Source organism: Roseateles sp. AC306 (assembly GCF_979253795.1).
Map to the genome: position 1 here is coordinate 1 of NZ_CEEDEB010000008.1, position 112,936 is coordinate 112,936.

General features: G+C 68.7%; 98 protein-coding genes and 2 riboswitches (1 of these 100 cut by a window edge). Of the genes, 44 read left to right on the forward strand and 54 right to left on the reverse strand.

Annotated features, from left to right (window positions below; genetic code table 11):
• Positions 1-113: 113 nt before the first annotated feature.
• From AC0IZJ_RS16390 to AC0IZJ_RS16410, 5 genes are all read right to left on the reverse strand, one after another.
• Positions 114-1,214: an S-(hydroxymethyl)glutathione dehydrogenase/class III alcohol dehydrogenase gene (locus AC0IZJ_RS16390; RefSeq protein ID WP_471852255.1), complete on the reverse strand. Its 1,101-nt coding sequence runs from the start codon at positions 1,212-1,214 to the stop codon at positions 114-116.
• 162 nt (positions 1,215-1,376) lie between these two features.
• The gene (locus AC0IZJ_RS16395) at positions 1,377-3,509 is read right to left on the reverse strand and encodes an FUSC family protein (RefSeq protein WP_471851801.1); all 2,133 of its coding nucleotides are present in this window, start codon (positions 3,507-3,509) and stop codon (positions 1,377-1,379) included.
• Positions 3,506-5,926 carry a tetratricopeptide repeat protein gene (locus AC0IZJ_RS16400; protein ID WP_471851803.1) on the reverse strand — a complete coding sequence of 807 codons (2,421 nt, stop codon included), beginning with the start codon at positions 5,924-5,926 and terminating at the stop codon, positions 3,506-3,508. The genes AC0IZJ_RS16395 and AC0IZJ_RS16400 overlap by 4 nt, the downstream gene beginning before the upstream one ends.
• 295 nt (positions 5,927-6,221) lie before the next feature.
• Complete coding sequence (locus AC0IZJ_RS16405; RefSeq protein ID WP_471851805.1) at positions 6,222-7,184, reverse strand: Bug family tripartite tricarboxylate transporter substrate binding protein; 963 nt, start codon at positions 7,182-7,184, stop codon at positions 6,222-6,224.
• Positions 7,181-7,711: a MarR family winged helix-turn-helix transcriptional regulator gene (locus AC0IZJ_RS16410; RefSeq protein ID WP_471851807.1), complete on the reverse strand. Its 531-nt coding sequence runs from the start codon at positions 7,709-7,711 to the stop codon at positions 7,181-7,183. The genes AC0IZJ_RS16405 and AC0IZJ_RS16410 overlap by 4 nt, the downstream gene beginning before the upstream one ends.
• 235 nt (positions 7,712-7,946) lie before the next feature.
• Between AC0IZJ_RS16410 and AC0IZJ_RS16415 the strand changes: the two genes are divergently transcribed.
• Together AC0IZJ_RS16415 and AC0IZJ_RS16420 are read left to right on the forward strand one after the other, a co-directional pair.
• Complete coding sequence (locus AC0IZJ_RS16415; RefSeq protein ID WP_471851809.1) at positions 7,947-9,164, forward strand: flavin-dependent oxidoreductase; 1,218 nt, start codon at positions 7,947-7,949, stop codon at positions 9,162-9,164.
• Positions 9,165-9,197: 33 nt separating this feature from the next.
• Positions 9,198-11,123, forward strand: coding sequence for a hypothetical protein (locus AC0IZJ_RS16420; protein ID WP_471851812.1), 1,926 nt, complete (start codon positions 9,198-9,200; stop codon positions 11,121-11,123).
• A gap of 21 nt (positions 11,124-11,144) precedes the next feature.
• Here AC0IZJ_RS16420 and AC0IZJ_RS16425 read toward each other — a convergent pair whose 3' ends face one another.
• The gene (locus tag AC0IZJ_RS16425) at positions 11,145-12,962 is read right to left on the reverse strand and encodes a glycoside hydrolase family 15 protein (protein ID WP_471851814.1); all 1,818 of its coding nucleotides are present in this window, start codon (positions 12,960-12,962) and stop codon (positions 11,145-11,147) included.
• Between the two features lie 77 nt (positions 12,963-13,039).
• On the opposite strand from AC0IZJ_RS16425, the gene AC0IZJ_RS16430 reads away from it, so the two are divergent.
• From AC0IZJ_RS16430 to AC0IZJ_RS16450, 5 genes are all read left to right on the forward strand, one after another.
• On the forward strand, positions 13,040-15,451 hold the full coding sequence (locus tag AC0IZJ_RS16430) for an alpha,alpha-trehalose-phosphate synthase (UDP-forming) (RefSeq protein WP_471851816.1): 2,412 nt from the start codon (positions 13,040-13,042) through the stop codon (positions 15,449-15,451).
• A gap of 5 nt (positions 15,452-15,456) precedes the next feature.
• Positions 15,457-16,212, forward strand: a complete 756-nt coding sequence (otsB, locus tag AC0IZJ_RS16435) for a trehalose-phosphatase (protein ID WP_471851819.1) — start codon at positions 15,457-15,459, stop codon at positions 16,210-16,212.
• 135 nt (positions 16,213-16,347) lie between these two features.
• Complete coding sequence (locus AC0IZJ_RS16440; protein WP_471851821.1) at positions 16,348-16,596, forward strand: type II toxin-antitoxin system Phd/YefM family antitoxin; 249 nt, start codon at positions 16,348-16,350, stop codon at positions 16,594-16,596.
• Complete coding sequence (locus AC0IZJ_RS16445) at positions 16,593-16,979, forward strand: type II toxin-antitoxin system VapC family toxin (RefSeq protein ID WP_471851824.1); 387 nt, start codon at positions 16,593-16,595, stop codon at positions 16,977-16,979. Before AC0IZJ_RS16440 ends, AC0IZJ_RS16445 begins: the two co-directional genes overlap by 4 nt.
• Positions 16,980-17,092: 113 nt before the next feature.
• Positions 17,093-17,614 carry a hypothetical protein gene (locus AC0IZJ_RS16450; RefSeq protein ID WP_471851826.1) on the forward strand — a complete coding sequence of 174 codons (522 nt, stop codon included), beginning with the start codon at positions 17,093-17,095 and terminating at the stop codon, positions 17,612-17,614.
• A gap of 31 nt (positions 17,615-17,645) precedes the next feature.
• Here the strand turns inward: AC0IZJ_RS16450 and AC0IZJ_RS16455 are convergent, their stop codons facing one another.
• From AC0IZJ_RS16455 to AC0IZJ_RS16505, 11 genes are all read right to left on the reverse strand, one after another.
• Positions 17,646-19,352 (reverse strand): DUF885 domain-containing protein, encoded by a 1,707-nt coding sequence (locus tag AC0IZJ_RS16455; protein WP_471851828.1) that lies wholly within the window; start codon positions 19,350-19,352, stop codon positions 17,646-17,648.
• 54 nt (positions 19,353-19,406) lie between these two features.
• Complete coding sequence (locus AC0IZJ_RS16460) at positions 19,407-20,720, reverse strand: hypothetical protein (protein ID WP_471851830.1); 1,314 nt, start codon at positions 20,718-20,720, stop codon at positions 19,407-19,409.
• A gap of 3 nt (positions 20,721-20,723) precedes the next feature.
• Positions 20,724-21,671 (reverse strand): glutathione synthase, encoded by a 948-nt coding sequence (gshB, locus tag AC0IZJ_RS16465; protein ID WP_471851832.1) that lies wholly within the window; start codon positions 21,669-21,671, stop codon positions 20,724-20,726.
• A gap of 58 nt (positions 21,672-21,729) precedes the next feature.
• Entirely contained in the window at positions 21,730-22,908 is a 1,179-nt protein-coding gene (locus AC0IZJ_RS16470) for a benzoate/H(+) symporter BenE family transporter (protein WP_471851834.1), read from the reverse strand.
• Between the two features lie 20 nt (positions 22,909-22,928).
• Positions 22,929-24,254, reverse strand: a complete 1,326-nt coding sequence (locus tag AC0IZJ_RS16475; RefSeq protein ID WP_471851836.1) for an APC family permease — start codon at positions 24,252-24,254, stop codon at positions 22,929-22,931.
• Positions 24,251-26,098 carry a potassium transporter Kup gene (locus tag AC0IZJ_RS16480; RefSeq protein WP_471852257.1) on the reverse strand — a complete coding sequence of 616 codons (1,848 nt, stop codon included), beginning with the start codon at positions 26,096-26,098 and terminating at the stop codon, positions 24,251-24,253. Before AC0IZJ_RS16480 ends, AC0IZJ_RS16475 begins: the two co-directional genes overlap by 4 nt.
• Positions 26,099-26,375: 277 nt before the next feature.
• On the reverse strand, positions 26,376-27,641 hold the full coding sequence (gene gshA, locus AC0IZJ_RS16485; RefSeq protein WP_471851838.1) for a glutamate--cysteine ligase: 1,266 nt from the start codon (positions 27,639-27,641) through the stop codon (positions 26,376-26,378).
• A 55-nt stretch (positions 27,642-27,696) separates the two neighbouring features.
• Positions 27,697-28,821 carry a GGDEF domain-containing protein gene (locus AC0IZJ_RS16490; RefSeq protein ID WP_471851840.1) on the reverse strand — a complete coding sequence of 375 codons (1,125 nt, stop codon included), beginning with the start codon at positions 28,819-28,821 and terminating at the stop codon, positions 27,697-27,699.
• A gap of 100 nt (positions 28,822-28,921) precedes the next feature.
• Positions 28,922-30,439, reverse strand: a complete 1,518-nt coding sequence (amt, locus tag AC0IZJ_RS16495; RefSeq protein WP_471851842.1) for an ammonium transporter — start codon at positions 30,437-30,439, stop codon at positions 28,922-28,924.
• A 37-nt stretch (positions 30,440-30,476) separates the two neighbouring features.
• Positions 30,477-30,815, reverse strand: coding sequence for a P-II family nitrogen regulator (glnK, locus tag AC0IZJ_RS16500; protein ID WP_233370978.1), 339 nt, complete (start codon positions 30,813-30,815; stop codon positions 30,477-30,479).
• Between the two features lie 18 nt (positions 30,816-30,833).
• A complete protein-coding gene (locus tag AC0IZJ_RS16505; protein WP_471851845.1) occupies positions 30,834-31,559 on the reverse strand; it encodes a TorF family putative porin in 726 nt (241 codons plus the stop codon).
• 253 nt (positions 31,560-31,812) lie between these two features.
• Between AC0IZJ_RS16505 and AC0IZJ_RS16510 the strand changes: the two genes are divergently transcribed.
• Entirely contained in the window at positions 31,813-33,345 is a 1,533-nt protein-coding gene (locus tag AC0IZJ_RS16510) for a YifB family Mg chelatase-like AAA ATPase (RefSeq protein WP_471851847.1), read from the forward strand.
• Positions 33,346-33,375: 30 nt separating this feature from the next.
• Here the strand turns inward: AC0IZJ_RS16510 and AC0IZJ_RS16515 are convergent, their stop codons facing one another.
• Together AC0IZJ_RS16515 and metH are read right to left on the reverse strand one after the other, a co-directional pair.
• Positions 33,376-33,930: a glycine zipper 2TM domain-containing protein gene (locus AC0IZJ_RS16515; RefSeq protein WP_471851849.1), complete on the reverse strand. Its 555-nt coding sequence runs from the start codon at positions 33,928-33,930 to the stop codon at positions 33,376-33,378.
• 123 nt (positions 33,931-34,053) lie between these two features.
• Complete coding sequence (metH, locus tag AC0IZJ_RS16520) at positions 34,054-36,750, reverse strand: methionine synthase (RefSeq protein ID WP_471851851.1); 2,697 nt, start codon at positions 36,748-36,750, stop codon at positions 34,054-34,056.
• 18 nt (positions 36,751-36,768) lie between these two features.
• Positions 36,769-36,833: riboswitch (S-adenosyl-L-homocysteine riboswitch) on the reverse strand.
• Positions 36,834-36,918: 85 nt separating this feature from the next.
• On the opposite strand from metH, the gene AC0IZJ_RS16525 reads away from it, so the two are divergent.
• The 6 genes from AC0IZJ_RS16525 to AC0IZJ_RS16550 all read left to right on the forward strand — a co-directional run bounded on the left by AC0IZJ_RS16525 (position 36,919) and on the right by AC0IZJ_RS16550 (position 43,056).
• Positions 36,919-38,121 (forward strand): HD-GYP domain-containing protein, encoded by a 1,203-nt coding sequence (locus tag AC0IZJ_RS16525; protein WP_471851853.1) that lies wholly within the window; start codon positions 36,919-36,921, stop codon positions 38,119-38,121.
• Positions 38,122-38,261: 140 nt separating this feature from the next.
• Entirely contained in the window at positions 38,262-38,609 is a 348-nt protein-coding gene (locus AC0IZJ_RS16530; protein ID WP_471851855.1) for a GntR family transcriptional regulator, read from the forward strand.
• Positions 38,606-39,502 carry an ABC transporter ATP-binding protein gene (locus AC0IZJ_RS16535; RefSeq protein WP_471851857.1) on the forward strand — a complete coding sequence of 299 codons (897 nt, stop codon included), beginning with the start codon at positions 38,606-38,608 and terminating at the stop codon, positions 39,500-39,502. Before AC0IZJ_RS16530 ends, AC0IZJ_RS16535 begins: the two co-directional genes overlap by 4 nt.
• Positions 39,499-40,167 (forward strand): hypothetical protein, encoded by a 669-nt coding sequence (locus tag AC0IZJ_RS16540; protein ID WP_471851859.1) that lies wholly within the window; start codon positions 39,499-39,501, stop codon positions 40,165-40,167. The genes AC0IZJ_RS16535 and AC0IZJ_RS16540 overlap by 4 nt, the downstream gene beginning before the upstream one ends.
• A gap of 10 nt (positions 40,168-40,177) precedes the next feature.
• Complete coding sequence (locus AC0IZJ_RS16545; protein WP_471851860.1) at positions 40,178-42,274, forward strand: ATP-binding cassette domain-containing protein; 2,097 nt, start codon at positions 40,178-40,180, stop codon at positions 42,272-42,274.
• The gene (locus AC0IZJ_RS16550; RefSeq protein WP_471851862.1) at positions 42,271-43,056 is read left to right on the forward strand and encodes an ABC transporter permease; all 786 of its coding nucleotides are present in this window, start codon (positions 42,271-42,273) and stop codon (positions 43,054-43,056) included. Before AC0IZJ_RS16545 ends, AC0IZJ_RS16550 begins: the two co-directional genes overlap by 4 nt.
• Positions 43,057-43,101: 45 nt before the next feature.
• On the opposite strand, the gene AC0IZJ_RS16555 is transcribed toward AC0IZJ_RS16550, so the two are convergent.
• Entirely contained in the window at positions 43,102-43,965 is an 864-nt protein-coding gene (locus AC0IZJ_RS16555) for a hypothetical protein (protein WP_471851864.1), read from the reverse strand.
• A 110-nt stretch (positions 43,966-44,075) separates the two neighbouring features.
• Positions 44,076-45,389: a S8 family serine peptidase gene (locus AC0IZJ_RS16560; RefSeq protein WP_471851867.1), complete on the reverse strand. Its 1,314-nt coding sequence runs from the start codon at positions 45,387-45,389 to the stop codon at positions 44,076-44,078.
• 78 nt (positions 45,390-45,467) lie between these two features.
• Between AC0IZJ_RS16560 and AC0IZJ_RS16565 the strand changes: the two genes are divergently transcribed.
• Together AC0IZJ_RS16565 and AC0IZJ_RS16570 are read left to right on the forward strand one after the other, a co-directional pair.
• Positions 45,468-45,965, forward strand: a complete 498-nt coding sequence (locus AC0IZJ_RS16565) for an RNA polymerase sigma factor (protein WP_471851869.1) — start codon at positions 45,468-45,470, stop codon at positions 45,963-45,965.
• Positions 45,962-46,558 (forward strand): NepR family anti-sigma factor, encoded by a 597-nt coding sequence (locus tag AC0IZJ_RS16570; protein WP_471851871.1) that lies wholly within the window; start codon positions 45,962-45,964, stop codon positions 46,556-46,558. Before AC0IZJ_RS16565 ends, AC0IZJ_RS16570 begins: the two co-directional genes overlap by 4 nt.
• Here the strand turns inward: AC0IZJ_RS16570 and AC0IZJ_RS16575 are convergent, their stop codons facing one another.
• Together AC0IZJ_RS16575 and AC0IZJ_RS16580 are read right to left on the reverse strand one after the other, a co-directional pair.
• Positions 46,559-46,990, reverse strand: coding sequence for a nuclear transport factor 2 family protein (locus AC0IZJ_RS16575; protein ID WP_471851873.1), 432 nt, complete (start codon positions 46,988-46,990; stop codon positions 46,559-46,561).
• Between the two features lie 2 nt (positions 46,991-46,992).
• Entirely contained in the window at positions 46,993-47,619 is a 627-nt protein-coding gene (locus AC0IZJ_RS16580; protein ID WP_471851875.1) for a TetR family transcriptional regulator C-terminal domain-containing protein, read from the reverse strand.
• 107 nt (positions 47,620-47,726) lie between these two features.
• On the opposite strand from AC0IZJ_RS16580, the gene AC0IZJ_RS16585 reads away from it, so the two are divergent.
• From AC0IZJ_RS16585 to AC0IZJ_RS16625, 9 genes are all read left to right on the forward strand, one after another.
• Positions 47,727-49,100: an NAD(P)-dependent oxidoreductase gene (locus AC0IZJ_RS16585; protein WP_471851877.1), complete on the forward strand. Its 1,374-nt coding sequence runs from the start codon at positions 47,727-47,729 to the stop codon at positions 49,098-49,100.
• Complete coding sequence (gene preA / locus AC0IZJ_RS16590; RefSeq protein ID WP_471851879.1) at positions 49,093-50,400, forward strand: NAD-dependent dihydropyrimidine dehydrogenase subunit PreA; 1,308 nt, start codon at positions 49,093-49,095, stop codon at positions 50,398-50,400. Before AC0IZJ_RS16585 ends, preA begins: the two co-directional genes overlap by 8 nt.
• A 10-nt stretch (positions 50,401-50,410) precedes the next feature.
• A complete protein-coding gene (locus AC0IZJ_RS16595; RefSeq protein WP_471851880.1) occupies positions 50,411-51,910 on the forward strand; it encodes a CoA-acylating methylmalonate-semialdehyde dehydrogenase in 1,500 nt (499 codons plus the stop codon).
• Positions 51,911-51,934: 24 nt separating this feature from the next.
• Positions 51,935-53,371: an NCS1 family nucleobase:cation symporter-1 gene (locus AC0IZJ_RS16600; RefSeq protein ID WP_471851882.1), complete on the forward strand. Its 1,437-nt coding sequence runs from the start codon at positions 51,935-51,937 to the stop codon at positions 53,369-53,371.
• A complete protein-coding gene (gene hydA, locus AC0IZJ_RS16605; protein ID WP_471851884.1) occupies positions 53,368-54,816 on the forward strand; it encodes a dihydropyrimidinase in 1,449 nt (482 codons plus the stop codon). The genes AC0IZJ_RS16600 and hydA overlap by 4 nt, the downstream gene beginning before the upstream one ends.
• Positions 54,817-54,818: 2 nt before the next feature.
• Positions 54,819-55,172 carry a bleomycin resistance protein gene (locus tag AC0IZJ_RS16610; protein ID WP_471851886.1) on the forward strand — a complete coding sequence of 118 codons (354 nt, stop codon included), beginning with the start codon at positions 54,819-54,821 and terminating at the stop codon, positions 55,170-55,172.
• A 10-nt stretch (positions 55,173-55,182) separates the two neighbouring features.
• Positions 55,183-56,439, forward strand: coding sequence for a Zn-dependent hydrolase (locus AC0IZJ_RS16615; protein ID WP_471851887.1), 1,257 nt, complete (start codon positions 55,183-55,185; stop codon positions 56,437-56,439).
• Between the two features lie 77 nt (positions 56,440-56,516).
• Positions 56,517-57,590, forward strand: a complete 1,074-nt coding sequence (locus AC0IZJ_RS16620; protein ID WP_471851889.1) for an alpha/beta fold hydrolase — start codon at positions 56,517-56,519, stop codon at positions 57,588-57,590.
• 102 nt (positions 57,591-57,692) lie between these two features.
• Entirely contained in the window at positions 57,693-58,121 is a 429-nt protein-coding gene (locus AC0IZJ_RS16625; RefSeq protein ID WP_471851891.1) for a hypothetical protein, read from the forward strand.
• On the opposite strand, the gene AC0IZJ_RS16630 is transcribed toward AC0IZJ_RS16625, so the two are convergent.
• Entirely contained in the window at positions 58,093-58,524 is a 432-nt protein-coding gene (locus tag AC0IZJ_RS16630) for a hypothetical protein (protein WP_471851893.1), read from the reverse strand. The genes AC0IZJ_RS16625 and AC0IZJ_RS16630 overlap by 29 nt on opposite strands.
• An 87-nt stretch (positions 58,525-58,611) precedes the next feature.
• On the opposite strand from AC0IZJ_RS16630, the gene AC0IZJ_RS16635 reads away from it, so the two are divergent.
• Positions 58,612-58,986: a MerR family transcriptional regulator gene (locus tag AC0IZJ_RS16635; RefSeq protein ID WP_471851895.1), complete on the forward strand. Its 375-nt coding sequence runs from the start codon at positions 58,612-58,614 to the stop codon at positions 58,984-58,986.
• A 143-nt stretch (positions 58,987-59,129) separates the two neighbouring features.
• Here AC0IZJ_RS16635 and AC0IZJ_RS16640 read toward each other — a convergent pair whose 3' ends face one another.
• The 7 genes from AC0IZJ_RS16640 to AC0IZJ_RS16670 all read right to left on the reverse strand — a co-directional run bounded on the left by AC0IZJ_RS16640 (position 59,130) and on the right by AC0IZJ_RS16670 (position 65,056).
• Positions 59,130-59,573: a hypothetical protein gene (locus tag AC0IZJ_RS16640; protein WP_471851897.1), complete on the reverse strand. Its 444-nt coding sequence runs from the start codon at positions 59,571-59,573 to the stop codon at positions 59,130-59,132.
• A 181-nt stretch (positions 59,574-59,754) separates the two neighbouring features.
• Complete coding sequence (locus AC0IZJ_RS16645; protein ID WP_471851899.1) at positions 59,755-60,915, reverse strand: methionine aminotransferase; 1,161 nt, start codon at positions 60,913-60,915, stop codon at positions 59,755-59,757.
• A gap of 61 nt (positions 60,916-60,976) precedes the next feature.
• Entirely contained in the window at positions 60,977-61,432 is a 456-nt protein-coding gene (locus tag AC0IZJ_RS16650) for a hypothetical protein (RefSeq protein ID WP_471851901.1), read from the reverse strand.
• Positions 61,429-61,833, reverse strand: a complete 405-nt coding sequence (locus AC0IZJ_RS16655) for a VOC family protein (RefSeq protein WP_471851903.1) — start codon at positions 61,831-61,833, stop codon at positions 61,429-61,431. The genes AC0IZJ_RS16650 and AC0IZJ_RS16655 overlap by 4 nt, the downstream gene beginning before the upstream one ends.
• Positions 61,830-62,297: a cyanophycin metabolism-associated DUF1854 family protein gene (locus AC0IZJ_RS16660; RefSeq protein ID WP_471852259.1), complete on the reverse strand. Its 468-nt coding sequence runs from the start codon at positions 62,295-62,297 to the stop codon at positions 61,830-61,832. The genes AC0IZJ_RS16655 and AC0IZJ_RS16660 overlap by 4 nt, the downstream gene beginning before the upstream one ends.
• Before the next feature lie 6 nt (positions 62,298-62,303).
• Positions 62,304-62,789, reverse strand: coding sequence for a RidA family protein (locus AC0IZJ_RS16665; protein WP_471851905.1), 486 nt, complete (start codon positions 62,787-62,789; stop codon positions 62,304-62,306).
• A 14-nt stretch (positions 62,790-62,803) separates the two neighbouring features.
• Positions 62,804-65,056: a cyanophycin metabolism-associated ABC transporter gene (locus tag AC0IZJ_RS16670; protein WP_471851907.1), complete on the reverse strand. Its 2,253-nt coding sequence runs from the start codon at positions 65,054-65,056 to the stop codon at positions 62,804-62,806.
• An 89-nt stretch (positions 65,057-65,145) separates the two neighbouring features.
• On the opposite strand from AC0IZJ_RS16670, the gene AC0IZJ_RS16675 reads away from it, so the two are divergent.
• Both AC0IZJ_RS16675 and cphA read left to right on the forward strand, forming a co-directional pair.
• The gene (locus AC0IZJ_RS16675) at positions 65,146-67,332 is read left to right on the forward strand and encodes a cyanophycin synthetase (RefSeq protein WP_471851909.1); all 2,187 of its coding nucleotides are present in this window, start codon (positions 65,146-65,148) and stop codon (positions 67,330-67,332) included.
• Between the two features lie 11 nt (positions 67,333-67,343).
• Complete coding sequence (gene cphA, locus AC0IZJ_RS16680; protein WP_471851911.1) at positions 67,344-69,905, forward strand: cyanophycin synthetase; 2,562 nt, start codon at positions 67,344-67,346, stop codon at positions 69,903-69,905.
• 1 nt (position 69,906) lies between these two features.
• On the opposite strand, the gene AC0IZJ_RS16685 is transcribed toward cphA, so the two are convergent.
• Entirely contained in the window at positions 69,907-72,510 is a 2,604-nt protein-coding gene (locus AC0IZJ_RS16685; protein WP_471851914.1) for a serine/threonine-protein kinase, read from the reverse strand.
• A gap of 17 nt (positions 72,511-72,527) precedes the next feature.
• Positions 72,528-73,571, reverse strand: a complete 1,044-nt coding sequence (locus AC0IZJ_RS16690; protein ID WP_471851916.1) for a hypothetical protein — start codon at positions 73,569-73,571, stop codon at positions 72,528-72,530.
• A 111-nt stretch (positions 73,572-73,682) separates the two neighbouring features.
• Between AC0IZJ_RS16690 and AC0IZJ_RS16695 the strand changes: the two genes are divergently transcribed.
• The gene (locus AC0IZJ_RS16695; protein WP_471851918.1) at positions 73,683-74,201 is read left to right on the forward strand and encodes an ECF-type sigma factor; all 519 of its coding nucleotides are present in this window, start codon (positions 73,683-73,685) and stop codon (positions 74,199-74,201) included.
• 4 nt (positions 74,202-74,205) lie between these two features.
• On the opposite strand, the gene AC0IZJ_RS16700 is transcribed toward AC0IZJ_RS16695, so the two are convergent.
• The gene (locus AC0IZJ_RS16700; protein ID WP_471851920.1) at positions 74,206-74,952 is read right to left on the reverse strand and encodes a substrate-binding periplasmic protein; all 747 of its coding nucleotides are present in this window, start codon (positions 74,950-74,952) and stop codon (positions 74,206-74,208) included.
• Between the two features lie 133 nt (positions 74,953-75,085).
• Here AC0IZJ_RS16700 and AC0IZJ_RS16705 point away from each other — a divergent pair, with 133 nt between their 5' ends.
• From AC0IZJ_RS16705 to AC0IZJ_RS16715, 3 genes are read left to right on the forward strand one after another with little or no spacing between them, the layout of a single operon-like run.
• Positions 75,086-75,550, forward strand: coding sequence for a group I truncated hemoglobin (locus AC0IZJ_RS16705; protein ID WP_471851922.1), 465 nt, complete (start codon positions 75,086-75,088; stop codon positions 75,548-75,550).
• Entirely contained in the window at positions 75,547-76,548 is a 1,002-nt protein-coding gene (locus tag AC0IZJ_RS16710) for an MBL fold metallo-hydrolase (RefSeq protein WP_471851924.1), read from the forward strand. The genes AC0IZJ_RS16705 and AC0IZJ_RS16710 overlap by 4 nt, the downstream gene beginning before the upstream one ends.
• 57 nt (positions 76,549-76,605) lie before the next feature.
• Positions 76,606-77,856, forward strand: coding sequence for an NRAMP family divalent metal transporter (locus tag AC0IZJ_RS16715; RefSeq protein WP_471851926.1), 1,251 nt, complete (start codon positions 76,606-76,608; stop codon positions 77,854-77,856).
• Here the strand turns inward: AC0IZJ_RS16715 and AC0IZJ_RS16720 are convergent.
• Positions 77,853-78,470 (reverse strand): cation efflux transmembrane domain-containing protein, encoded by a 618-nt coding sequence (locus AC0IZJ_RS16720; protein WP_471851928.1) that lies wholly within the window; start codon positions 78,468-78,470, stop codon positions 77,853-77,855. The genes AC0IZJ_RS16715 and AC0IZJ_RS16720 overlap by 4 nt on opposite strands.
• Positions 78,471-78,545: 75 nt before the next feature.
• On the opposite strand from AC0IZJ_RS16720, the gene AC0IZJ_RS16725 reads away from it, so the two are divergent.
• Positions 78,546-78,968, forward strand: coding sequence for a Cd(II)/Pb(II)-responsive transcriptional regulator (locus tag AC0IZJ_RS16725; protein ID WP_471851930.1), 423 nt, complete (start codon positions 78,546-78,548; stop codon positions 78,966-78,968).
• 116 nt (positions 78,969-79,084) lie between these two features.
• Here the strand turns inward: AC0IZJ_RS16725 and pyk are convergent, their stop codons facing one another.
• The 3 genes from pyk to AC0IZJ_RS16740 all read right to left on the reverse strand — a co-directional run bounded on the left by pyk (position 79,085) and on the right by AC0IZJ_RS16740 (position 81,688).
• Positions 79,085-80,515: a pyruvate kinase gene (gene pyk / locus AC0IZJ_RS16730; protein WP_471851932.1), complete on the reverse strand. Its 1,431-nt coding sequence runs from the start codon at positions 80,513-80,515 to the stop codon at positions 79,085-79,087.
• Positions 80,516-80,584: 69 nt separating this feature from the next.
• A complete protein-coding gene (locus AC0IZJ_RS16735) occupies positions 80,585-81,079 on the reverse strand; it encodes a GNAT family N-acetyltransferase (protein WP_471851935.1) in 495 nt (164 codons plus the stop codon).
• Positions 81,080-81,094: 15 nt separating this feature from the next.
• Entirely contained in the window at positions 81,095-81,688 is a 594-nt protein-coding gene (locus tag AC0IZJ_RS16740; protein ID WP_471851937.1) for a helix-turn-helix domain-containing protein, read from the reverse strand.
• Between the two features lie 20 nt (positions 81,689-81,708).
• On the opposite strand from AC0IZJ_RS16740, the gene AC0IZJ_RS16745 reads away from it, so the two are divergent.
• A complete protein-coding gene (locus AC0IZJ_RS16745; RefSeq protein WP_471851939.1) occupies positions 81,709-82,641 on the forward strand; it encodes a DMT family transporter in 933 nt (310 codons plus the stop codon).
• Here the strand turns inward: AC0IZJ_RS16745 and AC0IZJ_RS16750 are convergent.
• The 11 genes from AC0IZJ_RS16750 to def all read right to left on the reverse strand — a co-directional run bounded on the left by AC0IZJ_RS16750 (position 82,583) and on the right by def (position 94,937).
• The gene (locus AC0IZJ_RS16750; RefSeq protein WP_471851942.1) at positions 82,583-84,910 is read right to left on the reverse strand and encodes an NADP-dependent malic enzyme; all 2,328 of its coding nucleotides are present in this window, start codon (positions 84,908-84,910) and stop codon (positions 82,583-82,585) included. The two genes, AC0IZJ_RS16745 and AC0IZJ_RS16750, sit on opposite strands and share 59 nt — an antisense overlap.
• 76 nt (positions 84,911-84,986) lie before the next feature.
• On the reverse strand, positions 84,987-86,243 hold the full coding sequence (locus AC0IZJ_RS16755; RefSeq protein WP_471851944.1) for a GGDEF domain-containing protein: 1,257 nt from the start codon (positions 86,241-86,243) through the stop codon (positions 84,987-84,989).
• Between the two features lie 101 nt (positions 86,244-86,344).
• Positions 86,345-88,768: a glycoside hydrolase family 9 protein gene (locus AC0IZJ_RS16760; RefSeq protein WP_471851947.1), complete on the reverse strand. Its 2,424-nt coding sequence runs from the start codon at positions 88,766-88,768 to the stop codon at positions 86,345-86,347.
• Between the two features lie 162 nt (positions 88,769-88,930).
• Complete coding sequence (locus AC0IZJ_RS16765; RefSeq protein WP_471851950.1) at positions 88,931-90,124, reverse strand: phosphoglycerate kinase; 1,194 nt, start codon at positions 90,122-90,124, stop codon at positions 88,931-88,933.
• Between the two features lie 61 nt (positions 90,125-90,185).
• A complete protein-coding gene (locus AC0IZJ_RS16770; RefSeq protein ID WP_471851953.1) occupies positions 90,186-90,515 on the reverse strand; it encodes an AzlD domain-containing protein in 330 nt (109 codons plus the stop codon).
• Positions 90,512-91,162 (reverse strand): AzlC family ABC transporter permease, encoded by a 651-nt coding sequence (locus tag AC0IZJ_RS16775; protein ID WP_471851956.1) that lies wholly within the window; start codon positions 91,160-91,162, stop codon positions 90,512-90,514. The genes AC0IZJ_RS16770 and AC0IZJ_RS16775 overlap by 4 nt, the downstream gene beginning before the upstream one ends.
• Positions 91,163-91,253: 91 nt before the next feature.
• Positions 91,254-92,006, reverse strand: coding sequence for a head GIN domain-containing protein (locus AC0IZJ_RS16780; RefSeq protein ID WP_471851959.1), 753 nt, complete (start codon positions 92,004-92,006; stop codon positions 91,254-91,256).
• Positions 92,007-92,121: 115 nt separating this feature from the next.
• Positions 92,122-92,511 (reverse strand): hypothetical protein, encoded by a 390-nt coding sequence (locus AC0IZJ_RS16785; protein ID WP_471851961.1) that lies wholly within the window; start codon positions 92,509-92,511, stop codon positions 92,122-92,124.
• A gap of 36 nt (positions 92,512-92,547) precedes the next feature.
• Entirely contained in the window at positions 92,548-93,393 is an 846-nt protein-coding gene (htpX, locus tag AC0IZJ_RS16790; protein ID WP_471851964.1) for a zinc metalloprotease HtpX, read from the reverse strand.
• A gap of 61 nt (positions 93,394-93,454) precedes the next feature.
• Complete coding sequence (fmt, locus tag AC0IZJ_RS16795) at positions 93,455-94,387, reverse strand: methionyl-tRNA formyltransferase (RefSeq protein WP_471851966.1); 933 nt, start codon at positions 94,385-94,387, stop codon at positions 93,455-93,457.
• A 13-nt stretch (positions 94,388-94,400) separates the two neighbouring features.
• Complete coding sequence (gene def, locus AC0IZJ_RS16800) at positions 94,401-94,937, reverse strand: peptide deformylase (RefSeq protein WP_471851969.1); 537 nt, start codon at positions 94,935-94,937, stop codon at positions 94,401-94,403.
• A gap of 116 nt (positions 94,938-95,053) precedes the next feature.
• On the opposite strand from def, the gene AC0IZJ_RS16805 reads away from it, so the two are divergent.
• The 3 genes from AC0IZJ_RS16805 to AC0IZJ_RS16815 all read left to right on the forward strand — a co-directional run bounded on the left by AC0IZJ_RS16805 (position 95,054) and on the right by AC0IZJ_RS16815 (position 97,894).
• Positions 95,054-96,214, forward strand: coding sequence for a LysM peptidoglycan-binding domain-containing protein (locus AC0IZJ_RS16805; protein ID WP_471851971.1), 1,161 nt, complete (start codon positions 95,054-95,056; stop codon positions 96,212-96,214).
• A gap of 2 nt (positions 96,215-96,216) precedes the next feature.
• Positions 96,217-97,308 (forward strand): DNA-processing protein DprA, encoded by a 1,092-nt coding sequence (gene dprA, locus AC0IZJ_RS16810; RefSeq protein WP_471852261.1) that lies wholly within the window; start codon positions 96,217-96,219, stop codon positions 97,306-97,308.
• Between the two features lie 133 nt (positions 97,309-97,441).
• Positions 97,442-97,894 carry a Smg family protein gene (locus AC0IZJ_RS16815; RefSeq protein WP_471851973.1) on the forward strand — a complete coding sequence of 151 codons (453 nt, stop codon included), beginning with the start codon at positions 97,442-97,444 and terminating at the stop codon, positions 97,892-97,894.
• Positions 97,895-97,957: 63 nt separating this feature from the next.
• On the opposite strand, the gene AC0IZJ_RS16820 is transcribed toward AC0IZJ_RS16815, so the two are convergent.
• The 4 genes from AC0IZJ_RS16820 to yajC form a co-directional block, all read right to left on the reverse strand.
• On the reverse strand, positions 97,958-100,420 hold the full coding sequence (locus AC0IZJ_RS16820; RefSeq protein WP_471851975.1) for a DUF1631 family protein: 2,463 nt from the start codon (positions 100,418-100,420) through the stop codon (positions 97,958-97,960).
• 45 nt (positions 100,421-100,465) lie between these two features.
• Positions 100,466-101,500 (reverse strand): protein translocase subunit SecF, encoded by a 1,035-nt coding sequence (secF, locus tag AC0IZJ_RS16825; RefSeq protein ID WP_471851977.1) that lies wholly within the window; start codon positions 101,498-101,500, stop codon positions 100,466-100,468.
• 9 nt (positions 101,501-101,509) lie between these two features.
• Positions 101,510-103,414: a protein translocase subunit SecD gene (secD, locus tag AC0IZJ_RS16830; protein ID WP_471851979.1), complete on the reverse strand. Its 1,905-nt coding sequence runs from the start codon at positions 103,412-103,414 to the stop codon at positions 101,510-101,512.
• Between the two features lie 68 nt (positions 103,415-103,482).
• Positions 103,483-103,812: a preprotein translocase subunit YajC gene (gene yajC, locus AC0IZJ_RS16835; protein ID WP_471851981.1), complete on the reverse strand. Its 330-nt coding sequence runs from the start codon at positions 103,810-103,812 to the stop codon at positions 103,483-103,485.
• A 143-nt stretch (positions 103,813-103,955) separates the two neighbouring features.
• Between yajC and AC0IZJ_RS16840 the strand changes: the two genes are divergently transcribed.
• The 3 genes from AC0IZJ_RS16840 (at position 103,956) to AC0IZJ_RS16850 (ending at position 107,347) form a co-directional block, all read left to right on the forward strand.
• On the forward strand, positions 103,956-105,665 hold the full coding sequence (locus tag AC0IZJ_RS16840; protein ID WP_471851983.1) for a diguanylate cyclase domain-containing protein: 1,710 nt from the start codon (positions 103,956-103,958) through the stop codon (positions 105,663-105,665).
• A complete protein-coding gene (locus AC0IZJ_RS16845) occupies positions 105,646-106,743 on the forward strand; it encodes a DNA glycosylase AlkZ-like family protein (protein ID WP_471851985.1) in 1,098 nt (365 codons plus the stop codon). The genes AC0IZJ_RS16840 and AC0IZJ_RS16845 overlap by 20 nt, the downstream gene beginning before the upstream one ends.
• Before the next feature lie 253 nt (positions 106,744-106,996).
• Positions 106,997-107,347 carry an RNA recognition motif domain-containing protein gene (locus AC0IZJ_RS16850; RefSeq protein ID WP_471851988.1) on the forward strand — a complete coding sequence of 117 codons (351 nt, stop codon included), beginning with the start codon at positions 106,997-106,999 and terminating at the stop codon, positions 107,345-107,347.
• A gap of 71 nt (positions 107,348-107,418) precedes the next feature.
• On the opposite strand, the gene AC0IZJ_RS16855 is transcribed toward AC0IZJ_RS16850, so the two are convergent.
• Entirely contained in the window at positions 107,419-108,432 is a 1,014-nt protein-coding gene (locus AC0IZJ_RS16855) for an aldo/keto reductase (RefSeq protein ID WP_471851991.1), read from the reverse strand.
• A 67-nt stretch (positions 108,433-108,499) separates the two neighbouring features.
• Positions 108,500-108,578: riboswitch (S-adenosyl-L-homocysteine riboswitch) on the forward strand.
• 75 nt (positions 108,579-108,653) lie between these two features.
• Here AC0IZJ_RS16855 and ahcY point away from each other — a divergent pair.
• The 4 genes from ahcY to AC0IZJ_RS16875 all read left to right on the forward strand — a co-directional run.
• Positions 108,654-110,066 (forward strand): adenosylhomocysteinase, encoded by a 1,413-nt coding sequence (gene ahcY / locus AC0IZJ_RS16860; protein ID WP_471851993.1) that lies wholly within the window; start codon positions 108,654-108,656, stop codon positions 110,064-110,066.
• A gap of 10 nt (positions 110,067-110,076) precedes the next feature.
• Positions 110,077-110,823, forward strand: coding sequence for a TlyA family RNA methyltransferase (locus AC0IZJ_RS16865; RefSeq protein WP_471851996.1), 747 nt, complete (start codon positions 110,077-110,079; stop codon positions 110,821-110,823).
• Positions 110,820-111,653 (forward strand): methylenetetrahydrofolate reductase [NAD(P)H], encoded by an 834-nt coding sequence (gene metF / locus AC0IZJ_RS16870; protein WP_471851999.1) that lies wholly within the window; start codon positions 110,820-110,822, stop codon positions 111,651-111,653. Before AC0IZJ_RS16865 ends, metF begins: the two co-directional genes overlap by 4 nt.
• Before the next feature lie 71 nt (positions 111,654-111,724).
• Positions 111,725-112,936: the 5' portion of a TonB-dependent receptor plug domain-containing protein gene (locus AC0IZJ_RS16875; RefSeq protein WP_471852002.1), read on the forward strand. It continues 1,089 nt past the right edge of the window; 1,212 of the gene's 2,301 nt are visible here — the first part of the coding sequence; its start codon is at positions 111,725-111,727; its stop codon lies off the right edge, out of view.

Genomic DNA, 112,936 nt, shown 5'->3' on the forward strand with positions numbered 1-112,936 from the left:
GCCTCTTCTTTGGTGACTTTCTTCTGGCCCCGCAGAAGAAAGTTACCCGGCCGCCGGGACGGACCCCCGGCAATGCAGCGATCTGACACCCGCCCCGCAGAGCAACCAAAAAATCAGAACTCCACAACTGAGCGAATGCTCTCCCCACGCCGCATCAACTCAAACCCCTCGTTGATGTCCTCCAGCTTCAGCTTGTGCGTGATCAGCTCGTCGATGTGCAGCTTGCCCTCCATGTACCAGTCGACGATCTTCGGCACATCGGTCCGCCCACGCGCCCCACCAAACGCCGAGCCTTCCCATTTCCGACCGGTCACCAACTGGAACGGCCGCGTCGAGATCTCGGCACCCGCAGGCGCCACGCCGATGATGATGCTGCGGCCCCAGCCCTTGTGCGTGCACTCCAGCGCCTGGCGCATCAGCTGCACATTGCCGACGCATTCGAACGAATAGTCCGCACCACCGTCGGTCAGCTGCACGATGGCATCGACGACGTTGGGCACGTCCTTCGGATTCACAAAATCGGTCATGCCGAAGCGCCGCGCCATCGCCTCGCGCGCCGGGTTGATGTCCACGCCGATGATCCTGCCGGCACCCACCAGCTTGGCGCCCTGGATGACGTTCAGGCCGATGCCCCCCAGGCCGAAGACGACCACCGTCGCACCCGCCTCGACCTTGGCCGTGTAGAGCACAGCGCCCACGCCAGTCGTCACGCCGCAGCCGATGTAGCAGACCTTGTCGAAGGGCGCGTCGGGCCGGATCTTGGCCAGCGCGATGCCGGGCACGACGATGTGGTTGGAGAACGTGCTCGTGCCCATGTAGTGAAAGATGGGCTCACCGTTCAGCGAGAAGCGCGACGTGCCGTTGGGCATCAGCCCTTTGCCCTGCGTGGCGCGGATGGACTGGCAGAGGTTGGTCTTGCGGCTGAGGCAGAACTTGCACTCGCGGCATTCGGGCGTGTACAGAGGAATGACGTGGTCGCCGGCCTTGAGCCAGGGCACCTTGCTCTCCAGCACGACGCCCGCGCCCTCGTGGCCCAGCACGGCGGGAAACAGACCTTCGGGGTCGGCGCCCGACAGCGTGAAATCGTCGGTATGGCAGATGCCGGTGGCTTTCACCTCGACGAGGACTTCGCCGTCGACCGGGCCGGCCAGGTCCAGCGTTTCGATGCTCAGCGGTTGGCCGGCCTTCCAGGCAACGGCGGCGCGGGTCTGGATGCTCATGTCTTTTACTCCTCGGTGCTATGCGCGATGACTCACACGCATTAAACCGCGGCCGAGCGCCGGGCCGCCCCCAAGCCGGACCGCGGGCGATGTGCTCGCGGCTCAACGCCGCGAGCATCGCCGTCCCCACGGGGGACCGACCAGGCTCGCCGGCGTTCAGCGCGGCGAGAGTGGGCGAGGGGCCGGCAAGCTGTCGAGCGCGGTGACGAATTCGCGCGCTTCGTGGCGGCACAGTCTGAGTCGCCTCAGCAGCCACGGCGTCAGGTCTTGCTGGCCCAGGTGTTCGGGCCATGCGCCGGCATCGCCATCGGGCGTGTCGGCCGGGTCGGTGCCGGTCATGGGCTCGCCATTGAGCACGTCCACGCAGGCCTTCTGGGCCAGCGGCAGCGCGGTCTCGGCCTTGGCGGCGTCCAGCCGGCCGGCGCGGCGCTGCACCTGGTGCTGCACGGCGCCCAGCAGTGCCATCAGCCGGTAACCGTGGCTGAGCGCGGATTCGATCTGCGCGTCCGGCAGGCGCACGCTCTCGGGCTCGACGCGGGTGCGCTGGCCCGCCCCAGCGAGAGCCGCCAGCGCGCTGTAGGCCTGCTGGCGCGACAGGCGCTGGGCGAGCTGGTCCTCGGCGCTGGGCGCCCAGCGCAGCATGTTGGCCGCATGCCGGGCCAGCGCGTTGCGCAACTGGGCGCCCAGGCGTGGCACGGCGGCACGTTCCCAGCTCGGCAGCACGAAGCTGAACAGCCAGGCCAGGCCGGCGCCGATGACGGTGTCAGCCAGGCGCTCGCCGATGAAGGGGTCGCTGGTCGGGTCCAGCATCAGCGGCTGCAGCAGGGCCATCAGCGTGGCGGCCGTGGCAGCGACGCGGTAGCGGCGGTTCACGTAGGCATGCGCCACGCCGACCGCGGCGATGAAGGCGACGCTGAGCGCCGGCACCCAGTGCACATGGGCCAGCGCCATGACGAGCAGGCAGCCCTGCACGGTGCCGATGATGCGTTCGTTGCGGCGCGCCAGCGTCTGCTCCAGGTTGCCGCGCAGCACGACGGCGACGCTGAGCATCAGCCAGAACGGATGCGCCGCCCAGGGCAGCGAGGCGCCCAGCCAGTAGGCCAGCGACAGCGCCAGCGCCGAGCGCAGCGCATGCCGCATGACGCTGGACTGCAGCGTCAGGTGGGGCTTGAGCGCGGCCAGCGGCCAGCCCTCGGGTGACACGAAAGGCGCAAGCTTCTCGCAGGTCCAGGGGCTGTCCACATCCTCGCGACGGGACTGGCGGGCAACCATGGCGTCGATGTCGTCCAGCATGTGACCGAGGCGCGATTCCAGCGCTGACACGAGGTGGGCGCGCGAGTCGCCGGCCGGCACCTGAATGTCGGCCAGGCGCGCGGCGAGCTGGCTGCGCCAGGCCTCGGCCGAGACCTCGGGCAGCGGCGTGCCGTAGGCCAGCGTGTCGGCCAGAGCGGCCAGCACGTCGGCCAGGTGGCGCAGCGTGTCGGCCAGCGCGGCGCGCCACTGGCGGCCGGGGAAGTCCTGGCCCAGCAGCTCGGTGTCCAGCCGGCTGGCCAGCAGCAGGTCGCGCAGCTCGATGAGGCCGAGCACGAGGTCGGTCTGCCGGCGGCTGCGCGGCGAGCGGCGCGCGGCGAAGACCTGGTCGCGGGCGGCCTGCAAGGCGTCGGCCAGCACGACGTCGTCGGCGATGGAGGCGCGGATGCGAGCTTCGTCGGCGCCCACGGCCAGCGCAATGCGCTGGGCGCGCGAACGCACGCGCCGCTCGGTGGCGCGCAGCGCCTGCACCATCGCCAGCTCGCGCAGCCGGTGGCGCAGCACGACGGCCGCGCCGCGCGCCCAGCCGGCGTAGACGCAGCCGCCCAGGCCCACCCACAGCGCATGCTCGGCCAGTGATGCGGCACCGGCCGTGCGGTCCCAGGCCATGGCGAACACCAGGGCCAGCACGGGAGAGAAAGACATCGGCCCGGCGCGCGCGCCCCAGGCCAGCGTCATCAGCGAAAGGAAGGTGACGACGGCAACCAGCGCGACAGTCAGTGCCAGCGAGCCGTCGGCCAGGCCCACCAGCAGCGTGACGAGGGCGGCGGCGAATGCAGCCGGCAGCACGCGCGGCAGCACGCGCTGCGGCGGATTGGGCACGTCGGGCAGGCTGGCGCAAACGGCACCGCCCACGGCGGCCAGGCCGGCCGTTTCGCCAAACAGCGCGCCGATGGCGAGGTGAGTCGCCGCCACGCCGAGGGCGACGGCCGCGCCGTTCAGATGGACGGCTTCCAGGCGCCGCAGAAAGGCTTTCACTTGACCAGCAGCTCCATGACGCGGCGCTCGGCGGCGGGCAAGGTGTGCACCGACAGCCACTCCGACTTCTCGGGCCGGTAGACGTAGTTCGGCGGCGTGGTGGCAGCGATGCGCTGGCGCAGCGGCGCGAGCGCGGTCTGGGCTTCGGCGCCCTTCCCTTGCGCATGCAGCGCGCCGGCCTGCACGATGAGGGCCAGGTCACTCCAGGGGCCGAGGGTGAGGGCTTCTGCGGCACCGCGCTGGGCGGCTGCGGCATCGCCATCAGCAAGCGCCGTCCAGGCTTGCAAGGCCAGCGTGTCAGGGTCGCGCGGGTCCAGCAGCAGCGCGGCCTTGATCTGCGCCCGCGCCGGCTCACGGCGGCCAGCGCGCAGCAGGTCCAGCGCGTAGTCACGGCGCAGCGCCAGGAGGCCGGTGCGCAGGCGGATCACGGCCTCGTACTGCGTGAAGGCGGCGTCCCATTGGCCATCCAGCGCGAGCGTTGCTGCGCGGCCCCATAACGCCTCGGGCTGGTCGCCCTGGTACGCCAGCACGGCGTCGTAGGCGGCCAATGCGCGCGACACATCGCCCAGGCGACGGTGATGGTCGGCGAGCGCGAGGTCGACGCGGAAGCGGTCTTCGCCCTTCAGGCGCTCGATGTCGCGTGACAGCCCCGGCAACACCTCCGCCTGCAGCGGGCTGCCGCCGTGCCAGAGCGCCTCCGCCGCCGCCACGCGCAGCGCGCCGCTGCGTGGGTGGCGGGCCAGCGCACGGCCGGCCAGTTCCCGGGCGGCGGCGCCGTTGCCCTCCAGCGCCAGCGCATGCAAGCGCGCTGCCAGGGCGCTTTCTTCATCCGGCGCGAGTGACAGCGCACGGTCAAGCAGTGGCAGGGCGTCGGCCAGCTTGCCGTCTTCGAGCTTCTGGTTGCCGGCGTTGACCAGGGCGATGGGCAGGCTGGCACGCGTGTCGCGCTGGGCAAAGAAGCGCTTGACCAGCACGCGCAGCGCCGGGTCCATGGCGATGAGGCGCTCGCGCACGATCTCGCGGCCGTCGTAGGCATCGCGCCGCGGCGAGGCCTCCGCGTTGGCGCCTTCGGCAAAGTACTCCCACACCGAGCCGCCCGCGTAGCGCGACAGGAAGCCGTTGCGTGTGGCCGCGTCGCGCGCCTTGGCCTTCTGATACAGCGCCTCGATCTCGCGCGACTGGTTGGCCGTCAGGACGCCATGCACCTGGTGGGTGAGCTCGTGCAGCACGGTGTTGTATTTGTCGAAGATGCTGCGCTCGACGTCCTCGATGCCGGTGACCGTGAAGTGGCCGCCCATGCCGCGCACGTCGTCCCACAGGCGCGAGTCGTAGTCGATGCGCGCGTCCTTCAGCGCGTGGGCTTCGGGCGTCTCGGACAGGCGCATCCACATCGGCTTGATGAAGTGCCGCGCGCCGCCTTCCGCCAGCACGGGGATGAAGGCCTTCCAGGGCGCGACGGACAGTGCCACACGCTTCTTGTGGCGGGGAGACAGGTCCTGCCAGTTCAGCACGTAGCGCTCGATGCCGGGCACGGCGGGCATGGGCGTGGCGGCAAAGCGGCGCTCGTAATCGGCGCGGTGGATGTCGACGGCGAAGCGCTGCGACTCCAGCGCCTTGGCGGCGATGGCGTGGGCGCGGCCGAGTTGCGGGCAACGCTCCAGCACCGAGAGGCTCAGGCGAAGCGCGGCGTCGAAATCGCCCTGCTCGAAGGCGTCGGACGCGCGCCGCACGTCGGCCAGCAGCGGCGCGAAGGCGGCGCCCATGCGCGCGGCGAGCTGGGTGTAGTTCTCGCGCGAGTAACCGTTGCCGAGCAGGTAATGGGCCGCCTCGTGGTGGCGGTTCAGCGCCACGGCGCCCTCGGCCGCGGCGATGGCGTCCTCCGTGCGGCCCAGGCGGATCAACGTGTCCGCCAGCGCCGCGAGGCCGTCGGCGGTGCGCTCGGCGGCGAGGCCCTGCTCCAGCTTTTGCAGCGATGCGTCGAACTCGCGCAGCTGGAAGTGGCGCTGGCCGAGGCCGCGCAAAGCGTGCGCCTGGTCGATGGGGCGTGCGGCCTTGCGCAGCGCACGCTCGAAGCACTGCTTGGCCCGTTCGAAGTCGCGCCGGTCCAGCGCCAGGCGGCCGGCGGCCAGCAGGTCGACCGCGTCCACCTGGACGCCCTTCAGCACATCGCGCGTGCGGCGGTCGATGGCAGCGCCGTCGTCGCGGGCAAACAGCCACTGGTAGATGACCTCTCGTTCCGCAGTGATGGGCCTGGGTGCCCTCAGCAGCACGTCGAGATCGTCGCGCGCAGCGACGTACTGCTGCTCGGTCAGCAGCGTCCGCAACTGCGCGGTATCAGCGGCCGCTTGCGCGGCATTCAGGGTCAGGCAGACAGCGAGGCCAAAAGCGAGGCAATGAGCCAGTCGGCGCCAGGGCATTGGGGCAGCTCCGTTGTGGAGCGCCGATGCTAGGGCCTATTCGCCCTGCGGGAATCGGATGCGTTGCCTCGCAAAGACCTGCGAGCAAGGCGTGAGGCGAAGCTGGGGCGCTCCCCAGCGAGGCCGAGCAACGCCGCGCGCGGGCCTTTGCGAGGCAACCCTTCGGGAGAAGGTCTGGGGCGACGCATGGCGGCGTTGCGCCCCTTGCCCGGGCAGGTAGCCCGGGCTGCGGCGCGCGCCTTGCCCTGCCCCGCCCCAGGCCTTCTCGCACCGATTCCCGCAGGGCGAACAGGCCCTAGTCGTCCGAAGAGAAGCCCGAAGCCTTGACCACCGGCCCCCAGTACTCGCGTTCGGCCGCCAGGCGCCTGGCGTAGTCGGCCGGCGACAGGGACAGCGGCTCGTAACCGAGCTTGGCCAGCGCCTCGATGACGCCGGCATCGCGCACGGCGGCGCGGGCGATGTCGGCGAGCTTGTCGACCACGGCCTGCGGCGTCCGGGCCGGCACGAAGAGGCCATAGCTCTCCACGCCGACGATGCCCTTGAAGCCCTGCTCCTCGAAGGTCGGCACGTCGGGTGCAAAGCGCGAGCGGACCTTGTCGGTCACGCCCAGCAGGCGCACACGGCCGGAGGCGAGGTGAGCCAGGAAGTCGCCGATGGAGAAGCAACCCGACGCGATCTGGCCACCCATCAGGTCCTGCATGCCGGGTGCGGCGCCACGGTAGGGTGCGTGGGTGAGCTTCAACCCGGCCGCATGCTCGAACTGGCTGCCCAGGAAGTGCGGCATCGCGCCGGCGGCCGGCGAGGCGTAGGCGGCCTTGTCGGGATTGGCCTTGAACCAGTCGGCCAGCTGCGCCAGCGTCTTGACGGTGGCCGGCACCATCGGCCCGACGCCGAAGCCGCAGGTCGACAGCGCCAGCGGCGAGACGGGAATCACGTCGGTCACCGGGTTGTAGGCCAGCTTGCGGTAGGCATGCGGGTAGATGGTGAACATCGACGACGGGCTGAGCAGCAGCGTCTGGCCGTCGGGCGCGGCGTCCTTCAGGCCGGCGATGGCGATGCGGCCGCCGGCGCCCACCTTCTGCTCGACAAGCACGGTCTCGGCCTGCCTGCCGCGGGCGAACTCCGCGAAGCGGCGCGCCGTCGCGTCCAGCGAGCCACCGGCCGGGAAGCCGACGAGGATGCGCGGCGGCTGGCCCTGGGCGCGGGCGGCGAGGGGCAGGGCCGCAAGCGCGGCGAGAAGGTGGCGTCTGTCCATCATGGTTTGGGTCTCCTGGGTTTGTTCTGCGGGTCGGTGCTCTGTGCGGTGGCCACCCACGCGAGGCGGTCCAGTGCGGCCTTCAGCGCGGCGCCCTGGTCGCCCAGGGCGGCCAGCAGCGCCCGGTCGTGTTGGGCGACAGCGGTTTCCAGCTTCGTGAGCCGGCGCTTGCCGGCGGGTGTGAGGTGCAGGCCCCAGGCGCGCGCATCGTCGGGCGTGTCGCGGCGCTCGGCCCAGCCCTGGGCAGTGAGCCAGTCGGTCAGGCGCAGGGCGCCGCTGCGGTGCAAGCCCATCGCCTGGCCGAGCAGCCCCTGGCGCAGGCCGGGGTTGCGGGCGATCAGCACCAGCGCGGCGAAGCGCTGCGGGCTGACGTCCGACTCGGCGGTGGCGCGGTAGAAATCGAGATACAACGCGTTCTGCGCGCGGCGCAGCGCATAGCCGAGCAGGCCGTCCAGCGGGCCGTAGTCCACGCCGGGAACGGGCAGCATCAGGCCTTCGGGCGCAATGTCGCTATGGCTGTCGGTCTTCACGTCTACAGGTTAGTTTTAGTTGCACAGTGCAACCATCTCGCTTACCCTTGGAAGCTATGAGTGCGCCCGACATGCCCGCGTTGCCCCCAGAAAGCGCCCAATCAACGCGCAAAGCGGAGTCGTGCCGGGGAGCACGGCGAGCATTTGCAACGCCGGGTGGGCGCTTTCTTGAGGCAACCCGAAGGGCAGGGCCTGCCAAGACCGGGTACGTCGGGCGCACTCATAGCTTCCGCGCATGAAAGTTCTGATCGCAGGCGGCGGCATCGGCGGGCTCACGGCGGCACTGGCGCTGCATGCGCGCGGCCACGACGTGACCGTGCTGGAGGCCGTGCGCGAACCCAAGCCACTGGGCGTGGGCATCAACCTGCTGCCGCATGCCGTCGGCGTGCTGGACGAACTCGGCCTGCTGCCGGCCCTGCGCGGCATGGCCGTCGAAACCTCGGCCCTCGTCTTCGCCAACCGGCACGGCCAGGCCATCTACCGCGACCCGCGCGGCACCGAGGGCGGCTACAGCCACCCGCAGTTCAGCATCCACCGCGGCGAGCTGCAGATGATGCTGTGGCGGGAGGCGAGCGCGCAGGTGACGGTGCTCGGCGGCCAGCGCGTCGTGGGGGTGCGAGACGGCAATGTCGCACTCATCGAGACGCCGGACGGCCCGCGCGAGCAGGCGGCCGACCTCGTCGTCGGCGCCGATGGCATCCACTCCGCGCTGCGCAAACGGCTGGCACCCGACGAGGGCTCGCCCTGCTGGCGCGGCGTCATGATGTGGCGCGGCACGTCGTGGGCGCCGCCCTTCCTGGACGGCCGCACCATGGTGCAGGCCGGCCACAGCCAGGCCAAGTTCGTCGTCTACCCCATCGGCGCGCCGCGCGAAAGCGACGGCCTGCAGCTCATCAACTGGATCGCCGACCGCCGCGTGCAGCTGCCCACGCCGGGCCTGACAGCGCCTGACCGCGCCGACTGGAGCCGCGCCGGCAATCTCGACGACCTGCTGCCCACCTTCGGCAGCTGGCGCTTCGACTGGCTGGACGTGCCCGGCCTCATCACCGGCGCCGAGCAGATGCTGGAATGGCCCATGGTGGACCGCGACCCGCTGCCGCGCTGGCGGCTCGGGCCGTCCACACTGCTGGGTGACGCGGCGCACCCGATGGTGCCCATCGGCTCCAACGGCGCGACACAGGCCGTCATGGACGCCAGGGCGCTGGCAGATGCGCTGGCCAGCCACGACGACCTCGACAGCGCCCTTGCCGCTTATGAAGACGAACGCCGGCCGCTGTGCGCCCGCATCGTCCAGATGAACCGCGCCGAGGGGCTGGACGCGATCCTCGACCGTGTGGAGGCGCTGGCGCCGGAGGGATTCACTCGGCTGGAGGACGTGATCGACCCAGCCGAGGTGGCCCAGGAGATCAACAGCTACAAGGCCGCGGCCGGGCACCGAACACGCAGCACTTGATTGCGACTGGGCGCGGGACCATGATCCCGGCCCATGTCACCCCCCAAGCTCGGCCGGTCCGTCCCGCCCCATGAACGCCACCCCGTCGCCTGGTACCAGCCCGATGTTCTGTGGACGGCGGCGCGGCAGGTGCTGTCGTCGTTGGACCAACTCCGCAACCGCGACGGCCGCGAGAGCCAGCCGCTGCCGATGAAGGTGATCGACCGCAGCGAGCCCGAAGCGGCGGGTGAGTTCACCGGCGAATGCTGGTTCGATTTCATCGCCGACACCGGCGACGGCGGCAACGCCTGCTATGCGGTGGCGAGCACGGCACTGGCCGACGAGCTGCAACTGGCCGGCGAGCGGCTGCCGCGCGCGTCGCTGCTGATGTTCGGCGGCGACCTGGCCTACCCCGCCGCCAGCACGCAGGACTACCGCTACCGCTTCGTCGAGATGTTCGAGGCCGTGCGCAACAGCCATGCGGCCACGGTCGTGCGCGGCCGGCGGCTGACGCTGGCCGCCATCCCGCAGAACCACGACTGGATGGACTCGGCTTCCACCTTCAGCCGCTACTTCACACGCCGCAATGATTCGTCCCCACTGCTCGGCGCCAAGATTCCGCAGCGGCAGACCTACTTCTGCATCAAGCTGCCCGGCGGCTGGTGGGCGCTGGGGCTGGACTTTGCGCTGGACCACGACATCGACCGCGACCAGTACGAGCAGTTCGAGGCGCTGCTCAGCGAGCGTGGCCTCGTCACCGAAGACGGCCACGAATATCACATCGAGCCCGAAGACCGCGTGCTGCTGATCTACCCCGAGCCCTACTGGACACGGCCCATCGGCGACGGCGCTGACGACAGCCACCCCAAGCGCTACCAGAAGCTCGAAGGCCTGCTGCGCGCCCGCGTGAAGCTGCGGCTGGCGGGCGACCTGCACCACTACCTGCGCTGGGATTCGGTCAACTGGGGCCGCGCCGTCGTTTGCGGCACGGGCGGCGCGTTCTCCCACCCGACGCACACCAAGCCCACCACGCGGCCGGTGCGCTTGCAGGCCTTCGACACGCGGGACTGCATCCCGCCCGAGCCGTTCACATCGCTGCCGGCACTGGCCGTCGGGCTGACCGAGAAGCAAGGCCCCGGCAGCGAGTTCCAGCGCATGGAGGCCACGGCCTACCCCGATGCCGAGGCCTCGCGCGCCGGTTGCAAGGGCAACCTGCTGGCGCTGTTCCGCCGCGACGCGACCGGCGGTGGCGGCAATGCCTGGTTCGCCGTGCTGCTGGGCGCGCTGTACTGGTTCAACGCCTATCTGAACTCCATGCCCTTCGTGGACTCGTTCGAGCCTGACGGCTTCAAGGCGATGTGGCGCTTCGGCATGGACGACTACTGGCATGTCTTCATGCTCTGGCTCAAGGCCATGGTGTTCAGCCCGCTGGGCTTCCTGATCAACCTGCTGATGGCCTTCGGCTGCATGGTGATGGGCCGCGAGACGGTGAACGAGCTGTCGCCGGCCGTGAACCCGGTGTGGCGCTGGATCGTCATGTGGGGCATTGGCGCGCTGCACGCGGCGGTGCACGTGCTGGCCGTCTACAGCCTGGAGTTCTGGGGCCACCAGCTGGTGGGCGAACTGGGCTGGATCGGCGACCGCACCGAGCCCAGCGGGCTCATCGTTCACTCCTGCCTGGTCGGGCTGGGCGTGTTCAGCGCGGGCGGGCTGGTGGGTGCCTTCATCTTCGGCGCCTACCTCGCGCTGATGTCATGGCTGGGCTACCTGACCAACAACGGCTATGCGGCGCTGGACGGGCAGGACAACAAGGGTTTCCTGCGCTTTCGCATCGATGCGAACGGCGGGCTGACGGCATGGTTCATTGCCCTGGACCGCGTGCCGAGAAAGTGGAAGCGCAACGACGGGCCGGGGCCGGTGTGGGTGGCCGACGATGCGCAGGCGACTCCGCCGCGCGTGCACGACAGGTTCAGTGTGTGATTGAACCGGTTCCCGCCGGCTTTACACGACACTGTCCCACGGCGCTGACAGCCGCACCGCGCCGTTGATGATGCCGACCATCGAGTAGGTCTGCGGGAAGTTGCCCCACAGCTCGCCGGTCCTGGCATCGAGGTCCTCGCTGAGCAGGCCGACGTGGTTGCGGCGGGCGAGCAGGGCTTCGAAGGCCTCGCGGGCCTCCTCCTTGCGGCCGATGCGGGCCAGCGCGTCGACGCGCCAGAACGAGCAGACGTTGAACGCCACCTCGGGCCGGCCGAAGTCGTCCTCTGCCTCGTAGCGGCGCATGAAGGGGCCGTCGCACAGCGAGGCCTCCATCGCATTCACGGTGCTGATGAAGCGCGGGTCCTGGCGGGGCAGGAAGCCGACTTCGCCCATCAGCAGCACGCTGGCGTCCAGATCGCGACCGCCGAGGCTTTCGGCAAAGGCCTGCCGCTCCTCGCTCCAGGCGTGCGTCGTGATGGCGTTGTGGATGATGGCCGCGCGCTCGTGCCACAGCGCGGCACGGTCATACAGCTTCAGTACCGCGGCGATGCGGGCGAGGCGGTCACAGGCCGCCCAGCACATCAGCGCTGACGAGGTGTGCACCCGGGCGCGCGTGCGCAGCTCCCAGATGCCGGCGTCGGGCTGGTCGTGCAGCGCCCAGGCCCGCTCGCCCATGACCTCCAGCGCGGCGAAGTCGGCGGCATTGCCTTGCCGGAACAGGCGGTGGTCGTGGAAAGCCTGGGCCGCGCCGAGCACCACGTTGCCATAGACATCGTGCTGGAAGTGCTCCTGCGCCTGGTTGCCCACGCGCACCGGCCCCATGCCGCGGTAGCCGGCCGCGTGGGTCACGATGGACTCGGGCAGCGACTTCTCCAGGCCAATGCCGTACAGCGGCTGCACGTGGTTGCCCTCGGCGCTGCGCACGACGTTGTAGAGCCAGTCGAGGTAGCCCTCCATCGTGCCCACCTCACTCAGGCTGTTCAGCGCGCGCACGACGAAGAAGGCGTCGCGCAGCCAGCAGAAGCGGTAGTCCCAGTTGCGCCCGCTGTTGGGCGCTTCGGGGAGGCTGGTGGTCATGGCGGCCACGATGGCGCCGGTCTCCTCGTACTGGCACAGCTTCAGCGTGATGGCCGCGCGGATGACGGCCTCCTGCCATTCCAGCGGCAGGGCGAGGCGGCGGGTCCAGTGGCGCCAGTACAGCGCCGTCTGTTCTTCGAACTCACGCGCCGTGTCGTCGATGCCGCCGGTCAGCGTCTCGTCCGGCCCAAGCAGCAGGCTGACCGGCCCGGTGAGCGAAAACCAGGTGCCGTCGACGAGGTAGGTGACCGGCACGCTGGTGTTCAGGCGCAGCGTGATCTCGGGCATCACGAAGCGCAGGTGGTGGCTGCCGCGCGTCAGCGTGGGTGGCGCCGCACCCCAGTCGCCATGCGGTCGCACGGTGAAGCGCACACGCGGGTGGCCGGCCAGTGGCCGCACGCGCCGCACGAGCTGCGCGGGCCGGAACGGCCGGTCGCGCTGGAAGAAGCGCGGCGCGAAGTCCACCAGCTCGATGCCCTGCCCGCGGTCGTCCCAGAGCCGGGTGCGGACGATGGCGGTGCCAGGGTCGTACGACTGCTCCGAGCAGGTCAGCCCTTCCAGTTCCACCGTCATCGCGCCGTCCAGCGGCAGGCCCTCGGCGCTGTGCAGCAGGGCGTCGAAGACCGGTGTGCTGTCGAAGCGCGGCATGCAGCACCAGACGATGCTGCCGCGGCTTTCGATGAGGGCGCTGATCGTGCAGTTGCCGATCAGCGCGAGGTCCATTCCCGCAGGCGGGCGCGGGGCGGTGGGCAGTGCGGGCATGTAAGTCCTTTCAAGGCACGCCGCTTGCTGCACCGCAGCAAGTCATGGCTACTTTTACAAATACAAAGAGATCCGGCATGAAGCCTTTCAACCTGTCCTGGCGCTGGCCCTTCCGCCTGCAGCTCCGTTTCCTTTTACCTCTGGTGGTGGTGCTGGTCGTTGCATCCAACCTGGCCGTGCCGCTGATGGACCAGGTGACGCTGCGCTGGTTCAGCCGCGACCTCAACAGCCGCGGCGTGGTGGTGTCCAACGCCTTGTCGGATTCGGTGACCGAAGCCCTACTCACAGGGCAAACAGCGCGCCTGCAACCGCTTTTTGATCGCACGCTGCAGGACGAACGCCTCTTCGCCATCGGCCTGTGCAGCACCAGCGGGCAGCTGCTGCTGCGCACGGAGAGCTTCCCGTCGACCCTTTCATGCGCCGCATCCACCACCATCGCGAACCGGGCCGAACCGCGGCTGTCGCTGTCGGGGGGGCCGGTCCACGTGGGCGTGCACGATGTGATGCATGCACCGGCCCCGCCCGCCCCGGCGCCAGTGCCGGTACCGCCGGACGATCCGGCATCGGCAGCCTTTGCCGACATTCCTGCACAAGCACAGGACCCAGCCTCCTCCGTCGCAGCGAATCCAGCTGCACCGGCCGAGCCGGTGGTCGTCGGTCAGATCGTCCTGCTGCACGACATGAGCTTCATCGAGCGGCGCAGCCAGGACACGCGCCGTTACCTTGTCGGGCTGATCGTCGCGCTCGGCCTAGTGATCGCCGTCATCACCGTCGTGGTGGCTCAGCTGAGCTGGCGCGGCTGGGTGAACGGCGCGCGGGCGCTGATGCGCGGCGAAGGCCTGCTGAGCCCTTTGCTGTCCAGCCCGACGTCTGCGCCTGAACTGGCCCCCGAGCTGGCACCGCTGGCCGCCGAACTGCGCGCCCGCATGCGCGACCTGGAAGACGAGTTCCGGCGTGCGCAGGGGGTTCAGTCCGAATGGAACGCGGAGCGCCTGCGCGCGCTGCTGAACACGCACATCCGCGGCGACCAGGTCATCGTCGTCTCCAACCGCGAGCCCTACATCCACAACCGCGGCCCCGATGGCATCGTCGTCAAGCGGCCGGCGAGCGGCCTGGTGACCGCCGTCGAGCCGGTGATGCGCGCCTGCTCCGGCACCTGGATCGCCCACGGCAGCGGCACGGCGGACCGCGACGTCGTCGACGCGAACGACCGCCTGCCCGTGCCACCCGGGCATGACGACTACTGGCTGCGCCGCATCTGGCTGACGCCCGAGGAGGAGCAGGGCTACTACTACGGCTTTGCCAACGAGGGCATGTGGCCGCTCTGCCACGTGGCCCACGTGCGGCCGGTCTTCCGCGAGTCGGACTGGGAGGCCTACAAGGCCGTCAACCAGCGCTTCGCCGATGCCGTGGTGGCGGAGGCGCGCAGCGAAGACCCCGTCGTGCTGGTTCAGGACTACCACTTCGCGCTGCTTCCCGCGATGGTGCGCGAGAAGCTGCCGCAGGCCACCATCCTGACGTTCTGGCACATCCCCTGGCCCAACCCCGAGTCCTTCGGCATCTGCCCCTGGCGCAAGGAGATCCTCGAGGGCATGCTGGGCAGCACCATCCTCGGTTTCCACACGCGCTTTCACTGCAAGAATTTCATCGAAACCGTCGACCGCTATCTTGAAGCGCGCATCGAGCATGAGCACTCGACCATCGCCTTCCGCGAGAAGGAGACGCTGGTGGAGAGCTACCCGATTTCCATCGAGTGGCCGGAAGAGGACGCGGTGCAGGCCTGGCCCGCCGTCGAGGTCTGCCGCCAGCGCGTGGCCGAAAGGCTGGGCCTGCCGGACGACGTCTGCCTGGCCGTTGGCGTGGACCGCTTCGACTACACCAAGGGCATCCTGGAGCGGCTGAACGCAGTGGAACGCCTGCTGGAGAAATGGCCGCAGTGGATCGGCCGCTTCGTCTTCGTGCAGGTGGCGGCGCCGACGCGCTCTGAACTCGATGAGTACCGCAGCTTCCAGGAGCGCATCCAGCGCGTCACCGCCCGCATCAACGAACGCTTCAGCCGGCCCGGCTACCTGCCCGTGCACCTGCTCGCCAGCCACCACGAACACGACGCAGTCACGGAGCTCTTCCGCGCGGCGGACATCTGCGTCGTCACCAGCCTGCACGACGGCATGAATCTGGTGTGCAAGGAATTCGTCGCGGCGCGCGATGACCTGCAGGGCGTGCTGATCCTCAGCCGCTTCGCGGGCGCGGCGCGCGAGCTGGCGGAGGCCTTGATCGTCAACCCGTACCACGTGGAAGAAACAGCCGACGCCCTGCACCGCGCGGCCAGCATGCCGGCTGCGGAGCAGCGCGAACGCATGGCCAGCCTGCGCAGCACGGTGAGGGAATTCAACGTCTTCCGCTGGGCCGGCCGCATGCTGCTCGATGCCGGGCGCTGGCGGCTGCGCGCGCGCATCGAGGCCCGCGTCAAGCGCCACCAGGCCAGCTGATCGCCATGCAATACCTTTTCACTCCCGACGGAGAAGCCGCACTCGCGGCCGTGCTGCGGCTGAAGCCGCTGATGGCCTTCGATTTCGACGGCACGCTGGCGCCCATCGTCGCGCGGCCCGACGACGCCCGCATCTCGGTGGCGGTGGCGCAGCGGCTGAGGGCACTTTCCGCGCGACTACCGGTGGCTATCGTCACGGGCCGCAGCGTCGCGGACGTGCGCGGGCGCCTGGGCTTCGAGCCGCAGTTCATCATCGGCAACCATGGCGCCGAGGAGGAAGGCGCGGGCTCGACCCGCAGCCGCCTGGCCGAGCCGCTGAACGGCTTGCGCGCCCTTCTGCAGGCGCACCAGGGCGCCCTGAATGCCAGCGGCGTCGTGGTCGAGGACAAGGGGTTGTCGCTGGCGCTGCACTACCGCCTTTCGCCAGACCCGGCCCGTGCGCAGCAGCTCATCGCCGACCTGCTCACGCCGGAGCCGCAGGGCCTGCGCTTCTTCTCGGGAAAGATGGTCGTGAACGTCGTCGCGGCCGGCGCGCCCGACAAGGCCGACGCCGTGCGGGCGCTCGTCGCGCGCACGGGCACGGGAGCGGCGTTCTTCGCTGGCGATGACGTCAATGACGAGCCGGTGTTCACGGCAGCGCCGGCGCACTGGCTCACCTTGCGCATCGGCCGCGACGATCCGGCCAGCCGGGCCCGCTTCTGCCTGGACAGCCCGCAGGAAATGGCGCTGCTGCTCGACCGCGTGCTGGCCCAGCTTGGATGAGCCGGTCGCGTCCTCCCGCGGAGCGTGACTTGGGCGACCCGGAGGTGTCCGTGCTGCAGCGCCTCCCCTCGTGTTTGACACCGCCGCTGTCAACAGGCCCAATTAGCTAGACTTAGCTAACCACAACGAATCGCCATGAACGCCATCAACATGCTTGAAGCCAAATCCAGTCTCTCGCGGCTGGTGGATGCCGTGGAAAGCGGCGCGGAGAAGGAGATCGTCATCGCGCGCAATGGCCGGCCGGCGGCCAAGCTGGTGGCGATCTCGGCCGCCCGGCCGGCGACCGCGCGTATCGGAATTGCCAAGGGCTTGTTCGACGTGCCGGACGATATCGACGCGCGCAACGCGGATGTCGCACGGCTGTTCGGCGCGGCTGACGCGTGAACCTGCTGCTGGACACCCACATCGCGCTATGGGCGCTGGCCGACAGCCCGCGCTTGCCCGGCAAGGCGCGCGAGCTGATCTTGGCGCCCGCCAACACCGTCTGGGTCAGCGCCGCCTCGGTGTGGGAGATCGCGATCAAGCATTCGCTGGCGCGCGGGGACATGCCCGTGTCGGGTACCCAGGCCTTGGCGCTGTTCGAGGAAGCCGGCTTCCTGATGTTGGCCGTGTCAGGCGAGCATGCCGCTGCCGTGGCGCAATTGCCAGCGCACCATGCCGATCCCTTCGATCGCATGCTGGCCGCCCAGGCGCTGACGGAGCCGCTGCGCCTGCTGACGCATGACGCCATGCTGGCCCGCTACAGCGACACGGTCATCCTGGTGTGATGACCTTTCTGCGTAGCACCCCGAATCGGCGGGTCTTGATCCGCCCGGCTTTCGTCTTTGAAACGCATTCGAGGCACCCACCCATGCACCTAGCAGCGTTGCCGCGCCTCGCCATGGCAGTCGCATTTGTCATCGCTTCGGCGGCAACGGCGCTTGCCGCCGACGAGCGGGGCGCGCCTGATGACGATCCATTTCTGATGCTCCGCGAACTGTCGAACATCCGCGGCTGCGCGTCGGAATGCTCACGCGCCGCTGTGACGCTGCTGAAATCAAAACGGTATCAATGCAGCAGCGCACGTGCTCGCAACGACGTCGTCTGCGTGGAACCGAAGCGCAGATGGGAGGTATCGCTCGACAAGAAGCAATTCAAGAATGGCATGGACAGAGCGGTGCTGCTGCGTGCGGCTCTGACGCTTTCCAATGCCGAGCCCAGGTCTGTGGAAGCGTTGAGAAACGCCTACTTCCCCGCTTGGCATCTCGGCACTTTCGCGTTGCCGGAGCATGGTCCCGTCGAGGACTCGATTTACCACCGTTCCGAGAAGGTGGATGTGTCAATGGTCTTTGGCATGACAAGGCCGATGATGGGATCAGTCATCGACTCCGTCGTCATGGCCATCACGTCCAAAGACCAGTGAGGCGTGCCGCTCTGGACGAGATTGCGACGCTTCAGGCCTTTAGCATCTCCGCCGCAATCAACCTCACCGGCGCGCTGCCATAGCTGAGGAATTGCTCGTGGAAGGCCTTGAGCTGGAAGCCGGGCCGGGCCTTCAACTGCTCCCGCAGCGCCACGATCTCGCTGTAGCCGCTGAAATAGCTCGTCAGCTGTACTGACGTGAGCTGCACGCGCCGCCACTTCTCCTTGGCCTCGCGCTCCGTCTGAAAGGCCTGGCGCACCAGCAGGTCCAGCGCGTCCTTCTCGCTCATGCTGAGCACATGCACGCTGTAGTCGAGGAGGGTGTTGGTGACCGAGCGCAGATGCCATTTGCCCCACATCAGCGTCATCTCGGGTGAGGCGCCGTAGCCGCTCTCGATCATCACGCGCTCGCCGTAGACGGCCCAGCCTTCGATCATGGCGCCGTTGCCGAACAAGGCCTTGACCTTGCTCGGAGCCTGGTTCGCATACACGAGCTGGGTGTAGTGGCCGGGCACGGCCTCGTGGATGTTGAGGATCTGCAGGATCCAGTGGTTGTACTCGCGCAGGGTGCTCTCGGCCTCGGCGGGCGTGAGCTCGTCCAGCGGCGTGACGTTGTAGAAGGTGCGGTCCTGCGGCCGGTAGGGGCCGGGCGCGTCGATGCCGGCGCCGGCCACGCCACGCTGATAGAGCGGCGTCTCGCGCACCACGAGGGGCTTGCTCGGGTCCAGCGTCAGCAGGTCGTGGCGCCGGATCCAGTCCTCCAGCTGCGGGATCTGCGCACGGATCTCGTCGACGAAACGCTCGCGCTTCACATGCCGCTCGCTGAGTTTGGCGATGACGCGGCCGATCAGGGCGAAGCGGTCGGCGGGCGCTGCCTCGGCGCCCATGACCTCGGGCCACAACGCCTGGGCTTGCGCCTGCATGCTGGCCAGCACCTCCTCGCGGCGGGCCAGCGCCAGCTCGTAGGTCTGGCGGGCGGTCGCGGCGGACTGGATGTCGTGCGCGAACTTGGCCTCGTAGAGCGCCGCGCCGATGCGAAAGCTGCGCCTGGCCGCCGGCAGCAGCCGCTTCAGCTGCGCCTGGTAGCCGGCCACGGCAACCCGCGCGGCCTGCAGGTCGGCACGCATCAGCGAGCCCAGGCCCAGCTGCTGGGCGTGGGACTCGACGTCGTCCAGCACCGCCAGCGCACCCGGCGCCTGCTGCAACGCCAGCTCGGTGTGCTCGCGCGTGACGTCAGCCAGGCTGGCGCGCGCTGCGGCGTAATAGGTCGGCAGGCGCTTGATGCGCGCATGCAGGGCCTTCACGCGCTGCTGCTCGGGCGCCCAATCGGTGGTGAGGATGAGGTCGATGGCGCCGGCTGGGTTGTGCTCTGCGGGGTTCCAGGTCCATTCACGCAGCACGTCCAGCCGCCACAGGTCGCTGCGGACCTTGGCGAGCAGCATGGCACGGTCCATCTGCTGGCCCGGCGACAGGCCGGCGTCCGGCACCGCCTCGAGCCGCGACTGCCAGCGCGTCAGGAAGGCGCGGCGCTTGTCTCGCTGCCCGGCGCTGGGCAGCGTGAGCCGCTGTGCGAACTCGAACCGCCCGGCTGCAACTGCCGCGTCGGGGTCAAGCTGCCACAGCGCCTCGATGAAGGCCTCGGCTTGGCTGGCGAAGCCGGCGTCTTCGGCAAGCGCAGGCATGGACAGCAGCGGCAAAGCGGCAACGGCAACGCTGAAGTGACGGCGGTTGACAGACATGGAATGGCCTCGGTGGGTGAGGCGCCCATCCTCGCTCAAGAGAGCAGCGATGGCTCAGATCACGATGAAGCTCAGCTCGGGCCGGCGTTGCCGCAGCAACGAGGCCGCCTGCTGCAGCGCTGCGGCCTGTGGCCCAGTCAGGGCGTACAGACTGAGACCCAACGCCCGCTTCAGAGCGCGCAGATGCTCCGCGGCCACACGCGACTCGACCGGCTGCTCCGCCAACACGCTCAACGTGGCCGCGGCCCTGGTGAAGGCGTCAAAGGTCGCCAGCGCATCCAATACGGGCAACGCTGCACGCGGCTCTCGACGGCTCAGCTCGAGCAGTTCAGCCGCAGTCAATGAAACGCGCCCACGATCAAGCGCCTTCAGCGCTGCGCGCGGCACCCGGGACGATGGGTCCGCCAATGCGCGACAAGTGAGTGCCACGGCTTGCGACTCGTCGGCATCAGGCAGGCTGAGGACGTAACCCACCTCGCGCAGCCTCGCCACCGGGTGGGCAAAAGCCGCGCAGAGACGGGCCGGCAGCGAGCCGGCCTTCAACACACGCAGCACCTGCAGTGCGGCGATCTGGTCGCAGACCCGCCCCTTGGCATCGAGCAGGCTCTCGGCTCGCTCGCGCAACTGCTGTTTCAAGGCCGCGCCGGCATGGAAGAGCAACCAGTCGCGCGTTGCGCCGTGACGGCCGAAGGCAAGTTCAAAAGCCTCTGCCTGCTCCGGCAACCGGCCGCTTGCCTGCTCATGCCGCAGCGCTTGGAGCCGCAGGCCTGGAAAGTGCACCTGTGCCAGTGCGTCGCGGACGCCTTCAAGGCCGGGCCAGTCATCGCTCTGCGCCTGCAGCCGCCGCAACGCCTGCGCGGCAAGGCGTGCGTCACTGCTCCCCAGTGCCTGGCACAGCGCCCGCAGCCGTTCAGCCGGCGAGCCGTAGTGCCAGCTCTGCACCGCCAGCCAGCGTTGCACCGGCAGGGTGAGTTGGGGTGCGCAAGCGAGCAACGCGGCCCGGCGTTGCGGCGATTTCAGGAGGAAGTGCTGGATGGCCTCGCGTGCTGCCGCGCCGTCGGCCGCGCCGCGGTCGCCGGCCATCAAGCGCACGACTGCCGGCAATGCGTCGATCCAGGCCGGCTCGAGTTCGTCACGCAGCAGCAGCGGCAGCGCCCGCAGCGCTGCGGCGCGCACCTGGGGCACCCAGTCGTTCAGGCGCGCCAGCACCAACGGCAGCGCACGTTGATGCAGTTCGGTGGACAGGCGCGGCAGGTCGCGCAACGCGGCCTCGCGTTCACGGCCGTTGCTGTCGACGCAGCGGCGATGGAAGTCGCGCCACGGGTCAGGCGGCTCGGGTGGCGCTGGCGACGGGCTCCACCAGGGCATGGGCTAAGACAACGCTGCTTCGAGCGCGTCGACAAACATATTCGCCACGTCGAAGCCGCTCTGGTCGGTGATCTCCTGGAAGCAGGTCGGGCTGGTCACGTTGATCTCGGTGACGTTCTCGCCGATGACGTCCAGGCCCACCAGCAACAGGCCGCGTGCGGCCAGGATGGGGCCGAGGTATTCGGCGATCTCGCGGTCGCGCGCGGTGAGCGGGCGGGCCACGCCCTTGCCGCCGGCCGCCAGGTTGCCGCGCACCTCGCCGCCCTGCGGGATGCGCGCCAGGCAGTGGGGCACCGGCTTGCCGCCGATGATGAGGATGCGCTTGTCGCCCTCGGCGATGGCAGGGATGAAGCGCTGCACCATGACCGTCTGCGCGCCGTCCTTGTTCAGCGTCTCGATGATGGACCCGAGGTTCAGGCCGTCGTCCTTGACGCGGAAGATGCCCATGCCGCCCATGCCGTCCAGCGGCTTCAGGATGATGTCGCGCTGCTCGGCGTGGAAGGCGCGGATCTCGGCCGGGTCACGCGTGACGAGCGTGGGCGAGATGAACTCGGGGAACTCGAGGATGGCCAGCTTCTCGGGGTGCTCGCGCAGCGCGCTGGCGCGGTTGAACACGCGCGCGCCCTCGCGCTCGGCCTGGCTGAGCAGGTGGGTCGTGTAGAAGAACTCGCTGTCGAAGGGCGGGTCCTTGCGCATCAGCACCGCGTCGACGTCGCCCAGGGCCAGGTCGGCGGTGGAGGTGGCCGTGTACCAGTCGTCGGCATCACCCGTCAGCGTGATCTCCAGCGCCGAGCGCGCCGTCACGCGGCCACCGCGCAGCCACACCAGCTGCTGCGGCTCGCAGACGAGGATGCTGTGGCCGCGCTTGGCGGCCTCGCGCATCATCGCGAAGGTGGAGTCCTTGTAGGTCTTGAAGGTGGCGAGCGGGTCGGCAACGAAAAGCAGCTTCATGATCGGGTCTTGCTGATGAATCGGGCCAGTGTTGCACAGCGCCGCCCGCCCTGCCCACCTAGGGCCGGGCCCGCCGCCAGCTGGCCGCGAGCGTCGCGACGCCGCCCGCCACCACGCCCCAGAACGCCGCGCCAATGCCAAACAGGCTCAGGCCCGACAGGCAGACCAGGAAGGTCAGCAGGGCCGCGTCGCGATGGGCTTCGTCCTTCAGCGCCGTGGCGAGCGCGCCCGCGATGGTGCCCAGCAGGGCCAGGCCGGCTATTGCCTTGACGAGCTCGGGCGGGAAGGCCGTCAGCAGCAGGGCCACGGCGCCGCCGGCCAGGCCGATGAGCACATAGAACAGGCCCGCAGCCATGGCGGCGGTGTAGCGCCGCGCCGGGTCCTCATGCGCCTCGCGGCCCATGCAGATGGCGGCGGTGATGGCGGCGAGATTGAAGGCATAGCCGCCGAAGGGCGCGAGCAGCGTCGTCGCCGCGCCGGTCACGGCGATGGAGGCGGACACTGGCGTCCGGTAGCCGCTGGCGCGCTGGGCCGCCACGCCGGGCAGGTTCTGCGAGGCCATCGTGACGATGAAGAGCGGCAGCGCCACGCCGATGGCCGCGTGCCAGGTGAAGACGGGCGTCGTCCAGACCGGCAGCGCCCAGATCTGGCGGGTGTCCAGGCCGACAAAGCTCAGCCGCCCCTCGCCCAGCGCGTAGGCGATGCCGACGAGCAGCACGCCGGGTACGGCGTAACGCGTCCACCAGCGCCGGCCGGCCAGGTAGGCCACGGCCATTGCCAGCACGAGGCCGGGGTCGGTCTTCACGCTGGCGACGGCGTCCAGGCCGAAGCGCGCCAGCACACCCGCCAGCAGTGCCGAGGCGATGGCCACGGGGATGCGGTCCATCAACTTCTCGAACCAGCCGCTGGCGCCGGCCCAGGCGATGAGAGCGCCGCAGACGATGAAGGCGCCGATGGCCTCGGGCATGTCCAGCCCCGAGCTGGATGCGAGCAGCGCGGCGCCGGGCGTGGACCAGGCGGTCAGCACGGGCTGGCGCGTCCACAGGCTCAGGGCCAGGCTGGTGACGCCCATGCCCAGGCCGAGGGCCCAGAGCCACGAGGCCGTCTGCGCCGGCGTGGCGCCTAATGCGACGGTCGCCTGGAAGATGATGGCCACCGAACTGGTGTAGCCCACCAGCACGGCGACGAAGCCGGCGACGAGGGTGGAGGGCGAGAAATCCTTCAGTAAGGGGCGCATGCGGCCAGCATAGCGAGGGCTCAGCGTCTTCGGCCCAACCACGCCAGCGCAAGGCCGCCGACCGCCAGCACGCCGACGCCCACGACCGCGCCGGCTTTCACGTAGGCGAGGCTGGCCCACAGCAGCCAGGCGCTGCAGGCGCAGAACAGCAGCGGCAGCCAGGGGTAGAGCGGCACGCGGAAGGGCCGCGGTTGCGTTGGCTCACGGCGGCGCAGCACGATGAGGGCGGCACCGCTGAGCGTCAGGAAGGCCCAGTAGACCGGCGACAGATAGTCCACCATCGTTGCGAAGCCGCCGCGCGTCAGATCGCCGAGCGCGACGAGCAGCAGCGCCACGGCCGATGTGGCCAGCACGGCCGCACTGGGCGTGCCGCGGCGCCCGTTCCACTGCGCCAGTCGCCACTCGGAAGCGAAATCGCGTGCGGCCGCGTAGGTGGTGCGCGGGCCGGCGATGAGGATGGCGTTCATCACCGACAGCGCCGTCAGGCTCACCACGCCCACCATCAGCAGCTCGCCCGCCGGCCCGAACGCAAGGCGCATCACCTCGGCAGCAGGCGCCTCGCTGCGCGCCAGGCCGGGCAGGCCCAGCACGCTGACATAGGCCCAGTTGGCCAGCAGGTAGAGCGCCATGACGATACCCAGGCCCAGCAGCAGCGCACGGACGATGCCGCGCCTCGGGTCGCGCATCTCGGCGGACAGCGTCGCCGCATCGCTCCAGCCGCCATAGGCCAGGAAGACGAAAACCATCGCCGTGCCCCAGTCGGCCTCGCTGGCCGCAGCGCCTTGGCTGGCAGCGGCCTGGCCGGTGAGCTGGTGGGCTCCAGCGCCGGCGCCGAGCAGCAGCAGGCCGGCGATGACCAGCGTCGTCAGGCCCAGTTGCGTGCCCAGGCCCACGCGCACGCCGAGCAGGTTGAGCGCGGTCAACAGGACGATGAGGCCAGCCGCCAGCACGGCGCTGGCATGCGTGCCCAGCCAGGGGCTGAGGTCGATGACCTGCGCGAGGTAGTCGCCGAAGACGAAGCCGAGCAAGGCCATGGAACCGGTGTGGATGACGGCGAAGCGCGACCAAGCGAACAGAAAGCCGAGCCGGCGCCCATAGGCGCGGCGCAGGAAGTGGTAGTCGCCGCCGGCATCGGGGAAGGCGGCGGCCAGCTCGGCAAAGCACAGCGCACCGACGAAGCTCAGCAGACCGCCCAGCGCCCAGGCGAGATACAGCTGGCCGGCACCCGGCAGCGACTGCGCGACCATGGGCGAGGTCTTGAAGATGCCCGCGCCGATGACCATGCCCACGCACAAGGCGCCGGCGTGCCGGGCGCCCAGGCGGCGCTCGGGCGCGGCAGGATTCAAATCTCGACTTTCGAGCCGAGTTCGACGATACGGTTGGTGGGAAGGTGCAGGAAGTCCGCCGCCGCGGCGGCGTTGCGGTGCATGCTGGCGAAGAGCTTCTCGCGCCACAGCGCCATGCCCGAGCCGATGGTGGGGATGATGATGTCGCGGCTCAGGAAGTAGCTGGTCTCCATCTCCTCCAGCTGCACGCCGTGCTTCTTCAGCTGCTCCAGCGCCAGCGGCACATCGGGCTCGTTCTTGAAGCCGAAATGCAGCGCCACCTGCCAGCAATGGTGGCCGAGAGCCTCGACCTCGCAGCGCTTCTCGAAGCCCACCCAGGGCACCTCGTGGTGCTTGACGGTGACGAAGATGTTCTGCTCGTGCAGCACCTTGTTGTGCTTGAGGTTGTGCAGCAGCGCGTTGGGCGTGGAGCCCTTTTCGGACGACAGGAACACCGCCGTGCCGGACACGCGCGTGGGCGGGTTGATGAAGACCGCCTCCAGGAAGGCCGGCAGCTCGATGGCGTCCTGGCGCAGCTTGTCGGACAGCAGCTTGCGGCCCTGCTTCCAGGTCAGCATCAGCGTGAACACGCAGACGCCGATCAGCAGCGGGAACCAGCCGCCATGCAGCAGCTTCAACAGGTTTGACGCGAGGAAGGTGACGTCGATGACGAAGAAGATGCCGGTGGCGGCGATGCACAGCGCGAGCGGGTACTTCCAACCGTAGCGGATGACGAAGAAGGTCATCACCGTCGTGATCGTCATGTCGATGGTGACGGCCACGCCGTACGCACCCGCCAGCTTGCTGGACGAGCCGAAGAACACGACGGCGACAACCACCAGCGCGAACAGGCTCCAGTTGATGAAGGGCACGTAGATCTGGCCCGTGTCGCGCACGCTGGTGTGCACGATGCGCAGCCGCGGCATGATGCCCAGCTGGATGGCCTGCTTGCTGACCGAGAAGGCCGCCGTGATGAGGGCCTGCGACGCCACAGCGGCCGCCGCCATGGCGAGCAGGAACAGCGGGATCTCGGCCCACGATGGCGCCAGCAGGTAGAAGGGGTTCCGGATGGCGGACGGGTTGTCCAGCAGCATCGCGCCCTGGCCGAAATAGTTGATGACCAGCGACGGCATGACGATGCCGTACCAGGCGATGCGGATGGGTTTCTTGCCGAAGTGCCCCAGGTCGGCGTAGAGCGCCTCGCCGCCGGTGACGACGAGCACGACGGCACCCAGCGCGATGAAGGCGACCCAGCCGTATTCCAGGCAGAAGTTCAACGCATAGACCGGGTTGACGGCGGCCAGCACGCGGGGGTTCTCTATGACGTGCGGCAGGCCGAGCGCCACGAGGCTGGCGAACCACAGCAGCATGACCGGGCCAAAGGCCTTGCCGATGCCGCCGGTACCGAAACGCTGCACGGCGAACAGGCCGGCCAGCACGATCAGCGTGATGGGCAGCACGGCGCCGTGGTACTGCGGCTCATAGACCTCGATGCCCTCGATGGCGCCCAGCACCGTCATGGCCGGCGTGATGACGGCGTCGCCGAAGAAGATGGCGGTGCCGAACAGGCCCACCAGCATCAGCGTGCGGCGCAGCGGCGGCTTGTCGTTCACCGCGTTGGTGGCCAGCGCCAGCATGGCGATGAGACCGCCCTCGCCGTTGTTGTCGGCACGCAGGATGAGCAGCACGTACTTGATCGAGACGATGACGGTCATCGTCCAGAACAGCAGCGAGAGCACGCCGAGGATGTTGTCAGGCGTGGTGGCGACATGGCCGCCGTGGAAGACTTCTTTGAGGGCGTACAGCGGGCTGGTGCCGATGTCGCCATAAACCACCCCGAGCGCACCGAGGGTGAGGCCCGCCATTGCCGAGGGGCTGCGAGCCGCGTGGGAAGAACTCACGTCGTGAGGCCACCGGCTTGGGGTGGCGTTTGTTCGAAAGTGGGGATTCTGCGCCCGGTTTCAGGCTTTTGTGCAGCGCAGCAAAATCGCGACTGAAGTACTTGACGCTTCCGCTCGCCAGGCGTAATTGCAGACGCGCAGCCGGCTGCTCATCCAGCGACCGCCGTGGAACCGGCTTTCCCGGGCAACTGGCGGTGCCTCCTCAAAAGGGGCGCGCGAAGCGCGTAGGGCGTGAGCCTGTCTATGCTGCTTCGGCCTCGGCCTGCGGATCTGTCGCCTCCAGCTCGTAGCTGGCCGCCAGCATGGCCAGACGGCCGATGACGCCGTACATGTAGAAGCGGTTGGGCGCGCTGGCGCCGGGCTTCTCGCCGGGGCGCGGCAGGTTCAGCGAGTCGGCAAACGCCAGCGGCACATAGCTGGCGCCGGGGGCATTGAGGTTCTCGTCAATGCCGCGGCTGGCGTGCACGCGGTAGAAGCCGCCCACCACGTAGCGGTCCATCATGTAGACGACCGGCTCTGCCACGGCCTCATGCACGCGCTCGTGCGTGGGCACACCCTCCTGCACGATGACTTCCTGGCCCAGATCTGCCGGCAGGCGGCCAGCCAGGGCTTCGATGTCCTTGGCATCGCGCAGCGTCAGCACGCTGCGGCCAAAGCTGCCGATATCGCTCTTGACGACGACGAAGGGCTTCTCGTTGATGCCGTATTCCTTGTACTTGCGGCGCACCTTGGTGAGCTGGGCGTCGGCGGCCGCCTGCAGCGCCTCCAGACCCTTGCTGCCATGCAGGTCGACGCTCTGGAAGGACGGCGTGATGAGCCAGGGGTCCATGCCCAGCAGCTTGCCGAAGCGCTTGGCCACCTCTTCGTAGGCGCGGAAGTGCTGGCTCTTGCGGCGCACGCTCCAGCCGGCATGCAGCGGCGGCAGCAGGTATTGCTCGTGCAGGCCCATCAGCTGCGGCGGCGTGCCGCTGGCGAGGTCGCTGTTGAGCAGGATGGTGCAGGGGTCGAAGCCCTTGAGCATCAGGCGGCCGCGCTTGCGCAACAACGGCTCGATGACGAGGCTGCCGCCGCCGGCCAGGGCCAGTTCCTCGGGCTCGGTCTGGGCCGGGTCCAGCGCGCCCAGGCGCACGTTCAGGCCGGCCTGCGTGAAGATGCGCACCAGCGTGGCCAGGTGGTCCAGGTAGAAGCTGCAACGCACACCGGGTTCGGGCACCAGCAGCAGGTTGCGCGCCTCGGGGCAGATCTTCTCGATGGCCGCCATGGCCGCCTGCACGGCCTGCGGCAGCATCTGCGGCGTGAGGTGGTTGAAGCCGCTGGGGAAGAGGTTGGTGTCCACCGGCGCCAGCTTGAAGCCGGCATTGCGCAGGTCTACCGAGGCGTAGAAGGTCGGCGTGTGCTCCATCCATTCGAGCCTGAACCAGCGCTCCGTGGCCGGCATGGATTCAAGGACACGGGCTTCCAGCTCGTTGATGGGGCCGTTCAGGGCGGTGATGAGATGGGGAACCATGACCGAATGATCTCAAACTTGGCGCGGGCGACCCACATTGGGACGCCGGGCGGGATCACAAGACGCCGTCGGCACAGCAGGTCTGGCCACGCCCGGCATGCTTGGCGCGGTAAAGCTGATCGTCGGCCCGCTTGATGGCCGCAGCCAGCGTCTCTCCGTGCAGCACGCGCACTGCGCCCGCGCTGAAATCGACGGCGAAACCGAGGCTGGCCTCGCAGCGCTTCAGCAGCGCCTGGTGCAGGCGTGAATCCAGCCGGCTGAATGCCGCGGGCTCGCAGTGGCGCAGCAGCAGGCAGAACTCCTCGCCGCCGTAGCGGCCGACCGGATCGCTGGCCCGCAACTCGCCGCGCAGCACCTCGCCGGCCAGCTTGAGCACCTCGTCGCCCACCGGGTGGCCGCGCTCGTCGTTGATGCGCTTGAAGTGGTCCAGGTCCAGCATCATCAACACGCCGGGCTCGCCGGCCGTCTTGAGCGCCAGGCTGGCGCGGTTCATCCACTCGCGGCGGTTCAGCAGGCCGGTCAGCGTGTCCAGTGACGCCAGGCGCACCAGGGCCTGCTCGGCGGCGTCACGGTGCGCGAGCAGGAAACCCATGGTGCCGAGCACCAGGCTGGCGTTGAGCAGCATCATCGAACCGAAGTTCAGCGGGTTTGGCGCGAGAAAGCGCGGATAGATTTCGGGCCAGCCCAGCACCAGCACGCCACGAGCCAGCACGAGCACACCGTTGGCCAGGGCGGCACCGCCGCACAGCCAGCGCCAGCGCACCCGGCCGGCGCCCCGGAGCAGCAGCACGCTGGCCCAGACGATCTGCGTGCCGATGGTCAGGTTGGTCAGGCCTGTCGCCAGGCCGAGGTCGCTGAAGACGATGGCATGCACGACGCCCAGCATCAACGGCGCGGCGATCAGCCAGCGCCGCCGCATCTTGATCCCGAGAAAGCGGCAGACCGCCACGACGGTTGCGGAGCCCGACGCGCTCAGCGTCATGACCCCCAAGGTGGCGAGCAGACGCGGCGCGCCCAAGGTCGCGCCGATCAGCAGGGCGAAGCCGGCTGCCTGGCCCAGCAGCATGAACTGCCAGGCCTGAAGGTCGCTGCGGGTGCGGATGCCGACTGCGACGGCCAGCGCCAGACTCATCAGCAGCGCATTGACCAACACCGCCGCCAGGAGGGTGAGCACGTCCATGCGAGGCAGCATAACGGCGGGTTCGCACGCCCAAAAAGGAAAGCCGCCCCGTGGGGCGGCTCTGTGTGATGAAGGACCGGCTAGGCGCCGGCCCGGCCAATCACTTGTGGTAAGCCGTCTCGCCGTGCGACGAGATGTCCAGGCCTTCGCGCTCTTCCTCTTCGGTCACGCGCAGGCCGATGGTCAGGTCGACCAGCTTGTAGGCGATGACGGAGACGACGCCCGACCAGACCAGGGTCACGGCCACAGCCTTGGCCTGGATCCAGACCTGGCCGGCGATGGAGTAGGCATCCGGCGCCACCATGGCGACGGTGACCCAGTCGGCGACGGCGCTCGGGCCACCCAGGTTGGGGCTGTTGAAGACACCCGTCAGCAGCGCGCCGACGATGCCGCCGACACCGTGGACGCCGAAGACGTCCAGGGAGTCGTCTGCACCCAGCAGCTTCTTCAGGGCCGACACGCCCCACAGGCAGGCGAAGCCAGCGACCAGGCCGATGACCAGGCCACCGCCGATGCCGACGTTGCCCGCAGCCGGCGTGATGGCGACGAGACCGGCGACGGCACCCGACGCGGCACCCAGCATCGAAGCCTTGCCCTTGAGCAGCGCTTCACCCACGCACCAGGCCAGCACCGCGGCGGCCGTGGCAGCCAGCGTGTTGAAGAAGGCCAGGGCCGCGAAGCCGTTGGCTTCCAGCGCCGAGCCGGCGTTGAAGCCGAACCAGCCCACCCACAGCAGCGAGGCACCGACCATCGTCAGCGTCAGGCTGTGCGGCGTGAACTGCTCCTTGCCGTAGCCGACGCGCTTGCCGACCATGTAGGCACCCACGAGGCCAGCGACGGCCGCGTTGATGTGCACCACCGTGCCGCCCGCGAAGTCCAGCGCACCCCACTGCCAGAGCATGCCGGCCTTGCTGGTCATCTCTTCAGCGACGGCAGCCGAGGTGTAGGCATCCGGGCCCATCCAGTACCAGACCATGTGGGCCATGGGCAGGTAGCTGAACGTGAACCACAGCGTCAGGAACGCGAGCACGGCGGAGAACTTCATGCGCTCGGCGAAGGCGCCGATGATCAGGCAGCAGGTGATGCCGGCGAAGGTCGCCTGGAAGCCCGCGAACACGATCTCGTACATCGGCGTGCCCTTGCTGAAGGTCGCGCCCAGGGCAAAGGTGCCGGCGGCGTTGTCCCACAGGCCCTTCATGAACAGGCGATCCGTGCCGCCGATGAACTTGTTGCCCTCGGTGAACGCGAAGCTGTAGCCATAGAGCACCCAGAGCACGACGATCAGCGAGAAGCCGACCGTGACCTGCATCAGCACCGACAGCATGTTCTTGCTGCGCACCAGGCCGCCGTAGAACAGCGCGAGGCCGGGCACCGTCATCATGATGACGAGCAGCGTGGACAACATCATCCACGAGGTGTCGCCCTTGTTGGGCACGGGAGCGGGGGCGGCAGGGGCTGACGCCGCTTCAGCGGGTGCAGCGGCGGCAGGTGAGGAGGCTGCATCGGCGACCGCAGCCGCCGTGGCGGTGGCGGCAGGCGCCGAAGCCGCTTCCTGGGCCCAGGCGGCCGGCGCAAGCAGGCCGGCGGCAAGCGCAAGGCCGGCGAGGAGTTTCTTCATTTGAGTGTTCTCCAAACGGTTGTTATGGACGCGCGCTTCAGAGCGCGTCGTTGCCGGTTTCGCCGGTGCGAATGCGTACGACCTGGTCCAGCGGCGACACGAAGATCTTGCCGTCGCCGATCTTGCCGGTGCGGGCCGAAGACTCGATGGCCTCGATGACGCGGTCGACGACGTCGTCGTTCACGGCGGCTTCGATCTTGACCTTGGGCAGGAAGTCCACGACATATTCGGCGCCGCGGTACAGCTCGGTGTGGCCCTTCTGGCGGCCGAAGCCCTTGACCTCGGTGACCGTCAGCCCCTGCACGCCGATGGCGCTCAGAGCCTCACGCACCTCGTCGAGCTTGAAGGGTTTGATGACGGCAGTGATCAATTTCATGTCAGCTCCAGTGAGTTCTTAGAAGGTCTTCTTCAGACCGACGACCAGCGTGGTCTTGCCCAGGAACTTGCCGTTCGCGGGGCTGGCGTAGAAGCTCTTGTCGGCATCCGTGCCGACGATTGCGCCGCTGAGGATCAGGCCCGAGAAGTCCTTGGCCAGCGTCACCGAGTAGTCGGTGTACGACGCCACGGAGGTGTGCTTGACGGTCTGGTGGCCGACGTGGGGCGACAACGTGAGGCCATCGCCGAGGTCGAAGTTGGCCGTCACGTCGAAGTAGCTGCTGCCCTTGCTGTCCGCCACGCCGAACAGGTTGGTGGTGCTGTGCGAGTACTTGGCCGTCACCGGGCCGAAGCTCAGCGCGCCGTAGATCTCCAGCGTGTCGGCGCTGGTGGGCAGCTTGTTGCTCGGGTAGTAGTACTGCAGCAGGCCGACGTCCAGCGTCAGGCCCGGGGCGACTTCGGTCTTGTAGCCGCCGTAGAGGTCGACCTCAACGCTGGAATCGCCGCCGCCGTCCTTGATCCACTTGATGGTGGAGCCCCACATGCCAATGTAGAACCCACTCGGCGCCGCGTAGTCGAAGCCGCCTTGCAGGGCCGGCTTGAGCCGGGTCTGCGACACGCCGCGGTAGCGGTAGTCGCTGACGATGCTGGCGTTGAACGACAGCGGGTTGACCGGCTCATCGGCGAAGGCCGGCAGCGAAGCTGCGGACAGCGCCAGGACGAGCAGCGTAGAGGACAACTTCATGGCGGGGGCTCCAGTTCAGGGTTATGGGGTGAGGCAGTCCGGCGGTTGATTGCAGCTTCCGTGCCAACGCCTCACCTCATACACACCGCACGAATCTGGGACGGGCGCACCTGCAAATCATCATTGCGCACCAATTTGGCACCATATCGAGCGTTTGCCGCACATTTGCGGTGCGCCTGCGGGAAAAGCACCACATCCGCGCCGCACGAGGCGAGGGCTAGACTCGCCCGCCGCCCTCTTACGAGCCCACCCGATGAGCCTTGCCACGGTCCACAGCCGAGCCCTTGACGGCCTGGCCGCCGCGCCGGTCACGGTGGAGGTGCACCTGGCCAACGGCCTGCCGAGCTTCACCGTCGTCGGGCTGGCCGACACCGAAGTCAAGGAAGCCCGCGAGCGCGTGCGGGCGGCGCTGCAGAACAGTGGGCTGGGCTTCCCTGCCAATAAACGCATCACCGTCAATTTGGCGCCGGCGGATCTGCCCAAGGAGGGCGGGCGCTTCGATCTGCCCATGGCCCTCGGCCTGCTCGCGGCCAATGGCCAGCTCGACGCGACCCGCCTGGCCCGCTTCGAGTGCGCGGGCGAGTTGTCCCTGGCCGGCGAGCTGCGCCCGGTGCGCGGCGCCCTGGCGATGGCGCTGGCCATGCGCCAGGCAGGCGAAAAGAACGGCGCGGATCCGCGCGAGCTGCTGCTGCCCGAGGCCAGTGCCGCCGAGGCCGCTCTGGTCGACGGCCTGGTGGTACGGCAGGCGCGGCATCTGCTGGACGTCGTCGCCGCACTGCAGCCGGATGGCGAAGCCCTGCCCCGCGCGGCCGCCCTGCCGCGGGAGCGCCAAGGCGGGCTGCCCGATCTCGCCGACATCAAGGGCCAGGCGGGCCCGAAGCGCGCCTTGGAAATCGCAGCAGCCGGCGGCCACTCGCTGCTGATGGTCGGCCCGCCTGGCACCGGCAAGTCCATGCTGGCCCAGCGCCTGGCCGGCTTGCTGCCGCTGCTGGATGACGAGGCCGCGCTCGAGTCGGCCGCCGTGCTCAGCCTGGCCGGCCAGTTCGACGTGTCGCGCTGGGGGCAAAGGCCGGTGCGGGCGCCGCACCATTCGGCTTCCAGCGTGGCGCTGGTGGGCGGCGGCTCGCCACCCCGGCCGGGCGAGATTTCACTGGCCCAGCATGGTGTCTTGTTCCTGGACGAGCTACCCGAATTTCCCAGGGCAGCGCTTGAAGCCCTGCGCGAGCCGCTGGAGACCGGCCGCATCCTCATCTCCCGCGCGGCGCGCCAGGCCGAGTTCCCGGCGCGCTTCCAGTTGGTCGCGGCGATGAACCCCTGCCCCTGCGGCCATCTCGGCAATCCGCTGCGGGCCTGTCGCTGCTCACCCGACCAGGTCGCGCGCTATCAGGGCCGGCTCAGCGGTCCCTTCCTGGACCGCATCGACCTGCTCATCGAGGTCACCGTCATCCCGCCGCGCCAGCTGCAAGACCTGGCCCCCGGCGAAAGCAGCGCCGTGGTCGCTGCGCGCGTCACCGCAGCGCGCGAGCGGGCGCAGGCGCGACAGGGCGTCGCAAACGCACTGCTGCAGGCGCAGGACCTCGCCGCGCACGCCGTGCTTGAGCCCTCTGCCAAGGCATTGCTGGAGCGTTCGGCGGAGAGGCTGGGTTGGTCGGCACGCAGCTTCCACCGCGTGATGCGCGTGGCCCGCACGGTGGCCGACCTGGCCGGCGCATCAGAGATCACGGCCGCCCATGTCGCTGAGGCCATCCAGCTGCGCAGAGGCTTGCCCGGCGGCCATTCCGCTTAAGGTCTGGCACCGGCTGATTTCAGAGCGGCCTCAGCTACGCTCGAAGCCGTTCCCGGTCAGCCGCACTTCGTCGCCGACGCGCAGGCCCGGGTCGGCGCTGCGCTCGAAGCGGCGCATGCGGCCGTCGCGCTCTTCAACCTGCACGATCCAGACGGTGTAGGACTTCTGGTTCTTCTCGATCTCGTTGCCGGCATAGCCGCCGGCCACGGCACCGCCCACGGTGGCGATCTTCTTGCCCGTGCCGCCGCCCACCATATTGCCCAGCAGGCCGCCCACGACCGCACCGCCCACGGCACCCACGCCGCTGCCCTTGCCCTTGCGGGTTTCGGCATGCACGCCGGTAACGCGGCCACAGCTTTGGCACAAGGCCGGCTGCGTCGTCCGTTCGACGACCGGCGCTTCCCGCACCGTGTCGGCCCTGGCCACGCGCTGCGGCGCAGGCTGGGTGACAGCCGGCGGCGCCTCGGCCACCGGCGGGCTGCTCATGATCTGCGAGCGGCCGACCGCGTAGGCACCTCCGAGCAAGGCCATGACGACGGCCACGCCGGCAACGATCTGGGTGGACTTGATGCTAGGGGTCGACATGGCGCTTCCGATGTAGTTGGTATGCACCGAGGATGCGTTTGCAGGCCTTGTGGCCGTGTAGGACAGCGCCGCAGCGCTTGGTCGGCAAGGTAAGCAGATGCTGTTGGCGGTTAACGCCTGCGGTCAGCCGAGCAACGGCGCCAGTGCGCGGCGCGCGTCGGTCTCGCTCAAGCCGCAGCGTTCGGCCCAGTCGGCGAGCTGGTCGTCGCCGATGCGGCCGACGTTGAAGTAGGCTGCATCGGGGTGGGCCAGGTAGAAGCCGCTGACGCTGGCGGCGGGCGTCATGGCCATGCTGTCGGTCAGGCCCATGCCGATCTCTTTCGGCGCAAGCACGCGGAACAGGTCGGCCTTGGCGAGATGGTCCGGGCAGGCCGGGTAGCCGGGCGCGGGGCGGATGCCCGAGTACTTTTCGGCGACGAGGTCGGCGTTGCTGAGCGCCTCGTCGGCGGCATAGCCCCAGAACTCACGGCGCACGCGCTCGTGCAACCACTCGGCGGCGGCCTCGGCGAGGCGATCGGCCAGGGCCTTGAGCATGATGGCCGAGTAGTCGTCGTGGGTAGCCAGGAAATCGGCTTCCTTCTTGTCGACGCCCAGGCCTGCGGTCACGGCGAACATGCCGACGTGATCACCCTCTTCGGCGACGAAGTCGGACAGACAGCGGTTGGGGCGCTTCACGCCCTCCACCACCGGGCGCTCCGACTGCATGCGCAAGCCGTGCCAGGTCATGGGCGGCTCGCTGCGGATGGCGATGTCATCGTCGTTCACCCGCGCGGCTGGGTAGAGGCCGAACACGGCATGGGCCTGCAGCCAGCGGCCATCGATGATCTTCTTCAGCATGGCCTGGGCATCGGCGAACACCTTGCGTGCCTCGGTGCCGACGACGGCGTCGTCCAGGATCGCCGGATACGGGCCCGCCAGGTCCCAGGTCTGGAAGTAGGGACCCCAGTCGATGTAGCGGGCCAGCTCGGCGAGGTCGAGGTTCTTCAGCACGCGCCGGCCCGTGAACTTGGGCGCCGGCGGCACGCGGCTCAGGTCCAGCACCGCCTTGTTGGCCCGCGCCTGCTCAAGCGTCACCAGCGGCGTCTGCTTCTTGTTCGCATGCAGCTGGCGCGTCTTGGCCATGTCGGCCTTCAGGTCGGCGATGTAGGCGGCGGCTCGGTCATCGCTGAGCAGCTCGGTGCACACGCCCACGGCGCGCGACGCGTCGGGCACGTAGACGACCGGGCCGTCGTAGTGCGGCGAGATCTTCACGGCGGTGTGCACGCGGCTGGTCGTGGCACCGCCGATCAACAGCGGCATGTGCCGGCTGCTGAAGTACTCGTCGCGCTGCATCTCGGCCGCAACGTGCTGCATCTCTTCGAGGCTGGGCGTGATCAGCCCCGACAGGCCGATGATGTCCGCGCCCTCTTCCTTGGCTTTGCGCAGGATCTCCTGGGCCGGCACCATGACGCCCATGTTGACGACTTCGTAGTTGTTGCACTGCAGGACCACCGTGACGATGTTCTTGCCGATGTCGTGCACATCGCCCTTGACCGTCGCGATGACGATCTTGCCCTTGGGCTTGGCGTCGCCGCCGCCTTCGATCAACAGGCGCTTTTCTTCCTCGATGTAGGGCAGCAGATGGGCCACGGCGCTCTTCATCACGCGGGCGCTCTTCACCACCTGGGGCAGGAACATCTTGCCCTGACCGAACAGGTCGCCAACCACATTCATCCCGGCCATCAGCGGGCCTTCGATGACGTGCAGCGGCCGGCCGCCACCGGCGGAGATCGCCTGCCAGGCCTCTTCGGTGTCGACGGTGATGAAGTCGGTGATGCCGTGCACCAGCGCGTGGCTCAGCCGCTGGTTGACGTCGCCCGCCCGCCAGGCCAGGCGGGCCGAGTCGTCCTTGCCGGCGCTCTTGGCGCGGTCGGCGATCTCGATGAGGCGCTCGCCGGCATCGGGCCGGCGGTTCAGCACCACGTCTTCGACGCGCTCGCGCAGCTCGGCGTCGAGGTCGTCGTACACGCCCACCATGCCGGCATTGACGATGCCCATGTCCATGCCCGCCTGGATGGCGTGGTACAGGAAAACGGTGTGGATGGCCTCGCGCACCGGTTCGTTGCCGCGGAAGCTGAACGACACGTTGCTCACGCCGCCCGACACCTTGGCGCCCGGCAGGTTCTGCTTGATCCAGCGCGTCGCTTCGATGAAGTCGACCGCGTAGTTGTCGTGCTCCTCGATGCCGGTGGCGATGGCGAAGATGTTGGGGTCGAAGATGATGTCCTCGGCCGGGAAGCCGACCTCGTCCACCAGGATGCGGTAGGCACGCTCGCAGATCTCGGTCTTGCGCGCGAAGGTGTCGGCCTGGCCTTTCTCGTCAAACGCCATCACAACGGCTGCGGCGCCGTAGCGGCGCACGAGGTTGGCCTGGCGGCGGAACTCGTCCTCGCCTTCCTTCATCGAGATGGAGTTGACGATGCCCTTGCCCTGGATGCACTTCAGGCCGGCCTCGATGACGGCCCACTTGGACGAGTCGATCATGATCGGCACGCGCGCGATCTCGGGCTCGCCGGCGATCAGGTTCAGGAAGCGCACCATGGCCGCCTGGCTGTCCAGCATGGCCTCGTCCATGTTGATGTCGATGACCTGGGCGCCGTTCTCCACCTGCTGACGCGCCACGGCGAGAGCCTTCTCGAACTCGCCCGCGAGGATCATGCGGGCGAAGGCCTTGGAGCCGGTGACGTTGGTGCGCTCGCCAATGTTGACGAACAGGCTGCCGGCGTCGATGGCGACGGGTTCCAGGCCGGAGAGCTTGAGAGGAGGCGGAGCGGTGGTCATCGACGGACTCGTGTAGAGGGACGATGAGCGCCGTTGGAAACGATCCGAGCCTGGGGAAGTTCCTCGCAGCGCTCCTCGGATGAGCCGGGAATTCTACGCAGCAGGCCCTTCGCCGTGCTTCAAGAACCGCTTGCGCCTGGCGAAGGCCGTTACAGAATCCGCGCATTCATGGCCTCAGACCTTTTTCACCTTCCCGCCCGCACGCTGCGCCTGGGCATGACGCTGCCCTACGACATCTATGACGCCGGTGGCAAGCTCATGTTCGCGCGCGGTCAGGTGCTGCGCGACTCCCCGCTGGTGCGTGCCCTTGTCGACGGCGGCGCCTGGGTCATGAGCGGGGACACGATGGAATACCAGCGCGCCCTCGCCCACAAGCTGGACACCATGGTCATGCAGGACGTCGTGCTGTCCGACATCGTCAAGGCCGACACCAGTTTTCGGCTGGAAGCGCCCAACGCACCCAAGGCTGAGCAGCGCCCGCGCGAGGCCTGGTCGGACCTGCTGCTGCACACCCACAGCCTGCTGCGCGAGACCGAGCCGGTCGACTTCCCCGCCCGCGTGGCGCAGTTGCGCGACGCCGCACTGAAGCGCCTGCATGCCCACCCCGACGCGACGCTGATGCTGCACGTCTTCGAGAGCAGCCAGGAGTTCGGCGACTACAGCGCGCGGCATGCCCTGCTGACGCTGCTGCTGTGCGACCTCGTCGCCCGCCAACTGCAGCTGGATTCCGCGTTGATCGAAGCGTTGCAGGGTGCCGCGCTGACGATGAACTACGGCGCCGGTCCGGCCCACGACCGCCTTGCCAGCCAGGTGGACCCCGCCTCGGCGGCCCAGCGCCAGGCCCTGGCCGCCCACGGCGACCGTGCCGCGCAGCGGCTGGCCGCGGCCGGCGTGACGGACCCGATCTGGCTGACCGCCGTGCGCTTGCACCACGAGGCCGGCCCGGGCCCGCTCGGCGGCCGCAGTGACGGCGAGAAGCTCGCCCGCCTGCTGCGCCGCATCGACCTGTTCGGCGCGCGCCTGTCGCCCCGCCGAAGCCGCACGGCCATGAGCGGCGCAGCGGCCGCCCGCGCCGTCTTCCTCGATGAACTGGGCCAGCCCGACGAAGCCGGCGCCGCCCTCATCAAGACCGTCGGCCTGTACCCGCCGGGCAGCATCGTGCGGCTGGCCAATGGCGAGATCGGGATCGTCTTCAAGCGCGGCTTCAGCGCCAACGAGCCGCTGGTCGCCGCACTGGTCGGCAAGAGCGGCAGCCCGCTGAGCAACCCGGTGCCGCGCGACACCCGCCTGGCGGCGCAGGCCATTGCGGCCAGCCTGGCGCCCGCCGAGCTGAAGCTGCGGGTCAATCTCGAGGCCTTGCTCAAGCTCTGAGCACTGGCTGACAGAGGCATCGAGGCGGCCACCGGCCGCCTTTTGCATTGCGACGCTTGCATTCGCGCAACTGTGCACATATTCTGTGTATACACATTATGCACAGCAGTCTTTTCATCTCGCAGACCGACGCGAGGCCCATGTACCTCCAGATCGTGGAGCAGATCCGCCAGCGCGTCGCCGCCGGGGACTGGCCGGCGGGGCTGGAACTGCCGTCCATCCGCGCGCTGGCAGCCGACCTGCGGGTCAGCGTCATTACCGTCAAGCGCGCCTACCTGGACCTGGAGTCCGAGGGCGTCATCGTCACCCGCCACGGCAAGGGCTCGTTCGTGGCCGATGCGCAGGGCCTGGCCATGGACATGCGCCTGGCTCAGCTGGACACCCACCTCGCCGCAGCCGGTGAGATCGCCCGGTCCCTGGCCATGCCCGAGCCCGAACTGGTCGACCGACTGCGCAACGCGCTGAACAACGAGGAGCCGACAGCATGAGCGCCAAGGCCATTGAAATGAACGGCGTGCGCAAGGCGTTCCGCTTCTTCACGCTGGAAGACGTCACGCTGGACCTGGACCAGGGCCAGATCATGGGTCTCGTCGGCCCCAACGGCGCCGGCAAGAGCACCACCATCCGGCTGCTGATGGGCCTGCTGACGGCCGACGCCGGCAGCATCCGCCTGCTGGGCCACGACATGCCGCGCAGCCAGGCCGCCGCCAAGGCCGACGTGGGCTTTGTGAGCGACGACATGAAGCTGCTGCCGCAGGCGACGCTCGCCTGGCACATGGACTTCGTCGCCTCCATCTACCCCGGTTGGGACGCGGCCTACGCCGCCAAGCTGCTGAAGCGCTTCGGCCTGCACGCGGGGCAGACGGCCAAGAGCCTGTCCACCGGTGAGCAGGTCAAGGCCCTGCTGCTGCTGGCCCTGGCCCGCCGCCCGCGCCTGCTGGTGCTGGACGAACCCACGTCTGGCCTGGACCCGGTCGCCCGGCAAGAGCTGCTGACCGAGTTCATGGACGTGCTGCGTGACGACAGCCGCTCCATCCTGTTCTCCTCGCACAACACGCTGGACGTGGAGCGCATCTCCGACCGCATCACCTTCATCGACCGTGGCCGCGTGGTGGCGTCGAGCGACAAGGACGATTTCATCGAGCGCTGGCGCACGGTCCGCCTGCGGGTGCCCGAAGGCATGCCGGACTGGCGCCTGCCGGAGATCGTGCATCGCGACATCGACGGCCCCAACGTCACGCTGACCATCGACGGCTTCAGCGCCGACTTCCTCGCCCGCCTCGGCGCGCCGGTGCAGGAGGTGCACCGCATGAGCCTGGAGGAAGTCTTCGTCGCCACCGTCATGCACAGCCGGCAAGCGCAGGAGGTGCGCCCGTCATGAACCTGTTCACACGCAAGCTCATCGCCAAGGAGCTGTACCTGTATCGCTGGCTGCTCGTCGGCGTCACCGGTGCCGGCTTCGCGGCCCTGTTGACGGCGGCCAGTGGCGAGTTCGGCTTCAACATCGGCTTCCTCGTCTGGCTGACGGCCATCATCGCGCTGGGCGTGATGCTGGCGCTGTTTGGCGTGTCGTCCGAGCGCAAGGAGCGCTCGTTGCTGTTCATCCTCAGCCTGCCGCTGTCGTCCGCCGACTACGTGCGCGCCAAGCTGCTCGGCCTGCTCGCCTGCTTCCTGCTGCCCTGGGCGGCGCTGAGTGCCGGCGCCGTGGGGCTGGTGCTGGTCATGCCCGGCATCGCGGACGGGCTGCTGCCCTACACGGTGCTGCTGTGCGCCTTCCTGCTGATGAACTTCTCGATCGTGCTGTGCGCCGTGCTGCATGTCAGCTCCGAGGCGGGCATGGGCGGCGTCATCGTGCTGACCAACATGTCGGTGTCCCTCTTCATGATGGGCATCGGTCGAATCCCCGAGATCGGCGCCCACATGGGCAAGGCCGAGCCCGTCTGGAACACCACGTTCTGGCTGCTGCTGGCGGCCGAACTGGTGATTGCGCTGATCGCGCTGGCCCTGCCACTCGTCTTTGCGGCAAGGCGCCGCGACGTGCTCTAAGGAGACTTTCATGAACACCCAACCGAACGGCGAGAGGCTGCACGCCCTCGACGCAGTGCGGAGCTTTGCCCTTTTGCTGGGCGTCGCCTTCCACGCCAGCATGTCCTTCATCCCCGGCATCCCGAAAGGCATGTGGGCGATGAGCGACAACTCACCCAGCGCCTTCCTGGGCGACGCGGGCTTTGTCGCGCACAGCTTCCGCATGACGCTGTTCTTCTTCATCGCCGGCTACTTCGCACGGCTGCTGCATCAGAAGGTCGGCACCGCCGGCTTCTGGGCCAACCGCGGCAAGCGCATCGCCGTGCCCATGCTCGTCGGCTGGCCGCTGCTGTTCGTCGCCATCATCTTCGTCTGGGGGCTGGGCATGCAGAAGGTCTTCAACGGCGCGCCGCCCGCGCCACCCGAGATGTCCAAGGAGTTCGGCGCGCTGCCGCTGTTCCACCTGTGGTTCCTGTACCAGCTGCTGTGGCTGTATGCCGGTGCGCTGCTGGTGCGCGCCGCCATCGCGGCGCTGGACCGGGGCCAGGTCTTGCGCGGCTGGCTGAACCGCGGCGTCACCGGCGCCGTTCGCTGGCCCGCCGGGGCGTTGATGCTGGGCCTCCCGCTGGCAGCCTGCCTGCTGGCGCTGCCGATGTGGATGCCCTGGGTCGGCATCCCCACACCCGACCAGTCGCTGATCCCGCAGCTGCCCGCCACCGTGGGCTTCGGCACCGCCTTCGCGTTCGGCTGGCTGGTGCATCGCGCCCCAGGCGCACTGACCGCGCTTGGCGCTCGCTGGCCGCTGCACCTCGCGCTGGCCGCAGCGTCCTCGGCCGTCTGCCTTTACATCCTGAAGACGCAGCCGCCGTTCGGCATGCCTGATACACCCAAGCTGATATTCGCGCTGTCCTTCGTCGCCTCCGCCTGGTCCTGGAGCTTTGCCATCACCGGCCTGGCGCTGCGCTTCCTGTCCGGCCACAGCCCGGCACGGCGCTACATCGCCGACGCGTCCTACTGGATCTACCTAGCCCACCTGCCGCTGGTCATGGCCCTGCAGGTCTGGGTGGGGGACTGGACGCTGCACTGGGGCATCAAGTACCCGGTCGTCGTGCTGGGCAGCTTGGCCATCCTGCTGCTCAGCTATCACTGGCTCGTCCGTTCAACGGTCATCGGCAAGGTGCTCAATGGGCGGGCCTATCCGCGCCACGCCGTTGCAGATGCCCCGGTCGAAGCACCGGCAGATGACGAAGTCGTCGCGTCGCTGTGCGGCGTGTCCAAGCGCTACGGCAAGCTGGAGGCGCTGACCACAGTCGACCTGGAACTCAAGCGCGGCGAACTGCTCGCGCTCCTCGGCCCCAACGGCGCCGGCAAGTCCACCGCCATCTCGCTGTGGCTGGGCCTGCACGACGCCGATGCCGGCATCGTCAAGCTGCTCGGCGGCTCGCCGCAGGAGATTGCGCGGCGGCAAGGCCTGGGCGTCATGATGCAGGACGTCGAGCTGCCGAAGGACCTGAGGGTGCACGAGCTGGTGGCCCTGTCCGCCAGCTACTACCAGCGGCCGCTGAGCGTGAAGGACGCTCTGGCCCGTGCTGGCATCACGGCGCTGGCGAACCGCCCCTACGGCAAGCTCTCCGGCGGCCAGAAGCGGCAAGTGCAGTTCGCCATCGCCATCTGCGGCCAGCCGAAGGTGCTGTTCCTCGACGAGCCCACCGTGGGCCTCGACATCCAGGCCCGCGAGCTGATGTGGGCCAACATCCGCGCGCTGCTGCGCGAGGGCTGCTCCATCCTGCTGACGACGCATTACCTCGAGGAAGCCGAGGCACTGGCCACGCGCGTGGCGGTGCTCGGCAAGGGCCGCGTCATCGCCTCGGGCAGCGTGCCGGAAATGCGCGCACTGGTGTCGCGCCGGCACATCCGCTGCGAGACGATGGTGGCCGCCAACGAGGTGCGCGGCTGGCCCGGCGTCGTCGACGTGTCGACCGACCAGGCGCAATTGCACGTCGTCGCCACCGATGCCGAGGCCGTCGTGCGCCGCCTGCTCACCGCCGACCCGAGTCTCTCGCGTCTGGAAGTGAAGCAGGCCGGGCTCAACGACGCATTCAACGCACTCACCCAGGAGGCCGCATGACCACCTTGACCCACCCCCTGCCCATTGCTGCAACCCGGCGCGCGGCGTCGCCCTACGCGGTCGAGATCCGCCTCGAACTCATCCGCCTGCTGCGCGCGCCGGCCTTCGCGCTGCCGATGTTCGTGCTGCCCGTGGCCCTCTACCTGCTGTTCGCCTTCGCGGTGGCCGGCGAGCAGACCGCCAAAGACCCGGACGCCGCGCGCTTCATGTTCTCGGGCTTTTCGCTGATGGCCGTGACCATGGCCGCCGTGTTCGCCACCTGCCCCTCCATCGCGATGGAGCGCGAGCAGGGCCTGCTGACCCTCAAGCGCGCCCAGCCCGCGCCGCCCGGTGCCTGGCTCACGGCCAAGATCGCCGCCGGCGTCGTCACGGGCGTCATCGCCTACCTGCCCATCCTCGTGGTGACGGCCGTCAGCGGCCAGACGCTGCTCAGCCCGGGCCAGCTCGCGGCCATGAGCGCCGTGCTCATCGCCGGTGCCATCCCGTTTTGCGCACTCGGGCTGATGGTGGGCACGCTGGCCAACGGCACGGCCGCGCCGGCCTACGCCCACCTGCTCTATCTGCCTGGGCTCTACCTGTCGGGCGTGTTCTTCCCGCTGCCCAAGTCCATGTATTTCCAGGCGCCGTTCTGGCCGCAGTTCCACCTCAACCAGCTTGTCTTCGCGGCAGGCGGCGTCGACAAGTTCCGCTTCATCGGGCCAGAGATGGCGATGGCCGTACTGCTGGGCTTCACGGTGCTGTGCAGCGGCATCGCAATGTGGCGACTGAAGCGCCGCGGCTGACGCAAAAAAAGGCGGCCCGCAGGCCGCCCTGTTCATTGCTGACGATCAGCGCTGCGCCGAGCCGCTGGCCGAGGCGTCAAGTGCCACAGAGCGGTCAGCGCGCGAGGCCTTCGCCGACGCGCTGCCCGCCGCTTGGCCGTTGCGGCCCGCAGCCTGGCCGCCGATGTTGGTGCCGATGCCGTTCTTGCTTGCGCTGCCGTCGGCCGTGCCGCCCAACGTCAGCGGCGAGGTCGGGGCGGGCGTCGTGGACGCCGTGGGCGTGGCCGGCACAGCCGGGGTGGCGGGCGTTGTCGGCGTCGTCGACGCGGTCGGTGTCGCAGGAACGGCCGGCGTCGCAGGCGTCGCGGCCTGGCTCAGCGCCCCATTCAGCGTGCCGTTGCCTTGGCCGGCGAGGTTGCCGCTGACGCCATTGGCCGTGCCGTTGACGGCGCCGCTCAGGCTGCCATTGGCGCTGCCGGAGGCATTGCCAGCGGTGGAGCCAATCTGGTCCTTCAAGCCCTGCGCCGTGGTCTTCACGTCACCGAGCTTGTCGGTGGCACCGGACTTCACATCGCCCACGGCGGACTTGGCGGCATCGGCCTGGCCCTGCACGGCGGTCTTGATGTCGCCGGCCTTGGACGTGGCGCTGTCCTTCACGCCACCCACCGTGTCCTTGGTCTTGTCGATGGTGCCCTTGAGCAGGGACCCGTTGGCATTGGCCGAGCCAGCGGCGTTGCCGCCAACGTCAAGCTGACGGGGAGACAGCGCGCCGTTCAGGCCCCCAGTCAAGCCGCCGGTCAAGCCACCGGTGAGGCCACCGCCGGCACCGCCGCCGAGCAGGCCCGCGGCGTGGGCGTTGGCAGCAATGAGGCCGGCGGCGATGGCAACGGCGGTGAAGGCGGTACGAACGGTGCGACGGGTTGCGAACATGATGAATCTCCAGGATGGTTGTCTTGGAAGAGCCAGCCTTTCCGGCCCTTTCACTGAGTACAACGACCGCTGCGAAGATTTCCTTCCCGACCCACTTGCAACCGTGTGTTTCAGCGGTTCTGTCGCGCCTGCAACTGCTCGGGCACGACGCGCAAGTCCTCGGCGAGCAGGCCCCGGCCGTAGACCGGGTCACGTCCCGGGGCGCCCAGATCCACGGCGCTCGAGGCCAGCCGCTCGACGGCCGCAGCGGCGGCAGCCGCATCCGGCTCGCGCAGCTCCGTCGCCAGCAGCCCGGCCACCAACGGCGCCGCGAACGACGTGCCCCGTGCGGCGCCATAGCCGCCACCGCTGCGCGCCACGGCCATTTCGGCGCCGGGTGCCGACCACATCACCTGCGGCCCCTGCGCCGCTTCCGGCAGCACGCGGCGCGCGGCGTTCACGCCCGTCACGCCGACGACACCGGCATAGGCCGCCGGGAACAGTGGCGGCGCGGCCGGGCCGTCGTTGCCCACGGCCGCCACCAGCAGATGGCCGCGCTTGACGAGCGCCGCCACGCCGTGCTCCAGCAGCCGGTTCTGCGGGCCGACCAGGCTGAGGTTCACGACCGCCACGCGCTCGCGCGCCATCCAGGCGAGCGCGCGGACGACCTCCTCGGCAGAGCCGCCGTCGGGCTTGTCGCAGTACACATCGGCGGCGAAGAGTTCGGCCTTCGCTGAAGCGAAAGTCAAGGCGCCGGCAAAGCCGCGGTCACGACCGACCAGCAGGGACGCGACGGCCGTGCCGTGCTCGCTGGGCACCGAGTTGCCACCGCAACCGAAGCTGGCGCCGGTGGCGTGACGCAGAGCCTTGTGCCTACGGTCCACGCCGCCGTCGATCAGGCCGACGCGGATGGGGCCTCGCTGCGGCGCCGGCACAGCACCAGCGCCAGCCGCCACCTCGCCACTGCGTGAATAGAGATGGTTGAAATCCGCCTGCAGATCGGGCTGGGCCGCACGCAGCCGGGCCAGCGCCTCGGCCGTGTCCAGGCCCGCCGGCACGCGCAGCACGACCTCGCGCAGGCCCAGCTCGGGCCAGTCCTCGTCGCGCAGCGTGGTCAGGCCCAGCGCGCCGGCGGCGGCCAGTGCGGCTTCGTTGGGCGACACCAGCACCAGCTCCTGCCGGCGGATGGGCTCGCCGGCAGGATCGGCCTCGATGAGCTTGGGGTGCCGGCGCAGCAGGTCGCTCACATTCGTCACGCGCTGGTCCAGCAGACGCGTGGTGGACGACAGGATCTCGGGTAGCGGCTGCACGACGCGGTCCAGGACGCCCTGCAGGCGCGACACGCCCGGCAGCTGCGGCAATTGCGGCAGGCGCAGCTGGGCCCCGGCCGGCAGGCTGAAAGCGGCCAGAGCGAGGCTCATGAAGAGAAGAAGGACGGTTTTCATGTTCATCAGCGGTCGTTTGTGAGGATAACGAGCGAGGCAGGGAAGAAAATCCATGCCTTGTCCGTTGTCCGTGTATCGATGCCTGATTCCCTTCCCGAGCTTCGCCAGGAGATCGCCGCCCTGCTGCCCCGGCTGCGCCGTTTCGGCCGCACGCTGGCGCGGTCCCCCGAAGACGCCGACGACCTCGTGCAGGTCGCCATCGAGAAGGCCCTGACCCGCACCGACCAGTGGGCGCCTGGAACGCGCCTGGACAGCTGGATGTTTCGCATCATGCAGAACGCGTGGATCGATGAATTGCGTGCCCGCGAGCGGCGCGGGCAGACCTTCCTGCCCGAGGAGGAAGGCGAGCATGTCGGCGACGGCTCGGCCACGGGCTCGCAGCTCGACGCCATCCTCGTGCGCAAGGCCGTGGCCAGGTTGAGCGAGGAGCACCGCACGGTGGTGGGCCTGGTGTTGGTTGAAGGCCTGAGCTATCAGGAAGCGGCCGAGACGCTGGGCGTGCCGGTCGGCACCGTCACGAGCCGCGTGGCCCGCGCCCGCGAGGCGCTGCAGGAGTTGCTGGGAGAGTGGCCATGAATTTGAATGATGATCAATTGAAGGCCGAGCGGCGGCGCCTGTCTGCGGCTTTCGACAGTGTGTTGAGCGAGCCGGTGCCGGACCGGCTCAAGGCCCTGCTGGCCGAGCCGGCGCCCCAGGTCGTCAACCTGGGGGCGGTGCGGGCGCAGCGACGCGCCATGTCGAACTGGGCCGCCTGGGGCGGCATGGCGGCCACGCTGGTGCTGGGCACGCTGATCGGCACGCGGCTGGCGCCGCCGACAGGCGGCGACGACCGGCTGGTGGCGACCGGCGACATCGCCAAGGCGCTGGATCAGCAGCTCGCCAGTGCGCCGTCAGGCCCGGTAGCCGTGCAGGTCAGCTTCAAGGCCAGGGACGGCCGCTGGTGCCGCAGCTTCACGACCACCACTTCGGCCGGCCTGGCCTGCCGCGAGGGCGATGGCGCCTGGGCGCTGCGTCAGGTGGCCGCCGTGGCTGCACCGAGCGGCGGCATGCGCCAGGCAGCCAGCAGCCTGCCGCCCTCGGTATTGGCGGCGATGGACGCAGCCATGGCCGGCGAGGCGCTGAACGCCGAGCAGGAAAAAGCCGCGCGCGATGCGGGCTGGAAGCCCTGATCAGTCCTTGATCGGGCTGATCTGCACGCTGACGATCTTCCATACGCCCTTGCGGCGCACGTAGATGTCGATGTAGCGGTAGTGCGTGTTGAAGGCCTGGCCCTGGTAGCGGCCGGTCATGCGCGTGCGCCCGCTTAGCAGGGCCGTGTCGCCGTAGAGGCGCACCTCGAAATCCTCGACGGTGTAGGGGTCCAGCTGCAGGTCGGGCGACACCAGGCCGTCGACGAAGCTGGCCTTGGTCTCGACATTGCCGCGTGCGTCGATCTGCCGGAAGTCGTCGGCCATGTTGGCCTCGATGGCCGCGCGGTCCTTGGCCAGGATGGCGCGGTCCCAGGCATCGGCCTGGGCCTTCAAGCGGGCGACCAACGAGCCGGGCGCCGCTTGAGCCAGGCCCGTCGCAGCCAGGCCCACCAACAGCGCGCGCCGCTTCACTGCTACACCTCGAGGCTGCGCCAGATCAGGCTGGTGATCAGCTCCCGGGCACGCTCGAAGTCTTCCTCGTCCAGCGCCGACTTGCCCATGTAGAGCGCGAACTGCGGCCCCAGGTCGGCATAGGCCTGGGTGGATGACCAGATCAGGAACATCAGGTGCGTGAAGTCCAGGCGGCGCACGCGGCCCTCGTTGGCCCAGCGCTCGAAGCGAGCCACGTCGGCGTGCAGGAGCGGCATGACCTGGGCCTTGAGCACGTCCTGGTAGCGCGGCGCGCCGGCCATGATTTCGCGCGTGAACACGGCGTTGCCGCTGGGCCGCTCGCGGCTGAAGCGCAGCTTGACCTGCACATAGGCCCGGATGGCCGTCTCGGGCTCGTCGGCTTCCGCGATGGCCGACATGCTGGCCATCCACTCCCCCATGACGCTGTCCAGCACGGCGCGGTAGAGGTCTTCCTTGCTGGGCCAGTGGTAGAGCAGGTTCTGGCGCGACAGGTCCAGCGCGGCGGCGATGCTGTCCAGGCTGACGCCTTCAAAACCAAAACGCGCGAACTGGTGTTCGGCTTCAATGAGGATGGCCTCCTGCTTGCGCAGGGTGGCGGCGCGGGGGGTACGTACTGCGGGAACGGTCATGCACCGGATTCTGCTGGGCGCGCACCAAGCGCTTGCTGCGGGTTTTTACGCTTAGGTCAAGTTTTACAGGGTAGTAATGTTTGGCTGTTTTCTACAGGGAGAAGCCCGTGGACCTTGCCGACCTGAAGTCCGGCCGACTGAAGCCCGCCGAGTACGAGCGCAACTTTGCCGATGCGCATCCGCCGCTGAACCGCACGCAGGCGCTGATCGAGGCCGAGCGTTGCTACTACTGCTACGCCGCCCCCTGCCAGACGGCCTGCCCCACGGGCATCGACATCCCCGCCTTCATCCAGCGCGTGGCGCAGGACAACGTGCGCGGCGCGGCCGAGGCCATCCTGACGGCCAACCCGCTGGGCGGCATGTGCGCGCGCGTCTGCCCGACCGAGGTGCTGTGCGAGCAAGCCTGCGTGCGCAACACCAACGAGAGCAAACCGGTCGAGATCGGCCTGCTGCAGCGCTTTGCGGTGGAGGGTCACTTCGCCAATCCCGGAGCCAAGCCGCTGTTCGAACGCGGCCTGCCTACGGGTCAGCGCATCGCCGTCGTCGGTGCAGGGCCGGCCGGCCTGGCCGCCGCACACGGCCTGGCGTGGCGCGGACACGACGTTTTTCTCTTCGACGCCGCACCGAAATTGGGCGGCCTCAACGAATACGGCCTCGCCACCTACAAGGTCGCCGGCGGTTTTGCGCAGCGCGAGATCGACTGGCTGCTGAGCATCGGCGGCATCACGCCGAAGCTGAACTGTCGACTCGGTCGGGACATCACGCTCGACGGCCTGCTGGCTGACTACGACGCCGTCTTCCTGGGCCTGGGCCTGGGCGGCGTCAACGCGCTGGGCATTGCCGAGCCCGAGCTGCCGGGCCTTCGCAGCGCGGTCGACTTCATTGCCGACCTGCGCCAGAGCGCGCCCGAGGCCGTGCCCGTGGGCCGCAAGGTCGTCGTCATCGGCGGCGGCATGACGGCCGTGGACGCAGCCGTGCAGAGCAGACTGCTGGGCGCCGAGCAGGTCACCATGGTCTACCGCCGCGGCATCGACGGCCTTTCTGCATCTACGCACGAGCAGCACTGGGCGCAGACCAACGGCGTGACCATCCGCTGCTGGGCGCGGCCGCTCGCCGTCGAGGCTGACAGCGGTGTGCTGCGCGGCATGCGCTTCGCGGCGACCAAGCTTGAGGACGGCAAGCTCGTCGACACCGGCGAGCAGTTCCTCGTCGAGGCCGACCTGGTGCTGCGCGCCATCGGCCAGACCTACGAGGCTGAACCGGCCGGCGCAGCCATCGAGCTGGAGAGCGGCCGCATCAAGACCGACGCCGACGGCCAGACCAGCCTGGCCCGCGTCTGGGCCGGCGGCGACTGCCGCGCCGGTGGGCGCGACCTGACGGTCGAAGCCGTGGAGCACGGCAAGCGCGCTGCCGCCAGCATCGACCGTGCCCTGGGTCTATCCACCGCCCGCCATCTCGACAAGGAGGCCGCCCATGGCTGACCTGAGCACCAACTTTCTCGGCATCAAGAGCCCCAACCCGTTCTGGCTCGCTTCCGCCCCGCCGACGGACAAGGAGATCAACGTGCGCCGCGCCTTCGAGGCCGGCTGGGGCGGCGTCGTCTGGAAGACGCTGGGCGAGGACCCGCCGGTCGTCAACGTCAACGGCCCGCGCTACGCCACGCTCTGGAGCCAGGACCGCCGCGTCATCGGCTTCAACAACATCGAACTGATCTCGGACCGGCCGCTGCAGATCAACCTCGACGAGATCCGCCGCGTGAAGCGCGACTTCCCGGACCGGGCCATGGTCGTGTCTCTGATGGTGCCGGTGAACGAGGCAAGCTGGAAGGACATCCTCGCCAAGGTGGCCGACACCGGCGCCGACGGCGTGGAGCTGAACTTCGGCTGCCCGCACGGCATGAGCGAACGCGGCATGGGCTCGGCCGTCGGCCAGGTGCCGGAGTACATCCAGCAGGTGACCGAGTGGTGCAAGAAGCACACCGGCATGCCGGTCATCGTCAAGCTGACGCCCAACATCACCGACGTGCGCTTCCCGGCGCGCGCCGCGCATGCCGGCGGCGCCGATGCGGTGAGCCTCATCAACACCGTCAACTCCATCATGGGCGTGGACCTGGACCGCATGACGATGAGCCCCGTCACCGACGGCCTGGGTTCGCACGGCGGCTACTGCGGCCAGGCCGTGAAGCCCATCGCGCTGAACATGGTGGCCGAGATCGCCCGCGACCCGGCCACGGCAGGGATGCCTCTCAGCGGCATCGGCGGCATCACCACCTGGCGCGACGCGGCCGAGTTCATCGCCATGGGCTGCGGCACGGTGCAGGTCTGCACGGCCGCCATGGTCTACGGCTTCAAGATCGTGCAGGACATGTGCTCGGGCCTGAACACCTTCATGGACGAGAAGGGCTATGCCTCCATCGAGGACTTCCGCGGCCGCGCCGTGCCGACCGTGAAGAACTGGAACCAGCTCAACCTGAACCATGTCGAGAAGGCGGTCATCGACCAGGACAGCTGCATCAAGTGCGGGCGCTGCCATGTTGTCTGCGAGGACACCTCGCACCAGGCCATCTTCGCGATGAAGGACGGCCAGCGGCACTTCGAGGTCAACGACGCGGAATGCGTGGGTTGCAATCTCTGCGTGTCGATCTGCCCCGTCCCTGGCACCATCTCGATGCGTGCGCTTCAGCCCGGTGAGACCGATGCGCGCACGGGCCGCGTCATCGACGGCTCCTACGCCAACTGGACAACGCACCCGAACAACCCGATGAGTGCCGGATGCGCTTGAAGGAATTGAGATGAGTCATTACGAAGTCGGCCACTGGATCAACGGCGCCATTTCAAGCGGCAGCGGCGCGCGCCAGCAGGACATCTACAACCCCGCCACGGGCGCCGTGCAAGGCAAGCTGTTGCTGGGCAGCGTGGCGGATCTGGATGCCGCCGTGGCCAGCGCCACGAAGGCCGCCAAGGCCTGGGGCCAGACGCCCGCACTGGCCCGTTCGCGCGTGCTGTTCAAGTTCCTCGCCATCGTGCAGGACAAGCGCGAGGAGCTGGCCGCTGCCCTCGTGCGCGAGCACGGCAAGACCATGCCCGACGCGCTCGGCGAAGTGGCGCGCGGCATCGAGAACATTGAGTTCGCGACCGCGATGCCTCAGTTGCTCAAAGGTGAGTACACGGAGCAGATCGCGCGCGGGCTGGACGCCTGGAGCACGCGCCAGCCGCTGGGCGTGGTGGCCGGCATCACGCCGTTCAACTTCCCCGCCATGGTGCCGATGTGGATGTACCCGCTGGCCATCGGCTGCGGCAACGCCTTCATCCTCAAGCCCAGCGAGCGCGACCCGTCAGCCTCGCTGCTGATGGCGCAATGGCTGAAGGACGCTGGCCTGCCCGACGGCATCTTCAGCGTCGTGCAGGGCGACAAGGACATCGTCGACGCCATCCTGGCGCACCCCGGCATCGCCGCCGTCAGCTTCGTCGGCTCGACGCCGGTGGCCGAGCACATCTACAAGGTCGGCACGGCCCACGGCAAGCGCGTGCAGGCGCTGGGCGGCGCGAAGAACCACATGGTCGTCATGCCCGATGCCGACCTCGAACAGGCCGTGGACGCGCTGATGGGCGCGGCCTATGGCTCGGCCGGCGAGCGCTGCATGGCGATCTCCGTCGCAGTAGCTGTCGGTGACGCGGCAGACGCATTGGTCGCCGCCCTTGCGCCCAAGGTCGCCGCGCTGAAGATCGGCGAGGGCAACGGCGCCGGCATCGAGATGGGGCCGCTGATCACGCGGGCCTCGCAGCAGCGCGTCGAGAAGCTGATCGGCGAAGGCGTGGCCGCCGGTGCGAAAGCGGTGGTCGACGGACGGGGCTGCCGCGTAGCCGGCTTCGAGGACGGCTTCTTCGTCGGCGGCACGCTGCTGGACGGCGTCAGCGCCGACATGAGCTGCTACACGGAAGAAATCTTCGGCCCCGTGCTCTGCGTCGTGCGCGTGCCCGACCTGGCCGCGGCGATCGCCTTGATCGAAGCCAACGAATACGCCAACGGCGTCGCCATCTTCACGCGCGACGGCCATGTGGCGCGCGAGTTCGTGCACCACATCCAGGTCGGCATGGTCGGTGTCAACGTGCCGCTGCCGGTGCCGATGGCCTTCAACAGCTTTGGCGGCTGGAAGCGCAGCCTGTTCGGCGACCACCATGCCTACGGGCCCGAAGCGGTGCGCTTCTACACGCGGCACAAGGCCGTGATGCAGCGCTGGCCGGATTCCTTGCCGAAGGGTCCGCAATTTGCTTTCCCGCAGAACACCTGAGTTCTCCTTCGCGAAAGGCATCCCATGAGCGCCGTCGACCCCACCCTGAGCAACGCCGACCTGCTACCCACCACGGCCGCGCAGCGGCACTGGCGCTGGAAGGACTTCGCGGCGCTGTGGGTGGGCATGGTGGTGTGCGTGCCGACGTACACGATGGCCAGCTCGATGCTGGACCAGGGCTTCAGCTGGCAGCAGGCGGTGATGCTGGTGCTGCTGGCCAACCTCATCGTGCTGCTGCCCATGGTGCTCATCGGCCGCGTCGGCCCCAAGCACGGCATTCCCTTCCCCGTGCTGGCGCGCGCCTCCTTCGGCGTGAAGGGCGCCAACCTGCCGGCCGTGCTGCGCGGGCTGGTGGCCTGCGGCTGGTTCTCCATCAACTGCTATTTCGGCGCGCTGGCGCTGCACAGCTTCCTGAACGTGCTGGGTTTCAACCTCGCCGCACCGGCCGCGGGCGAGACGATCAGCACGTCGCAGTTCGCCTGCTTCATCGCCTTCTGGGCGCTGCACCTGTGGTTCATCTGGCGCGGCACCGAGTCCATCCGGCTGCTCGAAGTCATCGCCGCGCCGCTGATGATCGGCGCCTCGATCGCGCTGGTCGTTGCGCTGATGATGGCTGTGCCGAGCGCACAGCTGTTCGGCCTGCCGGCCAAGCAGGTGCCTGGCGGACCCAACACCTGGGCCGCACTGACCGGCCTGGTCGGCTTCTGGGCCACGCTGGCGCTGAACATTCCCGATTTCACGCGCTTCGCGAAAACGCAGCGCGACCAGACGCTCGGCCAGGCCATCGGCCTGCCCGTGCCGATGGCGCTGTTCTCGATGGTCGGCGTCATCGGCTTCTCGGCCAGCGCCATCCTCTACGGCAAGGCCGAGCTGTTTCCCGATGCGCTGCTCGCAAAGATGGGCCCGGTCGCCGCAGGCCTCGGCCTGCTGGTCATCCTGCTGGCCAACCTGACGACCAACGTCGCGGCCAACCTCGTGTCGCCGTCGTATGACTTCTCGCAGCTGGCGCCATCCAAGATCAGCTTCCGCATGGGCGGCCTCATCGCCGCAGTCATCGGCCTGCTCTTCATGCCCTGGAAGCTGCTCGCCACCTCGGGCGGCTACCTGTTCACCTGGCTGGGCGGTTATGGCACCTTGCTCGGCGCCATCGCCGGCATCCTGATGACCGACTACTACCTGATCCGTCGCACGGAGCTGAACGCCGCCGACCTCTACCGCCGCGGTGGCGAGTACGAGTACAGCGGCGGCTGGAACGTGCGTGCGCTGATCGCGCTGGCTCTGGGCGTGCTGCCATGCCTGCCCGGCTACCTGGCCGTCTCCGGTGTCGTCGACAAGGCGGCCGTGGCGCCCTGGATGATCTCGTTGTTCGACTTCGGCTGGTTCTTCAGCCTGGCCGTGGCCGGCACCGTCTACTACCTCAGCATGCCGCGTCGGGTCGCCGCGCAAGGAGTTCCTGCATGACCTCTCTCTTGATCCGTGGCGCCACGGTGGTCAACGCCGATGCGGAGAGCCGCAGCGACGTTCTCTGCGTCGATGGCCGCATTGCCGCCATGGGCGACCGCGCGGCCAAGGAAGCGCCAAGCGGCACCGAGACGCTGGACGGCAGCGGCCAATACCTGCTGCCCGGCGGCATCGACCCGCACACCCACATGCAACTGCCCTTCATGGGCACCGTCACGCAGGATGACTTCTTCAGCGGCACGGCGGCGGCCCTGGCCGGCGGCACGACGAGCATCATCGACTTCGTCATCCCCAACCCGCATCAGCCGCTGATGGAGGCCTACCGCACCTGGCGCGGCTGGGCCGAGAAGAGCGCAACGGACTACGCCTTCCACGTCGCTGTGACATGGTGGGACCAGAGCGTCAGCGACGACATGGGCACCCTCGTGCGCGAGGAAGGCGTGAACAGCTTCAAGCACTTCATGGCCTACAAGAACGCCATCATGTGCGACGACGAGACGCTGGTGAACAGCTTCAAGCGCTCGCTGGAACTGGGTGCCATGCCGACCGTGCACGCCGAGAACGGCGAGCTGGTCTACCTGCTTCAGGCCGAGGTGGCCAAGATGGGCATCACCGGCCCCGAAGGCCACCCACTGAGCCGCCCGCCGATGGTCGAGGGCGAGGCCGCCAACCGCGCCATCGCCATTGCCGACGTGCTGGGCGTGCCCATCTACATCGTGCACGTCAGCTGCATCGAGAGCGCCGAGGCGATTGCCCGCGCCCGCGCCCGCGGCCAGCGCGTCTACGGCGAGGTGCTGGCCGGCCATCTGCTGATCGACGACAGCGTCTACCGCGACCCTGATTTCGCGAAGGCCGCCGCCTATGTGATGAGCCCGCCCTTCCGCCCCAAGATCCACCAGGAGTTCCTGTGGCGCGGCCTGCAGTCGGGCCAGTTGCACACGACCGCGACCGACCATTGCACCTTCTGCGCCGAGCAGAAAGGCATGGGCCGCGACAACTTCGCCAAGATTCCCAACGGCTGCGGCGGCGTCGAGGAACGCATGGCCGTGCTGTGGGATGCCGGTGTCAATTCCGGCCGGCTGACGCCCAGCGAGTTCGTCGCCATCACGTCGGCCAACGCGGCGAAGCTGTTCAACATGTACCCGCGCAAGGGCGTCATCGCCGAGGGCTCGGACGCCGACCTCGTGCTCTGGGACCCGGCCGGCAGCAAGACGCTGTCTGCCAAGACGCAGTTCTCGAAGAACGACTTCAACATCTTTGAGGGCCGCACCGTGAAGGGCATTCCGAGCCACACGATCAGCCAGGGCCGCGTCGTGTTCGCGCGCGGCGATCTGCGCGCTGAAGCTGGCAAGGGCCGGTATCTCAAGCGCCCGCCGTTCGGCCCGCAGTTCGATGCGGCGATCAAGCGCTCGCACGACCTCGCGCCCACCGCTGTCGTCCGCTGATCATGCAAACGGTCATTCCGCAGCTGCGCATGACGGATGCGGCGCGCAGTCAGGCCTTCTATATCGACCAGCTCGGTTTCAGCATCGACTGGCAACACCAGTTCGAGCCGGGCCTGCCGCTGTTCCTGCAGATCTCGCGCGAAGGCCAGACGATCTTCCTGACGGGCCACGCGGGCGACTGCGCACCCGGTGGTGCCGTCTACTTCTGGGTGCCGGATGCAGACGGGACTTACGCCGCCTTCATCGCCAAGGGCGTGCAACCCGTCAAGCCGATCGAAGACATGCCATGGGGCGTGCGCGAGTTCCTGCTCGTCGACCCCGACCACAACAAGCTGCGCTTCGGTACGAAGCTCTGAGGACTTCGCCATGGACATGCCCACCACCCAGCCCAACATCACGAAGCTCCGCGTCAACGGCCAGCGCCTCTGGGACTCGCTGATGGAGCTGGCCCAGATCGGCGCCACCGAGAAAGGCGGCGTCTGCCGCCTGACGCTGACCGACCTGGACAAGCAGGGCCGCGACCTCGTCACACGCTGGGCACGCGAGGCCGGCATGACGGTCACCATCGACAGAATAGGCAACGGCTTCATGCGCCGCGCCGGCCGCAACAACAGCCTGCCGCCCATCATGACCGGCAGCCACATCGACACCCAGCCCACCGGCGGCAAGTTCGATGGCAACTACGGCGTGCTGGCCGGCATCGAGGTCGTGCGCACGCTGAACGACCACGGCATCGAGACCGAGGCGCCCATCGAAGTCGCGTTCTGGACGAACGAGGAAGGCTCGCGCTTCGTGCCCGTCATGATGGGCTCGGGCGTGTTCGCCCAGGCCTTCACGCTGGAGCACGCCTACGCGGCCACCGACACGGCAGGCTTGACCGTCAAGGGCGAGCTGGAGCGCATCGGCTACATCGGCGAGCAGGTGCCCGGCGACCACCCGATCGGTGCCTACTTTGAGACCCACATCGAACAGGGACCGGTGCTGGAGGACCACGACAAGACCATCGGCGTCGTCACCGGCGTGCTGGGCATCCGCTGGTACGACTGCGTCGTCACCGGCATGGAAGCCCACGCCGGCCCCACACCGATGGCGCTGCGCAAGGACGCGCTGCAGGTGGCCGCCAAGCTGATGCAGGAGGTCGTCGCCTGCGCCCACCGCCACCCGCCGCACGGCCGCGGCACCGTGGGCATGGTGCAGGTGCACCCCAACAGCCGCAACGTCATCCCCGGCCGCGTCAAGTTCAGCATCGACCTGCGCAATGCGACCGACGCGCTGTGCGAGGCGATGGACGCCGACATCCGCGCCGTGGCCGCCAAGCTGGCGCAAGAGAGTGGATTGCCCATCGACATCACGCCCGTCAGCGCCTATCCCGCCCAGCCCTTCCATGCCGACTGCATCGCCGCCGTGCAGAAAGCCGCCGACACGCTGGGCTACAGCAACATGCGCGCGGTGTCAGGCGCCGGCCACGACGCCGTCTACATGGCGAGGTTGGCGCCCGCCGGCATGATCTTCATCCCCTGCAAGGACGGCATCAGCCACAACGAGATCGAGGACGCCAAGCCGGAGCACATCGAGGCGGGGTGCAATGTGTTGTTGCAGGCGATGCTGGAGCGGGCTGGCTGAGCGTCGCGAAGAGCTGCTCCTATAGTGCGCCGCCAAGGCGCCCGCTCGACGGTGCCTCACCCCACGAGGAAGCCCGTTTGATCCGCTGCTTGCTGACCGCCGCCCTGCTGCTCACGCAGCCCATGGTCCATGCGGCTGAGCCGCTGACTTCGGCCTGCGCAGTCACCGCCAAGGACCGCACGGTCCACGAGCAAGCCTTCGTCCCCCTCAACGGCATCCCCCAATGGCTGACCATCACCGGCCAGGACTGCCGCAACCCCGTGCTGCTCTTCATCCACGGCGGCCCGGGCAACCCGAACACGCCGTTCGCCGGCGCCCTCTATGGCGCCTGGGCAAAGCACTTCACCCTCGTGCAGTGGGACCAGCGCGGCGCCGGCCGTACCTATGGCCGCAACCTGCCGGTGCGGGAGCTGGAGCCGGCCGAGTTCAACAGCACGCCGCTGACGCTGGAGCTGATGGCCGCGGATGGCATTGCCGTGGCCGAGTACCTGCGGCAGCGCCTCGGCCACGCCAAGCTCATCCTGACAGGCAGCTCCTGGGGCTCAGCGCTCGCCGTGGAGATGGCGCACCGGCGGCCCGAGCTCTTCCACGCCTATGTCGGCGTGTCGCAGCTCGTCGGCCCGACCGACCTGACGGCCAGCCACGCGCTCGCGCTGCACCGCGCACGCGAGCTGGGCGATCAGGCGGCCATCGCCATGCTGCAAGCGATCGGCGCGCCACCCTGGACCGACCCGCGCAGCTTCGGCAAGCTGCGCCGCATCCTGCGCGGCTACGAGGCGCAACGCGCGGAGGCGGGCCCGGCCTGGAAACCCGCCGCAGACTATGCCGGCCCTCAGGATGCCGCAGCCTATGAAGCTGGCGAGGATTTCTCCTTCCTGAAGTTCGTCGGCCTCAAGGGCGACGGCATGTTGTGGAAGCTCGACCTGACCGGGCAGCGCACGCGGCTGCAGCTACCGGTCTTCCTCGTGCAGGGCGAGGAAGACCTGCTGACGCCGCCGGCCGTCACGCGCGCCTACTTCGACCGCATCGAGGCCCCGAGGAAGCAACTCGTCACCGTGCCCCGCGCCGGCCACGATCCCAACGGGCCGCTGCTGGAGGCTCAGCTGAAGCTGCTGCGGAATGAGGTGCTGCTGCTAACGCGCGAACGCTGACGGTCGGCCCAAACGTTCTGTAACCCGCTGTCCCGCAAAGCCGGGGCACGCCTGCGGATGCCGCTCGACAGAATGGTCAGCCACCCTCATGAGGTTTCGCGCATGCCCAAGCTTCCCAGCGTCCTGCTGTTCGCCGCCCTGCTGGCAGGCAGCCCACTGGCCCAGGCCGACGATGTCTCCGCCGACAAGCTCGCCAAGGCCATCGGCACGGGCGACCTGCGCGTCAAGGCCATACCCAAGCGCCGGCCGCAGCAGGTGCACCAGGACTACGAGATCAACAACGCCAAGGGCGACACATTGTTCTTCGTCATCCAGGCGCCGCCTGCCATGTTCGCGGAGTGGAAGCAGGTGCCGGGTTTCACACCCTTGAGCGGCCTGGGTCAGGAGGCCTACGAACGCCCCGCCATGGACCAGTTCTGCGCCCGAGGTACCCGCTACGCCGCCTGCGTGACGCTGATGCCCATGGCGCCGTTCCCGGCGGGCAAACCATCGCCGCAGCAGATCAAGGCCGCGTTGGCGACGCTGATCTGACGGCGGCCGGGCGCACACGCCACGCCTGCGCCACCGCCCACGCGGCCTCCGGCAGCAGAAAGCCAAGCAGAACCGGCTCGCCGGTTTGCAGCCAGGCCCAGGCCATCCACGAGCTGAACAACACCCGCGTCGCCGCGTCGTAGCGGCCGAACTGCTGCGTCGGCCCACGCAGCCGCAGCACCGACCAGACGAGCACCACACTGCCCATCAGCAGGCCGAACAGCGTGTGCATGACGCCAAAGGCCGGCAACGGCTGGCCGCCCAGCGCCTGGTTGACGGCACTCAAATGGCCAAAGGCGATGGCAAAGCTCCAGGGCGTGGCGAACGGCGCCGTGACGAGCAGGTCATAGGCCGCGCTGGCGCTCACGAGACGACGGAACTGGGAGGAGCTGAACGAGGGCATGGGGGCTGCAGGAGTCACGAAGGCCACGATGCTCAACCCTGGACTACGCTCCAGGGTCAAGCATTTTTCTGCCCCGACTCAGACGCCATGCAGATCGGCACCCTGTCCACCCTCACCGGCCTGAGCCGCGACAGCCTGCGCTTCTACGAGAAGCGCGGCCTGCTGCAGGCGCGCCGCACCAGCAACGGCTACCGCGACTACCCCGAGGAGGCCGTGCAATGGCTGGGTTATGTGCGCACGGCCCAGCAGCTCGGTTTCACGCTGGCCGAGATTGCCGCCGACCTGCCGCTGCTCGCCCAAGGCGAGGACGCAGGCCCGGCGCTGCGGGCGACGCTGGCGCGCAAGCTGGGCGACATCGACGAGCGGATCGCCGCGTTGCAAGGCCTGCGCGCAGATCTGGCGAGCCGGCTGGACGCAACGCCCGAGACCGGCGCGAGCTGCCCGCTGCGGCAGCAGGCGTGAAAAGACCGGCGCTGTGAGGGGGCGGCCTCAAGTGCCGCCGTCACACCGCGCGCAAGATTCAGCTCGCGCTGTTGTCGCTGGCACAACCGGGCAGCAAAGCAGAAACAACGCACGAGATGACAGCCCGTGCGTTGCCCCGCCTGTTATTTGCCGGCGGCGGAGGCCGCAGCCATGACAGGCGCAGGTGCGGCGGCTACTGCAATCTCGGTGCTCGGGGTCGCCTGGTCACCCTGCTGATCTCGACGGTCGAATCCAAGCGTCTTGCCGAAAACAAGCTGCACCCAGGTCGGATAGGTGTAGGCCGTACCGCGGTTGTGGTCGACGACCGCGCCGATGCCGCCACCGATCAGAATGTTGCCCCACATGCCGCCATTGGTACGCGATACGGCACGGCCGGTTGCGTCCAGATTGTTGGGCGCCTTGCATACGATTTCGAGATCCTTGCTCGACCGCCGCACCGCCACTGTGTCGCCTGACTTCCCAGTCATCGTCCCGTAGTCGTTGGAGAACTTGCACTCGGCCCCGGCAATCGCTTCGCCACTGGCCGATCTGGTCTCGACCTTCATGCCGTGGGTGGTTTCATTCATCACCGAAGCGCAGCCCGTAAGAGCCAGCAGTGCAGTTAGCGTCAGAAGTCTTGTAATCACGATTCCCCCTAGTTTGAAGTGACTCGCGAATGTAGTGCGCTAGCTCCAACTTCACACCGGGAATAAACCCAAGGTCAGGTCAGCAACGTGATGCCCTGCCCCTGAACCGGGGTCTCGCCGATCAATCGCAAAGCCCGCGCTGCAGCCGCTCCGCCGCCAGCGCCAGCGTCTCATCCCGCTTCGCAAAGCAGAACCGCACATGCCCGCGCTCCTGGGGCTGCTGGTAGAAGACCGACAGCGGGATGGCCGCGACGCCGATCTCGGTCGTCAGCCAGCGGGCGAACTCCAGCTCGGGCAGGTCGCCGAACCTGGGCGTGGCGCTGTAGTCCACCGTCTGGAAGTAGGTGCCCTCGCAAGGCAGCAGCTTCAAGGGCGTGGCGGCCAGCGCAGCGCGGAAATTGTCGCGCTTGGCCTGGTAGAAGCCGCTCAGGCCCTCCCACGGCGCCGGGTTGGCGAGGTAGGCGGCGATGGCGTGCTGCGTTGGCGTGTGGACCGTGAACACCGTGTACTGATGCAGGCGGCGGAAGGCCGCGCTCAAGGCCGGCGGCGCGGCGACGAAGCCGACCTTCCAGCCCGTCACATGGAAGGTCTTGCCGAAGCTGCTGACGAGGAAGCTGCGCTCTCGCAAGGCCGGGTAGCGCGCCACGCTCTGGTGCGGGGCGCCATCGAACACCATGTGCTCGTAGACCTCGTCGCTGACGACGAAGAGGTCGTGCGCTTCGGCGATGCGCTCCAACTCGCGCAGGTCGTCGCCCGTCGCCACGCGGCCGCTGGGGTTGTGCGGCGTGTTCAGCACCAGGGCGCGCGTGCGAGGCGTGATGGCGGCGCGAACGGCCGGCAAGTCGATGCGGTAGTCCGGCGTCATCGGCACGCCGATGGGGATGGCGCCGGCCAAGCGGATGGCCGGGTCGTAGCTGTCGTAGGCCGGCTCGATGATGAGGACCTCATCGCCGGCACCGACGCAGGCATGCAGCGCCGTGATGATGCCTTGCGTGCCGCCGGCGGTGATGGTGATGTCGCGGTCGGCGTCGTAGGCCGAGTCGTAGAGGTCGTTGAGCTTCCTGGCCACGGCCTGGCGCAACGCCGGCACCCCGGTCATCGGCGGGTACTGGTTGTGGCCGGCGGCCATCGCGTCCGTCACGGCCTGCAGCAGCGCCGGGTCGGCGCTGAAGTCCGGGAAACCCTGGCCGAGGTTGACGGCGCCATGCTCTGCCGCGAGGGCTGACATGACGGTGAAGATGGTGGTGCCCGTGTTGGGCAGTTTGGTGGGCAGGACGGGCATGGTGTCGAGATTCTGCTGGAGCGCCCGCGCCCTTGCGCGGCCGGCGCATAAGCAGATGCGTTCAGCGCTGCGGCGGCCCGACAAGGCTGCGCCGCGCTGCCAGCGCGATGGGCAGGCCGAACACCAGGCAATGCGCCGCGATGGCCGCCATGTCGAGCTTCGGCGGCCAGAACGGCGTGTGCAGGGCCGACAGCGGCAGCACGACGTTGTTCATGCCGAAGTAGACGACCAGACCATAGACGAGGCCTGCGGTCGTCGCGTTGCGCAGCAGGGCCGGCAGGCGCAGGGCGGCGAGGCAGAAGAGCGCCGCCCAGATCAGCGCGATGCCGTAGTGCAGGGCCACGCCCAGCGCGAAGGTCTGCTGCCCGCCGCTGAACGCCGCCTCCTTGCCGATGAGACCGGCCGCAACGGTCTGGAAGACCTTGAGCTTCATGCCGTAGTAGCTCAGCGCAAAGACGAGGTCGCCGGTGCCGGCCAGCAGGCCGCCCCAGACGATGGCCCGGGTCAATGGCTTCATGCAGGCGGCCCCTTCAACTCGACGACATTCCCCTCGGGGTCGCTGAGGTAGATCGACGGCCCTTCGCCTTCGGCACCGTAACGGCTTTCGGTCTTGCCGGCAGCGATGCCATGCGCCGCAAGGTGGGCGCGGATCTCGGCCTCGTCGAAGGGCTCGACGCGCAGGCAGAAATGGTCGAGGTTGCGGCCCTCAGCGCCCGGCGCCGCACCGCCCATGCGGCCCAGCTTGCCGTCCACGGGCACGAGATCGATCAGCGAGCGGCCGGCGCGCAGTTGCACGAGGCCGATCTCGTCCTGGCGGCGCTCGATGGCGCAGCCCAGCACACCGACGTAGAAGGCCAGCACGGCGTCGAGGTCGACGACGCGCAGCACGAGGTGGTCCAGGCCTTGCAAGCGGATCAAAGAAACCGCTCCAGCAGCCGCTTCGACGGCTTGTCCAGCGCCCAGCGGTCCGGCACCTCCAGTTGCACGCCATGCGTGGACGTGATGAGCAGGCGGCTGTCGTCCAGGCGGCGGATGTCTTCCTCGCTCTTCAGCACGAAGTCGATCTCGCCGCGATCGGTCTCGATGCGCCAGGTGCTGGGCGTGGCGAAGGTGTTGACCGAGATCAGCCGCTTGAGCGTGGGGTGAAACTCGCGTGCAGCGAGCTCGGCCTCGAGCAGCTTGCGCGGGCCGTCGGGAAGGGCCGAGACGCGCTCGATCCAGGCCAGCTCGTGGCCATGCACGCCGACCAGGGACAGGCCCTCGTCCGGCGCCGAGATCGGGTGGGCGCGCACGGGCGTGACGCCCACATGGGCGGCGCCGTTCAGGTCGGTCAGCACCAGCCGGCCGTTGACGTCCAGGTGCAGGTCGCGAAAAGGAAGCATGGACATTCAGGCCTCGGCTTCAGCGGCGATCAGGTCGATCTCGACCGCCGCGTTCTTGGGCAGCTGCAGCACGCCGACCGAGGTGCGCGTGTGCGCGCCGGCGCTGCCGAGCACGCGCCAAAGCAGGTCGGACGCGCCGTCGGCCACTTCACTGTGCTGCGTGAAGTCCGGCGTGCAGTGGACGAAGACAGTCACCCGCAGCACGCCCTTCAGGCGCTCCAGGCTGCCCAGCTCATGGCGCAGCAGCGTGAGGGCGCGCAGCATGGCGATGGCGGCGGCCCGCTTGGCACGGTCCAGGCTCACTTCGGCACCGACGACGCCGGTCACGGAGACGTGGTCGCCGATACGCGGCAGCTGCCCGCTCAGATAGAGCGTTCGGCCATCACGCACCAGCGAGGTGTAGCTGCCGCCGATCTGCAGCGGAACACTGAGGTCGAAGCCATGCTCGGTGCAGGCAGCGGCCAGTTCGAGATCGCGATCAGGGGCTGTCATGTCGGTTTTCCATCTCAAGCATCAGCGGTGTGAGCGCTGGGGTTGGGAGCGACCACCATCAGGCCGCCATCGTCGCCGCCCTCGTCCTCGACGCGACGGGCCTGGGCTTCCCACAGCCGCCAGTAGTGGCCCTGCTGGGCGATCAGTTCATCATGCGGCCCCAGCTCGACGATCTCCCCACGGTCCATCACCACGAGGCGGTCGGCCTTGCGCAGCGTCGACAGGCGGTGGGCGATGGCGATGGTGGTGCGGCCCTTGACGAGGTTGTCCAGCGCGTTCTGGATCTCCTTCTCGGTCTCGGTGTCGACGGCACTGGTGGCCTCGTCGAGGATGAGGATGGCCGGGTCGATCAGCAGCGCGCGGGCGATGGAGATGCGCTGGCGCTCGCCGCCCGACAGGCCCTGGCCACGCTCGCCCACGAGGCTGTCGTAGCCATGCGCCAGGCGCAGGATGAACTCGTGCGCATGGGCGGCGCGGGCGGCGGCGACGATCTCGTCGCGGCTCGCATCCGGCTTGCCGTAGGCGATGTTCTCGGCGATGGTGCCGAAGAACAGGAAGGGCTCCTGCAGCACCAGGCCGATGTGGCGCCGGTAGTCGGTCACCTTGATGCGGCGCAGGTCCACGCCGTCGACCTTGATGCCGCCCTCGGTCACGTCGTAGAAGCGGCAGATCAGGTTCACCAGCGTGCTCTTGCCCGAGCCGCTGTGGCCCACCAGGCCCACCATCTCGCCGGGGTGGATGTCCAGGTTGAGGTTGCGAATGATGGAGCGCGAGCCGTAGCGGAAGTTGACGGCCTGCAAGGAGATGGCGCCGGTGACGTTCTCGAACGGCTGCGGGTTGACAGGGTCCGGCACGTTGGAGACGTGGTCGAGGATGTCGAAGATGCGCTTGGCGCCGGCCGCGGCCTTCTGCGTGACCGAGACGATGCGGCTCATCGAGTCCAGCCGGCCGTAGAAGCGGCCGATGTAGGCCAGGAAGGCCGTCAGCGTGCCAACGGTGATGCTCTGGTGCGCGATCAGCCAGATGCCGACGCCCCAGACCACCAGCAGGCCCATCTCGGTCAGCAGCGCGACGCTGGGCGTGAACAGGCTCCAGGTCTTGTTGAGCCGGTCGTTGACATGCAGGTTGTTGGCGTTGGCCTCCTTGAACCGCCGCGCCTCGCGCTTCTCCTGCGCGAAGGCCTTGACGACGCGGATGCCGGGGATGGTGTCGGCCAGGATATTGGTGACCTCGCCCCAGACGCGGTCGATCTTCTCGAAACCGGTGCGCAGCCGGTCGCGTACGAGGTGGATGAGCCAGGCGATGAAGGGCAGCGGCACCAACGTGGCCAGGGCCAGGCCGGGGTGGATGCTGAACAGGATGATGGAGGTCATCGCCAGCATCAGCACGTCGGTGATGAAGTCCAGCGCGTGCAGGCTCAGGAAGACCGAGATGCGGTCGGTCTCGGAGCCGATGCGGGCCATCAGGTCGCCGGTGCGCTTGTTACCGAAGTACTCCAGCGACAGCCCCAGCAGGTGCTCGAAGGTGGCGGTGCGCAGGTCGGCCGCAATGCGCTCGGACACCAGCGACAGCAGATAGGTCTTGGCCCACCCCAGGCCCCAGGACACCAGCGCCGCGCCGAACAGCCCGCCCAGCAGCAACGTCACCAGCCCGGGGTCGATCTGCTGGCCGTTCTGGAACGGGATGAGCACCCGGTCCATCAGCGGCATGGCGAGGTAAGGCGACACCAGCGTCGCGCCGGTTGCGCCCAGCATCAGCGTGAAGCCGAGCAGGAGTTGGCCCCGGTAAGGCCGAGCGAAGCGCCACAGCCGCAGCAGCACCCAGGTGCTGGGCGGCTTGCTGGCCTCGCCGAAGTCGAAGGCGGAGTCCTCGCCGTCGTCCTCCGAATCGGTCGCCACGTGGCCCGCCAGTCGCTGAAGCTCGCGCTCGAAGGCATCGACAAGTCGCACCGCCGCAGGGTTCTGGGCCAGCGTGAAACGCCAGCGCGCCAGGCGTTTCTCGCCGTCGAACAGCTCCAGGAAAGCCAGGCCGCCATGGTCGCTCAGCTTGAGCGACTGGCCGGGCTCTAGGCGGTGGTCGCTCCAGGTACCGCTGGCGGGCTCGAAGGCCAACAGGTGTGCATTTGTGAGCGCAATGAGGCCCTGGGCGAAGTGGCCGTGGGCATCGAGGTCAACCTCCAGCGTGGCCACCACGTTCTCACCAGCCAGGAGCCGCCCTTGAAGAGCGGCCGTTTGCGGATGCGGTGTTGCGGTGGGAAGGTCTTGCATGTTCTTGTTGGCTCCAACGGCTTGCAGCAATTCTCCGCCATGACTTCGGCGCACAATTCCCAGCGCTTGCCGCGCCTACCCCCTACCTCATGAGCAAAAAAGAAGACATCCGCCGCGACATCGAAGTTCTGCGCGTCAACTACCTGCGTGGTCCCAACATGTGGACTTACAGGCCGGTGCTGGAAGTCTGGCTGGACCTGGGCGAACTGGAAGACCACCCCAGCCACCTGCTACCCGGCTTCAACGACCGACTCACGACCGCGCTGCCGGCGCTGATCGAGCACCACTGCGGCGTCGGCGAGCGTGGCGGCTTCATCGAGCGGCTGCGTGACGGCACCTGGATGGGCCATGTGCTGGAGCACGTCGTCATCGAGCTGCTCAACCTGTCCGGCATGCCCACGGGCTTCGGCCAGACGCGCTCCACCTCCAAGCCCGGCGTCTACCGCATGGTGTTCCGGGCGCGTGACGAGCAGGTCGCGCGTGCAGCGCTGGCCGAGGGCCACGCCTTGCTCATGGCCGTCATCAACGACGAAGCCTTCGACGTGGCCGCCGCAACGGCCCGCGTGCGAGACAAGCTGGACGATTGCTATCTCGGCCCGTCCACCGCAGCCATCGTCGCCGCCGCGACGGACCGCCGCATCCCACACATCCGCCTGAACGACGGCAACCTCGTGCAGCTGGGCCATGGGGCGCGCCAGCGCCGCATCTGGACGGCCGAGACCGACATGACCAGCGCCATCGCCGAAGGCATCGCTGGCGACAAGGACCTGACGAAGACGCTGCTCAAGGCCGTCGGCGTGCCGGTGCCCGAGGGCGAGGAGGTCAAGACGGCCGCCGAGGCCTGGCGCGCCGCGCAGGACCTCGGCCTGCCCGTCGTCATCAAGCCCAGCGACGGCAACCATGGCCGTGGCGTGACGCTGGACATCGCCAATGAAGTTGACTGCGAAGCGGCCTTCAAGCTGGCCGAAGCTGAAGGCTCGTCCGTGCTGGTGGAAAGCTACATCAAGGGCAACGAGCACCGCGTGCTGGTCGTCGGCGGCCAGATGGTGGCCGCCGCGCGCGGCGAGGCTGCGTGGGTGCATGGCGACGGCAAGCACACCATCGCCGAGCTGGTGGACCTGCAGATCAACACCGACCCGCGCCGTGGCCTGACCGAGGACTTCCCGCTCAACCGCATCACGCTGGGCGAAGACGCCGTCGTGCTGCTGGACCTGCAGCGCCAGGGCTTTGCGCCCGAAGCGGTGCCGCCTGCCGGCAAGGGCGTGCTGATCCAGCGCAACGGCAATGTCGCCATCGACTGCACGGCCGAGGTCCATCCAGAGGTGGCGCACGCCGTGTCCCTCGCCGCGCGCACCATCGGCCTGGACATCGCCGGCGTCGACCTCGTCACCGAGGACATCTCCAAGCCCTTGAGCGAGACCGGCGGCGCCATCGTCGAGGTGAACGCCGGCCCGGGTCTGCTGATGCACCTGAAACCCGCCGGCGGCTCGCCTCAGCCGGTGGGCCAGGCCATCATCGACCACCTCTTCGCCGAGGACGAGAACGGCCGCATCCCCATCGTCGGCGTGGCTGGCTCGGTGGGCGGGCACCAGATCACCCGCCTGGTCGCCTGGCTGCTGCACCTGAACGGCCGCCACGTCGGCCTGGCCTGCCGCGACGGCCTGTTCCTGGGCACCCGCCGCGTCGAGAAGAAGAACAGCGCCCGCTGGGACGCCGCCCACCGCCTGCTGATGAACCGCGGCGTCAATGCCGTCGTCATCGAGAACGACCCGGCCTCCATCCTGCGCGACGGCCTGGCCTATGACCGCGCGGCCGTCGGCGTCGTCACCGACCTCGACGGCATACCGGCCCTGGCGGAGTTCGACGTCCAGGACGCCGACCAGCTCTACAAGGTGCTGCGCACGCAAGTCGACGTGGTCTTGAGCGACGGTGCCGCCGTGTTGAATGCAGCCCATCCGCGCCTGGTCGACATGGCCGAGCTGAGCGATGGCGAGGTGGTTTTCTACGCCGAAGACGGCAACCTCGAAGCCCTGCAGCAACACCGCGACCGGGGCGGCCGAGCGGTCTTCCTGCGTGGCGGTGCTGCGGTGCTGGCCCACGGCCCGGCGGAAACGCCCGGCGCCAACATCGACGCACTGCTGCGCCGCTTTGGCCCCAAGGCCACCGACGCCTCCACGCTGCTGGCCGCCGTCGCCGCAGCCTGGGCGCTGGGCATCTCACCCGAGTTGATCGCCGCCGGCCTCGACACCTTCGTTCCCGACCTCCACCTGGCATAAACGACAAGAACATGGACGTTTCCCGCATCCGCGCCCTGCGTGGCCCCAATATGTGGAGCCGCCACACGGCCATCGAGGCCGTCGTGAATTGCCTGGACGCCGAGCGCTCGCTCGAGCGGCTGCCCGGCTTCGAGCCCCGCCTGCGCAAGCTCTTTCCCAGCATCGGCGAGCTGCGCACCGACGCCTCGCTGGCCCAGGTGCTGGAGCAGGCCACGCTGGCCCTGCAGGCCCAGGCCGGCTGCCCCGTCACCTTCAGCCAGACGCATGTGACGCCCGAGGCCGGCACCTACCAGCTCGTCATCGAGTACAGCGAGGAAGACGTCGGCCGCCTGGCCTTCGAGCACGCGGTCAAGCTGCTCAAGGCCGCGCAGGACGGTGGCGAGTTCGATGCCGACGCGGTGCTGGCCCAGCTGCGCGAGCTGGACGAGGACATCCGCCTCGGCCCTTCAACCGGCTCCATCGTCAACGCGGCCCTGGCGCGAGGCATCCCGTTCCGGCGCCTGACGCAGGGCAGCCTGGTGCAGTTCGGCTGGGGGGCCAAGCAGCGCCGCATCTGGGCGGCCGAGGTGGACGCAACCAGCGCCGTCTCCGAATCCATCGCCCAGGACAAGGACCTCTGCAAGCGCCTGCTGCAGGCCGCTGGCGTGCCGGTGCCCACGGGCCGGCCGGTCGAGTCGGTCGACGACGCGTGGGAAGTGGCGCAGGACATCGGCCTGCCCGTCGTCGTCAAGCCGCAGGACGGCAACCAGGGCAAGGGCGTGACCGTCAACGTGACGACGCGCGAAGGCATCGAAGCGGCCTACAAGGCCGCCGACGAGATCGGCCATGTGATGGTCGAGAAATTCCTGCCGGGCTCCGACTACCGCCTGCTCGTCATCGGCGACAAGCTCATCGCCGCCGCCCGCCGCGACCCCCCGCACGTCATCGGCGACGGCAAGCTCACGGTCAAGGCGCTGGTCGACAAGGTCAACGCCGACCCGCGCCGGGGCGATGGCCATGCCACGTCGCTGACCAAGATCCGCTTCGATGACATCGCCGTCGCGCGCCTCGTGCAGCAAGGCCTGACCCCGGAGTCCGTGCCCGAGAAGGGCCAGCGCGTCATCCTGCGCAACAACGCCAACCTGAGCACCGGCGGCACCGCCACCGACGTGACGGACGACGTGCACCCTGAGGTGGCGGCCCGCGCCATCGCGGCGGCCCAGGTCGTGGGCCTGCATGTCTGCGGTGTCGACATCGTCGCCGAGAGCGTGCTGCGGCCACTGGAAGAGATCAGCGGCGGCATCGTCGAGGTGAACGCCGCGCCGGGCCTGCGCATGCACCTGTCGCCCAGCTACGGCAAGGGCCGCAATGTCGGCGAAGGCATCGTCGGCCACCTGTTCGGCACCGGCCCGAAGGCTGAGGACGGCCGCATCCCGGTCGTCGCCGTCACCGGCACGAATGGCAAGACGACGGTCACTCGTCTCATCGCCCACCTGTTCGCCAGCTGCGGCCTCAAGGTCGGCATGACCAACACCGACGGTGTCTACGTCGACGGCCGCCAGATCGACAGCGGCGACTGCTCCGGTCCCAAGAGCGCCCGCAACGTGCTGATGCACCCGGACGTGGAAGCCGCCGTGCTGGAAACCGCGCGCGGCGGCATCCTGCGCGAAGGCCTGGGCTTCGACCGCTGCCAGGTCGCCGTCGTCACCAACGTCGGCGCGGGCGACCACCTGGGCATGAACTTCCTGCACACGGCGGAAGACCTGGTGCTCGTCAAGCGCGTCATCGTGCAGAACGTGGCGCCCAGCGGCTACGCCGTGCTGAACGCGACCGACCCCCTGACCGCGCAGATGGCTGCCATCTGCCCCGGCCAGGTCATCTACTTCGCTGCCGACCGCCACCACCCGGTGATGGCGACGCACCGCGCGCAGGGCAAGCGCTGCGTCTACGTCGACGGCGACCAGCTCATCGCCGCCCAGGGCGTGTGGCGCGAAAGCATTCCGCTGCGCGAGATCCCGATCACGCGCGGCGGCCTGATCGGCTTCCAGGTCGAGAACGCAATGGCGTCGGTGGCCGCAGGCTGGGCCGTCGGGCTGGACTGGGACACCATCCGCCGCGGCGTGGCCAGCTTCGCCAACGATGCCGACAACGCGCCCGGCCGCTTCAACGTGATGGACTTCCGCGGCGCCACCGTCATTGCCGACTACGGCCACAACGGCGACGCGATGAAGGCCCTCGTGGGCGCCGTCGCCGCGCTGCCGGCGAAGACGCGCAGCGTCGTCATCAGCGGCGCGGGCGACCGGCGCGATGAGGACATCCGCGTGCAGACCGAGATCCTCGGCGCCGCCTTCGACGAGGTCATCCTCTACGAAGACGCCTGCCAGCGCGGCCGCGCGGCCGGCGAGGTCGTGGCCCTGCTGCGCGCCGGCCTTGAAGGCGCATCGCGCACCAAGCACATCGAGGAAATCATCGGCGAGTTCACCGCCATCGACCGTGCGCTGGAACGCCTGCAGCCGGGCGACCTCTGCCTGGTGCTGGTGGACCAGGTGGAAGAAGCGCTGGCCCACCTGGCCAGGCGCATCACGGAAGGCTGACCTAACAGCCCAGCTCAGCGCGCCAGGCCAGCGCCTGCGGCGGCAGCGGCCGCAGCGGCGCGGCACGGTTCCAGGCGGCGCAGGCGGCAGGCCTGTCGGCCAGGGCATAGGCGGCGTCGGCGGCGGCCAAGGCGTTGTCTGCGCTGCCGGGCTCGGCGTCCGACAGGGCCTGCAGCGCCGCCGCTGCAGTCTTCATTGCTTTCGCATCGCCATGCAGGCCGGCCAGCCGCAGCTCGCTCAAGGCCAGCGAACGCCGGTTGCGCGCGTTGCGGGCCTTGGCCGCCTCGGCGGCCCAGTAGGCGCGCGTGCGCTCCAGCCAGGGCCGCGCTTCGGCGGCGGCGCCGGTCCGGGCCAGCGCCGTGCCCAGCGTCAACGCGCGGGCGCCACGGTCGCCGGGCCAGCGCGGGTTGTCGGCGTCCTTCTCCAGCAGGCGCTCGGTCCAGCTCATGCTCTCGCGCATCGCCTTCAGCGCGTCGACCGGATGGGCCATTTGCAGCTCCAGCTCGGCCTGCATGAACAGCGTGGCCGCGAGGCTGCCCCAGAACTGCTGCTGCTCGGGGTGCATGGGCTGCACGCGGCGCAGATGCTCGACGTTCTCGCGACGCGCCTCGGCGGAGCCGGCGTAGTCGCCCCGGCGCAGCCGCGAGGACGCGATGGCGCCGGCGATGACGGACTGGGTCTGCCCCAGCTCGGCCTCCAGGCGGGTCTCCTCGGGCCGCAGCGTGGCGTTGACGGCCGCGATCTCTGCCTTCATGTCTAGCTGCGCCAGCGCACCCACCCGCGCGGCTTCGTAGGCCTTCATGGCGTCGGCCGGCCGGTCCAGGCCCTGGCCGTTGTCGTCCAGCAGCAGGCCCAGGTTGAACTGCGACGCGGTGATGGCGCCCAGCAGCCGCAGGCGGTCCACGCCCGGGGGTGCCAGGCCGTGGCTCTCCTCGGCGAGCTTCAGGCCCTGGCGCGTCAGCGTGACAGCCTCCTCCAGCCGGCCCGCCTCCTGCTCGGCCGAAGCCATCACGTTGTAGGCCCGCGAGGCATACGTCGCGAACAGCGCATTGCCCTTTTGCGTGGGCCAGGCGCGGGCCACCAGGTCCATGGCGGCCTGGGCATGGCGGCGGGCGTCTTCGGGCTTTTCCAGCGAGCCGGGGTAGCCGGGCATCAGTGCCTCGGCCATGCGCACCTGCACCTGGGCCATGTCCGCCACCACCGCCGTGTCGCCGCCCAGCGTGGGCAGCAGGCGCTCCAGCGCGGCATGGGTGTCGCGCAGCAGGTCGAGCTTGATCTTCTGCCCGCCCGGCAGGTATTCCACGCTGTCGCCGAAGCCGAACACCAGGTCGTGCGTGACCCGCCTCACCTCGGCCAGGCGTTGCTCGGCCAGCCCCTGCGCCAGCCGCGCCTCGCGGGCCTGCCAGCTCGTGGCCGCCAGGCCGCCCAGCAGCGCCACCAGGCCCAGCGCGCCCAAGGCGCTGGCCATCCGGTTGCGGGCAAGCAGCTTCGCCGTGCGGTAGCCCCAGGTGGGCGCGCGGGCGCTGACGGGGTAGCCGCCGAGGTAGGCGCGCAGGTCCGCCGCCAAAGCGTCGACGCTGGCATAGCGGCGCTCGGGCGACTTCTCCAGCGCCTTCAGCACGATGTTGTCGAGGTCGCCCTGCAGCGTGCGCGCCTGGGCCAGCCACTGCGGGTCGCCCACGTCGTCGGGGCTGAGGCGGCTGGGGCGGGTGGGCTCGTCCTCCAGCACGCTGCGCGCAGCCTCCTGCGGCGTGGTGGCCTCGCGGCCGGTGGGGCGCACGCCGGTCAGCAGCAGGTAGAGCAGCACGCCCAGGCTGTAGATGTCGGTGGCCGTGCCCACCGGCTCGCCGCGCACCTGCTCGGGGCTGGCGTAGTTGGGCGTCATCGCGCCGGCCTGCGTCGCATCCAGCTCGGCGCCGTCGGGCGCGATGGCCTTGGCGATGCCGAAGTCCAGCAGCTTGACGCGGCCCTGGGCATCGACGAGCACGTTGCCGGGCTTCAGGTCGCGGTGGACGAGCAACTGGCGGTGCGCGAAGGCGACGGCGTCGCAGAGCTGCAGCATCAACGCGATGCGTCCCTCCACCGGCAGGCCGCGCGCAGCCTCGTCCAGCGGCTGGCCATCGACGAACTCCATCACGAAATAGGGCTGGCCCCCGGGCGTCATGCCCGCGTCCATGAGCTGCGCAATGTTCGGATGGTTGACGCGCGCCAGCAGCCGCCGCTCCTGCTCGAAGCGCGCCAGCCAGCCGGCGCCCCGGCCCTTTCCGCCATCAGGCAGCAGCTTGATGGCCGCGCGGCCCTCGTAGCTGCCATCGGCGCGCTGCGCCTCGTAGACCTCGCCCATGCCGCCCGCGCCCACCAGCCGCACCAGCAGCCAGGCGCCCAGCCGGCGACCGGTCCAGTCGTCGCCCGGCACCGCCGCGGCCTCGGCCAGGAAGCCGCCAGTGGCTTCGCCGTGATGCTGCAGCAGGCTGTGCAGCTCGGCCAGCAATTCGGGCGGCAGCGCGGCCTCGGCAATGAGGGGCTCACGCTCGGCGGGCGGCAGGTCCAGCACCGCATCGAACACCGCCTTCACGCGGCGCCAGGACTCTTCGGGCTTGTTCATGCCGCAGTGTCCCGGCCTCAACGCTCGTTGACCATGCGGGCAATCAGCATCGCCTGGGTCTGCATCAGGTTGGCACCGATGCGTTCGTTGTAGCGCTGCGGGTCGGTGACGACCTCGTACTTCTCGCTGGAGCTGCTGTCCTTGGAACCGATGGCCATGCGCAGCAGGCCGACGGCGACGGCGCCGGCGATCTCGCCCGTCGTGGCCGCCTCCTTGCGCATCTCCGAAAACGCGGCCGGGTCCAGCAGCAGCGGCGCCTTGGCGCTGATCAGGGAGCCGTCCGCGCCGGCAAACACCTGCATGCGCGCCTGCGTCAGGATGGGATGCGCCTTGGCGCTGACCGCGGCGGTGCTGCTGAGCCGGCCGAAGAAGCCCTTGTTTTCGTTCGTCAGGCCGGCGAAGTGCAGGCGCATCGCCACCTCCAGCAGCGCGGCGCCGCCCAGTTCCTGTTGCAGCGTGACGTTGTCGGTCGCCTCGGCGATGGCCGAGATGCCGGCGCTCAAGCCCGCCAGCGCCCCCAGCGCCCCCTTGCCGTGGTTGGCCATCATGCGGTTGCCGCCGTAGAGCGCCATGCCGGCAGGCGCGACGGTGGTGCTGGTGTCGGCCCGCAGCGGCAGCGGCAGGCCACCGGCCACCAGCTTCTTCCACGTCGGCGCCGCAGCGAGCTGCTCGGGCGTCAGCACCTCCAGGCCCTGGGCCTGCAAGGCCTGCACGAAGCTGGCGTAGAGCTGCTCGGTCAGCGCCTGGAACTCGGGTTCGGCCACACCGACGAGGCGGTAGTAGCCGGTCACGCTGGCGCGGCCGGCGGCGGCAAAGCCGGAGGTCTCGGCGCTGACGTTGTCGCTGGTGACGAACTCGATGCTGAACTGCGGCACGGCAACACGCTTCAGGCCTTTGAGCGCCTTGACGTTGGTCACCTCCACCAGGCTGGCTGTGGCCTGGGCCAGGTCGAAGGGCTGGGGCAGCAGCACCGGCGCGGGGCCTTTCGCCAGGGCGGGTTGCGGCAGACCGCCGCACAGGGCGGCCAGTACGGCGAGAGAGGCGAGGAATCGGCGGGACATGACAGGCTCCTGAGGGCGGGCCCGGCAGAAACGTCGGGCCTCATTCCCTACACGCAGCGGATCGCGGCCAAAAGGACCATGGCCCCCGACCATGCATGCAAGAATTTCTGCATGCCCCAACCCGCCGCGCCGTCCGAAGCGCTGAACCAGAGCCTCTACGACGAGCTGCACCGCTGCGCCAGCGCGCAGATGCGCAAGGAGCACGCCGGGCACACGCTGAGCGCCACGGCGCTGACGCACGAAGCCTGGCTGCGCATGGCGCAGCAGACGCGCACCGAGTGGCAGAGCCGCAGCCATTTCCTGGGAGTGGCGGCGCTGATGATGCGGCGCATCCTCGTCAACCATGCGCTGGCCAAGCAGGCCGCCAAGCGCGAGGCCATGCTGGTGCCGCTGACGCTGACCGAGGCCCAGCAGGTGGCCGGTGGCGCGGATGCGGACGTGCTGCGCGTGCACGAGGCGCTGCTGGCCTTCGAGCAGCAGGACGCGCGCGCAGCCAAGGTCGTCGAGCTGAAGTTCTTCGGCGGCCTGGAGCTGGAGGAGATTGCCGAGGTGATGGACCTCAGCCGTGCCACCGTCAAGCGCGACTGGGCGCTTGCGCGTGCCTGGCTGCACCGGGAGCTGGCGGGCTAGCGGGCTAGCGGTAGCGTGCCATCAGCCGCGCCAGTTCGCCATCGTTCACCAGGCCCTGGATGGCCGCGTTCAGCGCCGGCAGGCGCACCGGGCTGCCGGGCGACAGCGCGCACTGCGCCAGCACCTCGGACACCACCAGCGGCGCATGCAGGGCCAGCTTGAAGTGGCCGGTGCGCTGCTGGTACTCCAGCACGCGCCGGCCGGTCAGCGCATGCCGCACGCGGCCGAGTTCGAGCTTTTGCAGATTGACCACCGCATCGGGCGCGTCGTCGCGCACGAAGCCGGCGCGCAACGTGTCGGCCATCTCGGGGTAGACATAGCCGCGCACCGTGCCCACTGGCTGACCGGCCAGCGCCGTCAAGCCGGCCGGTGCTGGCGCCGTGGCCACCGTGACGAGCAAGGCCTGGTCGGGGATGAAGGGCCGGCTCCACGCGAACGCGCCGGGCAGCCAGTCGCTCTGGTAGTCGCACAGCATGTCGCCCTCGCCGCGCTGCAGTGCCTCGGCCAGGCGCTTGCGCGGCGTCGGCCTGGCCACCAGCCCGCGGCCCATGCGGCGCGCCAGGGCCTGGCCGATCTCCAGGTTCAGCCCTTCCACGACATGGTCGCCGTCAATGCGGGCATGCGGCATCAGTGCACTGGTCTCCACCAGCATGACCAGGGGCCGGGCCGGCTCGGCGCCCGCGAGCGCACACAGCAGCGCAGACGCGCCGCCCAGCATCCACCGCCCCCAACAAAGTCGCATCCTGCCCATGGGGCGCATCATGCCGCGCCCGTCGGTCCCGGCGCACGCCAGGCCGATCGACGCCGCAGCACGCGCGTGACCAGCGCACGAAAAGCCGCCGGCGCTGCCACGACGGCGCCGGGGCCACCGCTAGACTGGCCCGATGAAGTCCCGCCTGCTGTTTGCCGCCCTGGCCCTCGCGCTCGCCGCACCGCTGGCGCTGGCCCAGCCTCCCAGCACCGTCATCCCAGGCACCGCGCCCATCCCGGCCGACGACAAGCTCTACCAGGACCTTGGCGGCCGCGAAAACATCCAGCGCTTCACCAACGACTTTTACGACACCATGCAGCAGGACGCGCGCATTGCGCGCTTCTTCGACGGCATCAACATGAAGTACCTGAAGGGCGTGCTGGCCGACTACTTCTGCGTCGTGGCCGGCGGCCCCTGCGTCTATGAAGGCGTGGGCATGAAGGACGCACACGCCCACCTGGGCATCGCCAAGGGCGACTTCAACACGCTGGTGGAACACCTGCAGCGGGCCATGGACAAGGCCAAGGTGCCGTTCGCCGTGCAGAACCGGCTGCTGGCGCGCATGGCTTTCCTCCACCGCGAGATCGTGACCCAGTGAGCCGCCCGCCCCACCACCGTGACGGCGGCTTCCAGAACAATCACGGCGACTTCGAGCCCAAGTCGCTGGCCGACGTGCTGCGCTGGCGCTGGAACGCGTCGCGGCTGGGCCTGCCCAAGCGGCCGGTAGCGCCCATCCCGACGGTTGCGGCAGACCTGGCCTTCATCCGCAGCAACACCGCGCCGGCCGTGACCTGGATTGGCCACGCCACCGTGCTCGCCCGGCTCGGCGGCCTGAACCTGCTGACCGACCCGGTCTTCTCGGAGCGCGCCTCGCCGTTCTCGTTCGCCGGTCCGAAGCGCGAGCAGCCGCCCGGCGTGGCGTTGGTCGATCTGCCGCATATCGACGCCGTGCTCGTCTCGCACAACCATTACGACCACCTCGACCTGGCCTCCTGCCGCAGCCTCGCGAGCCAGCCGGGCGGCAGCCCGCTGTTCGTCGTGCCGCTGGGGCTGAAGCGCTGGTTCGAGGCGCGTGGCATCGCACGCGTCGTCGAGCTGGACTGGTGGCAGAGCGAGACGCTCGATGGCGTCGAGATCGTGCTCGTGCCGGCCCAGCATTGGTCGGCACGCGGCCTGAACGACCGCATGAAGACGCTGTGGGGCGGCTTCGCCGTGTTCGCGACCGATTGCCAGCTCTTCTTCGCCGGTGACACCGGCTATTCGCGCGACTTCGCCGACATACGCGAGCGCTTCGCCGAGCGCCAAAAGGAGGGCGGCTTCGACATCGCGCTCATTCCCATCGGCGCCTACGAGCCGCGCTGGTTCATGCAGGCCCAGCACGTCAACGTCGAGGAGGCGCTGAAGATCCACACCGACCTCGGAGCGAAGCGGTCGCTGGGCGTGCACTGGGGCACCTTCGAGCTGACCGACGAATCGCTGGATGAGCCGCCACGCCAGCTCGAACGTCAGCGCGCCGAACTGGGCCTGGCGGAGGACACGTTCTTCACGCTGGCCATCGGCGAGACGCGCCGCATCCAGTCGCGCAACAGTTCTTGACGCGACTGGCAAGGCTGGCGACACCCTGGGTGCGTCGCCGGACCTTAGGCTGGTGCGATGCTCAACCGCCTGCGCCGCTACCTCCGCCAACTCGGCCCCGGCCTCATCACCGGCGCAGCGGACGACGATCCCAGCGGGATCGCCACCTACTCGCAGGCCGGCGCGCAGTTCGGCTATTCGATGCTGTGGAGCCTGGTCTTCACGCTGCCGCTGATGACGGCGATCCAGGTCGTCAGCGCGCGCATCGGCTACGTCACCGGCCAGGGGCTGGCGGCCAACTTCAAGCGCGCCTTCCCGCGGCCGGTGCTGCTGGCGCTCGTCGGCCTGCTGCTGGCGGCCAACACGCTGAACATCGCCGCCGACATCGCCGCCATGGCCGAGGCGCTGCGCCTGCTGGTGGGCGGCTCGGCCCATGTCTACGCCCTCACCTTCGGCCTGGCCTGCGCCGTGATGCAGGTCTTCCTGCCGTATCACGGCTATGTGCGCTGGCTCAAGTGGCTGACGCTGGCGCTGCTGGCCTATGTCGGCGTCATCCTCGTCGTCGGCCTGGACTGGCGCGAGGTGCTGGCCCGCACGCTGCACCCCGACCTGCGCTGGAACCGCGACACGCTGCTGATGCTGGTGGCCGTTTTCGGCACGACGATCAGCCCCTACCTGTTCTTCTGGCAGGCCAGCCAGGAGGTGGAAGACCGCAACGCGGGCCCGGGCGAGCCGCACACGCCGCAGGAGGTGAAGCAGCATCTGCGGCGCATCAAGATCGACACCAACATCGGCATGGGTTTTTCCAACCTCATCGCCTTCTTCATCATGCTGACTACCGCCGCCACGCTGCATGCGGCCGGCGTGACGGACATCCAGACCTCGGCCCAGGCGGTGGAGGCGCTGCGCCCGGTGGCCGGCGAGCACGCGGCGCTGTTGTTCGCGCTGGGCATCGTCGGCACGGGGCTGCTGGCGGTGCCGGTGCTGGCGGGGTCGGCGGCTTACGCGGTGGCCGAGGTCGCGGGCTGGCGCGGCTCGCTCAGCCTGAAGCTGGAGCGCGGCGAGGGTCGCGGCTTCTACGGTGTCATTGCCGCGGCCACGCTGGGCGGCGTGGCGCTGTGCTTCACGGCCATGGACCCGGTCAAGGAACTGTTCTGGTCGGCGGTGTTCAACGGCGTCACGGCCGTGCCCATCATGGTGGCGATGATGGTGCTGGCCTCGCGCCCGGCCATCATGGGCGGCCACGCCATCGGCAAGCGGCTGCGCGCCATGGGTTGGCTGGCCACGGCCGTCATGGCCTTCACGGTGCTGGCGCTCGCCCTGAGTTAAGCCCGGCTGAGTTCGGACCGCGCCTGTCGCACCACCTCGCGCGACGAATGCAGGGCCAGGCTGGCCATCGCCACCGCCACCAGCAGGTCCGGCCAGGCCTGGCCGGTGAAGGCCACGGCAGCAGCGGCCGCCATCACGGCCACATTGCCGAGCGCATCATTGCGGCTGCACAGCCAGACGGCGCGCATGTTGGCGTCGCCCTCGCGCCAGGCGTACAGCATGACCGCCACGCCGACGTTGGCCAGCAGCGCCAGCGTGCCGACGATGCCCATGGTCTCGGCCTGCGGCGGCTCGCCGTTCAACACCGCCCAGGCCGCACGCGCGAGCACACCCACGCCGAAGATCGCCATCGCCCAGCCCTTGACCCAGGCCATGCGCGCCCGCCACAGCAGGCCGGCCGACAGCACGGCCAGCGAAGCGCCGTAGTTGGCCGCGTCGCCGATGAAGTCCAGCGCATCCGCCCACAGAGACAGCGAGCCGGCACGCCAGCCCCAGGTGATCTCGACCACGGCCATGGCCGCGTTGATGAGCAGTGCAGCCCAGAGCACGCGTCGGTAGGCCGGCGAGTTGCCGGGGCTGGGTTCGTCATGGTGGTGGTGGCAGGCGTGGCTCATGCAAAGACCTCAGTTGGCGCAGGTCTGCATTGCAAACCCTGGAGCCACACCAGAGTCAACTGCAAAAATGAAAGCATGCGCATTGGGGAACTCGCTCGCATGACCGCCACGCCGGTCGACACCATCCGCCACTACGAGCGTGAGGGCTTGCTGGCGCCTCCGCCGCGTACGGACGCCGGCTACCGCGTGTACGGCCCGACGGATGCCGAACGCCTTCACTTCATCCGCCGCTGCCGCTCCCTGGACATGAACCTCGCCGAAGTGCGCGCGCTTCTGGCGTTGCAGGGCGGCGGCCACGATGGCGAGGCCCATGCGCTGCTGGACGCGCACATCGGCCACGTCAGCGCGCGCATCGCGGCGTTGCAGGAACTGGAAAAGGAGTTGCTGGCCTTGAGGGCGCGCTGCCAGGGCGACGAGCCGGCCTGCGCGATTCTTGAAAGCCTGGCCGAACCGGGAGCGGAGCTACCGCCAAAAAGCCATGTAGGCCACAGTCACTGAGTTGTGAAGCCGTCGCTTTGCGACGGCTTCTCCTCCAGCGACTGCCACGGAACCGGCTTTGCCGGGCCGTCGGCAGTGCCCCCTTGAGGGGGCCGGCGAAGCCGGTAGGGGGTGGTCTATTGAACGCGGCAGACCTTCAGCATGTTGGTGCCGCCCGGGTAGCCCATCGGCTCGCCGCAGGTGATGGCATAGGTGTCGCCGGGGCGCAGCACGCCGCGGTCGACGAGGATCTTTTCCGCAGCGGCCAGGGCCTGGTCGCGGTCCTCGAACTGGGGCATCAGCAGCGGCTTGACGTTGCGGTACAGCGCCATGCGGCGCTGGCTGATGACCTGCGTCGTCAGGCCGAAGATGGGCACGTTGATGCGGTGGCGGCTCATCCACAACGCCGTGGAGCCGGACTCGGTCAGCGCCAGGATGGCCTTGCAGCCCAGGTGGTGCGCCGTGAACAGCGCGCCCATGGCGATGGACTGGTCGATGCGGCCGAACTGCCGGCCGGCGAAGTCGGTGTCCAGCGTCACGTCCTCGGCGCGCTCGGCCTCCAGCGCGATATTGGCCATCTGCTCGACGGTCTCGATGGGGTACTTGCCAGCGGCCGTTTCGGCGGACAGCATGACCGCGTCGGTGCCGTCCAGCACGGCGTTGGCCACGTCGCTGACCTCGGCGCGCGTGGGCACCGGGTTGACGATCATGGACTCCATCATCTGCGTGGCCGTGATGGACACCTTGTCCAGCGCACGGGCCATCTTGATCATGCGCTTCTGCAGCGCCGGCACGGCGGCGTTGCCGACTTCAACGGCCAGGTCGCCGCGCGCCACCATGATGCCGTCGCTGGCCTTCAGGATGGCTTCGAGGTGGGGGATGGCCTCGTAACGCTCGATCTTGGCGATCATGGCCGGCTTGTGGCGATAGGGCTCGCCGGCCACGTTGGCCAGCTGGCGCGCCATCTCCATGTCGGTGGCGTTCTTCGGGAAGCTCACCGCCAGGTATTCGCACTGGAAGGACATCGCGGTCTTGATGTCTTCCATGTCCTTGCCGGTCAGCGCCGGCGCCGTCAGGCCGCCGCCCTGCTTGTTGATGCCCTTGTTGTTGGACAGCTCGCCGCCCAGCTTGACGACGGTGTGCACCTGAGCGCCGCGCACGTGCTCGACGATCAGCACCAGCAGGCCGTCGTTCAGCAGCAGCGTGTCGCCGGGCTTCACGTCGCGCGGCAGTTCCTTGTAGTCGAGGCTGGCGATGTCCTGGTTGCCGAGCTCGGTGCGGTCGGCGTCGAGGATGAACTTGTTGCCGGGGATCAGCTCGATCTTGCCGCCCTCGAACTTGCCGACGCGGATCTTGGGGCCTTGCAGGTCGGCCATGATGGCCACCGACTTGCCGACGCGCTCGGCGGCGGCGCGGACCATGGTTGCGCGATCAATGTGATCCTGCGCCTTGCCGTGCGAGAAGTTCAGCCGCACCACGTCGACACCGGCGCGAATCATCTTCTCCAGCACCTCCGGCGTGTTGGAAGCAGGGCCGAGGGTGGCGACGATCTTGGTAGCGCGGGTCATGGCTTGTCTCAACTTGTCTGGGGGCGCGGAATTATGGTCCGCTGAAGCCCCCGCGAGTTTCGCCGCATTTCAGTGCGCGGCGGGCAGCAGGACCTTCTCGAAGAAAACACTCAGCGGGTCGAGTGCGTAGCCAGCGAACGGTGGGCACTCGACGTAGCCCAGCCGCCTGTACAGGCCCAGCGCCTCGGGTTGGTGGATGCCCGTTTCCAGCCGCGCAAGGTGGACGCCGCGCTGGATCAGCTCGGCTTCGAGCCTGCCCATGATCTGCTTGGCGGCGCCCCGGCCGCGCGCGTTGTCGAGCACGAAAACACGCTTGATCTCTCCGTAGACGGGCTCGCCCTCGGGCGCACGGAACTTGACGCCACCGCAGCCCACCAGCGTCTCGCCCAGCCACAGCCCCCAGAACGCGCCGCTGGGTGGGCGCAGCCCGTCGGCCGGCTCGAAGTGGTTGCTCTCGCTCGGGTAGAGGGCGCTCATCAAGGCCTCGGATTGCGCCATCAAGGCCTGGGCATCGGCGTGGCCAGGGTCGAGCGGGGCGAGGCGGGCAGGCAGGTCGTCGGTCATGTCGTTGGCTGGCAGTTACAGAGCAGGCACGGTCATCGCCAGCAGGTATCGAGCAGGCGCATTGCCGGGGTTGGCGAAAACGCTGCGGCTCAAGGCACGGAAGCTGATCGAGTCGCCGGCCTTCAGCTCGAAGGCCTGGCCCTGCAGCGTCAGCCGCAGCTGGCCGTCGAGCAGGCAGAGGTGGTGCTCCAGCCGCGCGACGGTGGGCTCGTCGTAGGCCAGTTCGGCACCCGGCGCGAGGCGGGCCTCGATGACCTCGGTGGCGAAGCCGGCCAGCGGCGGGCAACGCATCAGGCGCTCGAAACCGCTCTGCTGGTCGTGCCAGCGCGGCTGGTCGGCCGCGCGCAGCAGGCGCACGGGCAAGGCTTCGGCATCGGCCAGCAGCCGGCTGAGCGGCAGGCCGTGTGCGCGGGCCAGGCGGGACAACAGCGTGGCCGTGGGGCTGGTCTCGGCACGCTCAAGCCGCGACAGCGTGGCACGGCTGACGCCGCTGCGCGTGGCCAGTTCGTCCAGCGACCAGCCGGCGGCCAGGCGCAAGGCCAGCAGCCGCTCGGCAAGCTGACGCTCGAACTCGCCCTCTTCGCTCACTTCAGAGAATTCTTCTCTCATATGGGAATATGCTAGCGCAAATGAAGGACCGACACACCGCCCCATTGCTAGCCGCGCTGGCCGTCGTGCTGACCTGGGGCATGAACTTCCCGCTGCAGAAGGCGCTGTTCGGCGAGGTCGGGCCGGTGGCCTTTCTCGGCCTGCGCTATCTGCTCGTGCCCTTCTGCGCGGTGGCGCTGCTGTGCTGGCGCTTCGGCATGCGCTGGCCGCGACTCGACCGCGGCGAGGTGTGGCCGCTGGTGCGGCTCACGCTCATTGGCCAGGGTCTGCACCTGCTGCTGTCCGCGCTGGGCATGCAGGGCTCGACGGCTTTCAGCGCCAGCGTGTTGCTGGCCTGCGGGCCGGTGTTCACGCTGCTGATCCTGCGTGCCACCGGCGTCGAGCGGCTGTCACGCGGCCAAGTCGCGGGTGTCGTGACGGCGGCCACCGGTGCGCTGGTCTTCACGTCTGACAAGCTGCTGGCCGCCGACTGGCACGCCGGCCTCGGCGACCTGACGCTGCTCGCTGCCGCTGCGTTGTTCAGTTATTACACGGTCGCGAGCAAGCCGCTCATCCAGCACCACGGCGGCGTGACGGTGCTGGGTTACGGCAGCCTGATCTGCACGCTGCCGATGCTGCTGTGGTGCGCGCCGTCACTGTCTGCACTCGACTGGTCAGCGCAACCCACGTGGGTCTGGACGGGCACCGCCTGGCAGGTTGCCGGCGGCGGCTTCATCGGCTGGCTGGCCTGGGGCTGGGCCAACGAGCGGCGCGGCGTGGCCCGCACCGCGCCGCTGATCTACCTGATGCCCCTCGTCGCCGGCTTCACCGCCTGGGCCTGGGGCGGCGAGCAGTTCACCGCGCCCAAGCTGCTGGGCGCCGGGGTCATCCTCGCCGGCGTCGCGCTGGCGCAGTTCAGCCCTTCGATGAGCGCGCTTCCAGCACGTCGGCCACCGCCAGAGCCGTCATGTTGACGATGCGGCGCACCGTCGCCGACGGGGTCAGGATGTGCACCGGCGCCGCGGCGCCGAGCAGGATGGGGCCGATGGTCACGCCCTGGCTGGCGCTGATCTTCAGCACATTGAAGAGGATGTTGGCCGCATCCAGAGTCGGCAGCACCAGCAGGTTGGCAGCACCCGTGAGCTTGCTGTCGGGCAGGAAGGCCTGGCGCACGCTCTCGGACAGCGCCGCGTCGCCATGCATCTCGCCGTCGCACTCCACCTCGGGGTGTTGAGCCGAGAACAGTTCGTGGGCGCGGCGCATCTTCACGGCCGACGGCCGCGTGCTGGAGCCGAACATCGAGTGGCTGACGAAGGCCAGCTTGGGCGGCAGGCCGAAACGGCGCAGCTCGTCGGCGGCCATCGCGGCGATGTCGGCCAGCTCTTCGGCGGTCGGGTCGTCGTTGACGAAGGTGTCGGTGATGAACAGCGTCATCTTGTCGAGCACCAGCGCGTTCATTGCGGCGAACTGGCGCACGCCGTCGCGCAGGCCGACGAGGTCCTTCACCTGCTCCAGATGGCGGTCGAAGCGGCCGACCATGCCGCAGATCATGGCATCCGCATCGCCCAGCTCGATGGCCAGCGCGCCGATGGCCGTGTTGGAGCGGCGCACGGCCGACTTGGCCATCTCGGGCGTCACGCCGTTGCGCTTCATGCGGGCGTGGTACGCCTCCCAGTACAGGCGGAAGCGCGGGTCGTCCTCGGGGTCGATGACGGCCACGTCGTCGCCGAGCTTCAGGCGCAGGCCGGCGCGCTGGATGCGCGCTTCCAGCACGGCGGGGCGGCCGATCAGCGTGGGCCTGGCGATGCCTTCGTCCAGCGCCACCTGCACGGCGCGCAACACGCGCTCGTCCTCGCCCTCGGCGTAGATGACGCGCGCCGGCGCGGCCTTGGCGGCGGCAAACACCGGGCGCATGAACATGCCGGTCTGGTAGACGAAGCGCTCCAGCGACTGGCGGTAGGCGGCCAGGTCTTCCACCGGCCGCGTGGCGACGCCATCGGCCGCCGCAGCCGCCGCGACGGCAGGCGCGATGCGCAGGATCAGGCGGGCGTCGAAAGGCTTCGGAATGAGGTATTCCGGCCCGAACGCCAGCTCCTGGCCGGCATAGGCGGCAGCCACTTCGTCACTCGTCTCCGCTTTGGCTAACGCGGCGATCTCACGCACGCAAGCCAGCTTCATGCCCTCGGTGATCTTGGTGGCGCCGCAGTCCAGCGCGCCGCGGAAGATGTAGGGGAAGCACAAGACGTTGTTGACCTGGTTGGGATAGTCGCTGCGACCGGTGGCGATGATGCAGTCCGGCCGCACGGCCTTGGCCAGCTCGGGACGGATCTCCGGCTCGGGGTTGGCCAGCGCCAGGATGATCGGCTGCGTGCCCATGGTCTTGACCATCTCGGCCGTCAGCACGCCGGCCGCCGAGCAGCCGAGGAAGACGTCCGCGCCGTCGACCACGTCGGCGAGCGTGCGGGCCTTCGTGAGCTGGCAATAGCGCTGCTTGGATTCATCCAGCTTGCCGGACTTGGCGTCCTCGCGCTCTGACTGGATGACGCCGCGCGAGTCGCAGACGAACACGTTCTCGCGCTTCACGCCCAGGCCCACCATGACGTCCAGGCAGGCGATGGCCGCAGCGCCCGCGCCGGACACGGCCACCTTGACCTTGGCGATGTCCTTGCCCACCAGCTCCAGCCCGTTCAGCAGCGCGGCCGACGAGATGATGGCGGTGCCGTGCTGGTCATCGTGGAACACCGGGATGTTCATGCGCTTGGACAGCTCGCGCTCGATGTAGAAGCACTCGGGCGCCTTGATGTCCTCGAGGTTGATGCCGCCGAGCGTCGGCTCCATGGCGGCAATGATGTCGATCAGCTTGTCCGGGTCGCGCTCGGCCAGTTCGATGTCGAACACGTCGATGCCGGCGAACTTCTTGAACAGGCAGCCCTTGCCTTCCATAACGGGCTTGGCCGCGAGCGGGCCGATGTCGCCCAGGCCCAGCACGGCCGTGCCGTTGGTGATGACGCCGACGAGGTTGCCGCGCGAGGTGTACTCCGCCGCCAGCGACGGATCGCGCTCGATGTCGAGGCAGGGATAGGCGACGCCCGGCGAGTAGGCCAGCGACAGGTCGCGCTGGTTGCTCAACGCCTTGGTCGGCGTGACCGAAATCTTGCCGCGCGTCGGGCTGCGGTGGTAGTCGAGGGCGGCGTCGCGCAGCGCGGCTTCGGCAGGCGACAGAGGGGCGTTGTTCTTTTCCATGACAGCGGGTTCCTTGAGGGGAACCCGCGAGGTTACGCCGCGTTTCACGCGGACGCGATGCCGGTTTGCTGGCGATCTATGCCGAAGCCGATATCACCCGGTCACGGCCGGCGTGCTTGGCGCGGTACATGGCTTGGTCGGCCTCGCGCATGGCCGCTTCAAGGCCGCTCTCGCGCGCGGCCTCGGCCACGCCGAAGCTCGCGGTCACGGCCAACCCCATCGGCCACCGGGTGCGCGCCATCACCTGGCGCAGCCGCTCGGCCACCGCCACGGCCTCCTCGGCCGGCGTCTGCGGCATGACGATGACGAACTCCTCGCCGCCCCAGCGCGCCAGCAGGTCGTCCCGCGGCAGATTGGCACGCAGGGTCTGGGCGAGATGGGTCAACACCTGGTCGCCGATCTCGTGGCCGAAGTCGTCGTTGATGCGCTTGAAGTGATCGACGTCGAGGAAGACGACCGACAGCGGAAAGCTCAGCTCCCCTTGCGCGCGCAGCAGCAGCTCCAGGGCACGGTTCATGCCTTCGCGGTTGGCTACTTGCGTCAGCGGGTCGGTCAGCGCCAGCTTTTCCAGCGCCAGCGAGCGCTTCACCGACCGCCGCAGCCGGCGCCGCACCGCGCGGCTTTCCCAGACGAGATAGCCGAGCAGGCTGAACATCCACAGCCCGACCAGACCGAGGCGGAAGGTCTCCAGCGGCACCCAGTTGCCGACCAGTTCGACGCGGTCCAGCCGGATGAGGTGCCGGCCCGGCGCCACCTGGCCGCCGGTGGTGACGCTGAAGGCGCGCACGCGGTCCAGCTGCGGCCCCATCAACGGCACCGGCAGCGGGTGGCTCTGCGCCCACCAGGAGCTGACGACGAACTGCGCCAGCCGGAACTCCACCGGCGTCGGCTGCGAACCGGGGGCGAAGACGACTTCGTGCGGCTTGAGGTTCGTGGGGCCGCCGGTGCGCGCGTAGCCCGGGTTGAAGTTGCGCAGGAAGACGCGCACCTGCGGCTGACTGCCGTCCAGCGTCGGCCCCTCGGCGCGCACCCACAGCCGCATGTGGCTGAAGCGGGTCAGGTCGAGATCGCCGTCGAGGAGTTCGATCTGGACCTCGCAGAACGGCCATTCATAGCCGGCGCGAACATCGCAGGCCAACGTGGCCACGCCGCTGCCGTCCTTCAGCAGCTCGGCCTTGCTGGCGCCACCGCTGCCGCTGTCGTCCACTGCGAACAGGTTTTGGTTAACAGCCTTGCCATCCAGCGCCAGCCGGCGCGTCATGCCGTATTCGTTGACGTAGAGGCCCAGCAGCGTTGTGACGACGAGCAGGGCGAGCAACCAGCGAAGGACCATGCCGGGATTGTCCCGGCGGGGTCGAACGCGCACGCGGGACAGCGGGCTCCCGGCGTGAACAAGTCGCCATGGGCACGACCGTTACACGGCCCCGTCGGCTGTCACCGCGACGACGGGTGCCGCTTGTTCTCCGCCTGCACCGCCAGCGTCAGGAACATGAAGTTGGTCTCGCCGCCGCCCATCACGTACTCCGTCTGCTGCCAGAAGAACGGCCAGACCTTCAGCTCCGGCAGGTCGGGGCGGATCAGCGCCGTGCCCGAGATCACGCCGCCGGGGATGTGCGACCAGTCCGCCCGGTTGACGCCGTAAGCCACCGTGGCCGAGTGCGCGCCGACGCCGGACACAAACGACGAGGTGTTGGCACCCGGGTGCACACCGAGCACGAAGTTCAGCGCATCGTGGATCGCGTCGGGTGTGGTCAGCTTCGGCCAGCCCTTGTGGAAGAAGTACTGCTGCACGCCGAACTCCTGGATCGTCCAGCCGGCGCCCCAGATGTCCGGCTTGTACGGCACGCCGTAGGGCGACTCGGCCTTGGCGCGCGCCCTCACCTTCTCCTGATGCGTGCGCACCGCCGTGCCGATGGCGTCGACGAAGGCCTTGTCTTCCACGTGTTTCATCACGCGGCCGATGGGCCAGCCAGCCTCGCCGATGTGGCTGACGATGTCGTCGCGCAGCGCCGTCAGCTCGGTCACGTAGCGCTTGTCCTGCGTCGACAGGATCAGCTCTGCCAGCGCCCAGGCCTTGCTCTGCACGCGCTTGGCCCGCGGCGCGGCCTTCGTGTACAGGTCGATGGCCGCCGCCAGCGCATCGCGCGACATCTCGGGGTTGTAGGTGCGTAGCACGCGTGACGCCGCCGCGAGGCCGGCAGCGGTGTCGATCTCCCGGTCCGGGTTGTCTTCGGTGAACACCCATCGGTCGTCGGCATCGCCCGAGTGGTCGTTCTTCACCTCACCCGGCTTCAGCGCGGGGTTGTAGGGCAGGCCGTCGGTCTGCGAGGCGGCATCGCCCAGCATCACGTACTGCCGCAGGTTGACGTCGATGATGCCGCGGAAGGTGCGGCCCAGCGCCTTGTAGCCGTTGAGCACGCTCAGCAAGCCGTGCTCGATCTGCTGGAGCGCGTCGTTGCGGCCGTCGGGTTGGTGGATCTCCACGACGCGCCTGGCCTGGTCGATGGTCGTGGCGTCGTAGTCCAGGCCGAACTCTTCCACCATGGCCGACAGCAGCCACACCGTCTTCATCGTCGACTCGATGCGCATGTCGTAGTCGCCCGCGTCATGCCAGTTGCCGACGTTGAGGCCGGGCACACGGTCGCCCGGCTGGAATGTCGTCAGCGTGGACGGGCCCGAGACATAGCCGTCGTAGTGGTTCAGGTTGACCGGCGCCATGCGCGCGTCGTCCATGTGGTCCAGGCCGTGCCAGACGCGGTACTTCTCGTTGACGCGCATATGGCACATCTGCACCGGCAGGAAGTACTCCAGCGTCGGCTGCCACACACCGCGGTCGAACACGTCCGCGCCGATCTTGAAGGCGTGGCTGGACTTGCCGCGGTAGCTCGCGACGTACATGCCGGGCTCGCTCACCGCCGAGAAATCGAACGTGAGGTAGTGGTAGCGCAAGAACTGGCCCCAGGCCGCCGGTGTGCCTTTGCGCACGAGCTTGCGGCCGCTGTCGGTCAGGCGGTACAGCGCCACTTCGTCGGCACGTGTGTCGAGCGCATCCTGCTCGATGACGAGCTTCTTGGCCTGGCCCGGCGCATAGCCGACCTGCGAGACCTGCATCACCGGCTCGTACTGCCAGCCGGGAATGACGTTGGGCGTGATCACCCATTCGATGGCGTTCGTCGTGGCGCCTGCGGGTATGGCGCTGCGCACGATGTACCAGCCGTTGTTGTGGTTGCCGCGGCCGTCCCACAGCTCCAGCGGGCCGGCGCCGCGGTTCTCGATGGTCAGGCGCTGCCTGTCGCTGTCGGGCGCGACGGTCAGGCGCTGGCCCATTGCCAACGGCGCAGGGAGGAACTCACCCGCCTTCTTGACCATCGGCCCTGCCGGGTGGCGCGGGAAGATGCCCGCCTGGCTGTCCATCAGGAAGGCCTTGCCGAACAGCTCGCCCGGGAACAGCTCGAAATTGAAGCCGACCTTGCCGATCCACTCCGCCGGCAGCGGCTTGTCCAGGTCCACCGTGACCTTGAACTGGCTACCCTTCAGCGGCGTGACGCTGACCTTGTAGGTGAACTTCAGGTCCGGGTACGCAATGGGATTGAAGCCCTTGCGGTCCTTGGTCGGGTCCGGGTAGGACAGCGTCTGCGTCACGCGGTTGGCCTTTTTGTCGACCTCCTGCTTGCCGCCCACCGGCACGGGCGACCACTGGCCCGGCGAGATCTCAAGGCGCAGGTCGCCATTGGCCGCGACCCGGCTGCCGTGCTGGATGACGGTGACGCCGGTCTGGTGGCCGTCCGGATAGATGTCGGCGAACGCCGTGACGTTCAGCCCCTGCATTGCAAGGTAGCCCTTGTCGTTCAGCGTCAATTGGTCCTTCGCGTGTGCCGCGGACAGCGCTATCACGCACAGGCAAAAAAAAGCTTTCTTCATCATGCGGTTCCTGTCGGAGGGATCAAGAGTCCAGCACTGCATGCCCGAAGGCGAAGGACCGCCGGCCGCGTCAGGCGGCCGGCTTCAACAACGGTTCGATCAGCCAGCTGCGCGCTTGCCGAGGATCTCGAAGGCCGGCAACGTCTTGCCTTCCAGCACCTCCAGGAAGGCGCCGCCGCCGGTGGAGATATAGCCGACATCCTTCTCGATGCCGTACTTGGCGATGGCCGCCAGCGTGTCGCCACCACCGGCGATGCTGAACGCGGAACTGTCGGCAATCGCGCGGGCAATCGCCTCGGTGCCGCGCGAGAACGCATCGAACTCGAACACGCCGACCGGGCCGTTCCAGACGATGGTGCCGGCCGCCTTCAACTGCTCCGCCAGGATGGCTGAGGTCTTGGGGCCGATGTCGAGGATGAGGTCGTCGTCCGCCACTTCGTCAGCCGCCTTCACCGTGGCCTCGGCATCGGCCGAGAAGCTCTTGGCGCAGACCACGTCCACCGGAATCGGCACGGCCGCGCCGCGCGCCTTCATCGACTCGATGACGGCCTTGGCCTGGTCGACGAGGTCGGGCTCGGCCAGCGACTTGCCGATCTTCAGGCCCGCCGCCAGCATGAAGGTGTTGGCGATGCCGCCGCCGACGATGAGGCCATCCACATTGGCGGACAGCGACTTCAGGATGGTCAGCTTGGTCGACACCTTGGAGCCGGCGACGATGGCCACCAGCGGGCGCTTCGGCGCGGCCAGCGCCTTGGTGATGGCGTCGATCTCCGCCGCCAGCAGCGGGCCGGCGCAGGCGATGGGCGCGAACTGCGCGATGCCGTAGGTCGTGCCCTCGGCGCGGTGGGCGGTGCCGAAGGCGTCGTTGACGAAGATGTCGCAGAGCGCTGCTAGTCTGCGGGCCAGCTCCTCGTTGTTCTTCTTCTCGCCCTTGTTCAGGCGGCAGTTCTCCAGCATGACGAGTTGGCCCGGCGCCACCTGCACGCCCTCGACCCAGTTGGCCACCACCGGGATCTCCCGGCCCATCAGTTCGCCCATCCGCGCGGCCACCGGCGCCAGCGAGTCCTCGGGCTTGAACTCGCCCTCGGTGGGGCGGCCCAGGTGCGACGTGACCATGACGGCGGCACCCGCCTTCAGCGCAGCCTCGATGGCCGGGATCGAGGCGCGGATGCGCGTGTCCTCGGTGATCTTGCCGTCGTCGTCCTGCGGCACGTTGAGGTCGGCGCGGATGAACACACGTTGGCCGGAAACCTTGCCGGCGGCGATCAGGTCGGAGAAGCGGATGACGTTCATGGTGATCGGGCAGTGAGTAGAAAAACTGCCGCGATTCTCACCGCGCCGGGTTCCGGCGCGGTTACCAGCCGAGGCCGAGCTTCAAAGGCAGCATGACCGCCATGCCGACCAGAATGGTGCCGAGGATGTCCTTGCGCCAGAAGTAGTACAGCGTCGCGGCCACGGCGGCCGGCCAGCGTGCGTCCTGCCAGGTGGTGATGACCTGGCCCTGCGTCATGAAGATCTCGGGCGCCACGACGGCGACCAGCGCAGCCAGCGGCGCGACCTTCAACAGCTCGCGCAGCCAGTCGGGCATGGGCCAGGGCCTGTCGCTGATCATGAAGAAGCCGCGCGTCACCACGGTGATGGCGCCCAGGCCGAACAGCGCGATCCAGATGAGCCAATCACTCATGGCCGCGCCTTCCGGCTGTCCAGCCACCAGCCCACCGCGCCGGCCGCAGCGATGGCGCACAGGATATTGAGCTTCAGCGGCAGCGAGTAGGTCGCAATCGACACGGCGCCCGCCGTGATCGCCACCCACCACAGCACCTTCTCGGTCAGCAGCGAGTAGGACAGGCCCAGCAGCGCGAGCACGCCCGCAAAGCCGATGCCCCAGTGTGGCGGGATGCGGTCGGCCAGCAGGATGCCGGTGAAGGAGCAGAGCTGCCAGGTCGGCCAGTTGACGGCCACGCCGCCCCAGAAGTAGCGCTGCTGGCCGGGCGCGGGCACGGCGTCGGGGAAGCGCTTCACGAAGTAGACGAAGTTCAGGTCCGCCGCGAAGTAGGTCGTCATCAGCCGGCGCAGGCGCGGCAGGTGGCCGAAGTAGCTGCGCCACTGCGCGCTGAAGATGACAAAGCGCAGGTTCACGCAGAAGGCCGTGGCCAGCAGCACCCAGAGCGGCGCGCCGGAGGCGATCAGCGGCAGGGCCGTCAGCTGCGCGCTGCCGGCGAACACCAGCAGCGACATGCCCATGGCGATCGGGATGCTGAGGCCGCTCTTCACCATCGTGACGCCGGTCACCAGGCCCCAGGCGGCCAGGCCCAGCGAGGGGGAGGCCATGTCACGCGCGCCCGCTCGGAAATCAGGGTCGGCCGCGAGCGCGCGCAGCCTTGAACTCAAACTCATGCCGTCATTCTCGACGGCATGCGAATCACTTCTCGATGCGACGGACTTTCCCGCTGCCGGCGATGGAGGTGGTGATCTCCGGCGAACCGGCGTACCTCACGTCGCCCGAGCCGGCGATGGAGACATGCAGCTTCTTGCTCGCGTTGACCTGCGCGTCGCCACTGCCGGCGATGCTGACCTTGACTTCATCGGCGGCCAGTTCGGCGGCCTTCACGTCGCCGCTGCCGGCGATGGAGACGCTGGCATTGCCCGCGCGGCCGGCCGCGACGATGTCGCCGCTGCCCGCGACCTTCATCGCCAGCCGCTCGGCATCGAGGTTGGCGAAGCGGATGTCGCCCGAGCCGGCGATGTCGGCATCGACGCCGGCCGTCTTCATGGCCTCGACATTGACCTTGCCCGAGCCCGCCACCGACACGCCGCGCAGCGCCGGCATCTCGATGACGAAGCTCGGGTTGGTCGACGTGGCGAGATTGGTGTTCTTTTTCGGCCCGATCTGCAGCGTGCGGCCGCGGCTTCCATCGACGACTCGGGTCTCGATGTAGGGCAGCAGGTTGCGGTCAGCCTTGACCTCGACCTTATTGCCTGAGCCCTGGCGGATGACGACGTTGAATCCGCCGCTCAGCGACACGCTGTCAAAGGCGCCGGTGTCGCGGGCCTCGGTGGCGATGTCGCCGTTGCCCGAGATGCGTTCGCCCTTGTTCCAGCTCCAGGCCTGGGCCGTGCCGCACAGGCTGGCGGCGATGAGACCGAGGGCGAAAAGACGACGTGTGGTGTTCATGGCGGGCTCCATCAAGGTTGCGATGGACGGCATGTTGCCGAGCTGCCTGGCACCCGCCGACGGCCGCGCGACAGCCCGCAGGATCGAAGGCGCGAAATGCGCCTGGATGCGCTGGTCAGTGCGCCTTCGCCTTGTCGGCGGCCTTGTCGGCGGCTTTCTCGGCAGGCTTCTCAGCGGACTTCGCGGCCGGCTTCTCGACTTCTTCCTCGACCGCCGCCGGCTTCACCGCACCGGGGCGCGGGACGACGGGCGCGACGCCCTCCAGCTTGTTTTCGCGCATGTACTCGTCCATCTCGCGCCAGCCGGTGTAGATGGCCGCCTTCTGCGCTTTTGGGTTGAGCACATAGCAGTCTTCGATGGCCCGCACAGCATGCCGGCAGGCGCTGCCGATGGCCTTGCCCTCGGCCTCCTTGTTGGCGGCCGTCTTGACCGGGTCGTCAATGCCAAGCTGCTCACAGGCCGACAGGGCTGCGAGCAGGGGCAGGGCAAGAAGAATGCGCTTCATTGGCTCAGATATCGGCGGCGGCGGCGGCAACTTGAATCAGCGCTTGACCATCGCGAGCAGGCGCGCGACGCGCTCCTCGGTGGACGGGTGCGTCGAGAACAGGCCACGCAGTCCGCCACCGGACAGCGGGTTCATGATCATCATCTGCGCCGTCTCCGGGTGAGCCTCCGTGGTGGGCAGCGGCGTGCCCTGGGCGTATCTGTGGATCTTGTCGAGCGCCGAGGCGAGCGCCTGCGGGTCGCCGGAGATCTCGGCGCCGCCCCGGTCAGCCTCGAACTCGCGGGCGCGGCTGATGGCCATCTGGATCAGGCCGGCGGCCATCGGCGCCAGGAAGGCGATGGCGAGGCTGGCGATGATGTTGGTTTGCCGACCGTTCTCATCGCGGCCGCCGAAGAAGCCGGCGAAGTTCGCCAGCATAGAGATCGCACCCGCCATCGTCGCGCTGATCGTGCTGATGAGGATGTCGCGATGGGCCACATGCGCCAGCTCATGCGCCATCACCCCGCGCAGCTCGCGCTCGGACAGCACGCGCAGGATGCCGGTCGTCGCGGCGACAGCGGCGTTCTCCGGATTGCGGCCGGTCGCGAAGGCGTTGGGCGCGGCCTCGTCGATCAGGTAGACCCTGGGCATCGGCAGGTTGGCGCGCTGTGCGAGGTCCCGCACCATGGCGTAGAACTGTGGCGCCGAGCTCGCGTCGACTTCGCGGGCGTTGTACATCTTCAACACCAGCTTGTCGGAGAACCAGTAGCTGTAGAAGTTCAGGCCGACCGCGACCGCCAACGCGACCAGCATGCCGGTCTGGCCGCCGATCATGGCGCCGACGGCCATGAACAGCGCCGTGATGGCGGCCATCAGCACGGCGGTCTTCACGAGGTTGAACATCTCAGGTCGCTTTCGCAAGTGGTGGGAACGACGTGGCAGATGGTGCCACGCCGGCCGACTTTCAAGCGTCGAAACGCTCGCCGACGCCGATGGGCCGCGCCTGCAGGAAGGCCGCCGCTGGTCCGCGCTTGCCGCCCGAACGCTGCAGTTCGGTCAGCTTCAATGCCCCCTCCCCGCAAGCGATAACCGGGCCGGCGCCGATGACCTCACCCGGCATGCCGCTGCCATCGGCAACCTCGGCCCGCCAGACCTTGACCGCCTCGCCGGCCATCGTTGCGACGCCGCCGGGAAAGGGGTCGAAGGCGCGCAGGCGGCGCTCGATGTCGGCGGCCGGCTGGCGCCAATCGATGACGCTCTCGGCTTTCTCGATCTTGTGCGCGTAGGTGATGCCCTCAGTCGGCTGCGGCGTGCGCGTGAAGCTTGTGGCCTGCAACGCCTCGACGATCAGGCGCCCGCCCAGTTCGGCCAGCCGGTCGTGCAGCGTGGCAGTCGTGTCGCCGGGCCGAACAGCCTCGCGGCCGATCAGCAGCATGTCGCCGGTGTCCAGGCCGGCGTCCATCTGCATGATGGTGATGCCGGTCTCGGTGTCACCGGCCTCGATGGCGCGATGGATGGGCGCCGCACCGCGCCAGCGGGGCAGCAGCGAGGCGTGGATGTTCAGGCAGCCCTTGCGCGGCAGGTCCAGCACCCATTGCGGCAGGATGAGGCCATAGGCGGCGACGACCATCACGTCAGCGTCCGCCGCCAGCAGCGCCTCGCGGGCCGCTGCGGCATCGATGGCGTACTTGCCGTCCAGCCTCAAGCCCTGCGGCTGGGCGACCGGGATGCCGGCGGCGACTGCGCGCTGCTTCACGGCGGAGGCCTGCAGCTTCATGCCGCGCCCGGCCGGGCGGTCGGGCTGGGTCAGCACCAGCGGCACGGTAAAGCCGGCAGCCAGCAGCGCATCCAGCGCGACGGCCGCGAACTCCGGCGTTCCAGCGAAGACGACTCTCATGCAGCGACGCGCATCAGAACCGCTGGTTGCGTTTCTTGGCCTCGGCCTCGTCCTCGCGCGTCTTCTTGATCATCTTGGTCTTGATGCGGTCGCGCTTGAGCGGGCTGAGATATTCGACGAAGACCTTGCCCTGCAGGTGGTCCAGCTCATGCTGCACGCAGACGGCCAGCAGGCCCTCGGCGTCGAACTCGTAGACCTCGCCATCACGGCCGGTGGCACGCACGGTCACCTCGGCGTGGCGCGGCACCTTGTCGTAGATCTGTGGCACCGACAGGCAGCCTTCCTCGCCCTCGACCATGCGCTCGCTGGTGCGCACCAGCTCCGGATTGATCAGCACGCGCGGCGCATCGCGGTCCTGCGAGGTGTCGATGACGATGACGCGTTCGTGCACGTCCACCTGCGTCGCGGCCAGGCCGACGCCATCGGCGGCGTACATGGTTTCCAGCATGTCGTCGACGAGCCGGCGGATGCGTTCGTCCACGGCCGCGACGGGTTTGGCGACGGTGTGCAAGCGCGGGTCGGGGTAGCGGAGGATGTCGAGTTGTGCCATGGCGCCTTGTAAGCACTCGCAAACGAGCGCTAGCGGTTGTTGGTTGCCCCCGGGGAATGCGGGCAGAATCGCGCAGATTTTCGCCGATCCGGCAATCCCTTCGGAGACCGTGCCTGATGCCCGCTGCCCGCCCCGTCCAAATTTCCGTCCTTGCGGCCTGCCTGACCCTTGCGACGACCGCGGCATGGGCCCAAGCCAGCACGCTGCCCGTCACCCCAGAACAGCGGCGGGTGGCCGAGCAGGTCGCCAGCGCGGGGGTGCCCCTGTCCGAACTGGCGCCCAACGCGCCTGACAGCCACACCGTGGTGCCCGGCGACACGCTGTGGGACATCTCCAAGCTCTTTCTGAAGAGCCCCTGGCGCTGGCCGGAACTCTGGGGCATGAACCGTGACCAGATCCGCAACCCGCATCTGATCTACCCGGGCCAGATCCTGCATCTCGTCAAGGTGGACGGCCGCGCGCGTCTGCAATTCGGTCAGCGCGTGGGCGGCGAGGCTGGAGACACGCTCAAGCTGCGGCCGCAGATGCGCATCTCGGCACTGGACGGCAACGCCATACCGACCATCCCGCTGCACCTCATCCAGGCCTTCCTGACCGATACCGTCGTCTTCGACACCGACGTGCTTGCCACCGCGCCGCGTGTCGTGGCCGCCCAGGAAGGGCATGTGCTGCTCGGCAAGGGCGACCTTGCCTACGCCCGCGGCGACTTTGCCGGTGCGACCGACTTCCGCGTCTTCCGCAACTCTCGTCCGCTGGTCGACCCGGCGACCAAGGAAATCCTTGGTTACGAAGCGCCTTATATCGGTACGGCCGATTTGATCCGCCCAGGCGAGGATCGCCCCACTGCCGATGGCAAGACCGAGATCGTGCCGGCGACGCTGCAGATCCGGGAAGTCAAGCAGGAAGTCGGCATCGGCGACCGCCTGGCCCCTGCCCCGCAGCGCAACCTTGACCGCTATGTGCCGCATGCGCCGGACCGCGCGCTCAGGGGTCAGATCGCATCCCTCTATGGCGACGCACTGAACGCCGGCCAGAACCAGATCGTGGCCCTGAACCGCGGCAAGCGCGATGGCGTCGAACGCGGCCATGTCTTTGCGCTGTGGCGCGCCGGCGAAGCCGTCGTCGACAGGACGCAGGACCGCCCCCAGGCCATCAAGCTGCCCGACGAGCGCCATGGCGTGCTGTTCGTCTTCGAGGTCTATAAACGCGTGTCCTATGCGCTGATCATCTCCGTGAAGGAACCGGTCAAGACGGGCGATCACTTCACCCAGCCTTGATGCTGACTTCAGCCGAGCTGGCCGCCTGGCTGCGGCTGACCGAAAGCGTCGGCCCGGCTGCCGCGCGGCGGCTGCTGGCGATGGCCGGCAGTCCTCAGGCCGTATTCGAGCTACCCGCCGTGGCGCTGGACCAGGCCTTGGCTGGCAAGCAGCGCGAAGCCTTCAACAAGCCGCCCGAGCATCTAGACGAACTGATCGCCAACGCGCGGGCCTGGCTGGCCGAACCCGGTCATGACCTCCTCGTGCTGGGCGATGCCGACTACCCGGCCCAGTTGCTCGCCACCGCCGACCCGCCGCTGCTGCTGTGGCTGCAAGGCCGACGTGCACTGCTGGCGACGCCATCGCTGGCCATCGTCGGCAGCCGCAACCCGACCGCCCAGGGCGGCGACAACGCCCGTGCCTTTGCCCGCGCGCTGGCGAGTGCCGGCTACACCATCGTCTCCGGCCTGGCACTGGGCGTGGACGCCGCCGCCCACGAAGGCGCGCTGGATGCCGGCGGCGCCACCATCGCCGTGGTCGGCACCGGGCTGGACCAGGTCTACCCGCGCCGCAACGCCGGCCTGGCTGCCCGCCTGCTGGCCGCCGGTGGCCTCATTGTCAGCGAGTACTCGCTGGGCATGCCGGTCATGCAGGCCAACTTCCCGAAGCGCAACCGCATCATCGCGGGCTTGAGCCGGGGCTGTCTCGTCGTCGAGGCGGCGGTGCAGTCCGGCTCGCTCATCACGGCCCGTTTGGCCGCCGAGGCCGGCCGCGAGGTGTTCGCCATTCCGGGCTCCATCCACTCGCCGCAGGCGCGCGGCTGCCATGCGCTGATCCGCCAGGGCGCCAAGCTCGTCGAGTCGGCCGAGGACGTGCTGGAGGAGTTGCCACCGCTGGGCACCCTGGTTGCGGCGGCGCCTGAGACGGTCGAGACGCCCCACGAACGCCAGGCGCTGCTGGATGCGATGGGCTTCGACCCCGTCAGCCTTGACGCGCTGATGGCCCGCAGCGGCTGGCCGGCGGCCGAGCTGAGCGGGGCGCTGCTGGAGCTGGAACTGGACGGCCACGTGGCGCGTCTGGCAGGCCAGCTGTTCCAGCGCAGACGGCAAGGTTAGGAGCGTGGGCGGCAGAGGGCGTGGTTCTCTGCCGCCCACGCTCCTGGCGCGCCCGACTGCGCCTATCAGAGCCCGATCCCGGGGGTTATTCGCAGCCGGGCCCGCCGAAACGCTGGGCTATCATCCCCTCACGATGTTCGATGTCCTGGTTTATCTCTACGAGACCTATTGGCGCCCGGACGCCTGCCCCGACCATGCGCAGCTGACGCGCAAGCTGACGGCGGTGGGCTTCGAGAACGACGAAATCCAGGAGGCTCTCTCCTGGCTGGACGGGCTGGCTGCGGCCGGCGAGTCCTACCAGGGCGAACAGAGCGAGAGCGCGATGCGCGTCTACTCGCCTGCCGAGGTCGAGCACCTCGGTGAAGCCTCGGTCGGCTTCGTCAGCTTCCTCGAGTCTGCTGGCGTGCTGCCAGGCCCGATGCGCGAAATGGTGGTCGACCGGGCGATGGCCATCCCGGGTACGCCGATGGATCTGGAAGACCTGAAGATCATCGTGCTGATGGTGTTCTGGAGCCTGGGCGAGGAGCCGGATGCGCTCATCCTGGACGAACTGTTCGTCGCACCGGAAGACCGGCTGATCCACTGATCCGTTCGACCTGCGGAAACAAAAACGGCGCCTGAGGCGCCGTTTTCAATTCCGGACCCGCAATCATTTGAGCAACTGGTCGGGATCGGCGTCGAGCTTGGCCAACGCCTTGCGCGTGGCCTGCACGGTCAGCGCCTCGTCCTGGGCGGGCAGCAACAGGCCGGCCTGCAGGAAGGCGGCCATGCGGTTCAGCGAGAACAGCACGCCACGCCCCTTGGGCGTGACGAACAGCGCCAGCTGCTTGCGCAGGCCGCGCCAGGCCAGCTGCACCTGTTCGTTGCGGCCGCGGTAGTCCAGCATGAACCAGCCGCCCACCTGCAGCTCGCGGGCCCAGGCGACCATGGCCGGCGTGGGCGCGGAGCCGCCTTCTGCCACCACTTCCATGCCATCGGACTCGTGGCCGGACAGGTCCCGCACCAGCATCTCGTCGACATGGCTGTCGCCGCCCTCGATGTCCTCGGGCAGCATGGCCTCCAGCGTTTCGAGCTGGTCCATCAGTTCGTCCAGGCGCTCGCGCGGAATGGCGGCCGTCTTGGCCGTGAAGGCGGCGGCCAGCGCGTTGTTGAGCTGGCGCACGTGGTCGTCCTGCTTGTCCAGGGCCAGGCCGGCGTGGCTCATGCCGTCGCGCAAGGTCTTGAGCAGCGGCGGCAGGCGGCGGATGACGTCGGCGCGGTCCTCGCGGGACGACTTGGCGCTGGCCGACCAGATCAGGTCGGCGGCAGCACGCTTCATGGACTTGGTGACATCGGACTGGGCGCCAACGCGCACCGCCGTGACGGCCAGCACGTCCGCCCAGACGTGAAAGAGGAAGTCGCGCACGCCGTCCTGCACCGGCACTTCGGACAGCATCTTGCGCAGCTCGATGGTGTACTGGATGGCCAGCGTCTCGCGCTGCTCGACCTGCTGGGCCAGTGACACGCCACGCTTGGAGGCCTGGTTCTCGTTCTCGAAATAGTGGTCGAGGAACTTCTCGAACTCGGTCAGCACGGTGGCGAAGACGCGTCGGCCGGTGTCCGGGTAGGCCTCGACGACCTGCACGACGCGCTTGATCTCGCGCTCCAGCGCATCGCTGCTGGCACGCTCAGACCCGGGGCCGGTGGACTGCGCCGCGTTGAAGCCCATCACGCAAGCGCCCATGCGGTCGATGAGCCGGCGCGCCGGATGGTCGGCAGCGGCGAAGAAGTCCGGCTCGCTGACCGCCACGCGCAGCACAGGCATCTGCAGGCGGGCGAACCAGACCCGCACCGTGGCCGGGATGCGCTCCTCGGTCAGGATGCTCTGGAACATCATCGCGACGATCTCGATGGTGGCGCGCTCGGCCGGCGTGTTGGCCGCCTGCTTCAGGACCTGCTTGAAGGCCTGGTTGCGGGCGCCGATCTCCTCCAGCGCGCGCGGTGCGCTCTGGCCGCTGCTCTCGCTGGCCCCCGACACGGCGGGGCGGCGCTGCAGGGACTCCTGCGCATGCTTGATGGCGCCCATGAGGCGGGGCGAGGCGAGGCTGCCCGAGTTGGCGGCCGGTGCTGCGTCGGCCAGCGAAGGCCTGACGGCACCCGTGTCGGGAGCCGGCGAGGAGGCCACTGGTGCACCGCTGCCCAGACCGGCCAAGCTGGGCTTGCCGCCGCCAGGCCGGGCCGGGACCTGGCTGACCTGGCTCTTGCCAACCGGGAAGCCCGGCACATGGCGGGCCAGCACGCGCTGCAGCTGGGCCATCACTTCGTCGGCCTGTGAGCTGGCGCGGCTGCGCGGCAATTCGCCGCTGCCCGACGGCACCGTCAGCGGCGCGAGGCCGGAGGCGGGTGCGACCGGCGTCGGGGCGACTGCTGGAGGGGGCGTGCCACCGGCGGCTGCGGTCGCGGCGGCCGCAGCCTGGGCCGTGCGGCGGATGAAGGGACGCAGATCGACCTCGGGCAGCACCTTCTGCGCAATCAGCCAGCGGTTGGTCTCGTGATAGGCCTCGCTGATGAGCTGGGCGAATTCCTCGTGCAGCTCGTGGTGCAGCAGTTGCCAGACGTTGACGTCCAGCCCGACGCGGGTCCAGGCGTCCAGCGCGATGCGGGCGATGACATGGGCACGCAGCAGGTCCAGCGGCTCCAGGTCGTCATGCGACTCAAGGGACTGCATGCGCGTGCGCAGGTCCGTGAACTCCCAGGTCGCGCGGTCCATCATGACCAGGGCCAGGCGCGAGCTGGTGATCTCGCGCTCGATGGTCGAGTCGTCGACCAGGCTCATCTTCTGCGACTGCGGCTGCACCACGGCTTCATGCTCGCGGGCGTTGTCGGAGACGCCGTGAACGGCCGCGTGGCGCAGCGCGCCGACGACGGCCATCTGCCAGTTGGGGCCAAGCTTCTGCCAGGCCTGCACCGCATCGCGCCGCGCCATCATCACCGTGTGCGGCGCGCCCTGCGAAAGCTGCTGCGCCGCACCCTGGCCGATCGCAGCCACCAGGGGGGTCATGCCTCGCACCAGCGCCTCAAGGTAGACGCGCCGTGCCTGCGTGGCCAGGGCCTGGTTGCGGGCGGCGGTCATGGGGGCGTTGGGGCGGCGCGGCGGGAGTGGCAGTTGCGGATCACTCTACACGACGGCCCCGGAATTCGGGTCGGCAGGGTCGTCTCGATTCACGGTCGCCTTCACCAGGTCTTCACGCTTGACGCCCAGCCACATCGCGATTGCGGCGGCGACGAAAACCGAGGAGTAGATGCCGAACAGAATACCGATGGTCAGTGCAACCGCGAAGTAATGCAGCGTGGGGCCGCCGAACAGCAGCATGGACACCACCATCAGCTGCGTGCAGCCGTGGGTGATGATGGTGCGGCTCATCGTCGAGGTGATCGCGTGGTCGATGACCTCATGCGTGTTCATCTTGCGGAACTTGCGGAAGGCCTCGCGCACCCGGTCGAAGATGACGACGGACTCGTTGACCGAGTAACCCAGCACCGCCAGGATGGCCGCCAGCACCGCCAGCGAGAACTCCCACTGGAAGAAGGCGAAGAAGCCCAGGATGATGACCACGTCGTGCAGGTTGGCGATGATGCCGGCGACGGCGAACTTCCATTCGAAGCGGATGGCCAGGTAGATCATGATGCCGATGACCGTCGCGGCCAGCGCCAACGCGGCGTCATGGGCCAACTCGGCACCAACGGCCGGGCCGACGACCTCGGAGCGCGACAGCTTGATGGGTTCGGCACCATCGGCCTTGGCGCAAATCTGCTTGTCGACCTGTTCACCCTGCGGCGTGACCTGGTTGTGGTGGGTGACCGTGCCGGCCTCCGCCTTGCACAGTTCGCCGAAGACCTTGTCGACGACCTCGGTCTGCTTCTCGCCCGCGCGCACGGGCAGGCGGATCATCACGTCGCGCGAGGAGCCGAAGTTCTGCACCTGCACTTCGCCATAACCCATCTTCTCGATGACGAGGCGGGTCTTCTCGATCTCGGCCGCCTGCGGGTAGGCGACCTCCATCACGGTGCCACCGGTGAATTCGATGGAGAAGTGCAGGCCACGCGTGACCAGGAAGAACACCGCGGCCGCGAAGGTGAGGAAGGAAATGGCGTTGAAGATCAACGCATGCTTCATCAACGGCAGGTCGCGCTTGATGCGAAAGAGTTCCATCTTGAATCCTTAAGCCTTGGCGGCCACGTCGGTCGCGTCGGTCGTGCCCGCAGCGGGCTTGTCGGCGTCAGGCTTCCAGATCTGCCCGATGGAGACGCCCTTGAGCTTCTTCTGGCGGCCGTACCAGAGGTTCACGAGGCCGCGTGAGAACACGACGGACGAGAACATCGAGGTCAGGATGCCCAGGCAATGCACAACGGCGAAGCCCTTGATGGGGCCGGAGCCGAACACCAGCAGCGAGACGCCGGCGATCAGCGTCGTCACGTTGGAGTCCAGGATGGTGGCCCACGCCCGCTCGTAGCCAAGGTGGATGGCTTGCTGCGGCGTGGCGCCGCCACGCAATTCCTCGCGCACGCGCTCATTGATCAGCACGTTGGAGTCGATGGCCATGCCCAGCACCAGCGCAATGGCCGCGATGCTCGGCAGGCTCAGCGTGGCCTGCATCATCGACAGCGCCGCAATCAGCAGCAGCAGGTTGAAGCCCAGCGCCAGCGACGAGAACACGCCGAACAGCAGGTAGTAGACGCACATGAAGGCGGCCACGGCGGCAAAGCCCCAGGTGACGCTGGCGATGCCCTTCTCGATGTTTTCCTTGCCCAGGCTCGGGCCGATGGTGCGCTCTTCAATGATCTCCATCGGCGCGGCCAGCGAGCCGGCGCGCAGCAGCAACGCCGTGTCGGCGGCCTCCTGCGTGTTCATGGCGCCGGAGATGTTGAAGCGGTTGTTCAGCTCGCTGTTGATCTTGGGCGCCGTGACGACCTCGCCCTTGCCTTTCTCGAACAGCAGGATGGCCATGCGCTTGCCGACGTTCTCGCGCGAGACCTCCTTCATGATCCGCGCGCCCTTGGCGTCCACGGTCAGGATGACGGCGGGGTTATGGTTCTCGTCGAATCCCGGCTGCGCGTCGATCAGGCTGTCGCCGGTCAGGATGACCTGGCGCTTGACGATGATGGGGCCGAAGCCGCGGTCGATGAAGCGCTCGGTGCCGAAGGGCACGGGGCCGTTGCCCTTCAGCGCCTCCAGCGACTCGGCGCCGTCGTCCACCATGCGCAGCTCCAGCGTGGCGGTGCGACCGATGATGTCCTTGGCCTTGGCGGTGTCCTGCACGCCGGGCAATTGCACGACCACGCGGTCCAGGCCCTGCTGCTGGATGACGGGCTCGGCCACGCCCAGCTCGTTGACGCGGTTGTGCAGCGTCGTGATGTTCTGCTTGAGCGCTGCGTCCTGCACCGCCACTTGCGACTGGGGCGACAGGCTGCCGGTCAGTTGCAGCTCACTGGCTTCGCCGCGGGCCGCCCAGATGACTTCGGGAATCTGGTTCTTCAGAAGATTCTCGGCAGCCGTGCGCTGCTCGGCATCGCGGAAGGCGATCAGTACCGTGTTGCCGTCGCGGCTGATGCCGGCGTGGCGGATGTTCTTCTCGCGCAGCATGGTGCGCACGTCACCGGTCAGCGCCTCGGCCTTCTTGGTGAGGGCCGCCTTCATGTCGACCTGCATCAGGAAGTGCACGCCACCGCGCAGGTCCAGGCCCAGGTACATCGGGTTGGCGTGCAGCGCCGTCAGCCAGTGCGGCGAGCGCGACAGCAGGTTCAGCGCAACGATGTAGACCGGCTCGGCCGGATCGGGGTTCAGCGCCTTGCTGATCGCGTCCTTGGCCTTGAGCTGGGTGTCGGTGTCGCCGAAACGGGCCTTGATGGAATTGCCATCGAACTGCACGAAATCCGGCTGGACGCCGGCAGCCTTCAGCGCGTCCTCGACGCGGGCCTGCAGCGCGGTGTCGACCTTGACGGTGACCTTGCCCGAAGACACCTGCACGGCCGGCGCTTCACCGAACAGGTTGGGCAGCGTGTAGAGGGTGCCGATCAGCAGCGCGACGAGCAGGATCGCGTACTTCCAGAGCGGATAGCGGTTCATGAGACTTCCTTGTACGCGCCTGAACGGCGTGGTCAGCGCCGCCGAAGATGGCGCCGCGCCGGCTTAGTTCAAGCTGCCTTGACGGAGCCCTTGGGGAGAACCTGGGTGATGGCGCCACGCTGGATTTGCAGTTCCACGCCGTTGGCCACTTCGATGTGGACGAAGTTGTCGCCCAGCTTGCTGATCTTGCCGATGACACCACCGGCCGTGACGACCTCGTCGCCCTTGGCCAGCGCCTCGATCATGGCCTTCGCCTCTTTCTGGCGCTTCATCTGCGGTCGGATCATCACGAAATAGAGCACGACGAACATCAGCACCAGGGGCAGCATGCCGAGCAGGCCCGAATCGGAACTGGCGGCGGCCGGAGCGGCCTGGGCGTAGGCGTTGGAGATGAACACGGTGATTTCCTAGGGGTTGAGGCGGCTGTGGCCACGCAAAGCAACCTTGAATTCTAGTGCCGCGCCGTTTCGGGCCCGGGCGGGCCTGCTAACCTGCCGGCCGCCTCAACCTACGCTGCGGAGCCCCCTTGCCCAAGAGGACGTTGTCCGACCGTCTGAGCCTGCGTCGCCTGCTGACCCTGCCCCACGCGGCACTGGTGCTGGCGCTGGCGATTCTGATGGGCGGTCTGTCCTGGCGCGCCGCACGGGATACGGTGGACAGCCTCTCCGGCCAGCTGCTGGTCGAGACCGTCAGCCGCATCGCCGTACAGGTGGAGCGCCACGCCGGCGGCGCCGATGCGGTGCTGGAAGCCGCCTTCCCGACCGGCCTGCCCGTGCCCGAAAGCCTTGCCCAGGAGTTGAACGCGCTGCGCGAGCGCTTCTGGCTGGCCACCTCGGTGCACCGCAACCCCAACAACTACGTCTACTACGGCGACCGCCGAGGTCATTTCATCGGCCTGTGGCGCTTCTCCGAGCTGGAGGCCGAGATGCGGCTGCGCACCGGCGAAGCCGGGCCGCGCACCCTTTACCGGCTCAGCGGCATCACCGGCCCGCTGCGTTCACCGGTCACCGAAGACCGCGTCTTCGACCCGCGCGAGCGGCCCTGGTACCAGGCGGCCCTGGCCCAGCCGTCGGCGCTGGGCTGGACGCCGGTCTACGTCGACTTCAAGACCCAGGACCTCATCGTCACGCGCACCAAGCGCATCGTCAACGACGTCGGCGAACCCGAAGGCGTGGCGGCCACGGACCTGCCGCTCAAGCAGGTCAATGCATTGCTTGGCCGACTGGCCCTGGGCGAGAACGCGGTGGCCATGGTCGTGGAAGCCGACGGGCGCCTCATCGGTGTGTCGCGCGGCGCGCACATGAAGACACCGGCGGTGGACGAGCACGAGCGCCTGGACGCGCGGCAAAGCCCTGACGCCCTGGTTGCCGCCAGCTTTGCGGCGGTGCGCCAGCGCGACGCCGGCGGTGTGCCCGGCACCTTCAGCTTCGACGGCGCCGATGGCCGCAGCGTGCAGGTCGGCCATGCCCGCCTGGACCCTGCATTGGGGCTGGACTGGCTCATCGTCGTGGCCGTGCCGCGAGACGATTTCCTGGCCGGACTGCAGCGCGGCGCCGTGCAGTCCGCCGTGCTGGCCTGCGTGGCGACGCTGGCCGCGCTGGCGCTGGGCTGGACCACGTTCGGCATCGTCAGACGCGAACTGCGCCGGCTCTCCGAGGCCGCCCGGCGCGTCGGTGACGGGGTGCTGGATGCACCACCCGAGACGCGCCGCAACGACGAACTGGGCGATCTGGCGCGCAACCTGGGGGACATGCAGCAGCGCCTGCTGACCGACCAGCTCACCGGCCTGTCCAACCGCAGCGCCATGCTGCGCCGCATCGAGGACCGCATCCTGCAACAACGCCGCCGTGGCGACCGCTGGCCTTTCGCCGTCATGCAGATCGACTTCGACCGCTTCCAGCAACTCAACGAACGCCTCGGCCACGCCGTGGGCGACGCGGTGCTGAAGGAAGTCAGCCAGCGCCTGCGCACCGGCGTGCGCATCGGTGACATCGTTGCGCGCTACGGCGGCCACGAGTTCCTGCTGCTGCTCGAATCGGTCGACAACCGCGCCGACGCCGAAGCGGCGCGCGCCCATCTGGCCGCAGCCATGCAGGCGCCGTTGCAAAGCCTTGGCGATACCCCGATCGACGCCAGCTTCGGCATCGCCCTCTACCCCGACGACGGCCAGGACACCGAGGCGCTGCTCAAGCACGCCGGCGCCGACATGCTGGCCCGCAGAACAAGCCGCCATGCCGACCCACAGCCTTGATCTCGCCACGCTGCGCCGCCACGCCGTCGCGCGCAGCCTTTTCACACCAACGACGCTGGTGAAGGCCATCGAAAAGCTCGGCGGCTTCGTGCAGGCCGACCCGCTGCGCGCGCCGGCGCGAGCGCAGGACCTGACGCTGCGCCACCGGGTCAAGGGCTATCTGGCCGGCGACCTCGAGCGCCGCTACCCGCGCCTGCCGCTGCAGGAAGACTTCTTCATCAACTACGGTTTCGTCACGCCCGAGCTGCGCGCGCTGATGCACCCACGCAGCACCCGCCGCGTCTGGGACGCGCCGCGCCTGAAGCTGGCCGACGCGGTGCTGGCCGAGGTCGAGCGTCTGGGCGAGGCCCACCCCGCCGCCGTCGACGCAGCGCTGGGCCACGGACCGGTGAAGAACTGGTTCGGCGGCAACAGCCGGCTCTCCACCGAGCTGCTCGACGGCCTCCACTACCGCGGCCGGCTGGACGTGGTGAGGCGCGACAGCGGCACGCGCGTCTACCGCCTGGCGCCGCAATGGCAGAGCCACCCCGACCCGCAGGCCGCCATGGACGCGATGACCGACGTGCTGGTGCAGAAGTACGCGCCACTGCCGGCCGGCAGCCTGTCGCAGCTCATCAACATGCTCTTCCACGCCGCCCACCAGTGGGAAGGCCTGCGCAAGCCGACCCTTGCCCGCGCGAAGGCCAGGCTGGGCCACGCCCAGGTGGACGGCGTCGACTGGTATTGGCCGGCCGACGAAGACCCGACACGCGGCTGGCGCATCCCGTCGCAGGTGCGGCTGCTGGCGCCCTTCGACCCGGTCGTCTGGGACCGCCGCCGCTTCGAGCTGCTGTGGGGCTGGGCCTATCGCTTCGAGGCTTACACGCCGGCGGCCAAGCGGGTGCGGGGCCACTACGCGCTGCCGCTGCTGTGGCGGGACGACGTGATCGGCTGGGCCAATGCCAGCGTGAAGGGCGGGCGGCTGCAAGTGGACTGCGGCTACGTGGCCGGCCGCGCGCCGCGCGAGGCGGGGTTCAAGACAGCGCTCGATGCGGAGTGCGCAAGGTTGGCGGATTTCCTGGGGGTCGATGCAAGCTGACCCAACGTCAGTTACATCGGCAAGGCATATGGAGCCGTCGAAATATATTCAAAAGATATAATCCGCCCTGTCGGGCCAACGCCTCGGGTTGGCACCCAGCGCTGGTTGCAAGCGTGCAGACCGAGCCGCCACGCGTGCTGACGATCTGGGTCACGCCAGATCCTGCCCACACCGGCCCACCCGCTGCGGACATCCGATTCGCAGATTCGCAAAACCGCATCCTGACGGTGCGGCAATACTCAGAAAGGCTCCTTTGAGCAGCAAGATCTACGTGGGCAACCTGCCCTACTCCGTGACCGATTCCAGCCTGAAAAGCAACTTCGCCGAGTTCGGTGGCGTGTCCTCCGCCAAGGTCATGATGGACCGCGAAACCGGCACGTCCAAGGGCTTCGGGTTTGTGGAAATGGTTTCTGCCGAAGTCGCGCAGGCCGCCATCTCCGCCCTGCACGGCATGACGGTCGACGGGCGTTCCATCGTCGTGAGCCTGGCCCGCCCCCGCGAAGCAAGCAAAGATTCGAGCGGCTACAGCGCCAATGGCTACACCGCAACCAAGCGCACGGACGTCGGCTACGGCACGGGCGGCTTCGGCGGCGGTCGCTACTGAATCCAGCGGCCCCTCGCAAATGACCGGCTCTCCTGAGCCGGTTTTTTTTTTGCCGTTGCGGGGCCGCCAACCTAGACGTTGACGCTCCCCATCTGCGCCGCGGGGTAGCGCGTGCCGGCCACCGCATGGTCGGCGAGCAGAGCGTTGATGCGCTCACGGCGGCCGGTGTCGAAGCGGATATGCGAAGCCAGCGCGTTCTCGTCCAGCCGCGCGACGTTGCGCGTGCCGGGGATGGGCACGATGTCGTCGCCTTGGCCCAGCAGCCAGGCCAGCGCGAGCTGGGCAGACGTGTAGCTCCACTCTTCGGCCAGCGCCGCCAGCGCGTCTGCCAGCGCGAGGTTGTGATCGAGGTTGTCGCCCTGGAATCGCGGGTGCACGCGGCGGCGGTCGTCGGGGCTGAGCTGGCTGGCCGAGCGGATGGCGCCGGTCAGGAATCCCCGGCCCAGCGGGCTGTAGGGCACCAGCGCAATGCCGAGTTCGCGGCAGGCGGGCAGCACCTCGGCCTCGACGTCGCGGCTCCACAGCGAGTACTCGGTCTGCACGGCGGCAATCGGGTGCACGGCGTGGGCACGGCGAATGGTGGCGGCTGAGGCCTCGGACAAGCCCAGGTGCTTCACCTTGCCGGCCTGGACCAGCTCGGCCATCGCGCCGACCGTCTCCTCGATGGCCACGGTCTTGTCGACCCGGTGCTGGTAGTAGAGGTCGATGTGGTCGACACCCAGGCGTTGCAGGCTCGCTTCACAGGCCTGGCGCACGTAGGTCGGGCTGCCGTCGATGCGCACGACGGCGCCGTCCGGCGCGCGGACGTGGCCGAACTTGGTGGCCAGCACCACCTCGTCACGGCGCAGGGCGAGCAGGTGGGACAGCAGGCGCTCGTTGCTGCCGCTGCCGTACATGTCGGCGGTGTCGAGGAAGTCGATGCCGATGTCGAGCGCGTGGTGCAGCACGGCCAGCGAGCGCGCGTCGTCGGCGGGGCCGTAGAACTCGGACATGCCCATGCAGCCCAGGCCCAGGGCCGAGACCTCGGGGCCGGCGGCACCGAGGCGGCGGCGCGGCAGGTTTTGTGCGGAAACGGGATTTGTCATCGCGGAACTCCTTCGGCTCATCATCGCCGCAGCGCCAAGCCCCTTGCACCGGGCCTAGAATGCACGGCTCTCCGAGGAGCGTTGCAACCTCAGCACCCATTGAGGCCAGGCTCGGAGACTTCACCCTGCAACTGCGCTCACCCGTTGGCCGACCGTGCCTGGGTGAGGTTTGACTCCCCGGCACGTCTGTCAGCGGCTTCATTCGCTTGAAGGAGCCCTGCATGAGCAACACCGACCACCTCGTCAAAGACCTGTCCCTCGCCGCCTGGGGCCGCAAGGAAATCAAGATCGCCGAGCATGAAATGCCGGCGCTGATGGCCATCCGCAAGGAGCACGCCACCACACAGCCGCTCAAGGGTGCGCGCGTCACCGGCTCGCTGCACATGACCATCCAGACGGCCGTGCTCGTCGAGACGCTGCAGGCGCTGGGCGCCGAAGTGCGCTGGGCCTCGTGCAACATCTTCTCCACGCAGGACCACGCCGCCGCCGCGCTGGCCGCCGTGGGCACGCCCGTGTTCGCCTACAAGGGCGAGACGCTGGAAGACTACTGGGACTACACCCACCGCATCTTCGAATTCGCCGGCAAGGGCGAGCCGGGCGAAGGCCCGAACATGATCCTGGACGACGGCGGCGACGCGACGCTGCTGATGCACCTGGGCCAGAAGGCCGAGAAGGATCTCTCCGTGCTGGCCAATCCGGGCAGCGAGGAAGAGCGCATCCTGTTCGCGGCCATCAAGGCCAAGGTCGCCCAGGACCCGACCTGGTACACCCGCAAGAGCGCCGAGATCATCGGCGTGACCGAAGAGACGACCACGGGCGTGCACCGCCTGAAGGAAATGTCGGCCAAGGGCACGCTGCTGTTCCGCGCCATCAACGTGAACGACTCGGTCACGAAGAGCAAGTTCGACAACCTCTACGGCTGCCGTGAATCCCTCGTGGACGGCATCAAGCGCGCCACCGACGTGATGGTGGCCGGCAAGATCGCCGTCGTGGCCGGCTACGGCGACGTGGGCAAGGGCTCGGCGCAGGCGCTGCGCGCGCTGTCGGCCCAGGTCTGGGTGACCGAGATCGACCCGATCTGCGCGCTGCAGGCCGCGATGGAAGGCTATCGCGTCGTGACGATGGAGTACGCCCAGGACAAGGCCGACATCTTCGTGACGACGACCGGCAACAAGAACGTCATCCGCCACGAGCACATGCTGGCGATGAAGAACAACGCCATCGTCAGCAACATCGGCCACTTCGACAACGAGATCGAGGTCGCGGCGCTGGAGCAGTACGAGTGGGAAGAGATCAAGCCGCAGGTCGACCACGTGATCTTCCCGGACGGCAAGCGCATCATCCTGCTGGCCAAGGGCCGCTTGGTGAACCTGGGCTGCGGCACGGGCCACCCGAGCTACGTGATGAGCTCGTCCTTCGCCAACCAGACCATCGCCCAGATCGAGCTGTACGCGCACAAGGACAACTACGCCGTCGGCCAGGTCTATGTGCTGCCCAAGCACCTGGACGAGAAGGTCGCCCGCCTGCAGCTGACCACGCTGAATGCGCAGCTGACTGAGCTGACCGAGGAGCAGGCCGCTTACATCGGCGTGAACAAGGCGGGCCCGTACAAGCCGGACGCCTACCGCTATTGATCGCTCCTTGATGCGTGCAGACCAGATCCTCGTCGCGCAAGGCCTGGCGCCCACGCGCTCGGCCGCCCAGCGCCTGATCCAGAACGGCGCCGCCGAATGGGCTTCGCCCACTGGCTGGGCCGTGCTGAAGAAGGCGGGCGAGGACCTGCCCGAGACGGCGCAGCTGCGCGTCACCGATGACGCGGAGCTGCGCTATGTATCGCGTGGCGGGCTCAAGCTGGAAGGCGCGCTGGACCACACGGGTTTCGACGTCAGCACGCACACGGTGCTGGACATCGGCCAGAGCACCGGCGGCTTCACCGACTGCCTGCTGGCGCGCGGCGCACGGCATGTCGTCGGCATCGACGTGGGCCACGGACAGCTGCATGCGCGGTTGCAGACCGACGCGCGCGTGTCGTCGCTGGAGGGTGTGCATGTGCGCGAGCTGGGCGTGCTGCGCCAGCATGCACCGACGGGCGGCTTCACGCTCATCGTCGGCGACCTCAGCTTCATCTCCATGGTGGGCAGCCTGCCCGAGCTGCTGCCCTGGCTCGAGTCGCACGGCCATCTGCTGGTGCTGGTCAAGCCGCAGTTCGAACTGGGGCCGAAGGCACTGGACAAGCGCGGTCTCGTCAAGGACGAGGCCGACTACCCGCGCCTGGAAGGCCGCGTGCGCCTGGCCTGTACGGCGCTTGGCCTCAAGGTGCTGGACTATTTCGACAGCCCCATCACCGGCGGTGATGGCAATCGCGAATTCTTTTTGTGGGCCTCTCGATGAGCACGCCTGTTTCGTTTGAATTCTTCCCTCCGAACACGCCGGTCGGCGTCGAGAAACTCAAGACCGTCGTGCAGGAACTGGGCGCCTTGTCGCCGCAGTACTTCAGCGTCACCTACGGCGCCGGGGGCTCCACGCGCGACAAGACGCTGAATGCGGTGATGGACATCGCTGAGGCCGGCTTCAACGCCGCGCCTCATCTCAGCTGCGTCGGTTCCACGCGGGAGAACATCGCCGAGATCCTGGCCACCTACCGCGACCGCGGCATCAGCCGCGTCGTGGCGCTGCGCGGCGACCTGCCCAGCGGCACGGCCACGGCGGGCGAGTTCCGCTACGCGTCCGAATTGGTCAGCTTCATCCGTGAGACCCAAGGCAAGGATTGGCACATCGAGGTGGCCGCCTACCCCGAGACACACCCACAGCAGCGTTATGCCGCGCGCGACCTGCAGCACTTTGCCGACAAGATGAAGGCCGGTGCCGACGGCGCCATCACGCAGTTCTTCTTCAACCCGGACGCCTACTTCCACTTCGTGGACGAGGCACGCCGCCTGGGTGTCACCCAGCCCATCGTGCCGGGCATCATGCCCTTCCACAACTACGGTCGCATCGCCCAGTTCGCACAGCGCGACAGCATCGAGATCCCACGCTGGGTGCAGATGAAGATGGAGGGCTTCATGGACGACGCCACCAGCATCCGCGCATTCGGGTTGGACGTCGTCACCAGGCTCTGCGAGCGATTGATTGCAGGTGGTGCGCCTGGCGTGCACTTCTACACGCTCAACCAGTCGGCGTTGACGCTAGAACTTTGCAAGCGCCTGGGGCTTAACGGCTAAGTCGTTCTCCGCTCATGTAAATGAGCGCTTTACGTGATTCAGCGTAACCATGCGTACGGAGAATCGCGGCCATGAGCCGTTCCCTTCTAGCGCTGGCTGCGCTCTGCGCTAGCGCCCTGTGCGCGGCCCAGACACCGCCCGCCTCCCCCGATCCCAAGCCCGCGGCCGCCAGCGCCCCCGCGCCGGCTGCCAGCAGCGCGGGCAACCGCCTGGACCGCGTCGAGGTCAGCAGCGGCCCCTCCGCCAACAGCCGGCGCCGCAACAGCACGGCCAGCAAGATCGTCATCGAACGCGAGGACCTGGAGAAGTACGGCGACACCGCACTGGGCGACGTGCTGCGCAGGCTGCCCGGCGTGACCCTCGGCGGCCGCCCGGGACGTGGCGGCGACATCCGCATGCGCGGCATGGGCGGCGGTGCCACGCAGATCCTCGTGGACGACGAACGCCCGCCGCCCGGCTTCGCCGTGGAGGACCTGCCGCCCGACCAGATCGAGCGCATCGAGATCTACCGCGCGCCCACTGCCGCCACCGGCGCGCGGGCCATTGCGGGCACCATCAACATCATCCTTCGCGAGCCGCTGCAGAAATCGAACCATGAGGTGCGCCTCGGCGTGGGCTGGGACCGCAACGAACCCCAGGCCGACGCCAGCTGGACGCGCAACCTGAAATGGGGCGGGCCCAACGGCGACGAGTTCGTCGGTGCCATCTCCACCAACGGCAACATCCGCCGGTTCTTCAACAATGTCGACACGGGCACCCGCAAGACCGACACCGAGACCGGCGAGGTCGTCGAAGAGAACACACAGGTCGGCAACAGCGAAAGCCAGAACACCAGCCTCAACGGCAATGCGCGGCTGCGCTGGAAGTACAGCGACAAGCTGACCTTCAACCTGTCGCCATCGTTCTTCCTGTCACAGAACGAGGGCAGCAGCCAGACCGACGGCCAAGGCACGCGCTTCCGCGACAACCACAGCGACAACGACGCCAGGAACCACAATCTGCGCCTGAACCTGTCGGGCGACTACCGGCCCCAGGTGGGCGAGAGCTTCAGCTTGCGCCTGGGCACGGGCACCTCCAAAAACACCCGAAACAGCCAACGCCGCGACAAGACCATCATCGGCGGCGTCACGACGGACCGCACGCAGGTCGACCACAACTCGGTCGAGGACAACCAGACCAGCGTGAGCGGCCGCTGGAGCCTGAAGACCGCCCAGGAACACCAGTGGGTCACCGGCGCCGAAGCGGAGCGCAGCGAGCGCACGCAGGTGGTCGACACGCTGGTC

Bases quoted from the DNA above. Each gene is read 5' to 3' on its own strand.
- AC0IZJ_RS16400 (WP_471851803.1), bottom strand. From the start codon at position 5,926: ATGCCCTGGCGCCGACTGGCTCATTGCCTCGCTTTTGGCCTCGCTGTC.
- AC0IZJ_RS16405 (WP_471851805.1), bottom strand. From the start codon at position 7,184: ATGATGGACAGACGCCACCTTCTCGCCGCGCTTGCGGCCCTGCCCCTC.
- AC0IZJ_RS16415 (WP_471851809.1), top strand. From the start codon at position 7,947: ATGAAAGTTCTGATCGCAGGCGGCGGCATCGGCGGGCTCACGGCGGCA.
- AC0IZJ_RS16420 (WP_471851812.1), top strand. From the start codon at position 9,198: ATGTCACCCCCCAAGCTCGGCCGGTCCGTCCCGCCCCATGAACGCCAC.
- AC0IZJ_RS16425 (WP_471851814.1), bottom strand. From the start codon at position 12,962: ATGCCCGCACTGCCCACCGCCCCGCGCCCGCCTGCGGGAATGGACCTC.
- AC0IZJ_RS16430 (WP_471851816.1), top strand. From the start codon at position 13,040: ATGAAGCCTTTCAACCTGTCCTGGCGCTGGCCCTTCCGCCTGCAGCTC.
- otsB (WP_471851819.1), top strand. From the start codon at position 15,457: ATGCAATACCTTTTCACTCCCGACGGAGAAGCCGCACTCGCGGCCGTG.
- AC0IZJ_RS16440 (WP_471851821.1), top strand. From the start codon at position 16,348: ATGAACGCCATCAACATGCTTGAAGCCAAATCCAGTCTCTCGCGGCTG.
- AC0IZJ_RS16450 (WP_471851826.1), top strand. From the start codon at position 17,093: ATGGCAGTCGCATTTGTCATCGCTTCGGCGGCAACGGCGCTTGCCGCC.
- AC0IZJ_RS16455 (WP_471851828.1), bottom strand. From the start codon at position 19,352: ATGTCTGTCAACCGCCGTCACTTCAGCGTTGCCGTTGCCGCTTTGCCG.
- AC0IZJ_RS16460 (WP_471851830.1), bottom strand. From the start codon at position 20,720: ATGCCCTGGTGGAGCCCGTCGCCAGCGCCACCCGAGCCGCCTGACCCG.
- gshB (WP_471851832.1), bottom strand. From the start codon at position 21,671: ATGAAGCTGCTTTTCGTTGCCGACCCGCTCGCCACCTTCAAGACCTAC.
- AC0IZJ_RS16470 (WP_471851834.1), bottom strand. From the start codon at position 22,908: ATGCGCCCCTTACTGAAGGATTTCTCGCCCTCCACCCTCGTCGCCGGC.
- AC0IZJ_RS16480 (WP_471852257.1), bottom strand. From the start codon at position 26,098: ATGGCGGGCCTCACCCTCGGTGCGCTCGGGGTGGTTTATGGCGACATC.
- gshA (WP_471851838.1), bottom strand. From the start codon at position 27,641: ATGGTTCCCCATCTCATCACCGCCCTGAACGGCCCCATCAACGAGCTG.
- AC0IZJ_RS16490 (WP_471851840.1), bottom strand. From the start codon at position 28,821: ATGGACGTGCTCACCCTCCTGGCGGCGGTGTTGGTCAATGCGCTGCTG.
- amt (WP_471851842.1), bottom strand. From the start codon at position 30,439: ATGAAGAAACTCCTCGCCGGCCTTGCGCTTGCCGCCGGCCTGCTTGCG.
- glnK (WP_233370978.1), bottom strand. From the start codon at position 30,815: ATGAAATTGATCACTGCCGTCATCAAACCCTTCAAGCTCGACGAGGTG.
- AC0IZJ_RS16505 (WP_471851845.1), bottom strand. From the start codon at position 31,559: ATGAAGTTGTCCTCTACGCTGCTCGTCCTGGCGCTGTCCGCAGCTTCG.
- AC0IZJ_RS16510 (WP_471851847.1), top strand. From the start codon at position 31,813: ATGAGCCTTGCCACGGTCCACAGCCGAGCCCTTGACGGCCTGGCCGCC.
- AC0IZJ_RS16515 (WP_471851849.1), bottom strand. From the start codon at position 33,930: ATGTCGACCCCTAGCATCAAGTCCACCCAGATCGTTGCCGGCGTGGCC.
- metH (WP_471851851.1), bottom strand. From the start codon at position 36,750: ATGACCACCGCTCCGCCTCCTCTCAAGCTCTCCGGCCTGGAACCCGTC.
- AC0IZJ_RS16525 (WP_471851853.1), top strand. From the start codon at position 36,919: ATGGCCTCAGACCTTTTTCACCTTCCCGCCCGCACGCTGCGCCTGGGC.
- AC0IZJ_RS16530 (WP_471851855.1), top strand. From the start codon at position 38,262: ATGTACCTCCAGATCGTGGAGCAGATCCGCCAGCGCGTCGCCGCCGGG.
- AC0IZJ_RS16535 (WP_471851857.1), top strand. From the start codon at position 38,606: ATGAGCGCCAAGGCCATTGAAATGAACGGCGTGCGCAAGGCGTTCCGC.
- AC0IZJ_RS16540 (WP_471851859.1), top strand. From the start codon at position 39,499: ATGAACCTGTTCACACGCAAGCTCATCGCCAAGGAGCTGTACCTGTAT.
- AC0IZJ_RS16545 (WP_471851860.1), top strand. From the start codon at position 40,178: ATGAACACCCAACCGAACGGCGAGAGGCTGCACGCCCTCGACGCAGTG.
- AC0IZJ_RS16550 (WP_471851862.1), top strand. From the start codon at position 42,271: ATGACCACCTTGACCCACCCCCTGCCCATTGCTGCAACCCGGCGCGCG.
- AC0IZJ_RS16555 (WP_471851864.1), bottom strand. From the start codon at position 43,965: ATGTTCGCAACCCGTCGCACCGTTCGTACCGCCTTCACCGCCGTTGCC.
- AC0IZJ_RS16560 (WP_471851867.1), bottom strand. From the start codon at position 45,389: ATGAAAACCGTCCTTCTTCTCTTCATGAGCCTCGCTCTGGCCGCTTTC.
- AC0IZJ_RS16565 (WP_471851869.1), top strand. From the start codon at position 45,468: ATGCCTGATTCCCTTCCCGAGCTTCGCCAGGAGATCGCCGCCCTGCTG.
- AC0IZJ_RS16570 (WP_471851871.1), top strand. From the start codon at position 45,962: ATGAATTTGAATGATGATCAATTGAAGGCCGAGCGGCGGCGCCTGTCT.
- AC0IZJ_RS16580 (WP_471851875.1), bottom strand. From the start codon at position 47,619: ATGACCGTTCCCGCAGTACGTACCCCCCGCGCCGCCACCCTGCGCAAG.
- preA (WP_471851879.1), top strand. From the start codon at position 49,093: ATGGCTGACCTGAGCACCAACTTTCTCGGCATCAAGAGCCCCAACCCG.
- AC0IZJ_RS16595 (WP_471851880.1), top strand. From the start codon at position 50,411: ATGAGTCATTACGAAGTCGGCCACTGGATCAACGGCGCCATTTCAAGC.
- AC0IZJ_RS16600 (WP_471851882.1), top strand. From the start codon at position 51,935: ATGAGCGCCGTCGACCCCACCCTGAGCAACGCCGACCTGCTACCCACC.
- hydA (WP_471851884.1), top strand. From the start codon at position 53,368: ATGACCTCTCTCTTGATCCGTGGCGCCACGGTGGTCAACGCCGATGCG.
- AC0IZJ_RS16610 (WP_471851886.1), top strand. From the start codon at position 54,819: ATGCAAACGGTCATTCCGCAGCTGCGCATGACGGATGCGGCGCGCAGT.
- AC0IZJ_RS16615 (WP_471851887.1), top strand. From the start codon at position 55,183: ATGGACATGCCCACCACCCAGCCCAACATCACGAAGCTCCGCGTCAAC.
- AC0IZJ_RS16625 (WP_471851891.1), top strand. From the start codon at position 57,693: ATGCCCAAGCTTCCCAGCGTCCTGCTGTTCGCCGCCCTGCTGGCAGGC.
- AC0IZJ_RS16630 (WP_471851893.1), bottom strand. From the start codon at position 58,524: ATGCCCTCGTTCAGCTCCTCCCAGTTCCGTCGTCTCGTGAGCGCCAGC.
- AC0IZJ_RS16635 (WP_471851895.1), top strand. From the start codon at position 58,612: ATGCAGATCGGCACCCTGTCCACCCTCACCGGCCTGAGCCGCGACAGC.
- AC0IZJ_RS16640 (WP_471851897.1), bottom strand. From the start codon at position 59,573: ATGAATGAAACCACCCACGGCATGAAGGTCGAGACCAGATCGGCCAGT.
- AC0IZJ_RS16645 (WP_471851899.1), bottom strand. From the start codon at position 60,915: ATGCCCGTCCTGCCCACCAAACTGCCCAACACGGGCACCACCATCTTC.
- AC0IZJ_RS16650 (WP_471851901.1), bottom strand. From the start codon at position 61,432: ATGAAGCCATTGACCCGGGCCATCGTCTGGGGCGGCCTGCTGGCCGGC.
- AC0IZJ_RS16660 (WP_471852259.1), bottom strand. From the start codon at position 62,297: ATGCTTCCTTTTCGCGACCTGCACCTGGACGTCAACGGCCGGCTGGTG.
- AC0IZJ_RS16665 (WP_471851905.1), bottom strand. From the start codon at position 62,789: ATGACAGCCCCTGATCGCGATCTCGAACTGGCCGCTGCCTGCACCGAG.
- AC0IZJ_RS16670 (WP_471851907.1), bottom strand. From the start codon at position 65,056: ATGCAAGACCTTCCCACCGCAACACCGCATCCGCAAACGGCCGCTCTT.
- AC0IZJ_RS16675 (WP_471851909.1), top strand. From the start codon at position 65,146: ATGAGCAAAAAAGAAGACATCCGCCGCGACATCGAAGTTCTGCGCGTC.
- cphA (WP_471851911.1), top strand. From the start codon at position 67,344: ATGGACGTTTCCCGCATCCGCGCCCTGCGTGGCCCCAATATGTGGAGC.
- AC0IZJ_RS16685 (WP_471851914.1), bottom strand. From the start codon at position 72,510: ATGAACAAGCCCGAAGAGTCCTGGCGCCGCGTGAAGGCGGTGTTCGAT.
- AC0IZJ_RS16690 (WP_471851916.1), bottom strand. From the start codon at position 73,571: ATGTCCCGCCGATTCCTCGCCTCTCTCGCCGTACTGGCCGCCCTGTGC.
- AC0IZJ_RS16695 (WP_471851918.1), top strand. From the start codon at position 73,683: ATGCCCCAACCCGCCGCGCCGTCCGAAGCGCTGAACCAGAGCCTCTAC.
- AC0IZJ_RS16700 (WP_471851920.1), bottom strand. From the start codon at position 74,952: ATGGGCAGGATGCGACTTTGTTGGGGGCGGTGGATGCTGGGCGGCGCG.
- AC0IZJ_RS16705 (WP_471851922.1), top strand. From the start codon at position 75,086: ATGAAGTCCCGCCTGCTGTTTGCCGCCCTGGCCCTCGCGCTCGCCGCA.
- AC0IZJ_RS16715 (WP_471851926.1), top strand. From the start codon at position 76,606: ATGCTCAACCGCCTGCGCCGCTACCTCCGCCAACTCGGCCCCGGCCTC.
- AC0IZJ_RS16720 (WP_471851928.1), bottom strand. From the start codon at position 78,470: ATGAGCCACGCCTGCCACCACCACCATGACGAACCCAGCCCCGGCAAC.
- AC0IZJ_RS16725 (WP_471851930.1), top strand. From the start codon at position 78,546: ATGCGCATTGGGGAACTCGCTCGCATGACCGCCACGCCGGTCGACACC.
- pyk (WP_471851932.1), bottom strand. From the start codon at position 80,515: ATGACCCGCGCTACCAAGATCGTCGCCACCCTCGGCCCTGCTTCCAAC.
- AC0IZJ_RS16735 (WP_471851935.1), bottom strand. From the start codon at position 81,079: ATGACCGACGACCTGCCTGCCCGCCTCGCCCCGCTCGACCCTGGCCAC.
- AC0IZJ_RS16740 (WP_471851937.1), bottom strand. From the start codon at position 81,688: ATGAGAGAAGAATTCTCTGAAGTGAGCGAAGAGGGCGAGTTCGAGCGT.
- AC0IZJ_RS16745 (WP_471851939.1), top strand. From the start codon at position 81,709: ATGAAGGACCGACACACCGCCCCATTGCTAGCCGCGCTGGCCGTCGTG.
- AC0IZJ_RS16750 (WP_471851942.1), bottom strand. From the start codon at position 84,910: ATGGAAAAGAACAACGCCCCTCTGTCGCCTGCCGAAGCCGCGCTGCGC.
- AC0IZJ_RS16755 (WP_471851944.1), bottom strand. From the start codon at position 86,243: ATGGTCCTTCGCTGGTTGCTCGCCCTGCTCGTCGTCACAACGCTGCTG.
- AC0IZJ_RS16765 (WP_471851950.1), bottom strand. From the start codon at position 90,124: ATGAACGTCATCCGCTTCTCCGACCTGATCGCCGCCGGCAAGGTTTCC.
- AC0IZJ_RS16770 (WP_471851953.1), bottom strand. From the start codon at position 90,515: ATGAGTGATTGGCTCATCTGGATCGCGCTGTTCGGCCTGGGCGCCATC.
- AC0IZJ_RS16775 (WP_471851956.1), bottom strand. From the start codon at position 91,162: ATGGCCTCCCCCTCGCTGGGCCTGGCCGCCTGGGGCCTGGTGACCGGC.
- AC0IZJ_RS16780 (WP_471851959.1), bottom strand. From the start codon at position 92,006: ATGAACACCACACGTCGTCTTTTCGCCCTCGGTCTCATCGCCGCCAGC.
- AC0IZJ_RS16785 (WP_471851961.1), bottom strand. From the start codon at position 92,511: ATGAAGCGCATTCTTCTTGCCCTGCCCCTGCTCGCAGCCCTGTCGGCC.
- htpX (WP_471851964.1), bottom strand. From the start codon at position 93,393: ATGTTCAACCTCGTGAAGACCGCCGTGCTGATGGCCGCCATCACGGCG.
- fmt (WP_471851966.1), bottom strand. From the start codon at position 94,387: ATGAGAGTCGTCTTCGCTGGAACGCCGGAGTTCGCGGCCGTCGCGCTG.
- def (WP_471851969.1), bottom strand. From the start codon at position 94,937: ATGGCACAACTCGACATCCTCCGCTACCCCGACCCGCGCTTGCACACC.
- AC0IZJ_RS16805 (WP_471851971.1), top strand. From the start codon at position 95,054: ATGCCCGCTGCCCGCCCCGTCCAAATTTCCGTCCTTGCGGCCTGCCTG.
- AC0IZJ_RS16815 (WP_471851973.1), top strand. From the start codon at position 97,442: ATGTTCGATGTCCTGGTTTATCTCTACGAGACCTATTGGCGCCCGGAC.
- AC0IZJ_RS16820 (WP_471851975.1), bottom strand. From the start codon at position 100,420: ATGACCGCCGCCCGCAACCAGGCCCTGGCCACGCAGGCACGGCGCGTC.
- secF (WP_471851977.1), bottom strand. From the start codon at position 101,500: ATGGAACTCTTTCGCATCAAGCGCGACCTGCCGTTGATGAAGCATGCG.
- secD (WP_471851979.1), bottom strand. From the start codon at position 103,414: ATGAACCGCTATCCGCTCTGGAAGTACGCGATCCTGCTCGTCGCGCTG.
- AC0IZJ_RS16845 (WP_471851985.1), top strand. From the start codon at position 105,646: ATGCCGACCCACAGCCTTGATCTCGCCACGCTGCGCCGCCACGCCGTC.
- AC0IZJ_RS16855 (WP_471851991.1), bottom strand. From the start codon at position 108,432: ATGACAAATCCCGTTTCCGCACAAAACCTGCCGCGCCGCCGCCTCGGT.
- ahcY (WP_471851993.1), top strand. From the start codon at position 108,654: ATGAGCAACACCGACCACCTCGTCAAAGACCTGTCCCTCGCCGCCTGG.
- AC0IZJ_RS16865 (WP_471851996.1), top strand. From the start codon at position 110,077: ATGCGTGCAGACCAGATCCTCGTCGCGCAAGGCCTGGCGCCCACGCGC.
- metF (WP_471851999.1), top strand. From the start codon at position 110,820: ATGAGCACGCCTGTTTCGTTTGAATTCTTCCCTCCGAACACGCCGGTC.